This window comes from Gimesia sp. (genome assembly GCF_048262075.1).
Taxonomy (GTDB): Bacteria; Planctomycetota; Planctomycetia; order Planctomycetales; family Planctomycetaceae; genus Gimesia.
Genome location: NZ_JBLXFK010000005.1, coordinates 173,015 through 288,357 on the forward strand (window position 1 = coordinate 173,015; position 115,343 = coordinate 288,357).

The 115,343-nt window shown below is 51.2% G+C and carries 86 protein-coding genes and 1 pseudogene (2 of these 87 running past the window's edge); 28 read left to right on the plus strand and 59 right to left on the minus strand.

The window, feature by feature from the left end; genetic code table 11:
- On the minus strand, window positions 1-654 hold the 5' portion of the coding sequence (locus ACN0YH_RS12460) for an AI-2E family transporter (RefSeq protein WP_417379890.1). It extends 678 nt beyond the left edge of the window; the window shows 654 of its 1,332 coding nt (coding positions 1-654); the start codon lies at window positions 652-654; its stop codon lies beyond the left edge, outside the window.
- A gap of 365 nt (window positions 655-1,019) precedes the next feature.
- Between ACN0YH_RS12460 and ACN0YH_RS12465 the strand changes: the two genes are divergently transcribed.
- From ACN0YH_RS12465 to ACN0YH_RS12485, 5 genes are all read left to right on the plus strand, one after another.
- Entirely contained in the window at window positions 1,020-1,595 is a 576-nt protein-coding gene (locus ACN0YH_RS12465; protein WP_417379891.1) for a glycine cleavage system protein R, read from the plus strand.
- A gap of 43 nt (window positions 1,596-1,638) precedes the next feature.
- Window positions 1,639-2,673 (plus strand): helix-turn-helix domain-containing protein, encoded by a 1,035-nt coding sequence (locus ACN0YH_RS12470; RefSeq protein WP_417379892.1) that lies wholly within the window; start codon window positions 1,639-1,641, stop codon window positions 2,671-2,673.
- A 535-nt stretch (window positions 2,674-3,208) separates the two neighbouring features.
- A complete protein-coding gene (dnaN, locus tag ACN0YH_RS12475) occupies window positions 3,209-4,339 on the plus strand; it encodes a DNA polymerase III subunit beta (protein ID WP_417379893.1) in 1,131 nt (376 codons plus the stop codon).
- A gap of 3 nt (window positions 4,340-4,342) precedes the next feature.
- Window positions 4,343-4,687 (plus strand): DUF721 domain-containing protein, encoded by a 345-nt coding sequence (locus ACN0YH_RS12480; protein ID WP_417379894.1) that lies wholly within the window; start codon window positions 4,343-4,345, stop codon window positions 4,685-4,687.
- Between the two features lie 109 nt (window positions 4,688-4,796).
- On the plus strand, window positions 4,797-7,292 hold the full coding sequence (locus tag ACN0YH_RS12485) for a DNA gyrase subunit B (protein ID WP_417379895.1): 2,496 nt from the start codon (window positions 4,797-4,799) through the stop codon (window positions 7,290-7,292).
- Window positions 7,293-7,347: 55 nt separating this feature from the next.
- Here the strand turns inward: ACN0YH_RS12485 and hpt are convergent, their stop codons facing one another.
- The 9 genes from hpt to ACN0YH_RS12530 all read right to left on the minus strand — a co-directional run bounded on the left by hpt (window position 7,348) and on the right by ACN0YH_RS12530 (window position 16,607).
- The gene (hpt, locus tag ACN0YH_RS12490) at window positions 7,348-7,869 is read right to left on the minus strand and encodes a hypoxanthine phosphoribosyltransferase (protein WP_417379896.1); all 522 of its coding nucleotides are present in this window, start codon (window positions 7,867-7,869) and stop codon (window positions 7,348-7,350) included.
- Window positions 7,870-7,881: 12 nt separating this feature from the next.
- Window positions 7,882-8,955 carry a tRNA pseudouridine(13) synthase TruD gene (truD, locus tag ACN0YH_RS12495; RefSeq protein ID WP_417379897.1) on the minus strand — a complete coding sequence of 358 codons (1,074 nt, stop codon included), beginning with the start codon at window positions 8,953-8,955 and terminating at the stop codon, window positions 7,882-7,884.
- An 81-nt stretch (window positions 8,956-9,036) separates the two neighbouring features.
- Window positions 9,037-10,713 (minus strand): hypothetical protein, encoded by a 1,677-nt coding sequence (locus tag ACN0YH_RS12500; protein ID WP_417379898.1) that lies wholly within the window; start codon window positions 10,711-10,713, stop codon window positions 9,037-9,039.
- A gap of 142 nt (window positions 10,714-10,855) precedes the next feature.
- A complete protein-coding gene (locus ACN0YH_RS12505; protein ID WP_417379899.1) occupies window positions 10,856-11,473 on the minus strand; it encodes a LutC/YkgG family protein in 618 nt (205 codons plus the stop codon).
- Window positions 11,460-12,830, minus strand: coding sequence for a lactate utilization protein B (locus ACN0YH_RS12510; protein WP_417379900.1), 1,371 nt, complete (start codon window positions 12,828-12,830; stop codon window positions 11,460-11,462). The genes ACN0YH_RS12505 and ACN0YH_RS12510 overlap by 14 nt, the downstream gene beginning before the upstream one ends.
- A 1-nt stretch (window position 12,831) precedes the next feature.
- Window positions 12,832-13,578 carry a (Fe-S)-binding protein gene (locus ACN0YH_RS12515; RefSeq protein ID WP_417379901.1) on the minus strand — a complete coding sequence of 249 codons (747 nt, stop codon included), beginning with the start codon at window positions 13,576-13,578 and terminating at the stop codon, window positions 12,832-12,834.
- 221 nt (window positions 13,579-13,799) lie between these two features.
- Window positions 13,800-14,576, minus strand: a complete 777-nt coding sequence (locus ACN0YH_RS12520; RefSeq protein ID WP_417379902.1) for an aldo/keto reductase — start codon at window positions 14,574-14,576, stop codon at window positions 13,800-13,802.
- 24 nt (window positions 14,577-14,600) lie between these two features.
- A complete protein-coding gene (locus tag ACN0YH_RS12525; protein WP_417379903.1) occupies window positions 14,601-15,848 on the minus strand; it encodes an FAD-dependent oxidoreductase in 1,248 nt (415 codons plus the stop codon).
- 279 nt (window positions 15,849-16,127) lie between these two features.
- Window positions 16,128-16,607 (minus strand): RidA family protein, encoded by a 480-nt coding sequence (locus ACN0YH_RS12530; RefSeq protein WP_417379904.1) that lies wholly within the window; start codon window positions 16,605-16,607, stop codon window positions 16,128-16,130.
- Between the two features lie 298 nt (window positions 16,608-16,905).
- On the opposite strand from ACN0YH_RS12530, the gene floA reads away from it, so the two are divergent.
- The 3 genes from floA (at window position 16,906) to ACN0YH_RS12545 (ending at window position 21,538) form a co-directional block, all read left to right on the plus strand.
- Window positions 16,906-17,850 (plus strand): flotillin-like protein FloA, encoded by a 945-nt coding sequence (gene floA / locus ACN0YH_RS12535; RefSeq protein WP_417379905.1) that lies wholly within the window; start codon window positions 16,906-16,908, stop codon window positions 17,848-17,850.
- A 602-nt stretch (window positions 17,851-18,452) separates the two neighbouring features.
- Window positions 18,453-19,511, plus strand: coding sequence for a 3-oxoacyl-ACP synthase III (locus ACN0YH_RS12540; RefSeq protein ID WP_417379906.1), 1,059 nt, complete (start codon window positions 18,453-18,455; stop codon window positions 19,509-19,511).
- Between the two features lie 392 nt (window positions 19,512-19,903).
- Window positions 19,904-21,538: an alginate export family protein gene (locus ACN0YH_RS12545; protein ID WP_417379907.1), complete on the plus strand. Its 1,635-nt coding sequence runs from the start codon at window positions 19,904-19,906 to the stop codon at window positions 21,536-21,538.
- A 1,923-nt stretch (window positions 21,539-23,461) separates the two neighbouring features.
- Here ACN0YH_RS12545 and ACN0YH_RS12550 read toward each other — a convergent pair.
- Together ACN0YH_RS12550 and ACN0YH_RS12555 are read right to left on the minus strand one after the other, a co-directional pair.
- The gene (locus tag ACN0YH_RS12550) at window positions 23,462-23,980 is read right to left on the minus strand and encodes a hypothetical protein (protein WP_417379908.1); all 519 of its coding nucleotides are present in this window, start codon (window positions 23,978-23,980) and stop codon (window positions 23,462-23,464) included.
- Between the two features lie 55 nt (window positions 23,981-24,035).
- On the minus strand, window positions 24,036-24,938 hold the full coding sequence (locus tag ACN0YH_RS12555) for an alpha/beta hydrolase fold domain-containing protein (protein WP_417379909.1): 903 nt from the start codon (window positions 24,936-24,938) through the stop codon (window positions 24,036-24,038).
- A 323-nt stretch (window positions 24,939-25,261) separates the two neighbouring features.
- Here ACN0YH_RS12555 and ACN0YH_RS12560 point away from each other — a divergent pair, with 323 nt between their 5' ends.
- Window positions 25,262-26,626 carry a DUF1501 domain-containing protein gene (locus ACN0YH_RS12560; RefSeq protein WP_417379910.1) on the plus strand — a complete coding sequence of 455 codons (1,365 nt, stop codon included), beginning with the start codon at window positions 25,262-25,264 and terminating at the stop codon, window positions 26,624-26,626.
- Between the two features lie 877 nt (window positions 26,627-27,503).
- Here the strand turns inward: ACN0YH_RS12560 and ACN0YH_RS12565 are convergent.
- The 4 genes from ACN0YH_RS12565 to ACN0YH_RS12580 all read right to left on the minus strand — a co-directional run bounded on the left by ACN0YH_RS12565 (window position 27,504) and on the right by ACN0YH_RS12580 (window position 30,961).
- Complete coding sequence (locus ACN0YH_RS12565) at window positions 27,504-27,734, minus strand: hypothetical protein (RefSeq protein ID WP_002644904.1); 231 nt, start codon at window positions 27,732-27,734, stop codon at window positions 27,504-27,506.
- Window positions 27,731-29,341: a sodium:solute symporter family transporter gene (locus ACN0YH_RS12570; protein ID WP_417379911.1), complete on the minus strand. Its 1,611-nt coding sequence runs from the start codon at window positions 29,339-29,341 to the stop codon at window positions 27,731-27,733. Before ACN0YH_RS12570 ends, ACN0YH_RS12565 begins: the two co-directional genes overlap by 4 nt.
- Before the next feature lie 134 nt (window positions 29,342-29,475).
- A complete protein-coding gene (locus ACN0YH_RS12575; RefSeq protein WP_417379912.1) occupies window positions 29,476-30,243 on the minus strand; it encodes an SGNH/GDSL hydrolase family protein in 768 nt (255 codons plus the stop codon).
- A gap of 232 nt (window positions 30,244-30,475) precedes the next feature.
- Window positions 30,476-30,961 carry a DinB family protein gene (locus ACN0YH_RS12580; RefSeq protein WP_417379913.1) on the minus strand — a complete coding sequence of 162 codons (486 nt, stop codon included), beginning with the start codon at window positions 30,959-30,961 and terminating at the stop codon, window positions 30,476-30,478.
- Window positions 30,962-31,267: 306 nt separating this feature from the next.
- Here ACN0YH_RS12580 and ACN0YH_RS12585 point away from each other — a divergent pair, with 306 nt between their 5' ends.
- A complete protein-coding gene (locus ACN0YH_RS12585; RefSeq protein ID WP_417379914.1) occupies window positions 31,268-31,963 on the plus strand; it encodes a DUF3916 domain-containing protein in 696 nt (231 codons plus the stop codon).
- A 354-nt stretch (window positions 31,964-32,317) separates the two neighbouring features.
- On the opposite strand, the gene ACN0YH_RS12590 is transcribed toward ACN0YH_RS12585, so the two are convergent.
- Window positions 32,318-33,778 (minus strand): sulfatase, encoded by a 1,461-nt coding sequence (locus tag ACN0YH_RS12590; protein WP_417379915.1) that lies wholly within the window; start codon window positions 33,776-33,778, stop codon window positions 32,318-32,320.
- 208 nt (window positions 33,779-33,986) lie between these two features.
- Between ACN0YH_RS12590 and ACN0YH_RS12595 the strand changes: the two genes are divergently transcribed.
- Window positions 33,987-35,381, plus strand: coding sequence for a DUF1501 domain-containing protein (locus tag ACN0YH_RS12595; protein ID WP_417379916.1), 1,395 nt, complete (start codon window positions 33,987-33,989; stop codon window positions 35,379-35,381).
- A gap of 33 nt (window positions 35,382-35,414) precedes the next feature.
- Here the strand turns inward: ACN0YH_RS12595 and ACN0YH_RS12600 are convergent, their stop codons facing one another.
- The 3 genes from ACN0YH_RS12600 to ACN0YH_RS12610 form a co-directional block, all read right to left on the minus strand.
- On the minus strand, window positions 35,415-35,831 hold the full coding sequence (locus ACN0YH_RS12600; protein WP_417379917.1) for a hypothetical protein: 417 nt from the start codon (window positions 35,829-35,831) through the stop codon (window positions 35,415-35,417).
- Window positions 35,832-35,852: 21 nt separating this feature from the next.
- Window positions 35,853-36,977 carry a DUF1559 domain-containing protein gene (locus ACN0YH_RS12605; RefSeq protein ID WP_417379918.1) on the minus strand — a complete coding sequence of 375 codons (1,125 nt, stop codon included), beginning with the start codon at window positions 36,975-36,977 and terminating at the stop codon, window positions 35,853-35,855.
- 296 nt (window positions 36,978-37,273) lie between these two features.
- Entirely contained in the window at window positions 37,274-40,960 is a 3,687-nt protein-coding gene (locus ACN0YH_RS12610; RefSeq protein WP_417379919.1) for a PQQ-binding-like beta-propeller repeat protein, read from the minus strand.
- Between the two features lie 250 nt (window positions 40,961-41,210).
- On the opposite strand from ACN0YH_RS12610, the gene ACN0YH_RS12615 reads away from it, so the two are divergent.
- Window positions 41,211-41,573: a PadR family transcriptional regulator gene (locus tag ACN0YH_RS12615; protein WP_417379920.1), complete on the plus strand. Its 363-nt coding sequence runs from the start codon at window positions 41,211-41,213 to the stop codon at window positions 41,571-41,573.
- Window positions 41,570-43,783, plus strand: coding sequence for an HAAS signaling domain-containing protein (locus tag ACN0YH_RS12620; protein ID WP_417379921.1), 2,214 nt, complete (start codon window positions 41,570-41,572; stop codon window positions 43,781-43,783). Before ACN0YH_RS12615 ends, ACN0YH_RS12620 begins: the two co-directional genes overlap by 4 nt.
- A 31-nt stretch (window positions 43,784-43,814) precedes the next feature.
- Here ACN0YH_RS12620 and ACN0YH_RS12625 read toward each other — a convergent pair whose 3' ends face one another.
- Window positions 43,815-45,761, minus strand: a complete 1,947-nt coding sequence (locus ACN0YH_RS12625) for a PAS domain S-box protein (RefSeq protein ID WP_417379922.1) — start codon at window positions 45,759-45,761, stop codon at window positions 43,815-43,817.
- Between the two features lie 315 nt (window positions 45,762-46,076).
- Here ACN0YH_RS12625 and ACN0YH_RS12630 point away from each other — a divergent pair, with 315 nt between their 5' ends.
- Window positions 46,077-46,361, plus strand: a complete 285-nt coding sequence (locus ACN0YH_RS12630) for an antibiotic biosynthesis monooxygenase family protein (protein WP_417379923.1) — start codon at window positions 46,077-46,079, stop codon at window positions 46,359-46,361.
- Between the two features lie 17 nt (window positions 46,362-46,378).
- Here the strand turns inward: ACN0YH_RS12630 and ACN0YH_RS12635 are convergent, their stop codons facing one another.
- The 4 genes from ACN0YH_RS12635 to ACN0YH_RS12650 form a co-directional block, all read right to left on the minus strand.
- The gene (locus tag ACN0YH_RS12635) at window positions 46,379-49,597 is read right to left on the minus strand and encodes a M56 family metallopeptidase (RefSeq protein ID WP_417379924.1); all 3,219 of its coding nucleotides are present in this window, start codon (window positions 49,595-49,597) and stop codon (window positions 46,379-46,381) included.
- Window positions 49,594-50,013 (minus strand): BlaI/MecI/CopY family transcriptional regulator, encoded by a 420-nt coding sequence (locus tag ACN0YH_RS12640; RefSeq protein ID WP_417379925.1) that lies wholly within the window; start codon window positions 50,011-50,013, stop codon window positions 49,594-49,596. Before ACN0YH_RS12640 ends, ACN0YH_RS12635 begins: the two co-directional genes overlap by 4 nt.
- 195 nt (window positions 50,014-50,208) lie before the next feature.
- Complete coding sequence (locus ACN0YH_RS12645) at window positions 50,209-53,016, minus strand: carboxypeptidase regulatory-like domain-containing protein (RefSeq protein ID WP_417379926.1); 2,808 nt, start codon at window positions 53,014-53,016, stop codon at window positions 50,209-50,211.
- A gap of 1 nt (window position 53,017) precedes the next feature.
- Window positions 53,018-53,404: a BlaI/MecI/CopY family transcriptional regulator gene (locus ACN0YH_RS12650; protein ID WP_417379927.1), complete on the minus strand. Its 387-nt coding sequence runs from the start codon at window positions 53,402-53,404 to the stop codon at window positions 53,018-53,020.
- Between the two features lie 301 nt (window positions 53,405-53,705).
- On the opposite strand from ACN0YH_RS12650, the gene ACN0YH_RS12655 reads away from it, so the two are divergent.
- Complete coding sequence (locus ACN0YH_RS12655; RefSeq protein WP_417379928.1) at window positions 53,706-54,896, plus strand: hypothetical protein; 1,191 nt, start codon at window positions 53,706-53,708, stop codon at window positions 54,894-54,896.
- A 78-nt stretch (window positions 54,897-54,974) separates the two neighbouring features.
- Here ACN0YH_RS12655 and ACN0YH_RS12660 read toward each other — a convergent pair whose 3' ends face one another.
- The 4 genes from ACN0YH_RS12660 to ACN0YH_RS12675 form a co-directional block, all read right to left on the minus strand.
- Entirely contained in the window at window positions 54,975-56,618 is a 1,644-nt protein-coding gene (locus ACN0YH_RS12660; protein ID WP_417379929.1) for a TaqI-like C-terminal specificity domain-containing protein, read from the minus strand.
- 84 nt (window positions 56,619-56,702) lie between these two features.
- Window positions 56,703-57,131 carry a hypothetical protein gene (locus tag ACN0YH_RS12665; protein ID WP_417379930.1) on the minus strand — a complete coding sequence of 143 codons (429 nt, stop codon included), beginning with the start codon at window positions 57,129-57,131 and terminating at the stop codon, window positions 56,703-56,705.
- Window positions 57,132-57,154: 23 nt separating this feature from the next.
- Window positions 57,155-58,441: a right-handed parallel beta-helix repeat-containing protein gene (locus tag ACN0YH_RS12670; RefSeq protein WP_417379931.1), complete on the minus strand. Its 1,287-nt coding sequence runs from the start codon at window positions 58,439-58,441 to the stop codon at window positions 57,155-57,157.
- Complete coding sequence (locus ACN0YH_RS12675) at window positions 58,393-59,373, minus strand: hypothetical protein (RefSeq protein WP_417379932.1); 981 nt, start codon at window positions 59,371-59,373, stop codon at window positions 58,393-58,395. The genes ACN0YH_RS12670 and ACN0YH_RS12675 overlap by 49 nt, the downstream gene beginning before the upstream one ends.
- 354 nt (window positions 59,374-59,727) lie before the next feature.
- Between ACN0YH_RS12675 and ACN0YH_RS12680 the strand changes: the two genes are divergently transcribed.
- Complete coding sequence (locus ACN0YH_RS12680) at window positions 59,728-60,810, plus strand: formylglycine-generating enzyme family protein (protein ID WP_417379933.1); 1,083 nt, start codon at window positions 59,728-59,730, stop codon at window positions 60,808-60,810.
- Window positions 60,811-60,882: 72 nt separating this feature from the next.
- Here the strand turns inward: ACN0YH_RS12680 and ACN0YH_RS12685 are convergent, their stop codons facing one another.
- The gene (locus ACN0YH_RS12685) at window positions 60,883-61,371 is read right to left on the minus strand and encodes a metallophosphoesterase family protein (protein WP_417379934.1); all 489 of its coding nucleotides are present in this window, start codon (window positions 61,369-61,371) and stop codon (window positions 60,883-60,885) included.
- A gap of 260 nt (window positions 61,372-61,631) precedes the next feature.
- Here ACN0YH_RS12685 and ACN0YH_RS12690 point away from each other — a divergent pair, with 260 nt between their 5' ends.
- Window positions 61,632-62,027 (plus strand): hypothetical protein, encoded by a 396-nt coding sequence (locus tag ACN0YH_RS12690; protein ID WP_145223609.1) that lies wholly within the window; start codon window positions 61,632-61,634, stop codon window positions 62,025-62,027.
- A gap of 3 nt (window positions 62,028-62,030) precedes the next feature.
- The gene (locus tag ACN0YH_RS12695; RefSeq protein ID WP_417379935.1) at window positions 62,031-62,258 is read left to right on the plus strand and encodes a helix-turn-helix transcriptional regulator; all 228 of its coding nucleotides are present in this window, start codon (window positions 62,031-62,033) and stop codon (window positions 62,256-62,258) included.
- 11 nt (window positions 62,259-62,269) lie between these two features.
- Here ACN0YH_RS12695 and ACN0YH_RS12700 read toward each other — a convergent pair whose 3' ends face one another.
- The 5 genes from ACN0YH_RS12700 to ACN0YH_RS12720 all read right to left on the minus strand — a co-directional run bounded on the left by ACN0YH_RS12700 (window position 62,270) and on the right by ACN0YH_RS12720 (window position 68,866).
- Window positions 62,270-63,727 (minus strand): hypothetical protein, encoded by a 1,458-nt coding sequence (locus ACN0YH_RS12700; protein WP_417379936.1) that lies wholly within the window; start codon window positions 63,725-63,727, stop codon window positions 62,270-62,272.
- Between the two features lie 441 nt (window positions 63,728-64,168).
- Window positions 64,169-66,286 carry a tetratricopeptide repeat protein gene (locus tag ACN0YH_RS12705; protein WP_417379937.1) on the minus strand — a complete coding sequence of 706 codons (2,118 nt, stop codon included), beginning with the start codon at window positions 66,284-66,286 and terminating at the stop codon, window positions 64,169-64,171.
- Window positions 66,283-67,083 (minus strand): hypothetical protein, encoded by an 801-nt coding sequence (locus ACN0YH_RS12710; protein ID WP_417379938.1) that lies wholly within the window; start codon window positions 67,081-67,083, stop codon window positions 66,283-66,285. The genes ACN0YH_RS12705 and ACN0YH_RS12710 overlap by 4 nt, the downstream gene beginning before the upstream one ends.
- 426 nt (window positions 67,084-67,509) lie before the next feature.
- The gene (locus tag ACN0YH_RS12715) at window positions 67,510-68,649 is read right to left on the minus strand and encodes an FAD-dependent oxidoreductase (RefSeq protein WP_417379939.1); all 1,140 of its coding nucleotides are present in this window, start codon (window positions 68,647-68,649) and stop codon (window positions 67,510-67,512) included.
- A 70-nt stretch (window positions 68,650-68,719) separates the two neighbouring features.
- Window positions 68,720-68,866, minus strand: coding sequence for a hypothetical protein (locus tag ACN0YH_RS12720; protein WP_417379940.1), 147 nt, complete (start codon window positions 68,864-68,866; stop codon window positions 68,720-68,722).
- Between the two features lie 233 nt (window positions 68,867-69,099).
- Between ACN0YH_RS12720 and ACN0YH_RS12725 the strand changes: the two genes are divergently transcribed.
- Together ACN0YH_RS12725 and ACN0YH_RS12730 are read left to right on the plus strand one after the other, a co-directional pair.
- The gene (locus ACN0YH_RS12725) at window positions 69,100-72,144 is read left to right on the plus strand and encodes a PQQ-binding-like beta-propeller repeat protein (RefSeq protein WP_417379941.1); all 3,045 of its coding nucleotides are present in this window, start codon (window positions 69,100-69,102) and stop codon (window positions 72,142-72,144) included.
- A 211-nt stretch (window positions 72,145-72,355) separates the two neighbouring features.
- Entirely contained in the window at window positions 72,356-73,273 is a 918-nt protein-coding gene (locus ACN0YH_RS12730) for a hypothetical protein (protein WP_417379942.1), read from the plus strand.
- Between the two features lie 74 nt (window positions 73,274-73,347).
- Here ACN0YH_RS12730 and ACN0YH_RS12735 read toward each other — a convergent pair whose 3' ends face one another.
- The 18 genes and pseudogenes from ACN0YH_RS12735 to ACN0YH_RS12820 form a co-directional block, all read right to left on the minus strand.
- Complete coding sequence (locus ACN0YH_RS12735; protein ID WP_417379943.1) at window positions 73,348-75,771, minus strand: carboxypeptidase-like regulatory domain-containing protein; 2,424 nt, start codon at window positions 75,769-75,771, stop codon at window positions 73,348-73,350.
- A 118-nt stretch (window positions 75,772-75,889) separates the two neighbouring features.
- Window positions 75,890-80,548, minus strand: a complete 4,659-nt coding sequence (locus tag ACN0YH_RS12740) for a carboxypeptidase regulatory-like domain-containing protein (protein ID WP_417379944.1) — start codon at window positions 80,546-80,548, stop codon at window positions 75,890-75,892.
- Window positions 80,545-80,943 carry a BlaI/MecI/CopY family transcriptional regulator gene (locus tag ACN0YH_RS12745; protein WP_417379945.1) on the minus strand — a complete coding sequence of 133 codons (399 nt, stop codon included), beginning with the start codon at window positions 80,941-80,943 and terminating at the stop codon, window positions 80,545-80,547. Before ACN0YH_RS12745 ends, ACN0YH_RS12740 begins: the two co-directional genes overlap by 4 nt.
- A 171-nt stretch (window positions 80,944-81,114) precedes the next feature.
- A complete protein-coding gene (locus ACN0YH_RS12750; protein ID WP_417379946.1) occupies window positions 81,115-82,383 on the minus strand; it encodes an alpha/beta hydrolase in 1,269 nt (422 codons plus the stop codon).
- An 84-nt stretch (window positions 82,384-82,467) separates the two neighbouring features.
- Entirely contained in the window at window positions 82,468-83,445 is a 978-nt protein-coding gene (locus ACN0YH_RS12755) for a permease prefix domain 1-containing protein (RefSeq protein ID WP_417379947.1), read from the minus strand.
- Window position 83,446: 1 nt separating this feature from the next.
- A complete protein-coding gene (locus tag ACN0YH_RS12760) occupies window positions 83,447-83,794 on the minus strand; it encodes a PadR family transcriptional regulator (protein WP_417379948.1) in 348 nt (115 codons plus the stop codon).
- A gap of 84 nt (window positions 83,795-83,878) precedes the next feature.
- Window positions 83,879-85,546, minus strand: a complete 1,668-nt coding sequence (locus ACN0YH_RS12765) for a hypothetical protein (RefSeq protein ID WP_417379949.1) — start codon at window positions 85,544-85,546, stop codon at window positions 83,879-83,881.
- A gap of 36 nt (window positions 85,547-85,582) precedes the next feature.
- Window positions 85,583-86,260 (minus strand): hypothetical protein, encoded by a 678-nt coding sequence (locus ACN0YH_RS12770; protein WP_417379950.1) that lies wholly within the window; start codon window positions 86,258-86,260, stop codon window positions 85,583-85,585.
- 21 nt (window positions 86,261-86,281) lie between these two features.
- Window positions 86,282-87,970, minus strand: coding sequence for a hypothetical protein (locus ACN0YH_RS12775; RefSeq protein WP_417379951.1), 1,689 nt, complete (start codon window positions 87,968-87,970; stop codon window positions 86,282-86,284).
- A 27-nt stretch (window positions 87,971-87,997) separates the two neighbouring features.
- On the minus strand, window positions 87,998-88,669 hold the full coding sequence (locus ACN0YH_RS12780; protein WP_417379952.1) for a hypothetical protein: 672 nt from the start codon (window positions 88,667-88,669) through the stop codon (window positions 87,998-88,000).
- On the minus strand, window positions 88,666-90,411 hold the full coding sequence (locus ACN0YH_RS12785) for an Hsp70 family protein (protein ID WP_417379953.1): 1,746 nt from the start codon (window positions 90,409-90,411) through the stop codon (window positions 88,666-88,668). Before ACN0YH_RS12785 ends, ACN0YH_RS12780 begins: the two co-directional genes overlap by 4 nt.
- Before the next feature lie 369 nt (window positions 90,412-90,780).
- On the minus strand, window positions 90,781-93,759 hold the full coding sequence (locus tag ACN0YH_RS12790) for a thioredoxin-like domain-containing protein (protein ID WP_417379954.1): 2,979 nt from the start codon (window positions 93,757-93,759) through the stop codon (window positions 90,781-90,783).
- Window positions 93,760-93,881: 122 nt separating this feature from the next.
- On the minus strand, window positions 93,882-95,153 hold the full coding sequence (locus tag ACN0YH_RS12795) for an AI-2E family transporter (protein ID WP_417379955.1): 1,272 nt from the start codon (window positions 95,151-95,153) through the stop codon (window positions 93,882-93,884).
- A gap of 20 nt (window positions 95,154-95,173) precedes the next feature.
- Window positions 95,174-95,872 (minus strand): annotated as a pseudogene (locus tag ACN0YH_RS12800) (manganese catalase family protein); the annotation flags it as partial.
- Between the two features lie 255 nt (window positions 95,873-96,127).
- On the minus strand, window positions 96,128-97,222 hold the full coding sequence (locus tag ACN0YH_RS12805; protein ID WP_417379956.1) for an endonuclease/exonuclease/phosphatase family protein: 1,095 nt from the start codon (window positions 97,220-97,222) through the stop codon (window positions 96,128-96,130).
- 63 nt (window positions 97,223-97,285) lie between these two features.
- Window positions 97,286-97,876: a DUF421 domain-containing protein gene (locus ACN0YH_RS12810; RefSeq protein WP_417379957.1), complete on the minus strand. Its 591-nt coding sequence runs from the start codon at window positions 97,874-97,876 to the stop codon at window positions 97,286-97,288.
- A gap of 163 nt (window positions 97,877-98,039) precedes the next feature.
- Window positions 98,040-98,504: a DUF6314 family protein gene (locus ACN0YH_RS12815; protein WP_417379958.1), complete on the minus strand. Its 465-nt coding sequence runs from the start codon at window positions 98,502-98,504 to the stop codon at window positions 98,040-98,042.
- 2 nt (window positions 98,505-98,506) lie between these two features.
- Complete coding sequence (locus ACN0YH_RS12820; protein ID WP_417379959.1) at window positions 98,507-99,025, minus strand: hypothetical protein; 519 nt, start codon at window positions 99,023-99,025, stop codon at window positions 98,507-98,509.
- Between the two features lie 197 nt (window positions 99,026-99,222).
- On the opposite strand from ACN0YH_RS12820, the gene ACN0YH_RS12825 reads away from it, so the two are divergent.
- Window positions 99,223-100,830 (plus strand): serine hydrolase domain-containing protein, encoded by a 1,608-nt coding sequence (locus ACN0YH_RS12825; RefSeq protein ID WP_417379960.1) that lies wholly within the window; start codon window positions 99,223-99,225, stop codon window positions 100,828-100,830.
- Between the two features lie 372 nt (window positions 100,831-101,202).
- On the opposite strand, the gene ACN0YH_RS12830 is transcribed toward ACN0YH_RS12825, so the two are convergent.
- From ACN0YH_RS12830 to ACN0YH_RS12850, 5 genes are all read right to left on the minus strand, one after another.
- Entirely contained in the window at window positions 101,203-101,745 is a 543-nt protein-coding gene (locus tag ACN0YH_RS12830; RefSeq protein ID WP_278440938.1) for a hypothetical protein, read from the minus strand.
- A gap of 109 nt (window positions 101,746-101,854) precedes the next feature.
- A complete protein-coding gene (locus ACN0YH_RS12835; RefSeq protein WP_417379961.1) occupies window positions 101,855-102,688 on the minus strand; it encodes a GIY-YIG nuclease family protein in 834 nt (277 codons plus the stop codon).
- Window positions 102,689-102,911: 223 nt separating this feature from the next.
- Window positions 102,912-103,253, minus strand: coding sequence for a CPCC family cysteine-rich protein (locus ACN0YH_RS12840; RefSeq protein WP_417379962.1), 342 nt, complete (start codon window positions 103,251-103,253; stop codon window positions 102,912-102,914).
- Window positions 103,254-103,255: 2 nt separating this feature from the next.
- Entirely contained in the window at window positions 103,256-103,690 is a 435-nt protein-coding gene (locus ACN0YH_RS12845) for a secondary thiamine-phosphate synthase enzyme YjbQ (protein WP_417379963.1), read from the minus strand.
- Window positions 103,691-103,821: 131 nt separating this feature from the next.
- Window positions 103,822-104,793 (minus strand): hypothetical protein, encoded by a 972-nt coding sequence (locus ACN0YH_RS12850; RefSeq protein ID WP_417379964.1) that lies wholly within the window; start codon window positions 104,791-104,793, stop codon window positions 103,822-103,824.
- A 313-nt stretch (window positions 104,794-105,106) separates the two neighbouring features.
- Here ACN0YH_RS12850 and ACN0YH_RS12855 point away from each other — a divergent pair, with 313 nt between their 5' ends.
- The 4 genes from ACN0YH_RS12855 (at window position 105,107) to ACN0YH_RS12870 (ending at window position 109,780) form a co-directional block, all read left to right on the plus strand.
- Window positions 105,107-105,985, plus strand: coding sequence for a DUF1559 domain-containing protein (locus ACN0YH_RS12855; RefSeq protein WP_417379965.1), 879 nt, complete (start codon window positions 105,107-105,109; stop codon window positions 105,983-105,985).
- Window positions 105,986-106,188: 203 nt separating this feature from the next.
- Entirely contained in the window at window positions 106,189-106,641 is a 453-nt protein-coding gene (locus ACN0YH_RS12860; RefSeq protein WP_417379966.1) for a hypothetical protein, read from the plus strand.
- A 47-nt stretch (window positions 106,642-106,688) separates the two neighbouring features.
- Window positions 106,689-108,233, plus strand: coding sequence for an HTTM domain-containing protein (locus ACN0YH_RS12865; protein ID WP_417379967.1), 1,545 nt, complete (start codon window positions 106,689-106,691; stop codon window positions 108,231-108,233).
- A 56-nt stretch (window positions 108,234-108,289) separates the two neighbouring features.
- Entirely contained in the window at window positions 108,290-109,780 is a 1,491-nt protein-coding gene (locus ACN0YH_RS12870) for a metallophosphoesterase (protein ID WP_417379968.1), read from the plus strand.
- Between the two features lie 59 nt (window positions 109,781-109,839).
- Here ACN0YH_RS12870 and ACN0YH_RS12875 read toward each other — a convergent pair whose 3' ends face one another.
- Window positions 109,840-110,703, minus strand: coding sequence for a class I SAM-dependent methyltransferase (locus ACN0YH_RS12875; RefSeq protein ID WP_417379969.1), 864 nt, complete (start codon window positions 110,701-110,703; stop codon window positions 109,840-109,842).
- A 412-nt stretch (window positions 110,704-111,115) separates the two neighbouring features.
- Here ACN0YH_RS12875 and ACN0YH_RS12880 point away from each other — a divergent pair, with 412 nt between their 5' ends.
- From ACN0YH_RS12880 to ACN0YH_RS12890, 3 genes are all read left to right on the plus strand, one after another.
- A complete protein-coding gene (locus tag ACN0YH_RS12880) occupies window positions 111,116-112,870 on the plus strand; it encodes a tetratricopeptide repeat protein (RefSeq protein ID WP_417379970.1) in 1,755 nt (584 codons plus the stop codon).
- Between the two features lie 95 nt (window positions 112,871-112,965).
- Complete coding sequence (locus ACN0YH_RS12885; protein WP_417379971.1) at window positions 112,966-114,807, plus strand: hypothetical protein; 1,842 nt, start codon at window positions 112,966-112,968, stop codon at window positions 114,805-114,807.
- Window positions 114,808-114,881: 74 nt separating this feature from the next.
- Window positions 114,882-115,343, plus strand: partial view of a tetratricopeptide repeat protein gene (locus ACN0YH_RS12890; protein WP_417379972.1) — the 5' end (the start) only. It continues 1,110 nt past the right edge of the window; only the first 462 of its 1,572 coding nucleotides appear in the window; its start codon is at window positions 114,882-114,884; its stop codon lies beyond the right edge, outside the window.

Here is a 115,343-nt window from a genome sequence, read left to right on the forward strand (position 1 = left end):
ATCGACATGAACGGGAATCAGTGACTGCGTTGATTCAATCAGCAGATAACCATCAGCCAGAAAATAATAGAGGGCGATGATAAACATGATCCAAGCAATCAGCGCAGAGAAGAGACTTCCCAGCAATCCGACCGTTGAAGCGGCAATCCCCAGCGAACGCTTGGCAATGGGAACCAGTGTTGCCTGCAGGTTCTTACGGATAAAATCTTCCGAAATTTGAGGGTTCGCTGATTTTTCTGTTTTCGCCAGCGGATCCAGATCCTGATCCAGATACTCGTTCGACCATTCCACGAACTGATGAAATTTATCGTTGCTGATTTCCACTTTTTCGCGAATCGTTTTGACGGTCTTATTCCAGTTTGCCTCGTCCAGGGTATTGACGACTGTGGTAAACAGCTGCAGGGATCCCAGAAATATTCCCACACACAAGGGAACCAGAATGGCAGAGACAATCAATGTGGTTGTCAGACCGGCGGCGATTCGGACATGTCCCCGGGTCCGTCTGATAAAATAATTCAGTACGGGCTGACTGACCATGGCCACCACCGCTGCCAGGAACAAAGGCAGAATGAAAGGCATGATCACTTTGAAGAACATGATCCCCAGAAAGAGAATCAGGCAGAGGATTACCGTTAACGAAACGAGCCGGACCATGAACCATTCCTATTCACTGATTTATCTAGAGCGCATCACAATTAAGTATAGCGTCTCGCAATCTAATAGACTCGGGCCAAACAGCCCTGGAGACGCTACAGTAAAACGGGACACAGTCTAGGGAGAGATACGATCGACCAGATGATCGGACTCTATGGTATTTAACAACTTACATCAATTTTACCAGAAAAGATAGGCGATTTTTCTCCCTGCGGAAACGGGGCTTTTCTATGATCAGATCTAATATTTTCCCATCCTGATCGCAATTTTTCAGACCGAGTCGCTACAATACAGTTTTCTACTCCCATTCAGCAATGACTTGGATCGGGATCAGTCTATCTGTCTCGACAGAACCGGAGTCTGGTATGAAACGTTATATAATCTCTCTCCTGTCGGCTAATCGTGTCGGGATCATGGCTGCTGTAACTACAGCGATAGACGAACTGGGTGCCAATCTGCATGAAGCCAGTATCGCCGTGATCCAGAACTTTTTCTCGATAGTGATCGCCGCAGATTTTCCAGAACAAAGAGATCCTACTCTTATCCAGGAACATATTGAAGGTATGTGCAATGCTTTTAATGTCGATGTTTCCGTGAAAGACCCGGATGTCGAAGTACCCTCGATTCTCTCTCCGGGAGAAAGTGTGAAGTACCTGATCTCGATTTCGGGAGAAAACCATGCGGGAATCCTCAGGAAAATATCTTCACAACTCGGTCAGGATGGAGTCGATATTCTGGACCTCTCAGCAACCAGTTCTGAAGACGGTCAAACATTTGAAATGATGATCAAAATCGCTGTTCCTAAAAATCTGGATATTCTGGAAATGCAAAGCATGATGGAATTGCTTTGCAGTAACCTGGGTGTTTCGGTTGATTTCATCAGTGAATCCGACTCAGCCATTATCGGCTCACAAAGCCAGACGCGCATGTTCAAGCTGTAAAGTTCTGGAACAGGATATTTCTGACAAAGAAGTCTCCAGGATCATGTCAAAATCCGTAAAATCTCAACAAGCAGCGACCGTTCGTCCATTCAAGGTATTCACCGAATATCAGTATGCGTTTACGGCTGTCTCACATTTGTTGCAGAGCACAGATGTGCCTGACCCCCAGCTGGTCTACATTTACGGTCCTTCAGGTTGCGGAAAATCGGCTCTGATTAACTCGCTAATACCCGATTATGATAAGCTCCATCCGGACGCTGAATGGAACAGCATGACAGCCAGCGAATTTGCTGCGAAATACGCAGTGGCGTCGAAAAACAAGCGTATTTCGACGCTTCAGGATAAACTTCGCGAGCTGAAACTACTGGTTCTGGAAGATATTCACAGCTTGGAAAACCGGATGCATACTCAGATCGAACTGCTCTCGACTCTGGATGTGATTCTAAAGCAGGGTGGCGTCGCCATCATTACTTCGATAAAGCCCCCGGGCGAACTGGCTCATTTTCAGAAGAAGCTGATCAATCGATTCCATGGCGGCGTCTGCGTGGGAATTTCTCCCTTGAAATACCAGAGCAGACTGGAGCTCTTAAAATTCTGGGCCGATTTCGAACAGATTCCCATCAAAGAAAAAGAACTCACTTTGATTGCACGTCAGAAAGAGAGCTCGCCACGGGAGCTGTCTGCGATCCTGAATCAATTACATACCGTCAGTCGAATTCAGCAGAATCGAATTGATGGCCGCTTTGTGCAGGAATTCCTGTCGGGAAATCTGGATCCACCGCGAACCAGTCCCGCCAAAATTACCAGAGTCGTCTGCCGTGAGTTTAAAACCAGCCTGGCTCAAATCCGGTCCGCCAACCGCTCCCAGCAGATTGTTCTGCCTCGACAATGTGCCATGTTTCTTTCCCGGGAATTGACCGGTGAATCTTTAGCAAATATCGCAAATTATTTTAATCGCAAGAACCACAGCACGGTTATTCATGCCTGTCGTCAAATTCAGAACGATCTCGAAAAATCACCCGGATTACGCCAGCAGATTTCTCGCATCAAGCAACAACTTGGGGTATACCCTTTATAGCGGACAGGAAATTCAACCAGAGAAATCGGATCAGGAAACTTTATACAGCCTCGATCACATGGTTTCTCATTCCCTGTTTTGTCGATAATCTGTTCAAACTCTGTGGGCGAACGTCGACTTCTTTTTCGGTTCTGAACACCGCTGACAGTGACTTTTCAAAGTCCTCTTCTTTCTGATCAGCCAGTCTGCATTCCACCAAGGTCCCACCAACAGGTTCTCGACAGAAATTCCATAGGAATCGCTGTACCTAAGTCTCTATTTTTCAGCGTCTTACGTCTTCTATTCTGTCATAATCCACAATTTTCTGATGCCTCTGATACTACTACTGCTAATTAAAAATCTTTTAGATTAAAACTCCCTTGGAAATCAATGCAGTTGTGTAGATTCGGAACCTCTGAATGATTGTGAAAGTTGCCGAAATCACATAAAATATCAGCAGCATTTAAGATTAGATTTCAGGCAGCCAGAAAGAGTCCCCATCAATGTCCGCAGCTGCCGTCATATTCCACGCATTTTTACATAAGTTGATTCAAACATGAAGCTCAGTTGTTCTCGATCTACCCTGTTATCCGGCTTTCAAATCATTGGAAGCGTCATCAGTTCCCGCACACCTAAAGAAGTTCTGAAGTGTGCCAAACTGGAAGCAGCAGACGGAAAAGCAACACTGAGTGGAACAGACCTGGAAGTCAGTATTCGCTTTGATTTCGAAGAAGTCGAAGTCATGGTTCCCGGGCAGATTCTGCTCTCCGTACATGAGCTGGTTTCCATCTTGCGGGAAGCCCATACCGATTCCGTAGAAATTGAACTCAAAAAAGACGAAGAGTCCGACCAGGACTTTATCCTGATTCAGGCCGGCAAAAGTGAATTCCGCCTGTCGGTACACGATCCTTCAGAGTTTCCCGCCGTGGAAACTTTCAATGAATCCAATTTCTTCGAAATTCCGATGCAGTCATTTCGTGAAATGATTCGCCGCACCGTGTTTGCCACCGATCCGGAAAGCACGCGCTATGCCCTCGGTGGGGTGCTGTTTGATGTCGAAGGCGATAAATTAACCCTGGCAGCCACCGATGGCCGCAGACTGGCAATGGTAGAAGCAGCGTGCAGTTACCAGGGGGCCGAAGCATATGAAAATAATCGACCCGTGATTCCTGCCAAAGCGATGTCACTGATTGAAAAGAGCCTGACAGGCGATGAAGGTAACATCCAGATCGCGATTCGAGCCAATGATGTGATTGTGAAAAGTGGTCGTTCCACCATTTTTGGCAGACTCGTTGAAGGCCGCTTCCCGAAATACCGCGATGTGATTCCTCCCGAACCGACACATAATATCGATCTGGAAGTCGGCACTTTCTTCGGAGCGGTTCGCCAGGCACAGATTGTGACTGACGTGGAAACACGGGGAGTGGATTTCATCTTCTCCAGCGGCCTGTTGACTTTGAAAAGTGTGGCCGCATCGGTGGGAGAATCAAAGGTGGAGATCCCCATTCCCTTCGAAGGGGAAGACATTGTGATCACGTTTGATGTGCGTTACCTGGCTGACTTTCTGAAGACACTCGACTCAGCCGCTCACATCAGACTACAGCTGATCGATTCAGACAGCGCCGCAGTTCTGAAAACAGACGATGGTTACACGTACGTCATCATGCCTCTCTCGCAAGCACGGTAATACATGTCTCAAAAGTACGAATTCAAAAAGAGTCGTGCCGTGCCTTCACCTGCACCGGTCTCCCAGGTACTTTCTGAGCTGATTGCATTAAAAGGGCTTTCCAGGGTACAGGGAGATCAACGGCTGACAAATGCCTGGAAACAGGCTGCTGGTGAAAAAATCGCAGGTCAGACAAGCGTGATGGGCATCAAAAACAGAATTGTGCAGGTCGGGGTCGAAAACTCGGCTCTGCTGAATGAGCTGAATTCATTTCATAAGAAATCATTACTGACGAAATTACAGCAGGAGTACGGAAAACAGGATGTCCGCGATATTCGATTTCGCTTGAAATCCAAGGCAAACAAGTAGCTCAAACAGCTAAAAAATGGAATGTGAAATTACTGTTTGAGACTGGTCTAAGATCAGACAACGTTTCGCAACAACGAAACAGAAAACAAATTCACGGGAGTGATAAAGCGTGAGTGATCAAGAAGAGAGTCAGTCAGAGTTGAAAAAAACGGGATACGATGAATCCAATATTCGTGCCCTGGAAGGCGTCGAAGGGATTCGTACCCGGCCTGCCATGTATATCGGAGATACCACGCTCCGGGGTCTGCATCATCTGGTCTACGAAGTTGTAGATAACTCGATCGACGAATGTGTGAACAATTACGCTTCGATCATCAACGTCAAAATCAACGCGGATGGCAGTGTGACCTGTAGCGATGATGGTCGCGGGATTCCCGTGGGGGTCATGCCTGACATGAATAACAGGCCCGCTCTCGAAGTCGTTTTGACGGAAATCCACGCGGGAGGAAAATTCGACCGCGAAGGGGGCTACAAGACCGGAACGGGGGGGTTGCACGGCGTCGGGATTACCGCTGTGAACGCCTTGAGTGAATGGCTGGAAGCCGAAGTCCGACGTGAAGGACACGTCTGGACGATGGATTTCCACCAGGGTCTGTTGAAGACTCCGCTGAAGAAACTTGGCAAGACTGAGAAAAGCGGAACAAAAATCACCTTCAAACCCGATGGTACGATCTTTCCGGATACCAAATTAGTCTACGACACACTGACCAAGCGACTTCAGGAACTCGCCTTCCTGAATGCCGGTGTGCGGATTCGCATTACCGATGAGCGTACTGGTCAGACTGATGAATTTCACTATGAGGAAGGGCTCGTGGAATTCGTACGTCACCTGAACCGTACAGAGACCGTTCTCTACGAAGAAATCATTCACATCCAGGGGGAACTCGAAGGGGTGCAAGTCGATATTTCGGTACAGCACAACGATGGTTCTACCGAAAATGTACGCTGTTTTGCCAATAATATTTTCAACATCGAAGGCGGAACCCATTTCTCCGGTTTCCGCGGTGCATTAACCCGATCAATCAATGCCTACGGCAAAAAAGCCAATCTCTTCAAAGACTTCACACCGAGTGGCGACGATTTCCGCGAAGGCTTGACCGCGGTGATTACTGTCCGCGTTCCTGATCCTCAGTTCGAAGGTCAAACCAAGACCAAACTCGGAAACAGCGAAGTCGAAGGCATTGTGCAAACCGTTGTGAACGAAAAACTGACCAAGTTTTTCGAAGAGAACCCGGGCGTCGCGAAGAAGATTTCACTCAAAGGTCTGTTGGCAGCGGAAGCCCGTGAAGCAGCCAAAAAAGCCCGTGAAATGGTCCGCCGCAAAGGAGCGCTCACCACAGGCGGCCTGCCTGAAAAACTGCGCGACTGCCGCAGCCGCGAACTCGATATCACCGAACTCTACCTGGTCGAAGGTGATTCAGCCGGCGGTTCTGCAGATACCGGCCGTGACTCCAACATCCAGGCGATTCTACCCCTGCGTGGTAAGATTCTGAATGTGGAAAAAGCACAGCTGGTTAAAGTTCTGGATAACGCGGAAATCGCCAACATCTTCAAAGCAGTGGGCGTTCCTCCGGGAGCTGCCTTTGATGACGTGACCAAACGTCGTTACGGCAAGATCATCCTGATGACCGATGCCGACGTCGATGGTAGCCACATTCGGACATTGCTGCTGACCTTCTTCTTCCGTCATATGCGGGAGCTCGTCAACAATGGTTGTGTGTATGTCGCGCAGCCCCCTTTGTATCGTGTTACACAGGGTAAGAAAGTCCGTTATGTGCAGACACAGGATGAAATGATGACCGAGCTGGTAGAGCTGGCTCTCACGGATTCGAATCTGCAGCATGAAGATGGGACTATATTTGAAGGCGAGATGCTGGAAAAACTGGTGGGCCTGGTTTCCAATCTGGAAGAACCTTTGGGCACACTCGACCGTCGAGGCATTGACCTGAAATTCATTGCTTTGAACTTTGCGACCGAAGAAGGTTTGCTGCCTCAGTACCGTATCTTTCTGGGCAAACAGCAGTTCTGGTTTACTTCTCAGGAAGAAATGGCAAAATTCCTGAAAGAAGAAGAAGCCAAGCGCGGTGATGAACTGCAGATTGCCGATGACAATGGTGAAACAGAAAAAGTGGAAGGGGCTGAAGAAGACAACGATGAGTTTGCAGAAGCAGGAGCCCTGCAGGTGACCGACCTGCATGAAATCCGCACGATTAACGATTTGTTGCAAAAGTTAAAAGGCTATGGAATCCATTTGAAAGATTTCTATTCTCCTGGAAACCGCAACGGCGAACCCATCTATCCGTTTTGCATCAACAGTGGCAGCAATGCCTCGAAACTGAGCAACCTCAGACAACTCCTGCCTGCGTTAAGAGACATCGGTGAAAAAGGTCTCAAGCTGACCCGCTTCAAAGGACTGGGCGAAATGAATTCAGAAGAACTCTGGGATACCAGTATGGATCCGGAAAAACGGGTTCTACTGCAGGTGGGTATGCAGGATGCCGCTGCTGCCGACGAAATCTTCCGCGTTCTGATGGGTGATGTCGTGGAACCTCGCCGCGAATTCATTGAGAAACACGCACTCGATGTGAAAAATCTGGATGTGTAATCAATCATGAATTCTGTAGAACGCACTCGAATCATGTGCGTTCTACAGATTCGATTTATGCAAGATCCGAGCCTTCCAGGGATGCGATGAAAGGCAGGTGGCGGTATTCGTTGTTGAAGTCCAGCCCATAACCGACAACAAAATGCTCGGGAATTTTAAAGCAGTGATAGTCGGGTTTCAGATCGACTGTTGACGCTTCTTCTTTCCAGAGCAGGACGGCTGATTTCAGAGATCGGGGATTCTGATTCTGAATTTGAGCCAGCACGGTCTGCATGGTTTTACCCGTATCAAAAATATCATCCACCAGCAGAACATCACGATCTGTCAGATCGGGAAGGTAATCCAGATTGACCTGTAATTCTCCCGGCGTGGTTGATTTGCCGCGATAACTGGAAGCCTGTAACACACCGACCTGGTGAGGTACATCAATGGCCCGGATCAGATCGGCCAGCAGGACCAGGCTACCTGCCAGGATCCCGATAATGGTTAAGGGCTGATTCTGATATTCCTGGGCAAGTTCGCGACCCAGTTCAATTACTCGTGAGTTAATCTGTTCCTCATCAATCAGAACTTTCACAGTGTCTTCCTTTCATATCGAGTCGCCTGTCGACATGACAGCCGTCTCGTTTTTCATAAATTCCCTGAGTAGCATAGTCGCATACACTCCGGAAGGCAGCGTAAAATCGAATTGGATACCTTCCGTCGTCTGACTGATTTTAAGATCTTCAGGCCTGATCAGGAATGGTCGGCGGGCACCCGGTGTCAGTTTTTTAAATCGCGAAAAGTGAGCCGGCTCCAGGGAAAACTCCTGCAGAATCGCAGTCTCTGCTTCCAGAATATCGTCGGTGGGCTGTTTCATTTTGGGCCCGAAAATAGGACCGGTGATCACGGTTTCCCGCTGATTAAACCGCTGTTGCTCCGCAGCGACATCCTCGACCACGAACAGTCCCCCGGATTCACAAACCTGCATGATATCACCCAGTTGAACCGTATGCAGGGTCTGAGCAGAGACTCGATGAGACAGCGCCCGATTAAACAGGCTGGATTGCGCCGCCGACAAAGCCAGCCGCTTCAGGGATTTATTCCGAAAGTATTTTGCGGAAACCTTTTCATTTTTTAACAGCTTCATCCCCATCCGCTGTGTTTCATTATCACGGCCCATTCTCTGTGAACCATAATAGTTGGGAAAACCCGTCTCTTTGATTTTCTCCAGGATAGCATTTGCATGGGCGAATGCATTCTCAGTCGTCGCTTTCAGTAAAAGCGTAAAGCGGTTCCCTTTAAGATGACCTGTTTTGAGTTTCCGTTCGTGACGGGTTGCTTCCAGAATGCGAATCCCTTCAAAGCGAAACCCTTCCAGCAGGGGCTTACATTCCGCGGGAACAGAGACCATTTGCCGCGTAATGGCACAGCGGTCTTTCAGGCCCGCCACTCCTATTTCCCGCGAATCGACCTTCAATTGTTCTGACAGAACCTTCACCAGAAACTGCGCCGAGACATCCCGTTTTTCCACCCACAGAAACAGGTGGTCCCCTTCACCCGAAGGAGCATAGACCGGGATCTCTTCCACGATAAAGTCTTCAGGGGTCTGCTTTAATTCGCCGCCGGTGCCCGGTAAACCTTCTGTCAGATAAGGCAGTACTTCTGTTTCTGGTTCAGGCATAGCGCAGATAATATTCTAGTGCCTGTTCCAGTTCGCGGGGATTCTTAGATAAGAAGATGCGACACTTAATTTGAAGACAGGCTACTTACGGTTAGCAATGGCTAAAGAAATCAGCCTGATGAATCCTTCACCAAATTCCAGATTCAGGCTGGCTTGATCGTCCGTGATTTTAGGATAAATGGTCACCAGATCGCCACCGGAAGCGAAGGCGACTTTCGCAGATTCAATGAAATCGGGATCTTTTGCATTTTCTTCAGCCAGGGGAATCATCGCTGCCAGTTTGAGAGACAGCAGGAAAGCGGTGCCCGGTTTGCGGTCCTGAGCATGATTTTTGCTTGTCGAAATCGATTTTTTCAACAGTTCCAGGCTTTCTGCTTCACCCATGGCCATCCAGCATTCGTCCTGACTGCAGCCGATATAAATGACCGGGTCTTGACCAAATAACTTTTTCGTATCTTCTTTTAGTTGATTGGGGGTGATTTTATGAATGGCGATGCCATCAACTTCGGAAACATTTCCTTCCACGCCTTTTGTATCATCAGCCTGTTTCGTCAAATCGAAGAACTCCTGGAGACCCTGTTGAAACTGCTGGCCATCTGTCAGTTTCACGGCACCAATGAGTGCTACTTTTCCTGCTCCGACCTGTTGCAGTTGAATGTGACCATCCAGCTTGCCTGAGCCAACGGTTGCCTTCAGTGAATCCAACATCTTAGAGACAGATCCAGGATTTGCATCATCACCCAGCAGAATCGGCGGTACGTCTGTGGTTGATTTTTCGATCAGATCCAGAATCATTTTCTGCTCAAACTCTTTTCGGAGCGGGAGAATCGTATATCCCAGTAATTCTGCAGAATCGGCCTGTAGATAAGAATACTGGCTGGAAGTTTTCGCCAACTGCTCAAATTCTTTTCCCAGCGGCGTATCAGGTCGCGCTTTGACACCCAGATGGAGTTGGATGTTCTTTTTCTCTTTCGACAACGCATAGCCGATAGTCAGTTGCGCGCCATCCTGGGCAACACGTTCAAACTGTTTCAATGCGAGCATCGAAGTCTCTTTGCGAGTCTGAAACTTCAGATCATCTTCACCAGGTTTTTGTTGAAGTTTTTCATCCATACTTGCACTGGCCAGATCGACGGCCATCAACCGCATCGGCTCGGGGACATTACTCAAAAACAGTGCACCAGCGATGTCATATTCTTTGGCAAGTGCACTGGTGAACTCATCCGGATTGTAAAAATCTCTGTCCAACGCTTCGCTTTTGATCTGCAGAAATGCATAACCATGGGCCATTTTGATATGCAATGAGAAAGTGGGTAACGCCAGGGTGTAGCAGTCTGCTTTTCCCTCCACAGGATTTATCAGAAATCCGACTTCTCCCAGAGTCTGCGTCAGTTCTTCCAGACTTTTGACCGGGATAAATCCCACGACAACCGGTTGCGGAGAGATGCCTTTGTCCAGAAACACAAAAGCACCCAGCGGTTTTGTTTTATCCAGGCCTTCCAGATTGCGATACTGTGCCAGAAATCCTTTGATCATCGCGGGATATTCAGGTTTGTCCACGGTAGCAAAGATGTAATCGATGTCATCCAGAACGCGTTCAATACTGGCGATTGTCGCCACGGCAATCGGTTTATTCCAGTCCGTTTTCTCTTTACGCGGTTCGTTATCAGCTTGGGCTAAACCCAGCGAACTAAGTGAAAGAAAACAGACAGTCAGCGTAAATCGTTTTAGGAAAGATATGGAAATCGTGATCGACACGGAGAACCTCCGACAGAAAAAAACGGATCTAAGAATAGAATCAGATTGATCATGCGCAATCTGAATACAGCTTAGTGTACCTGTTTGAACCGAAGAAAGTTACAAAAAATCTGACAAATTCCTGAGCAACGGCTCAGTGAATTCAAAACGATTCTTCGACCAGAAAGACAATCAGGGAGCGGGCACCATGCGCACCGATCACCAGGGACTGTTCAATATCAGCCGTTTTGGAAGGTCCCGACATAAAAGTGCCAAACCCGTTTTCAGCAAATCCCAGTTTCTGATACGCCTGATGCATGTGATTTAGAATCTCACTGGCGGGAACCAGCAGCGCAACATGCTGTGACAGAAAATAGAGGGTTCGCGCGGGACCGCCATCATTGGAGATCCAGACCGCACCATTTTCTGCTACGCCGAATTCACCCGGTAAAATCGCAAAATCGATATTCTCAAAATCATGTGGGTCGGTGATATCGGGAATGCTCACGTTAGGTTGTCCACAACCGGCAACCTGAGAACAGACATTTTTCGATTCCAGATACGCGGGCAACTCCGACAGATGTAAGTTGACTTCGTCTACATTTTTAACGCGGACACACAGTCCGCCTACGGAAGCCAGTGTTTCTGCGAATTGCTCTGTCGGATCCTCATAACGAATCCACTGTGAGGAGAGTTCGATCGACTGCAGATCGGGTAACTCGGTTTGAGGAATCGACTGACTGCGCAGCTTGCTCAGGATTTCATCTTTACTTGTCGTCATGGTTCTGCTTCATCCACTCTCGGAAACTCTGTTTGGGTATGATGGGAAGTTCTCTCTGTTTACCCCAGTCGTTCAAGCGATTGTAAAGCATGAACCGCGGCAGATAAGGCACAATTGAACGCGCCATTTTCCCCACGAAACGATACATGCCAGGTGCCTGCATCATCCACGACATCATTTTCATCGAGAGCCGTTTCGAAAACGGTAATAATCCCTTCACGCGCAGTTCTTTTCGCCAGGTCAGCAGTTGATGATGCAGATCGATTTTTACCGGACAGACATCAGTGCAGGAACCACACAGACTGCAGGCAAAGGGCAGGGTGGAATTCGCTTTCGGATCTTTGGCGGGCCCCAGAATGGAACCGATGGGGCCCGGTACCGTGTTGCTGTAGCTGTAACCTCCACTCCGTCGATACACGGGGCAGGTATTCATACAGGCAGCACAGCGAATGCAGTTCAGTGACCGCCGAAATTCATCACTGCCGGAAATTTCGCTGCGTCCGTTATCCAGCAGTACGATATGCATTTCTGCACCCGGTGCCGGACCATGAAAGTGAGAGGAATACGTGGTGATCGGCTGTCCGGTCGCCGAACGGGCCAGCAGTCGCAGAAACACACTTAAATCACCCGCGCGGGGAATCAGTTTCTCGATCCCCATACAGGCGATGTGCAGTTTGTTGAGCGACGTTCCCAGGTCGGCGTTCCCTTCATTCGTGCAGACGACAAATCCACCCGTTTCCGCGATCGCGAAATTCACGCCTGTAATGCCGGCTTCCGCTTCGATAAATTTCTGCCGTAAATGCTGGCGGGCCGCTTCGGTCAGATACTGTGGGTCAGTCGCTCCTTTTTCTGTCCCCAGTTGTTCGTGGAACAGTTCGCCGATCTCTTCTTTTTTGATATGTATGGCGGGCATCACGATGTGGCTGGGAGGCTTGTTCTGCATCTGCACGATCCGCTCACCCAAATCGGTATCAATGATCTCAATCCCATGTCGTTCCAGGTAGGGATTGAGATGACACTCTTCCGTGAGCATGGATTTGCTCTTTACCACGCGCGATACATTATGCTTTTTTAACAGGCCGTGTACAATCTCGTTATGTTCGGTGGCATTGCGGGCCCAGTGAACCTGTACGCCACGTGCGGTGGCATTCCGCTCGAATTCTTCCAGCAGATCAGGCAGATGGGAAACCGTGTATGATTTGATTTTCGAAGCCTGTTCGCGGAGCAGCTCCCATTCCGGAATCTGTTTCGCCGCCTTGTCACGTTTGGAACGGACGAACCACAGTGCCTGATCGTGCCAGTGCGCACGGTCTTTATTCTTAACGAATTCCGCAGCTAATTTTGGATGTGAAGGCATCTTACAAACACTCGACTAAAATTTCAGAGATATGCATCACTCGAATTGGTTTCTTCTGCCGGCGGATAATTCCATCCAGGTGCATCAGGCAGGACATATCCAGAGCCGTCAACACTTCCGTGCCCGCCTGTTCGTGATCGTGCACACGATCTTCTCCCATCATGCAGGAGACCGCTTCTTCAGCGACCGCGAACGTTCCACCAAAGCCACAACATTCATCAGGCCGTTGCAGTTGAGAGAGTTCAACCCCCTCAATGCTTTCCAGCAGCACGCGCACATTCCCAAACGGGGGGCCCATGACTTCGCTGGAACTGGCCAGTCGAAGTTCACGCAGACCATGACAACTCTGATGCAGTCCGACTTTATGCGGGAACCGTCCCGACAGAGTTTTGATTTCCAGAACGTTGGTCAGGTAATCACAGAACTCATACGTTTTCGCTTTGAGTTCCTCGTACTCGGGGTTATCCGAGAAGTATTCATCGTAATGATGCGTGACCATTGAGACACAACTGCCCGAAGGGCAGACAACAGCGTCATATCCTTTGAAAATATCCAGAAACCGTTTTGCCAGCGGGGCGACTTCATTTGTACAGCCGGTATTCGCCATGGGCTGACCACAACAGGTCTGACTTTCCGGGTACTCGACATCCACCCCGAAATGTTCTAATACTTTCAGAGTCGAAATTCCTACCTGTGGGTACAGTTGATCAATATAACAGGGGATAAACAAGCCGACTTTGGGCGCCATAGTGCGGGACTCAAAAGGGGTTCAATATAGATCGTAATAAACTTTGATGATGCTTTACTCCTTTATAGTCCGAACCACCCCGAATGCCAAGCCGACAGGCACTGTAGAAAAGGGGATGTACACCGTAGAAACATGCTTTTCAGCCGGGAAATTCCGCGCAGGAAATACTTATGTTTCTTACATAAAACGCCGCTGGTCGAATAAAACGAGCATGGCCAGAATTAAGCAGCCGGCGCAATCGAGGTATTGCAGGCGGTCTGCCAGTTGCTCTGAAGATGCTTCAGATTCAAACCGCCGACCACCAGATTACTGACACCCGGGTTACGTAGCACAAAGGGAATCGCATCCGCGGGTGAGAGCTGACCTGAATCAAGCCCCTTTTTCACGAAGACTCCCACGCCCTTTTGTGCGGCTTGAACCAGGAGTGCTTCATGACTGCGATCCTGCAGATGATATTCCACCATCAGCACATCCGCCCACTCGAGTGCCGACTTCGCACCAGAGAGTGTTTTGGCAGACAGACCGATCCAGCGAATCTGCCCCGCCTGTTTCGCTGCCTGCAGTGTTTCAATTGCATCACTGTGATTTAAGATTTCGGCTTCGCAGTTGTTCGAGTGAATCAGCACCACATCCAGTACCTCAGTCTTCAGTCGGCTCAGACTGCGTTCCAGGCTCGACTTCAGACTCAAACGGGAGAAGTCATAGGTGGAGGCACCGTTCTCAAACGTCTCACCAATTTTCGTCGACAGCAGAAATTCATTGCGTCGATGTGCCAGGAACTGGCCAATGCGTTCTTCACTGATGCCATAAGCGGGCGCCGTGTCAATATGGTTGATCCCCATGTCCAGTACAGAATTCAGCAGGCGATCCGTAGATTGATCATCGGGAAGATCGTAAGGCTGGCTATATTTGATCTGCTGATTGCGACCAATCTTGAAGGCACCGAACCCCAGGGCGCTGACAGAGAAACCGGTATTTCCTAACGGACGATATTGCATATTCGAAGTTCGACCTGACAAAGATCAGGCAGCCTCTCGTTGACTAAACTGTTCATCAAGTCTCACCCAGTCGACGGCGGTTTCCCAGGGAGGCAAAGCTACCTGTGGCCGGGATAACGGCGCCAGTTCTGATTTCCAGGAATCATCCTGCGGGGTCGGCGCCATGCGAATATCGGACAGCCGCTCACAGATTTCTTCCGCCAGTTGAGGTGCCAGTGCCAGTTTGGTAGGCCACGCTGTGAACAGATTCCCTTCCTGCAGAATCTGTGGCGTTTCCGGTCGATGCCCCGATTTGGTGGCCCCTTCGGCTCGATCGACTGTGTAAGTATTCCATTCCAGACCATTCAGCTCTATTCCGGGAACCGAAGCTGCCAGCTCACGGGCAGCATGTTCAATCAACTCGCGTCGATTCATTCGCACGCCGGTCTCGGCAACCTGACCACCTATCTGCCACACCGTGCGTCCCTGGCAATCGATGTCTGAGGTGATCGTGACTCTGGTTTTCGCGCCATCCACACAATGTCCGTTAAAGGGGGGCAGCGTCCCTCTGACCAGAGCCATATGCAGTGGCCGTTTCTGCATGGGGCTTCTTTCCTGTGCCACAGAGGCTGGGTTGACCTGCTTCAATAATGTTTCGTTTCCGCTTCCCGCAGTCAGTAATACTGCCGCAGTTTGAATTGTGACGGGAGTGCCATCGGGAGTCTGTATCTGAACCGCGGTCAGCTTCCCATTGTCACCATGAATGAATTTCAGGCTGTCCGGATCGTATTGAAAGATCTGATCGGGAAATGCATCCGCCATATTTTGGATCAGGCTGTAAGGAGAAATCACCTGTTCCTCCATCCGTCCAATTGAGCCAGGGCAGCCAGAGAGGATGTCTGGTACATCATCGGGTGCGAGACTTTTGGGTACAACCTGCAGCCCCATTTTAGCACCGAACATCCCGAGTCGGGAAGACAGCGTTTCGGTTCGCCACAGGTAGCAGTTATTCGAGCGAATTTCGGTCTGGGATAAATCAGGCAGCTGTTCACCAGCCAGCGATTTTCTCCAGATTGATGGCATTTCGCGAATGCGGCGGGCGGAGCCGGTCATCATGCCCTGCAGAGTATATTTTAAACCACCGTGAATAATTCCCTGTGAGGCGACGGTCTGCCCGCTACCCAACGCGAATGCTTCCAGCAGCAGGCACCTGTATCCCCGTCGACTGGCTTCGTGCATCGTCCACAGGCCGGCAATCCCTCCCCCAAAAATAATCAAATCAACGTTTGGCACACCGAGAATCCTTTCTCAATATTGCAGGTACCATTTCCCTGGTCAGATAGCGCGAAACCATGCGGGAGCGCATCACATTTAACCAGAGCGTTTCTCCATCTTTTCTACTCGGTCCAAAGAAACCTGGAGTCGCCACAGTAAAACGGGATACAGTCTAAGTTGGTTTTTACTATGTCTGCTCTAATCCGAAAAGATGAATCAGCCTGATTGAACTGTTCACATTATCAGTTTTTTGGGAAAAAGCACCTGCTAGCCGCTGAGTTAATGTTTCAGCAGATTTTACAGGACCGACTGTTCCTGTTTCTTAAGCAGGACAATCGCTTCGACTTCGACGGCGATATTTCCCGGCAGAGAGCCCATTCCGACGGCACTGCGGGCGGCGCGACCATTCTCGCCAAACACCTGCACGAGCAGATCACTGAAACCGTTGATGACCTGGGGATGCCGTTTGAAATCAGGGGCCGCATTCACCATGCCCAGCACTTTGACGAATCGATCGATCCGATTCAAATCGCCCAGGTATTGCTTCAAAGTCGCCAGCATAGTCAAAGCCACGGCACGCGCTGCTTCCACTCCCTGTTCTTCAGTCAAATCGTCGCCCACACGTCCGGTATGCATGCTACCGTCCAATTTAATAGGCCCATGCCCGGAAACGTACAGCATATCATCAATCTGCACGACGGGGGTATAAATGCCGCCCGGCTTGGGGGCGGTGGGAAGTTCCAGGTTCAGTTCTTCGATCTTGGCTTCGATACTCATGAGTTTTCCTGCTTTGCTGAAGTCGGTTCTATTCGCTCATCCGCTGTCCCGGTAACTGCGGAATTTGAAAACATGGTTTATTTAAACCAGAATAAAGATCGGAAAACCGATTTCCAATCGACCGAACCAGACTGTTTTGAAAAACAGAATGATCCAATTCAAGCCCATTTTCGTTTTCTGGTGTGAACTAATGCGAAAAATGCAAAAAGCTGCTGAAAATTACTTTTTGTTTTGACCCTGGGGCAGTTATGATATTTGAGAGGCAGCTGTCTCAGAAATAAATACTAACAAGGGAGTTATGCAGACTATGGAAGATATCTGGCCAGTTGTAGTATTTGCCATTGTTGGAATCGGAATTTTACTGGGCATCGTCTTCGTGGCGTTGTTCGCCCGTTATTTCAAATTATGGATTCAGGCCTTCAGCTCGCGCGCCAAAATTGGTCCTCTGGCTCTGGTCTTTATGTCTCTCCGAAAAGTAAAGCCTTCAGTAATCGTCGACACCAAAATTATGGCTGTCCAGGCGGGACTGACGGATATCCCCACCCAGGCGTTTGAAGCCCATTACCTGGCAGGCGGGAATGTACACCGCGTTGTCCATGCCTTGATTGTTGCTCACCGTGCCCGCATCGATCTGGACTGGGATACTGCTTCCGCCATCGACCTGGCTGGACGTAACATCATCTCCGCGGTCGAAACCAGCGTGGACCCCAAAGTCATCGATTGTCCCGATCCCAAGAAAAGTGGTCGGCCCACACTGGACGGCGTTGCGAAGGATGGGATACAACTCAAGGCGCGTGCCCGGGTCACCGTGCGAACCAATTTAAGTCAGCTGGTCGGGGGAGCCACCGAAGAGACGATTATCGCCCGCGTCGGCGAAGGAATTGTTTCTGCCATCGGTTCCTGTGAAAGCCATAAGGAAGTCCTGGCGAATCCGTCTGTCATTGCCCGCAATGTGCTGGACCGTGGTCTGGATACTCAGACGGCGTTTTCTATTGTCTCCATCGATATTGCTGATATTGATGTCGGCGAGAACATCGGGGCTCGACTCCGCGTTGATCAGGCCGAAGCGGACATGCGGATCGCTCAGGCGCTGGCTGAAGAAAGACGGGCTGAAGCAGTGGCCTCCGAACAGGAAATGATCGCGACCACTCAGGAAAATCAGGCCAAAGTCGTACTCGCCGAAGCAGAAATTCCGCTCGCGATGGCAGAATCCTTCGAAGAAGGTAACCTGAGAGCCGTCTGATAATGTGTTTATGTATAGTTTAAGTCAAGCGTATCGATCGATTCAATCAGGCCGGCTGTAAGGGATTCAACAGCACCGGAAAAGCTTTCAAAGCAAACTTCGCTGATACGTCGATGATAAGAAAAAACCAGACAGGATGTGTTTTTGTAATTACTGGTTGAAATTTAGGGTGGTGATTGACTAATATTATGTCAGTAACAGCAGCAGGAGGTTGTTGTGGACTGAATTCTCCGGATCACCTCGAGAGAGTTTTCGTTTACCTATGACTGATATCACAACAATAAATATTACTGAAAAACAACTGGACCTCCTGTTGTCAGGTTTGCGCTACGTAAAGAGTGCAGAAAAATTGCGAGTCGAAGAGCCGACTACGGACTACGTTCGAACTCGCACAGAGAAATTGAACGAGATTAAACACCTCGTCGATACTCTGAATTCCTCGCCTCGCAAACAAAGTGCAGCTCAGGTCTAAGATTTTTCAGCGCTTTAGGTTGAGTTTCGTTCCCAGATCCAATTCAATAGGACGTTCTTTCTGCGCGCAGAAGTTCTGACTTTTGTGCCCGGTCATGTCGTCTCTTTAATCAGCCTGTTGGAATGGGAATTTGTTACCGCTTATGCGTTATGAGCATGTTTGCGTCGAAGCTGTCTGCTGTACCCTGCCACCCCACATCGTCACTTCAGACGAAATCGAAGCACAGCTCGCACCCGTTTACGATCGACTCGGGCTCCCCGCAGGCCGACTGGAACTGATGACAGGCATCCAGGAACGACGCTTTTTCGATCCAGGCACGCTCCCCGGTACCATCAGCGCCCAGACTGTCAACAAGCTACTCGACCAATGTCAGCTCGATCGCAAATACATCGGGGCCCTGTTTCATGGCTCCGTCTGTCGCGATCAACTTGAACCCGCGACCGCCAGCGGCGTCCATCATGCCGCCCGTCTGCCGAACTCCGCTCTGGTGCTCGACATCAGTAATGCCTGTCTCGGTCTGCTTAACGGCATGGTCTTCATCGCCAATATGATTGAAATGGGACAGATCCGCGCCGGAATCGTCGTCGGAACCGAAGTCGGACGCGACCTCGTCGAAGGCACCATTCACGACCTGCTCCACGATGATACTTTAACCCGTAAATCCATTAAAAACGACTTTGCTTCCCTCACCATCGGCAGCGGTTCCGCAGCGATTCTTCTTTGTGACAAAAAACTCAGTCAGACCGGTCATCGTCTGCTCGGCGGTAACTTTCAGACCGATACCTCCAGCCACGAACTCTGCGCCGGCGGTGTCGAAGCACAAAAGCACGGCGATCACCGACCCCGTATGCAAACCGATTCCGAATCCCTGCTCGTCGCCGGCGTTAACCTGGCCATTCCCACCTGGGAACAGACCAAAACTACGCTCGGCTGGCAGAACGAAGACGTCAACCGCGTCTTCACCCACCAGGTCGGTAAAGCACATCGCAAACTGCTCCTCGAAAAACTGGGCCTCGACCCTGGTCTCGACTATCCCACCGTCGAAACACTGGGTAATACCGGCGCCGCTGCTTTACCCATGGCCTGGGCCCTGGGCATCGAAAATCAGATCCTCCAGCAACAGGACCGTATCGCCTTACTCGGTATCGGCAGCGGTCTCAATTCGCTCATGCTGGGTGTCCAGTGGTAACCACCACTTCGTTGCCTCCGCTTCGCTGAGAGTTCCTCGAATCTGCGGTTAGTCTTTAGTCAGTTTGTCCAGACGGCGTAATCGTTTTGTTTTCGGTGCGACAGTCGCTGGAATAGTGATTTGTAGCGATTGTATTGGCTTTTCTGAATAAGCAGTTTTTAGCAAAATTAACCCTCAATCATTTCTAAGTACTGTTTATTACTGCAAATCTGGCTGAACGGGATAGTCCGATTACACCCGGCAGACCGATTCTAATCGGGGAGACCAATCCAACGCGATGATCCAGTAACAGGATGTGACGTATACCCGTCAGGAATTTTCCTTTTGTTGTAGCGAACAGACAAGAGGATCAGAATTCCTATCGCCAGATATGTAACAGCAAGGAATGCCGAATGCGTCTTCGCGTGATTTTATCTTTGAGTGTAGTCGCTTCCTCCTCCTTAATCGGGGCACGTCTCAGCGCAGAATCCGAACTCTCTGCCGTCCCGCCTGCACCTGCAGCACAGGTTGAATATGATGGCGTCGAACCGGAACTGACACCCGTTTCCACAGTCTTCCAGTCCGCAGAAGAACCTTCTGCCGATTCGGTCATTCCACCCGATACCGAAGAGTCCGAAGACGAAATCATTTTCGATGATCCCTCGCCAGTGAAACCTCCTGCTAATCCGTATAAGCCGCTGTTCTTTGATAACACGTTCGGCAGCTACCTCAGCAATCCCGATCACCCCTACCTGCTGGGGGAACGGTTCAAGGAGATGCCGCTCGGCGACGATTGTTCGCCTTATACACTCTCCGTCGGCGGCGAATTGCGACATCGCTATATGCACGAACAAAATCGCCTGCGACCAGGCGGACCCATCAATACCGATTACAATCTCTGGCGCTGGCGTCAGTACTTCGACCTCCAGCTCAGCGATTATGCCCGCGTTTACTTCGAAGGCATCGATGCCTCCATCTTCGATAACGATCTGCCACCCACGCCCATCGATATCAACCGCTGGAACGTCCAGAACGCATTCGTCGATGTCAAACTTCACGAATGGAATGGCGCACCCGGCTGGTTCCGTTATGGTCGACAGGAAATGCTCTACGGTTCTCAGCATCTGATCTCGCCACTCGACTGGTCGAACACCCGCCGTAACTTTGAAGGCTTCAAATATTTTCATCATACCGAAACCGTACACATCGACGCCTTCATCACCAACCCCGTCAATACAGCTGCTGGAAATCAACCCCTGACCCGGTACGATAACGGTAGAGATAAACCCGATACCTCCGTTACTTTCAGCGGGATCTATGCCACGATTCTGTCCGATGGTGGTCCTGAACTGCTCGACCTGTATTACCTCTGGCTGCGTGATGAAACCAACACCCCCAACCGTCCCGATGGTTCCCGGCACACCGCCGGCGGTCGCTTCAAAACCACCCGCGAAGTTCAGGACGACTGCTGCAAAGTCACCCGCATCTGGGACTTCGAAACCGAAGGTGCCTACCAGTTCGGAAACGATGATGGCAAACGCGTCTCCGCTGGCTTCTTCACCTCGGTCCTGGGGCACACCTGGACCACGCTGCCCTGGTCGCCACGCCTGAGCGGTCTGTTCTATTACGGTTCCGGAAACTCCGACCCGAACGGCAGCACAAACAATACCTTCAATACACTCTACCCGTTGGGACACGCCTACTGGGGGATCATCGACAACCTGTCCGGTCAGAACCTGTATGACTGGAGCCTGCAGCTCAACGCCAAGCCGACGAAAAAAGTGGGCCTGGTCGGAGCCTTCCACTGGTTCGAAAAAGCCACCACCAACGACTATCTCTACAACGTCGCCGGTGCCCCCGTTGGAACCCTCGGCGGCAGTCGCGACATCGGACAGGAATTCGACCTGATCGGAACCTACACCTTCAACCCCAACTTCAATATCCAGGCCGGTTACTCCTGGTTCTGGTACGGCGATTTTGTCGGCGACAACATTCCGCCCCGCAACACCGCCACCCAGTTCTACGTGCAGACCACACTCCGCTTCTGATCTGATCTCTGAACTACAGCAGTCAGACGTGCACTGCTCAATCGCCTTGTCTGCAAACATTGAACTTGACCGCGGCGCGCCAACGACGATAAGCGTAGGCCTGTGTCGCGCGCGTGCCCAGTTTACAGTGCACTGAAACACCGCGAAGTGGTTCGCGCTGTTCACGCGAAAACCGGACGTTTTTTCCAGATCTTCACTGCCTGAAACAACACCAGTTCCCAATGTATGCCTGCGGGTCGCCGCACTTCGCAGAACTTCGTCCCGGCACCACCCCAGTATCGCTTCACATCGGGACCCTGTCAGCAAGTATCGCCACCCCGTTTTCTTCTGAGCCCTGTTGACAGCGCCACGCCGATCACGAAGATCAGATGTACTCAGGCTGCAAACCATGATCCCCACCATCAGAATCCCATAAACAGAAAAAACATTTTGAAACCTGTGAAACATGACCGATTCTCCTCCCGATCCCCGTATCCCTATCACCCACACGCGCATGATCAAAGCACGCGCACAGGCACACAGAGAATATTACGGAAACACACCAGCACAACCAGCTGAAAATAAACAACCAGTGATCAGCGCGATGCAAGAAAAACAATCAACCAGAATTCCAACGTCCGTGTGCCATCTGTCGGCTTGCCCGACAGTGACGAAGAAATGCCCCACCTACCGAAAGCAAAGGGTAAGCCCGGATGCAATCCGGGCCGAGCGCAGCGAGCAGGAGGTTGCTGCTCACTCAATCAAATCAGATTCGATTTCCTATCATGTAGAGATCAATTCACGAGTATCGATCAGAAACTCAAGTTTAACACAGACGAAGCAGGTTTCTATCACAGTTTCCTGTTGTCCGTGACAACCTCGGATTACATCCAAGGCCACCCGATTTTCGTCGGGGTTCATATATTTTTGTTTACTACCACGAAATACACGGAACCGCACGAAAGAAAAAATAAAGGGTGGTACCGGATGCAATCCGGTACGAGCGCAGCGAGCAGGAAACTGTCAGAGTAAGCAAACTATTCAGAAACAGGAAACCAACTCCGTAAGGACACCCTCATGGGTCCGCACCCTACAGAAACCAGGTTCGGAAAATCGCCAAACGCTCGAACACATTCACTGACAATTTCCTGTTGTCTGTGACAACCTCGGATTGCATCCGAGGCCACCCAGGTTGTTATTTCCCAACGACGGGGGGTTACCACCTCAATTTAAAGTAAATGCCCTGCGGCTAATGGTGGTCACCTCGCGGTCGACAGGGAGGTGAAACAAGGGAGTAGAACAGAAAACGCCATCTGGTCAATTACAGCAAACAAAATTAGCCGCACGGCGTTAGCCGCGGTTTACGCCAATCTATATTTCAACCACGAAAAACACGAAACCGTACGAAAGAAAAAACAAAGGATGGTACCGGATGCAATCCGGTACGAGCGTAGCGAGCAGGAAACTGTCAGAGTAAGCAAACTATTCAGAAACAGGAAACCAACTTCGTAAGGACACCCTCATGGGTCCGCACCCTACAGAAACCAGGTTCGGAAAATCGCCAAACGTTCGAACACATTCACTCACAACCTCCTGTTGTCTGCGACAACCTCGGATTACATCCGAGGCCACCCGATTTTTGTCGGGGTTCATATATTTTGGTTTACTACCACGAAAAACACGAAACCGCACGAAAGAAAAAATAAAGGGTGGTACCGGATGCAATCCGGTACGAGCGCAGCGAGCAGGAAACTGTCAGAGCAAGCAATCAATTCAGTAACAGGAAACTAACTTTGTAAGGGCGATCATATGTGTTCACCTTACAGAAGCCAGGGTCGGAAGCTCATCGATCGTTCGAATACGTTCACTCACAACCTCACTGTTGTCTGTGACAACCTCGGATTACATCCGAGGCCACCCGCCAAAATGTATGTTATCTATAAGTTATTGATCGTTTGCCTCTACATCCAATCCATTCTTTAAATCCAGGATAAAAGAAACCCATAAATCTGGTGGGTCCATACAGGCGTTGCCATATATCAATCCCCCTTCGATCTGCGTGATTTCGATACCATCAATGGCAATGTCACGACGCCAGAGCTCTGTTCCATTCATCGCAATGGCAACGATTTCAGTATAAGTTGTAAGCAAAGCGATTTTTTCGTCGGGAGAGAGAATACAGTCGCTGCCAAGTTCATCAAAACAGATCCAACTCTCAGGCTGATCGGGACGGATAAAATATGCAGCACCGCCGGCGATAACGAACATTGCCTTCGCAGCATTCCATTCGATGATCCTGGTCGCATAACCATTGCCTGTCTGCAGATTGCCGATCCATTCATTCCCGGAATCTGATCGAAAACGGACTACACATCCTTCTGTCCAGGGAGTTGGATTACCGGTATGTGGGTGCACGGGAACAGGACCCGTTCCAGGCAAACCAGGTTCAATAGTTGCTTTCATATATTTGAATTAATTGTTTTTCGTGGTAGAAAAAAATACAATCAGCCCTCCCGAACTACTTCAACTGCCCGTCGATCCAGTCGGCCATTTGTTCGACTTCTTCGTGGATCGTGGGCCAGGGGTGACCGCCCCCTTCTTTGATGATGAACTTTACCGGGACCTCCGCTTTCTGCAGGGCGGCGACCATCACCCGCGACTGTTGAATCGGCACCATGAAATCTGCTGTGCCATGGATGATCAGAAACGGAGGCAGGCCCGGTTTCACCAGGCGGGCCGGGGAGAACGCGGTTCGCAGTTCGTCCAGGCGGCTGGCGTCAATCGTTTCTGAACCCTTGGGCGTGATCAGGCGGCGGATGGATTGCGCCAGTTGATCTTCGCCGCTGATGTCGATTTTGAAGCCGCCATAGTTCATCAGATCGGTAGGCGGAAAAAAGACAGCCACCGCTTTCACCCGTGTTTTGGCTTTCGCATCCGCCGCGGATACCGCCGCCATGCAGGCCAGGTGACCGCCGGCCGAAGCACCCAGCAGCGCCAGTCGATTCGGGTCGACCTGGTATTCTTTGGCATGTTCTTTGACCCACACGATCCCCCGATTGACATTATCCAGCATCTCGGGTCCGTTAAATTTCGCGATCGAACCGGGTCGGATCGCAAACACTGTGTAACCCCGACTGCAGAAAATATCGAACATCCGCGCCCGCTTGTGATCGCGGATTTTTCCCCGGTCCGAGTGATACGCGCCCGATGCCACATCCACGATGCCCAGCCCATTCGGCTGGGAGCGGGGCGTAAACACATCCAGCAGCAGGCCCACGCCATGTACTTCCGCATAGACCACATTTTTCTGCTGCTGATAAGGCAGATTGGCAGATTCATCTGCTCTAACCGAAGAGATACAAAGGAGTAACGCAAACAGAGCGACTGCCGATACGCAGCGAATTCGGGGAACACACAACATCAAATCAGGCCTGACATGCAAATAAAATATCGAAGAACGGACACCAATACGAAATCCGTTAAATAAAACCAGCGGCTGTCCCGTATCATATCAAAGGGAACACGGCGACTGAAACAAAAAATACTGATCCGGCGGGATCAGACAACGGTTCATGATTCTTACCGGAAAAGACTCGCATTTGTTTCAAAAAATCCCCTAAAATAAGAAAAGAGCGCTTTATACTGTGTCCAGTTTTATTACGACGTCTCCAGGGACCGTTAGACCGAGTAGATTAATGCCAGCGATGCGATACTAAAGTGTGATGCGCTCTGGAGGACACACAAATGACAGGTAGAACATACAAGCGAACCCCGCAGATTTCCCGCCGCGATTACCTGCGCCTCTCCGCCATGGGTGTACTCGGCACAGGCATGTCGGGCTGGCTCAGACGACTGGCTGCAGAAACTGCTGACAACCCGCAGCGCAAACGCAGTTGCATCCTGTTGTGGATGTCCGGTGGACCCAGTCAGACCGATACCTTCGATCTGAAACCACAACACGAAAACGGCGGCCCGTTCAAAGCGATCGATACCGACGTGCCCGGCGTACAGATCTCCGAACATCTGCCTCAACTGGCAAAAGTCATGAAACACCTGGTCCCCATTCGCTCGATGAGCACCAAAGAAGGAGACCACACCCGCGCCACCTATCTGTTGCGCACCGGCTACCTGCCTTCCGGCCCGCTCAGCTATCCGACGCTTGGCTCCCTGCTGAGTAAGGAACTGGGAAATACACACGCAGAACTCCCCAACTTCGTCAGCATCGCCCCGAATAAAACGTTGAGTCCCAACGCGTATGGCCCCGGTTTTCTGGGACCGCAGTTCGCACCACTGGTCGTCGGCGAAGGAACCGGATTCGTGCAGAACGATGATGCGAATGTGGATGCGGCGTTAAAGGTCAAGAATCTGACTTTGCCCACCGGCATTACGCGTCAGCAGGCAGACGAACGCTTATCCATTCTGAACGATCTGGAAACCGATTTTGCCGCCACGCATCCCGGCACACCGACGAACAGTCATCGCAGCGCCTACGCCGCCGCGGTCCGCATGATGCGCTCCAAAGCCATCGAAGCCTTTCAACTGGACCAGGAGCCGGATATGCTCCGCGATGCTTACGGCCGCAACCGCTTCGGGCAGGGTTGTCTGCTGGCCCGCCGCCTGATTGAACAGGGAGTCCCCTTTGTGGAAGTCTCGCTCAACGGCGTACAAGGGAGTAGCGCATTTGGCTGGGACACACATCAGCAAAACTTCGAAGCCGTCAAAAGTCTGAGCGAAGTCCTCGACCCTGCCTGGGGGACCTTGATGACCGACCTCGAACAGCGGGGGCTGTTGGATTCCACGTTGATCGTCTGGATGGGCGAATTCGGCCGCACACCCAAGATCAATCAGAACACGGGCCGCGACCACTTCCCTGCTGCCTGGACTACAGTGCTCGGGGGAGGCGGTATTCGCGGCGGTCAGGTCATCGGCAAGACCAGCGAGGACGGTATGAAAGTCACCGACCAGCCCATCGTCGTTCCCGATCTGATGGCCACGATCTGTACGGCCCTGGGCCTTGATCCCCAGCAGCAGAACATGTCCAACATCGGCCGCCCGATTCCCCTCGCCGACCACGGTGCCAAACCGATTCAACAGATCCTGAAAAGCTGAGTGAAGTTCACACAAAAGACAGGGTAAGCCCGGATGCACATCCGGGCCGAGCGCAGCGAGCAGGAAACTGTCAGAGTACGCAAACTATTCAGAAACAGGAAACCAACTCCTTAAGGACACCCTCATGGGTCCGCACCCAACAGAAACCAGGTTCGGAAAATCGCCAAACGTTCGAACACATTCACTGACAGTTTCCTGTTGTCTGTGACAACCTCGGATTACATCCGAGGCCACCCGATTTTCGTCGGAGTTCATACATTTTGGTTTACTACCACGAAAAACACGAAACCGCACGAAAGAAAAAATAAAGGGTGGTACCGGATGCAATCCGGTACGAGCGCAGCGAGCAGGAAACTGTCAGAGTAAGCAATCAATTCAGTAACAGGAAACCAACTTCGTAAGGACGGGCATTTATGCTCTCACCCTTGCACAAGCGGGTCGGAAGCACATCAAGTGTTCGAACCTTTTCACTGACAGTTTCCTGTTGTCTGTGACAACCTCGGATTACATCCGAGGCCACCCGATTTTAGTCGGGTTCATACATTTTGATTTACTACCACGAAAAACACGAAACCACACAAAAAAAAGAATAATGGGTGGGCCCGAATAAAATTCGGTACGAGCGTAGCGAGCAGGAGGTCGCAGCTCACTCAATCAATCCAGATTCGATTTCCTATCATGTAGAGATCCATTTTCGAGTATCAACCAGAAACTCCACTTCAATACAGCCGAAGCAGGTTTCTCTCACAACCTCCTGTTGTCTTTAACAATCCCGAATTACATTCGCGACCACCCGCTGTTGTTATCTCTCACCTACCAGATGCTTTCGTGTTATTTCGTGCTTTTCGTGGTAGAAAAAAACGAAACCAGCTCCCATTCAGAAAATACTGTAGATCACAATCTGAATCGCCAGCGCCAGGCAGGCCCAGATTTTCAGGTTCTGATACCAGTGCGTGGCGTTCTCTGCCGTCGTGGTTTCGCGGGGAAGACGTAACACCCAGATCAGGACAGCCACCAGGGTTCCGACAAACAGCAAACGCACGGCGGACATCGGAATCTGTACCACCAGATCGCGCACGAAATTTCCTATATGATGCAGCGGCGTCATGCGGTTTCCTTTCGCGGTTTGAGACTGAACACCAGCCCTTCAATCTTTTCGTCCGGCTCGCGCTTCGTCAGCAGGCTGATGATCACAATCAGCGAAAACGAAACCACAAACGCCCAGATGGAAAAGTAGAGGAACGGTTCAGAAATCTGAAACAGCGGCTCCATCCCTAATGCCACATAGACCGATTCCTGATTCAGCGCGAACAGCGTGATCGAAAAACAGACCCCGACAATAAACCCGGTGAAGGCGGCTACGCCTGTCGCCCGCTTCCACAGTAGGCCTGTTAACAGAATCGCGAACGCGGGGCCCTGAAAGAACGCCATCAGTGTCTGGAAAATCGTGTAAATGCCTTCGCTGCGGGTCATCAGAAAGAAGGAAAAGCCGATCGCCCAGAGGACCAGCAGAAACGTCACCATGCGGCCGATGTTCAACAGCGATTCATCACTGGCGTCTCTGCGATAAAAGCGTTTATAGAAATCGTTGGTCACAATCGTCGATGCCGAGTTGAGATACGAGTCGATACTCGACATCAGTGCCGCCAGGAAGGCTGCCAGGAACAGCCCCTTCAGACCCGTCGGCAGCAGATGCGAAATCAGTTCGGGAAACGCCTGGTCGCCGTCCGTCAGTTCGGGAAATTTCACGAACGCGATCAAGCCGGGCACCGCGACAACCACCGGTACCAGGTTTTTCAACAGTGCACCCCACACATAGGCGGCTTTCGCGTCGAATTCACTCTTTGCTCCCAGCGAACGTTGCACAATCGCCTGGTTGCCAATCCAGTAGGCGGGGCTCAGGATCAACGCCAGGCCAAAAAAGATACCCGTCCACGGAAACGGCGTGTCGGCATCTGCAGGCAGAATGAGCGACGTATGCGAAACATCAAGGACTCCTGCCGCCGGTGCTGCTTTCGCTTCCTGTTTTTCGACGACAGCCGCCTGCTTCTCACTTTGAATCTGTTCCTGTTTTTTGATCTCCGCCTGAAAATTGTCGATGCCTCCCAGGTCGATGATTCCCAGTACAAGCACCAGCAGGCAACCTCCGATCATGATCACACATTGAATCATGTCGGTATACACGACCGCCGCCAGTCCGCCGGAAATGGTGTAGATGCCGACCAGGAACGCGGTCAGATAGATGCAGGCATTGACGGTCATTCCCAGGTGCACGTGCATCATTTTCGCGGAAGCCAGCAGCATGATGCCCAGGTTGCACGCCATAAAAATGATCCAGCAGATCGCCAGCGCCGAGCGGACCGCGACATTGAACCGGCGTTCCATGTATTCGGGAATCGTGGTGACGCCGCTCCGCCAGAAAAAGGGAATGAACACGAAGGCAGCGATGATCATCGCGGGCACACAGCCGATCCATTCGAAATTCGCGACCGCCAGACCATGCTGATGCGCGGCTCCCCCCGTGCCCACAATGTCGACGGCACCAATGTCGGTTGCTACCAGCGACATGCCAATCGCCCACCACGGCAGCTTGCGTCCTGCCAGGAAGTAATCGGAGCCGGTCTTGATTTGGGAACCGATATACAGACCCAGGCCCAGTGTTCCGATCAGATATGCGGCGATGACGGCAAAATCGAGGAACGACAGTGACTGCATGAGGAAAGAACCCTGAATGACATTCGAAATCAGATGGAGTGAGCGACCGGCTGACGTGATTCCTACGATACAGCGAACCCGTGCAAAAATCGACCGTCACCGCAGGAAATCAGCAGAGACATGACAGCAGACGTTCAGCGGTCCTGTTTCGTTAATGCGGCTTTGATGTGGGGCAGCAGCAGATCCGCCACCATTCGCTGACCTTGGGTATTGGGATGCATGCCGTCCAGCAGCAGATCATCGGCGGCCTGGTTGGCCTGTTTGTCATAGTTTTCAAAAGCCGCGTAGACATCGACGAGCGGCACATTTTCCTCTTTCGCAATCTTCCGCACCGCAGCCGCATACGATTTTAGCAGTACATTGAAACCCTGAACATCTTCGGGATCGTAAGGCGGTTTGCCATACAGCTTTTTCAGGCGGGGAATCCACCGTAGCGAGTTCGGCGTCATCAAAATCACGGCGACCTGTTTCTCTTTGAGCTGTTTGATCATGTTGCGCAGGTTGGCGGCGTACTGTTTCACTGAAACACGCGACTGGGTTGCAGGCGGATCGCGCCAGACATCGACGGCGGAATCATTGATGCCATATTGAATCACCACCAGGTCAGGATCATGCTGCAGCACATCTTTCTTAAACCGGCCGACCGCCTGATGTGTCGTGTGTCCCCCGATGCCAGAGTTGACCACTTTAACGGGAACACCTGCCGCGGGAAGGTCCTTCTGCAGAAGCATCGAATACACGACCAGCGGCCCCCGCGTCGCCGTCGTCGAATCACCAAACGTGACGATGGTCGGTTTGTCCGCTTTCGCCGGTTCTTTGTCCGCCGCCATCAGGGGAGAACCCAACAGACAACTCGTCAGCAGTGAGAAACAAAACAGGAAACGCGCAGTACGTTGCATCATGATTTCAGCCTGTCTGTGAAAAAGCAAAAACTCAGGTTGGTATTTACCGTGGAGAGAGCCATGTGGCTGATTTTATCAAGGATGCCAGCCAGAGTGACTCATTAGCCCCGGTTCTGCCACATATGTAACAACAGATCAAATAAGGAAACACGACCCAGGTAGTTTTAGTCAATCTATTCAGACTAAACCAGACGGCCCGCGGTTTCAATTGTTTTCACTGCAAACAGCCAGCTTAAAAGAGATGTCCCAGCCCCCGATCACGGCGGCAGCTGGAGAGTTGCGCCAGGTGAAAGGCGAAGTGATTCGTCAGCAGCAGTGCAACCGCATGCCCTACAGTTTGCACGGGGGTCCCTTCAAAAAACTCGATTCCATGTGGCCCCGCAACATCGTCGGGCTTCGCTTTCGCTGCCATTGACTGCAGAGTTTCATAAGCCTGATTGAGCGACGTAATCAATGTATCTCGCGTCAGAGAGTCATCCGGCTGAACCTCATCGCTCGAACCGGGTCCAAACAGCGGCGCCCATGTTGGATGCGTCAGGCTGCCTCCCAGAAATGTCTGTCCCATTTCGCCGACAATTGCCAGGTGACCAAGAATCCAGACCGGCGGATGACCGTGCCCGGCACCCCGCGTATAAAGACAGTCCTCCGGCAGATCCGCCACGATGGCCGCGAACTGTTTCAACTGCAACTGATTTATGACAATTTCGTTTTCAAACATGGTTTGTCTCTACTATTTGATTAGGAAAGTTCAACTAACTTAAACTCTTTTCATATTTGATCAATAATACTTTCTAAAGTATCAGGTAGCCAGTAGAAAACAGGTCATATAAACTTAGATGGATCAGACCATTTTACTATTCATAATCGATGGCGATTACGCTGAATGGAAAATGCTGCTTCTGGGAAAAAGTTTGGGAAATATTATGGGTTGAACTTTCTCGCCAATGGTGTGTCTCAAATTAATTGAGAGTTTCACTCCTTTTTCCAACTACTGAAGTAAAACATATTTTATAGGAATTAATCGATGCGTCGCATAAGCATTAACAGTCCCAATAAGAAGCTAAGAGGCTTACGACGTCATTTTCGTGAACTTAAAAGGTGGGCTAATCTGATTAAAAATAGACGGGAGATTAAACACGGAGAAAAATATTTCAATATTAAAGTTCCCCTCCCTCTTTCTATTGTAGAAGGACCAAAGACGCGCCCTAAAATCCAGGCTGATGTTATCAAAGAACTACTTAACGCAGCCAGAAATCTGGCGTGTCAAGCACCGCCTGCCAATTGTTCATTTTATCGTATCGCTGTGCTATTGAACTTTCCATCAATGTTTGACAGTGAAGTCACACAGTTTTTTGATGAGGAATATTTTAATGGGTTCGTTTATGAGAACGGACTTCCAGACACACAACGTCCCAGTCAGCAGTTTTCCATCAAAATTCCTGCAGAGTTCGATATTGAGTGTGGTTGTCGCGTGTCTGTCCAAGATGAGGAATATAGCTACGTGGGTAATTGTTGGACAATCACTTCGTCAACGCCACACTCTCCACCCACAGACAACAACGCCAACGCACAACACACCTGGTCGGTCTGGCGGCAGGGGGATGATGGGAATCGCTTTCTGATTGAAGCAGGGCTCTCGGAAGACGTCGCGAAACAGAAGGTCGCGGAGTTCGAATCGCATGGGCACAAACAGCTCTACTGGGCTACGCAGTCGCGTTAAGAACATGCGCAATAAAAAAGGGCTGGAAGCCCAAGCTCCCAGCCCTTGTAGTACTAAGTACTCCTGTTCGTGTAACACTTACAATTGGGTTACAAGATCCGCAACTGACTACTCAGACGCGAGCGTCTGTCTTGGGTTCATCAGCAGTGACTTGCTCCCAGTTTTAATTGTTATACACGCTTAGTTCGGCAGCGCGAGTGACGAATCTTGAACGCTCATCACAAAATTTTCAGCAGAAATGGTGTGCCGAAAAAACTGCCGTCACGATTTTACTGAATGGTAAAACTGTTTTATTCCGCTTCCGTTCGCTTGCAGATTTTCCGATGCGTATCGGCTGTGAATTTCAAATGCATTTTACAGTTCGGGAATCGGTTCGTCGGCTTTGATGTCGACCTCTTCCCAGTTTGCCTGACCGTTTTCATAACGCAGAATCCGATGCTTGCTGCCCGGTGCAGGCTTCTCATTCACGGTAGGCAACCAGGCGCGATGCTCTTCGATCAGCGTGGCATAATTGGGATCACCGCTCAGGTTGTTCCATTCTGCCGGATCCTGTTTCATGTCATAAAACTCTTCCGATCCGTCCGCGTAATGAATGTACCGATAGTTCTCTGTCCGCACCGAAGTGTTATTGCGGTTGTGCGAAGTAATCGCGGGCCACTTGCGGGGCGTGTTCGCATCTTTCAATTGAGGCACCAGTGAGTGGCCTTCCAGATCCGTGCGGGGAGGCAGGTCGCATAGTTCGATCAGCGTGGGATAAATGTCCAGCAGTTCGGCCGGTTTCTCGCAGACCGCATTTTCCGTAATCCCCGGACCGGCGAAAATCAAAGGCACCCGCGTCGAACGTTCCCACAGCGTATTTTTTCCCGTGATCAGTTTTTCACCCAGATGCCAGCCATGATCGGACCAGATGACAATGATTGTGTTTTCGTCCAGGTTGTTTTTCTCGAGTGCATCGGTCACACGTCCCACCTGACTGTCGACAAAACTGGTGCATGCCAGGTAAGAACGGACCAGGTTCTTCCACTGATTCGCTTCCTGCAGAAACTTGAAGCGGGGCTCGGGCAGTTTCCAGTGCAGGTACCAGGAAAAGCGGGGCGTGTCGTCGCGGTCGGTTGCCAGAAACGGGGGAAGCTGCAGCGTCTCTTCCGGATACAGGTCGAACCACTGCTGTGTCGCATAGCAGGGAACGTGAGGCAGGAAAAATCCGACCGACAGGAAAAACGGTTCGGTCGGTTTTTTGTTCAATTGATCGACGGCCCAGCTCGCGACTTTCCAGTCCCCTTTGTCTTCGTCTTTATGAGGAAACGTGCCCCAGTCGACCAGCGGATGCGGGTTGGGTGTCTCGACCAGTTTTTTGGGAGGTTTTACTCCCACGCCTGGGGGAGGACCGATGACCGAGAATTCCTTGTCGGTTTTCCTGCGACCATAACCGCCATGATAAATTTTGCCGGTTGTGTAAGTTTTGTAGCCGTTCTGTGCCAGGTATTGAGGCAGCGAGACCCGGTCTTTAAACTTTTCAATCGTGCGGAACCAGGGAGCCAGCCCATATACGCCCGTCGTCGAAGGCCGCAGCCCCGTCATCAGACTCGTCCGCGAGGGATTGCAGAGCGGCGACTGGCAGTGGGCATTCGCGAACAGGGTTCCTCTGGCTGCCACCTTATCGATGTGCGGTGTTTTAATCTGCGGATGCCCTTTCAGACAGCCGATCCAGTCGTTCTGGTCATCAATGGCAATGAACAGAATATTCGGCTTTTGAGCCGCCTGCAGGGGAGTATAAAACGAGCAGAATAAAATGATCATCAGCAGCAAGCGCATCCGAAGTTCCTTTCGATGAATCCTGAAAGCATAAAGAAATGAAGCAATGATTTATCATAACGACTGGGGAGAGCGAAAGAAAATGCCTGTATTGATTTGCAGAGAGAGAATTGGCCTATTACAGAATTACAGCTGGAAAGCATAAACATAAGTTGATATATTAGTCGATACCTATAAGCAGACGGTTTTCTTTGGCTCAGGTAAAATCATGCTTTCTTTCTACAATCATCACGGCAAACAGGGGCGGCGGGAATTCCTGCGCGTCGGCGGCCTGGCTTTGGGCGGGTTGACGTTGCCCGGTCTGCTCTCGACAAAAGCACAAGCCGCGGGCTCAGGTACGCTGCTGAAGAACAAGTCGGTGATCTTCCTGTTCATGCATGGCGGGCCGAGCCAGATTGAAACCTTCGACCCCAAGATGAGCGCGCCGGCTGGTATTCGCAGTGTGACGGGCGAAGTGGCGACGAAGATTCCCGGCGTGACGTTCGGAAGTACCTTTCCGAAGCTGGCGCAACAGGCCGATCGCATGTCGGTCGTCCGTTCTTACCGCACAGGCGACAGCCGTCATGACATCAAACCGGTTGTGCATAAAGATACGCTCAACGCGAATCTGGGTTCGCTCTATTCACGGGTCGTGGGTGCCAATCATCCCGAAAATGGCATGCCCACGAATGCGGTTCTGTTTCCGCAAGCCATTGATGACAAAATGCTGCCCGCCGTCACCCAGTTCGGCAAATTTGATTCGCATGGCCTGATGGGCTCTGCATTTGCCCCGTTCGTACCCGGTGCCGGCGGCGATATGCAGTCGAATATGTCCCTGTCAATCTCCCAGAATCGACTCGACGATCGCCGACTGTTGCTCTCGAAACTGGATCGCGCCCGCTGGGCGGCTGAGAAAAGCGAAACGTTTGCCGCCAGTTCGCAACTGCAGCAACAGGCGTTCGACGTGATCATGGGCGGCGTCTCGCAAGCCTTTGATCTATCGAAAGAAGACCCTGCCGTCGTCGCTCGCTACGATACCGCTCCCCTGGTCAAGCCGGCATCTATCAGCACGCGCTGGAAGAACTACAAACGCTATATCGATAATGCGCAGTCGCTGGGTAAGCTGTTGCTCATGGCTCGTCGCCTCTGCGAAGCTGGCTGTGGCTTCGTGACGATCACCACCAACTTTGTGTGGGACATGCACGCGGATAAAAATAATGCCGGCGTCGGGGAAGGCATGGACTACATGGGTGTGCCCTTCGATCACGCCGTATCTGCGTTTATGGAAGACGTGCACGCACGCGGTCTCAGTGATGATATTCTGCTGGTCTGTTCGGGAGAAATGGGACGCACACCCAAACTCAACAGTCGCGGCGGACGCGATCACTGGGGCAATCTTTCACCACTCATGCTGTCAGGCGGCGGTTTAAACATGGGGCAGGTCATTGGCCAGTCCACGAAACACGCGGGCGAGCCTCAAACCGAACCCCTGGAACGCAAAGACCTGGTCAGCAGCATTATGCACACCCTGTTCGACGTCGGCGAGCTCCGCATTACGCGCGGCGTCCCCAACGAAATCGTGCAGGTTGCCACCGCAGGCAAACCGATTCCCGGCCTGTTCTGATCGAACCGATCGGCTCATCTCAGACCATGCTTCTCATTTCTGCAGCGCCTCAAGGACCCGCTTCCGCGTGGCATCATCCAGTTTTCCGTGTTCAATTTTCTGCGTGACCTGTTCCAGAACGTTCACGTCTTCACCGGATCTTTGCTGGACTTGATCAATCTTATGTTTGATGTCTTTGATGATCGAATCAAAAGAGAAGGGATTGCCGCGCGGATCACTTGAGCGGATTCCCCCCTGTTTCGAATCGTCGCTGGCACTGTGCTGGTGAGCCGACATTTTATCAAGATTTTTAATGCGTAATTCCAGTTCGGCGACAATTTTCTCAGGTGTATAACCTACTTCTTTCAGTCGCGCTTCAATGGGATCTTCCTCTCCCGCACAGCCTGCAGCAATCGCGCAAAGCAAAAGGAAGCTTACTGAAAAACAGACACGCGCTGATCGTACTGACATAAGTGAGGCCCAATATATAGCTTAAAATTCGCTGATCACTTCACGTTGATTTCTGGTTCCCAGCGCCCACCAGGTATTCAAGTCGATGGAGTTGGAAATGAATCGCACGGAGCCATCCATCATTGCGACCTGGACTCCCCCGGTATGATCACTGGAAGGACTGATTCCGGAATCGCCTTCATGGCAGCGGAATGTGTCACTGTAGTAAGAGGGAATCGAAATCGTATTGGGTGGAAAAACGTGTGTATAAACATGTTTCTGCCACGAGTCGGTATATAGCCATGAGTGGCCTTTATATTGACTCCAGCTTGACCAGTTGACATACCCCGTGAGTCCGTCTGAGACCACCTGGTCAATGTAGGCATCATACTGTTCAATCATGGCGGAGTTGGTGTAATACAGATTGCGGCGACGGTCTGGATGATCTCCGCTGCCATCATTGACCAGCGATTCTGAGATTGCCGCGGTATTGGAAAGCCCATCGGTAATATCGCTGAATCCAAATGCAGCGTTTGTAGTGGACCGCCAGTTGGAACTGTAAGGACCTGCTTCGTTCATGCGGGACATTGAAACAATCCCTTTTGAGGATGGCGGTGCTGCAGCTCCCGTGGAAGGTTGACCCGGAGAAAGTAAATTGCGCGGTCGGCCGGCATTGGCGACATAGCTGAAATTCGCGGTAGAGACCACGGTGTTGACGACCGATTCGCTGGGGCATCGAAACAGCGGAACTTCAATCCGTGCCAGACCTCCCAATACAGAACTGTTATTGGCAATCCCACTCCAGGAGTCACCCAGGCCGCACGTTTCAAAGGGGATCCGATCATAAATGTTACCCCGATCCACAAACGGCAGCAGGCCGACATACCAGGAAAGATTTCCCGACCCGCCATTGCTCGCGCCGTCATAATCGTCTGAACCCCGATGCATATGCAGCGGGGTGGTCAGATAGTTGTCATGATAATTGTGAATCGCCAGGCACAACTGCTTCAGGTTGTTTTTGCATTGGTTGCGACGGGCTGCCTCACGCGCCTGTTGAACTGCCGGTAACAGGAGGGCCACCAGGATTCCAATAATGGCGATCACCACAAGCAGTTCAATCAGCGTGAATCCAGCGCGATTTTCTCTCGAAGCAGGGGAGGTCTTCATCTGAGTATACTCCGTAATGAGTCAGAGATTGAAGGAAATATGTATGGCAGTATGTGGGGTGTGAGCCCTGTTTCCTGCACACATTACGGCGGATTCATGGTGTGACAAGAGCGATTAATACAGATACCACAATATTAAAAGGATCTTAATGCAGTCTAATGGTTTCTTAATCTGCGATACGCGGCATGTTTATAAAGCGGATCGATTTTCTGAAATCCGTCTGCGCACCGGATCTGTACGGCATCGAAGAGAGACCTGGGGAAGGCAGTAATCATCTGTGTGTCGTCAGCAGTCCGCTATTTTTCCACCACGATTTCCACGCCCGACAACAGCGTGCGCCCTTTGATCGCAGTCAGATCCACTTGCAGACTGGTTGAGCAGCGAACGCCCTTGAATTCCCGGACGATCGCCCGGTTCGCGCCGCCGGCTGCTTTGACTACATCCAGTTCCGGCAGCACCGGTTTCCCCTGAAGACTCACGTCGAACACACGTTCGCCCGGCTTCAGATCCTGGGGCTCCAGAAAGTAAAGCCGGACCGTATAACTGCGTTCCGGCGTGGGAACCGGTGAAAGCGTCACTGACAATGCGGATGCTCCTTCCACTCCCGAGGCGGCCACCCATTTCAAATCGCCTTCTTCAACAAAAGACGAATGCTTGTGATAGTACTCCAGATCAGCGCCGCTGAGTTTGAGCGAGACCACAGGCGAGGAGCCTCCCACGCTGGGGTAGTCCAGCCAGAGTGTGCCGTTCTCCGCCTGGCGATCGCCGGGCGCACCCAGGTTGACGCCCAGCTGCTGCACCTGATCCTCTTTGGCGTTCATCGCCAGCGCACTGTAACTCCAGACTTCCGAATCCGGTACATGGGTCAGCGCCAGTGAAGTAAACAGCGAGTAACCACAACTGCAGCCATGCGCCATGTTCGGTGAATTGAGCACGCCGTTCGCCGGTACCAGGCTGTTGCGACAACCGGTGCGGAAGCCTTCCAGGCGCGAAGTATTCGCACTGTCGATATCGCAGAACCCGGCGGAGCTCGCGCGGAAGGTCATCAGGTGCGGACTGGCAATCGCGTAATTGCAGTGATGTCCCGCCTTGGTGAACTCCCACGGAATCGGTTTGCCGGTGATCGGGTTCGTACGCAGAATCGGCTCGCCGGTCTCCAGATCATAAGACAGGCCGGGACCACGCTGGTCCAGAATGCGGTCATTCCAGATGATGACCTTATCCCAGAGCGTTTCGGGATGCCCGCGAAATCCCTGGCCGGTCGAATATTTTTTCCAGAGTTCCGAACCATCTTTGCCGCGAAAGGCTGAGATTCCATCGCGGTTGGTAACCAGCATCACATCTTTCTGATCGCTATAGGAGAGCCAGGTCCCCACGACGTCCGTCTGATGTTCCCAGATCAATTTACCGGTTTTCAAATCGATCGCTTTTATAAATCGTTCCGCCAGCGCATTGGGAATTTTACCGCGGCGTTTCCAGTCCCCATAAAAGTTTTCCAACGCGCCATCATAAACATAAATCCGGTCTCCACTCAAAGAGACGACGGGAAAACTCATCTGTGCCTTGTGTGTCCAGATGACTTCCCCGGTGTGGCGGTTGAGCGCCACCAGTTCCAGCGGGAGTAAGCCGTACTTTTCACCAATCTTTTTTGAAGTCCGGAAAACCGACGTTAACAGCAGGTCTTCATGTATACGGATGCGTCCCCAGCGGTCATCAGCATGGGGCAGGGTCATCTCGGCCAGCGTTTTCCCTGTTGCCGGATCAAGCCTCACGCAGGTGTTCTGACTGGTGACCAGATAGATACTGTCTTCGAGGGCGATGAAATGATGGCCGACCAGTTTTCCATCATAGCTCTGACCGCGACGTCCCGGGCTGTCTTCCGGCGTTTCTTCCAGAGGGATCATCCATAGAATCCGCCCGGTATAGACATCAACGGCCGTTAATTTCCCGGGTCCCTGCAGAAACATTCGACCTTCGATCACCGCCATACTGGGGCCCCAGTCATGACGGTTGTAAAACAGGTCGCCGTGGCCCGCAGGTCCGCCAAACCAGAGCACGCCCAGCGGTGCTTTCACCAGTTCATCGCGGGACATCAGTGTGTTCGAGGCATCCCCGTACTCGTGGGTCCAGTTTGCAGAACCGGGCAGGGCACCGACGCGGGTCAACAGGGTGAACCCTTCCGCTTGTTTGAGTTCCGCGCGAGGCAGATGCTTCTCCTCCACCGTGGTCGCCAACTCTGCGTATTCTGTTTCACCCAGGTTCAGACAGGCGGTCCCGCCGTAGGGACGCAGCGATTTGTAAACCGCCTTCCAGGTATCTGCATTCAGCGACCCACCCAGCGCACTTAAATCTTCGGAGACGATGAGTTCCGCCATGTAAGCGGGAAGTTCAAATGTGAGCGGATTGCCCTGGTGTACGACGACCCGTGTTCCCAGCAGACCTGCCGCATCGTATTTCGCCCGCAGCGCTGCCACTTTTTGTGCATCCGGTTCGACTGCAATCAGAGTCAGCTTTGATTGATCGATCAGTTCTTCCAGCAGACGTCCGCTACCGGTTCCCAGCACAAGACCATATCCAGCGCCGGGCTGTGTCAGTGAGAGCAACTGGCTGGTTTTTTCGGTCCAGGCATCCTGTTGCGCAGTCAATGCGCGTTTCTGTGCAGAAAACGTATGTGGTTTAATCGGTTTGTCTCCGAAACAAAGCAGGTCGCCTGCTTCGGTCACGACGACCAGTGCACCATTCGCGGCAATCATGGTGGCTGGTGTGCCGGTGATGGATTGTGTCCAGCTAATGTCAGCGGCTTTGCCATCTTTTGCCAGATCCAGCGCGAAAATCATCTCACCCTGATGGCCATACAAACGAGTGCCGGCTTTCAAATCAAGCTGCACCGGATGTGCTTTGACCCAGGCTTCCCATTCCGCTTGAGGCAGCTTCTGCTGTGGAGGGATAGGCAGACTCCAGAGCTGATTGAGCACTTTTTTCTTCACGACTTTACCACGGCGGTCTTTTGATTCCACTGTCTTCAGATTTTTCAGATCGTAGGCAACTACATTGCCGGCGCGGCCAAAATAGACAATTTCTTCCGTCAACACGGGAAAACGGGCATCCACTCCCAGATCCTGGCTGGTGTCCATTCGAAAAGAAGAACCGCCATGAAAAATGTAGGGGCCGACAGAAGCAACATGATAATTGGTTACCCGGTTTCCATATTTATGTGTGATGAACTGATCCGTTTTCAAATCAAGACAGGCAGCGACCGAACGGCCACAGGGAATCAGCAGCTTATTTTCATTCTTGACCAGGTAACCCTGGGGTGTCACATCCGTCAATGTTTTGATTTCATGTTCCGGCTCAGAAACCGCTGCCCCTGTTTCTGCATCCAGTGTGTAGAGGAAGGTTCCCTCGAACGGCCATACGCCACAGGTGAAATAAATCTTACCCTCAGAAAGCACAGCGCCTCCGCGAATCGGCCAGACCGAAGCGAGCCGTTCATTCGCGAGCGCTTTCCGCGCGTTCGGGGCCGCCTGGAATTTCCAGTTCAGTTTTCCGTCTGCTGTATTCAGACAATAAAAACCACCATCGTCGGCTGAGAAGTAAACATTTTTGCCCGAAACCAGTGGCGCGAATCGGACCGGGCCATTCGCGAAATACTGCCACTGTTGTTGACCGGTCTTGAGATCAAAGGCGCTCACACTGTCATTACGCGACGAGCTGACAAATAGAGTCTGTCCGGCGATCACCGGTTCGTAGTGAGCATCAAACTGGATGCGGGGATCTTCAGGCCAGGCAGGCTTGAGCGGCCCCAGTTGCCGTGTCCACTGTAGATGCAGGTCTTTTGCGAGTTGCTCGTCCGTGGTTGCCGTCCGCCGTGCATCTTTCCGCCAGGTCGGCCAGTCTTCTGCTGCAGCGGAGGACAGAAACAGCAACCCGCTGAACAGGCTGTAGCAGATAAAAGCAGTAAGACGCGTCACAGGGAAAGGCATTCATCAACTCCTGAACGAACTTTTTTATGTCGGACAACCAACCATCAATCATCTCTGATCTATTAAAAGTAACGGAGTGAGTTTGGTTTTAACAGGCAGGTCTGCCAACTTCATCAGTTTTTCATCCACGGTACGCACAAACCACTTGTCGCGGCCGCTGGAAAAATAATCCTTGACAGACATACTATGTCACACATAGTATGTAAGTAGCTGAGTTTTCTCTGATTCCCATTCGTGGAAGGAAGCAATCATGCGCATCGAACGCGAACTGATGCGGGGTGCCGGCCCGGTAGCGGTTTTAAAGCTGCTGGAAGAGGGCGCGAAATATGGCTATGAGCTCGTGGAGGCACTCTCCGAACAGACGGGTGGCGTGCTCGACATGGGGCAGTCCACGCTCTATCCACTACTCTATAATCTGCAGTCACAGGGGCTGATCCGTCCCAGCTGGCAGGAATCGGAGAGCGGCCGCAAACGCAAATATTATTCGCTCACCGCCAAAGGTAAAAAACGACTGGCCAGCGACACCGCGCAGTGGGTCGCCGTCACCAGCGCCATGCAGAACCTGGGCATCCTCTCCGGCACACAGCCCAAGTTACGGGGAGGGGAAGCATGAACGTCGCCTCCGCCTCTCGACCCAAATGGAAACAGATTCTGCACACACCGCTTTCTCATCTGCTCCGCGGTCAAATCACCGGTCCTCAAGAGCCCCTGGAACAGCTCGATACGAGTGACTTACCTGGGAGTCTGGTCGAAGCCATCCAGGCCATCACAGATCGCCTGGACGGTCGGCTGCGCTGGAAAGTTGCGATTCGTCTGGCCAAATCCTGTAGTAACCTGCTGCGCGAAGGTTGTGCGGTAACCCAGTTGGTCGAACAGTTGAGTGAACCGGAAAGTATCGCCGCTTTGATCCGCGCGACGCACAGGACCGACTGGATTTTGAATGCCCCTCTACCGGCCCGCTTATGGCCCACCGTCGAACGAATTGTCGCCAATCAGGATGTGAAAACACGCGCTGCCCGCCAGATGCTGAACCGCGTCTGTCAAACGCTGCAGTGGCAACTGGACGGCGGTCGCACACCAGAGGCAATCGCAATCCAATGTGGTGATGCGGCAGCATTGAGCGGCCTGGTTTACGAAACGCATTCGCTGGGAGAACTGCTGGAATATCAGCTGTCCGAGCCATTGCTGGCAGTTGTCCTGAATGTCGTCCGGCAGACCCGGCTCTGGCCTGCGGAAAAACGGGATGTGGCCAGGGAACTTTGTGCGCACTTCGCCGATGGTCTTGAGAGGGGAGAAAGCGAAGCAGCGCTGATCGAGTTGTTCGGCTCTCCAAAAACCGCCGCGAAGCTCATCCGCCGCGCGCGGCTGCGTAATCGTCCGTTCCGCTGGCGCGCCCGCCGCCGGGCCTGGCAGTCGCTGGGAATACTGTTGATCCTCATTCTGGTTCCCTGGTCCATAGTGACCGTTCGATTAATGGTCGCACGCCCCACAATCAAGTTCGACATAGTTCAACAACTGGATGAGCAGAGTCGCACGATTCCCCGGGAAGAGCGGGCGTGGCCCCTCTATCTGCAGGGGCTCTCAATGTTGACAAAAGTAGATCGAATCAAGTCGGCAAAACTCAATCTTGCCGGGATGTCTGATGGACCTGCCGGCAAAAACTGGCCTGATGTGAAAGAGTATCTGAAATCACATTCCCAACAGATCGATATGTACCTTCAAGCATCCAGCCGCCCCGCACTCGGGTTTATCAATCGACCTCAGGCCAATGATCTCAATGAATATCGGGACTTAAACAGACCATACGAAGCGAATCCGGCTGGTAATACAGACTTTAACATTTATCTGCCGCAAGCTGATGCACTGAGAAGTAACGTCTTCTCCCTGTTGACCGGCGGGATTCATCTGGCAGCGGAAGAGGGGAATGCAGAACGCTGTCTGCAACTGTTGCTGGCGCGTATCAATGTGGTTAAACATTACCGACAGTCGGGCCCCTGGGCGATCATCCAGAGTAGTGCAAATGGAGAGGCAGGTCGTAGCGCACGACTGGCTGCAGAGATCGTAGAGACATATCCAAATTTGTTTAATGATCGACAGTTAAAGGTTCTCTTTCAAAAAGTGCAGCAGATGCCGATGCCGCCACTCAATATCAGTGAGACCCGAGAACAGGATGTTCAGAATCTTCTACAGCATGCCTACACAGACGATGGTAACGATGAAGGCCGATTTACAATACATGGTTTCCAGAGCTTGCAGACACTGGCAGAGAGTTCCATTCATGATCGTAATCTGTTGCTCTCCACGATTCCGTCTCTGGTCAGGCAGGATCTAAAAGAACCAGAGCGAAACAGCTGGATCCCGTTTCAGGTCAAATCAGGTTTCCTGGCGATGCAGATCGCAGATCGCAAAGAGCTGCGTCGTGAACTGCTGTATTTAAACCAGCTCCTGAGTGAGGCGATTACTAAAGCAACGCCAGAGGCAGAGAACGCTTACAATAAAGAGTATCATCGCCTGATGGATTCCCCCGAGTTGCGGCTCAAATATCTCCCTGCCTTATTGTTGATGTCTCCATTCGAGTCCTACACTTTCATGAATTTCCACAAGAATTCGGTAACCCACCGTGCGGCAGCATTGACGATTCTGGCAGCCGACCTGTATCGCCGGGAGCACGACCGGTATCCGAAATCACTGCAGGAACTCGTCCCCGCGTATTTCTCCGAAATTCCCGTCGACCCGCAAACGGGTAAACCATTACTTTATCAGCTCAAAGACGGACGCCCGGTCGTCAAAGCGTCAAGCCTGCCAGATACGACTGGAAACTGAGTGTCGTCAGTCGCAGGCGCAATCAGCACCATTAAGTCGTCTTGCTGGAATCATCCAGCTCAATCACCTGTCGCACTTTGACCGCAAGTTCACTGCGGCTGAATGGTTTTTGCAGGAAGATGATTCCGTCCTTCAGGACTCCATGATAGGCGATGATATTCACCGTGTAGCCTGAGATGTATAAGACCTTCAGTTCGGGGCGAATGATTTTCAGCGTGTGAAACAATTCTTTCCCATTCATTTCCGGCATAACCACATCAGTGATTAAGAGATCAATCCGATCCTGAAAATCCTGCGCTAATTGAATCGCTTCGTGGGGAGTCGTCGCCGTCAATACTCGGTAGCCCAGCGATTCCAGAATGTCGCGGCTGGTGTGGGCCAGCATCGCTTCATCATCAATCAACAGGATCACTTCACCGTGCCCCAGCGGTGTTTGTGTCGTTTTTTTAATGATTTTTGCTTTCTCTCCACCAGCCTGTCGACGAAGAGATATTTCAAACCGCGTACCGGTTCCTGGTTCACTGCTGACATGAATCAGGCCTTTGTTCTGTTTGATAATCCCATACACGGTAGCCAGTCCCAGGCCGGTTCCCTTGCCCGATTTTTTGGTTGTGAAAAAAGGTTCGAAAATATTCTTCAATGTTTCCTCGTCCATACCGGCACCACTATCGCTTACTGCCAGTTGTACATATTTGCCGGGAACATAGCCCGGATGCTCCCTGCAGAATTCTTCATCATATTCAACGTTCCGTGTTTCCATAATGATTTTACCAATATCAGGGATCGCATCGCTGGCATTCACACACAGGTTCGCCAGGATCTGATCGATTTGCGAGGGATCCATTTTTACCAGCCCCAGTGATTTTCCAGGCAGCCAGATAAATTCGATCCCCTCACCAATCAGACGTCGCAGCATCTTGATCATATCTTCAATGATTTCATTCAGATCAAGCAGTTTAGGCTCTATCACCTGCCGACTGGCAAATGCCAGTAATTGTTCCGTCAGTTCTGCAGAACGTTCGGCGGCACTGCGAATTTCCACAAGGTGTTCGTACAGGGGATGTTTCGTATCAATGTCCAGCAGTCCCAGGCCGACATGCCCTAAGATGACATTCAGCATATTATTGAAATCATGCGCCACACCACCGGCCAGTCGGCCAATCGATTCCATTTTCTGAGACGCGGCGAACTGCTCCAGCAACTTTCGGTTTTCTACTTCCAGTAATTTACGCCCGGTGATATCTTCGGTCAACATCACAATACCACCAATGGTATCCGGAGATTCATGCCAGGGTTGAATCACCCAGCGGAGCCACTGTGCAGAACCGTCCGCGCGAGTGAAACATTCTTCGTTACGCAGGACGGCCCCAGCCAGCGCCTGCTGGTGCGCAGCTTTCCAGTGTTCCGGGATCTCAGAGAAGATTTCATAATGCGTTTTACCGAGCAGGTTACGATCGGTCAGACTGTAATCCTCCAGCCAGCGCTGGCTTGTTGCCAGATAGCGCATCTGGCGATCAAACAAAGCGATCGCGATCGGTGCGTTTTCAATAAATGTATGTAGATCATGCTCACTGAGACCGAGTTTCGGTGGAGGGATCTGTTCAACAGATTTTGCATGCAGCTGATAGAGGGCACCCGTGACTGTTTCGTTCTGCTCGATCACGGGTGAGATCTTGCCGGCAATCAGGTGTTGTGCGTCATGCTTTACCTGCAGAAAGGTCTGGTCGGAAATGCCTACAGTCTGCCGGGATTGCAGAACGGGTTCCAACAGTTGGGTGTGATCGATCTGTCGGGACTCTTGTGACAGTAGCAGGATCTCAGAAACGGGTTTGCCTTGCGCGTCACTCTGCTGCCAGCCTGTCAGCCGTTCTGCAGCGAAGTTCAGCAGGATGACCTGTTTGTGAAGATCAACCACGATGACCGCATCCGCCAGTTGCTGTAGCGCGGCTTCGTACCAGTCAGTGTCTGGTTGAGTCATTTGAGAGAACCCCAGTCGGAAGAATATCCGTAGAAAATATATCGTAGAGGAATTCCGGACTGGGTACTGTAAATAGAATCACGGTGAAGTTGTAGAACCAGGCCCGGGTTGATTTCAACTATAACGAATTGATTTGAGGAAGGATAGAAAAAAAATGAGAGCCCGATGTGAGTTGGGAATGTCCGACGCGAAAACCGTCTTTACCGGGTGACTCCCATAATTGCCTGCTCGACATGATTGTGAACCTGGCGGGCGTGTACTAAGATGAGCACTGCAATTTCAACAGTCAGATTCTTTTCAGGAGCAGATCAAGCCATGATCACCGTCGGCATGAACTATCACGTCATCGAAGGCAAACAGGAATCATTTGAAGAAAAGTTCGCCAGCGTGCTCACCGCCTTGAATGGAGCGGAAGGCCACGACAATTCCAGCCTCTGGAAAGATGTCGCCGACGATGCCTCGTACATGATCACCAGCGAATGGTCCGACGAGCAGGCGTTCAAAGACTTCATCCAGAGCGACGCCTTCCGCGCCGTCACTAACTGGGGCAAAGAAGAAATTCTCTCCGATCGTCCCCGCCACAAAATTTACAAACATTAAATATCAGTGACCGTCAATCACTCATCAAGCTGAACCTCAATATCACCCAAGTCAAACCGTTCTCCAGGTTGGACGGTGAATTCCTGGGTGATTTCAGGCTGCCCGTCGACTATCTCCACGTGTCGGTAAGGGGCGCCGGGAATCAGTGCGGGGAAAAACAGTTTCCCCTGCGCATTGGTGGTGGTTGTGGTCGGTGATTGATAATTCAAGCGGTCAATATTAGCGACGTATGCTTCGTCCGCTAATTTCTCTCCCCGTCGAATCGCCTGCAGATCATATTGAGGTTTGCCCGGCGTGACGACCAGTCGCAAGCTCCCCAGCATTTCATCGGCAATCGGCTTTCCCTGTTGATCCACGTATCTTGCGGTGGCAGAGCCACACGGCTGGAGCACGATCCGGGGAGCAGGGTTTTTCGTACTGATCAGCGCTGCTGCTCCCAGACGATGCTCGGGATCCAGAAAATAGACCGGGTATTCTTCCCCTTCGCGTAGCCCCTTCAGTTCGAATGTCCCGTCCTTCGCTTTGTCCGAATCACCACGCCACCAGTCGGGCGAAGTGGCTGAGACCTTCAAACGCGAAATCACCAGCGCATGCGGCACGGGTTTACCGGACGGATCGACCAGTGTGCCAGCGACCGTTGACCCGGGTTGCAAATCAATCTGCAAGGGCTCTAAGGCTTTTCCCATCACGGGATGGATCTGCTGAAACGCGTGCGCGTAAATCCGCGCGCCTCCGGGCTTTCTCTCGTGTAACTCTCGGGACCCCTGTTCCTGCAGAATGTATTTTCGATCGGCGGCATGTACGAGCAGGGTTCCCGGACCCGGTAAAACGGGAATCTGGAACTTGCCTGCTTTGTCTGTTTTCTGAATGCTCTGCCAGCCGGTAATGATGTCTTCCCGATCCCGCTTGTTATTGCCGCTCTCCGGGTAGTATTGGACCGCGGCCCCCTCTAACGGCTGGCCGGTCGTCGCGTCGCGGACCGTACCTTCTGCCAGCACAACCTTGTCGAGTTTGATCTCAATATTGTTTGCGGTTTCAGGAGTCCAGCGCAGGTCTTTCACTTCCCGGGTGAGATAGGGAGTCCCTTGCGGCGGATACGCGACAATCCCGAACCGGATTCCAGGACGGGGATTCAATCGAAAACGTCCCGCTTCGTCGGTCTTGCCTTCAATCGAAACCATCGAACCAAATGGTTCCTCCTGGCTGGCCCAAATTTTGATTCGCGTGTTAGCTGCCGGCTTCCCTGTATCACCCAGCAGAACACGACCTGAAAACCATTGTGCCGGTGCGAGAGGAATCGTCAACGTCTCTCCCGGCTTGATATTTCGGATAATGTCACGATACGTTCCGTCGTGTTTGCTGCGTTCTTCAGGTTGACCCGAATTGATGGTCACCCACTGCGGTGCGAATTGTTCCGAGCCGGGAATTTTCAGGGTGACTCCTCTTCGCAGATCAAACATGTTCAGCAGCAGCTTGCCCTGATCATCGGTTTTGCGGGGGCTGAAGGTCAGAATGGAATCAGGGCCCATCTTCATTAACTTCTGAGGGCGTTTGACTGGCTTATCTGCAGTCTGTAACGGTTGAATGGCGGCGCTGGGAGTCGCCGAGATTTTAATGTTGAGCAGTTCCATCTCCAGCGGTAAATTTTTCGCAGGCTGCCCTTCCGAATCGACAAAGTGAATGAGGGAATTGATAGGTACTGGAAGTTTCAGGTCGACCGTCAAAGAGTCACCCTGCCACTTTCTGGCCTGTGAGAAGATCCCAGAGAATTCTGTCCGAGCGAGGAGGCTCATCTGGCTGTACGCTTTCGTCACATCAGCAGGCAGCGAAAGTTCGTAATGACCTGCCTTGTCTGCCACCCCTTCTACCAGCTCTTTTCGATCAGGTTTTGTCTGATCCACTGGTTTCAACCCGATGACTTTTACGTGTGCCCCTGCGGCCGGTTTGCCTTTGTGGGTTGTAATAGTGCCACGAATGGTGATGCCTTTCACCACGGGTTCGGTCGGCTTTGATTCATTGGTTTGAGCGACCGCCGGTGCGAAAGTTCCCGCCGCGAGACCGGCTGCCATGCTGAGTGAGAGCACGACGAGAAACAGCAGTTTCTTTCTTGAGAGCCGGGTTGAGCGACTTCGCTTCCGATCGAGCAGGCCAGCTACCCGATGTTCGAGCTTCCAGCGCGAAGTGAACAGGCCGATTGCGCCGGGCTGAGGACGCTCGCTCTGAATCAGTTGGGCAAGGCTCAGTAAAGTCTGACTGTACGATGTCGCATCTGTTTCCGTCAGTACAAAGTTGTCACAGACTTCTTCACGCGCTTGCGCAAGCTGTCGGTTCAAGACCTTCACAATTAGATGAAACCAGAACAACGCCGACACCAGGTTTTGAATCAACAGGATCACCTGGTCGCGGCGGATGCTGTGCGCGATTTCGTGAATCAAAATATCCCGCAATGCCTCGGGAGTGATCTGATTTGCAAGCTGTATCGGAAAGACCACCCGCGGTCGCCACAGACCGGCGGAAACAGGCCCTGATACATGCGTTGATAAAACCAGTTCCGGTAACCGGTTTTGTGGAAACCTTTGTCCTGCCTGTGCGAATGCGTCAGCCAGACAGGCATTGGTATTGGGTTCCGCTGCACGCAATATCAACCCGAGTCGGCACCAGCCAATAACAGATCGGATCAACAGGAAACCGGTGACAGCCAGCCAGGTGAATAGCAGTCCCCGCATTGTGACGCGCAATGCATGGAGAGCCTCTGCTTCTTTTGTCGGGACAACACGTGAAACAAGCGTCAATTTTTTCGGTGCTCTGGCTAACTCCAGTAATGATCCGGAATGCAGGTCACGCTTCAACGTGCCCGGTTCAGTCGGATCAGGCAAAGCTGCCTGGGCAACCGGTAGTTGTTGTTTCCGGTTCCCGGCTGAGGAAATCAATGGTAATGACTCGACTGCGACGGGATAATACCTGACTTCTGAATCCAAACCGGAAGCCGGGGTTTCTGTATTCAACGAGAAGGTCAGCAGACTTTTTCCTGAAACCTGCATGACCAGGGTAATCACAGGAGTCAGTAATATCAGTATTAACGCCGCACACAGCAGACCATACCGAACCGCAGGGTTACGACGCAGGAACAGAGCCAGCAACAGTGTGGTCGCTGTCACAAACGTCACCTGCAGCAACACATTCACGCCGCCCATCAGGAGCAGGTCACCGGGTTTCCAGAAATCAAATGTGATCATGGGGATTGCCTCCGTTTTTTGGCCTTTTGACTCTGATCGGTTTCCGCTGCTTCAATCATGGCACGAATGCGTTCTGCTTCGTCGGCAGACAGGCCCCGGTACTCTAATAGCGCAGTCACCATTTCCTCCGGGGAACCGGCAAACAGACGATCCACCATCTGCGAGACTTTGGCACCCAGTGAGAGCGTACGGGGTCGGTTTGCGGAATAGACGAACGTCCGCCCCTGTTCGCGGTGTTTGAGCCAACCCTTTTCTTCCAGTCGCACGAGCATGGTCTGCACGGTATTGCGGGCCAGTGGACGATGGGCTGACAACGCTTCCCGCATTTCACTCACCGTCACTTCTTCGCGCTGCCACACGACTTCCATGATCTCGCGCTGGATTTCCGTCAGCGGACTGGTATCTGCTTTTGCCATTTCAAACTCCTGGTCAAACATGCCTACGCTGTGTAGGTAAATGTTACCTACGCACTGTAGGCGTGTCAACAGGAAATTTTCAGATCAGCAGATCAGCCAGCGTTCTTTTTGCTGAACGGCCACCTTACAGACCGCTGCCTGATCAGATCAAAGACGGCTGCCCTGAACGCTTCTGAAGAAAAACAGCCTGGGTTCTTATTCTGTTTTCTTGAGGACGAAGACTAACTCTCGCACCTCAGCTTCTTTCAATGTGACAGTCTGTGGCTGTGTTGAGAAGCCTTGTTTCTCGATGGAAATGGTGATTTCCTGATCTGGCAGTAATTGGAGGGACCTCCGCCGCCCGTCTGTTTGATTGAGAAAATTAACATCTCCCGTCTCGTCGGAGAAGTGAAATGGATCTTTCTCAGGCGGCTTCACATGGTACTTGCTCTTTACGATGAACTGAGACAGTTGGTGACTGTTTTCATTCACGACTTTCAAAAACAAATCGGGAGCCGCATAACGCACGACTTCCAGTGTGGAAAAGTCTTTTTCAAGAGTACCGAGAACGATCTTACCACATTTCAGCGGGGCACCAGGTTTCAATCGCCAACGACAAGCACTACCTTGACCGAAATGCAAATTAAACTCTGTTTTCACAATACCGCGAGGTACTTTGAATTCAAACCAGCCGTCATTCCCAGGAGCTGTACTTTTTGTCCAGACTAACAGGTCGTTCGCAGTGTTATCGTGTGGATACCACCCCGTCAGATACTGTGGGTAGCTGGCTTGTGGATTGCCCTGACTGTCAAATAGACGGCCACGAATTTTTATTTCCGGGACTGCCCGAATCTCGATGGGCTCGTTGGTTTCATCCTCTTGAATCGTGATTTCGAAAGGGACAAAGACATCATCCACTTTGAACTGTTCGCGACCGGGCCCCTTATATCTATAATAAACACGATCGTCCACACTCACATTATACCTGCCAGACGGAAGCGGCGTCAGTTGGAATCGCCCGTCTGCATCGGTCACCGTACCGGTTCCAGTGTGGTCCGAAACTGATAAAGATTCAAGGTAGCCATCATAATTATTTAGATGTGCTTTGCGGTATAGATTGACTGCTACATTAGGCACCGCTTTCCCTTCTCTATCCAGCACTTGTCCCGTCATACGCGTGCCTTTCTGCAGTTGCAGTGGTCCGATATCTCCATGCAGCCCGTTATTCAAATAAGCCGTTAGAGGGCTGAAGTGTTCGGGTAAAACCCATACGACACCTTCTCCGGGTCTTGCCACCACGACTTCGAAACGACCATTTTCATCCGTCTTGGAATCGAGAAAAGAATGATAACCCGAGTCTTTTTGGGTCGGCTTGGAAAACACGAGAACCCGAATATTGGCAGCGGGTGTGCCATCTGGCTGCAGGACCACGGCTGAAACTGTTTTTCCAGGGAATAGTTTAATGCTCGAAAAGAATGGCAGATTTCCGTTTTTCAGGTTCTTGAGAATCCAGGCATGCGAATTACTTTTACGCCGGAATTCATATTGAGGATGTTGAATCTCAAAGTTCAGATAGAGCTGGCTCTCCGCGACTTCTTCCGCTGACAGTGTAAAGCGATAATTCCCCTGTTCGTCGGTTTTGTGCGTTGTGGTTCGGAGTGTGGTCCGTTGATCTGCCTGGGGATCACTGTTGAGTTGACGCTTGATTTTGACGGTCGCACCAGAAATTGGTTGGCCGGTTTTCTGATCAACGACTTTGCCGTTGTAAGTAATGGGCCGGGGAAGTTGCTTTGGAATTTCGTCCTTTGGCTTCTCATCGAGACCAGTGGCCGCGGGCGGTTTTTCTGTCTGCGATGTCGTTTTCTGTTCCGAAGCTGTCACCTGATCATCAAGCGGCGCAGCACTCAACCGCAGGGCACTCAATCCACCCACGACAAGTAAAGCGCTGACAATGATGGCAAACGCCGAGATGCGATTCTCACGCTGGAGAAGGGGCCGTGCCGATTTCACCAGCATGTTAACCCGCTGCCGGAGCTGGGAACGGCGGTCGCGGATACCCAGGGTTCCCGCCAGGTTCAGTTGGCTTCGATCACGTGCCAGCGATACGAGAAACGACGCATAGTCTTCCGTCGATTCCCCCTGTTGAGCCGCAAATGCGTCAGCGAGAAAATCCTGGCTGAGTGTCAACTGCCGCCGCAGCCACCAATAAGCGGGTTGGTAGAAACAAAGGAACTTCACCAGATTCGCCAGCAGCAGCGTGCTAAAATCACGTCGTAACACGTGAGACCATTCATGTGCCAGGCACCAGCGCAATTGCGCTGAGTTCGCCTCACTCACGAGCAGCTCGGCAGGGATCACAATGGTCGGTCGCCATAACCCCCACATGCAGGGACTCCGCACCTGTTGACTGACCAGCAGGCGTGTGTTTTGAGTACGAGAACCAGCGATCGACGTCAACAATTCGCAAAGGTCAGCAGGAGCCGGTTGCGCAGATTGAGCGATGCGAATTCGTCGGACGAGTCCCACGACGGTTCGAACAAACAGAAAACCTACGATTGCCAGATAGGCAATCTGTAATGCGCGAAAAATGATCGTAGTTAAAACACCGCTATTAGTGGACCGCGGTGCTACCTGTGCAGCAGGCATAGAAGTTTCTCGCGGAACTGTGGCTGCGTTCTGGTTCGTCATCGAATCGATGGGAAACGGTGGTTCCTGCCTCGCAACTTCATTATTATGTGAAGGTCTCAGGACGGCCTGCTCAGATCCGGGAGATCGACGTTGATCAACCAATGCCTTTACATTGCCGCCGGCCTCTTGCCATAAGTTCAACGAATATTTGGGAACGACATTCATTTGTTGCAGCAGCGGCACCAGCAGGCAGGCCATGAAAGTCCAGTGAATGATGCGAATACGATAGACGGGTTCGCGACAGAGCCAGACGGCCAGACCGCCCAGGAAAAGTATGATCGCGCCGAAAACAGTCACATTCAGGAGCCACGAGCCAATTTCGTTGAGCCACCACATATCACTTTTTCCCCTTGCGCGTACGTGACTTTTTTTGACGTGCTTCCGCAATCAGCGACTCAAGCTCACTTAAGTCTTTGTCGCTGAGTTTCTCTGAGTTCAGCATATTTAAGACGAGTTCATTCACTGCGCCATCATAAACTTTATGCAGAAATCGTGATGAGACATCTTCGCGCGTGCGCAACGGTCGATATAGAAAAGACCGACCTTCACGACGATGCGTGACAAGACCTTTGTCATCCATGATACGCAACTGCGTTTGAATCGTATTGAAATGCAATCCCGATGACGGCTCAAGACGTGCATGCACATCACGCACCGAACCTTCTTCAATGGACCAGAGCACTTTCAGAATTTCCATTTCACGTTCTGTGGGGGCAGTGTCCATTGAGAATCTCTTCTACCAGTCAACTGTCTGGTAATCTCGGTCGGGTTAATATGGTAACGGGAAAGAAATACCTAATAAATTAGTTATATAAAACCTGTGGCGGACTGTCAATAATATACCTAAATAATTCGGTGAACGGGTTTCGTCGGGCTTAATTCTGAAAAGAATGAAATCAGTCCGTTTTATGACGAACGTTTTGGCAGAGGGGGAAGTAAATAGAGAGCCTGTCCCGGTCGGCACGCAGCATTGGTGCAACTGTATAATGCAAACTATCGAAAGACCAACGTAAAGGAGAACAGAGATGGTGGCTCCTACTTTACTGGCTAACTCTTTGCGAAAAAAGTGCTTAACGGTCGTCGCGGGCATGCTGAGTTTCGCCGGTTCAATCACAATGCTGTCGTGCCGAGACACATTCGCAGAACCTCCCGATGTGAAAACGATGATTCGAGAATGGGAGACGGCAGCGAATTCGGTGCGATCACTCCACATCCAACTGCAAGGCGTGAATGCCCAGCGTGCCTTCGAACTGGCGGGTAAGGTTCCAGGGCCGGGCGACCAGCAAATGATCGAGATGCCGCGCGAGATGGAGTATTGGTTGCACGCCGATGACAATCAGGAACGATATCATAAAAACTATATCGGCCCCTCTTCCAACGGTTTGATCCCCTTGGAGTTCACGGTCGTGAATACCAAACGGGAACAGCGGGAACTCGATCCTGGTGGGGTCGGGTTGAATCCGTACGACGAACTCAAAATCAATGCGCCAGCGGGGGTAAGAGATTATGAGATCAATGCACTGCGAATACTTCTCAACCGAACCGCTTCCGGTCAACCATACTTTTCACAAAACAAGTTTGCACTTCTGAAAGAGACAATAGAAGAAATCAACGGCATCAGACATCGGGCGCTCGAATGTCCTGGGGAACGCGGGATACGAATCTGGTTCCAGGCAGCCGCGCCGTTTCGCATTTCACGTATCGAACTCGGGCTCCGCGACCGCAATCGCTTTGGACATACTGAGTACCGCTATGAATATCAAGATCCCCATCCACAGGAAGACGTTCCTGATTTCCCCATACTGAAGGCAGTTGAGATCAGCGGCTATGATCCCTCTGGTGAACTTCGGCAACATCTGCGATCGACGGTTACGGAGTGGAATGTAAATCCGCAACTCAGCGATGAGCTGTTCCAAATCGAACCCGACACGGGCGCAATCATTACTGATTACACCACAACTCCTGAAACAAGCTATATCCGACTGGCCGACGGCACGCACCGACGGCTGGAGCGACACGAGTTACGCCGTTCGGAATTTCTACAACTGTCAGCGGAAGTGAAACGAAGCCCGATGAATGCAGAAGAGCCCGCCGTCAAAGAAAAAATCCTGACAGCAGTGAAACCATCTTACTGGATACACATCGTCGGGATCATTTTAATGGTGAGCCTGTTGCTGTGTGTGTTTCTCTTCTGGCGTCATCGCGCTAATCGATAAGACGGAAAATCGGCCGATAGTAAGGAGACGCGTGTAACCAGCCAAAATTCGCATGCAGCAGTTCTGTGTTCATGATGCTCACGCGCCACTCTCTTTAATGCGATAGTCGCCGGCGTCTGTTTCTTCAATGCCCAGAAAGCTGGCATACGTGGCTTCGTCGAATTCGTCATGCGCTTCAAAATAACCGGTGTGAACTGGTAACGCGGCAATGTCGGCGCGCAGAACTTTGTGTGTTTCGAAGATCGCTTGGAACAGCCAGTTCATCACCCGGCTGTTTAAGAGCTGTCCAAGCTGTCGGACGGAAATGGGAAAATTCGGATCGGGCACCAGCATATTCACACTGTTCAGAAAATAAGACTGCGCCCTGTCATGATGAAACACCAGACGGGACGAAATAAAGCGGTAGATCAGTTTTTCCGGAGCATTAAACAGTTCCTGTGGAGCCACCTGGTGATAAAGCGAAAAATCAGCGGGGAGGAACAGCGAAGGCTCCTGCAGTGCCCCCGGTTGCAGATCGGCCCCTTTATAAACGGGCAGATAACCGGGTTGAGGCGAGGAGACGCAATATTTTTTATTATTACCAGTGACGATCCCCAGGCCGAAACGCGCGTGGTCGACCAGTTTCAAATGTTCCTGTGCATATAAATGCGCGATCACTGCTGCCGCCTCAGGCGAACAGGAGAAATTTAGAATCGATTTCGGATTCTGTTGAAATGAGGCAGACGTTCGCACCGCCGTTTCCGTCAACCCTTCACAAATGATGGGGACATGCGGATTCGTCTGGTTCTGCAGTACGATCCCTTTGGCCTTTGTGATCAGACTGGGAAACGGTTTGCCAAAGTCCATGAGCGCTTTGATATCTCGAGAGAGCGCCCGACAACGTGCCGCGGCAAACGTGGCAACGTTAAAGAACGCGTCCGGCAACAAAAAACCCAGGTAACCGGTTGGCTGTAATCGTGACAGTGCTGCAAAGAAAAACAGCGAACTGGTATCACTGCTGCTGCCCGCAGAAAACTGGACCGCATAAGCCTGTTTTTGTAATTTACTGAGCTTCTTCCCCCAGGGAGGGTTCGTAAAAATCACATCAAACCGACACGACTTGGGCTGCAGACTTGCCTCCAGAAAGTCAGCACATTGAATATGTGGCGAATCATAGCCTGTCCGTTCCAGTAGACGGCGTCTGGTAATCGCGACTGCCACCGGATCAATGTCAAAACCGAAAATATTCTCGGGCGAAAAACCCTGGTCGACCGCCGCCAGAATAAAATTCCCCGAGCCACAACAGGGATCACAGAAACTCAACCCCGCGCGTTCCGCAGGCAGGTGCGCAAAGAATCGCTCCGTAATCCACTCAGGTGTGTAATAGATGCCTTCCTGATTACGATACGTGTTCGACAGGGAATCCTGATACTGATCGCCAATCAGGGCACTGTCAAATTCCGCTTTCGTTAGCAGTCGTCGAATTCGGCTGGAAACGGCACCGTGATCGTGACTGTCTTTTTGTGACTTATTGGCGCGCGTCACCAGCTTCTCCTGACCGGCAACGTGTTCCTCGAACTCATCGAACGATTCGCGGGTGATACTGCCTCGCTCAGTCGAGATCAGATAACCGGCCTTGATCCAGTTTCGCACCGAGGCCGTCGATACCCCCAGAGAATCCGCAGCTTCTGCAATTGTCAGGGAAAGTACAGCAAGATCATCCAGCGGCACATTGAGCCTCATTCTTCAAGAGAGCCATCATGGCTCGTTCAATAAATCAGCATTGATTTTAGCGAAAGCTGGAAGATATGAAAATATGGATTGGGATTATGATTGATTGCCTTTTAGAAGAAACTGACCATGAGTAGCCAATAATTGTTTCTTATAGTCCAGCGTAGTGGTACTTTCGATTCGCCGCATCGCAGTCATAAATCGTTTCGGAGGCAGGTAGTGATGCTGATTAATGTAATGCAGAATCAATTCCGGTGCGACCAGAATAGCACCCTGATCCAGAATGAATAGATTCTTATAACCCGAGACGCCATCAAACTGACACAAGTTACATTGATGAGATCCCATGATAAGTAACGGTTGAAAGGCGGTTTCAATCAGTGTTTCCAGATGTCGATAATCTTCTTCTGTCACGGACCCTGAAGAATATTCCTGTGTGCCATCCAGCCAGCCCACCGCTAACAGATGACCCTGATGGTCGAATCCGAAGTAATCACAGGGAGTTAAATCAGGGTAACAGGACATAGGTCTTTTCTTTGATTAATAACTCAGTCGAAAGGAACCGGTCTGGGTAACTCTTTTCGATATTCATCCCGATACAGGCCGATCTCATCGAAGGGAATTGCCTGGAAAGAGGCTTTCGCTTTCAGCAGACTCGGGTCCTGTTGCAATGTCAGCCGTCCGTTGGTTCCCACAGTTAAACCCAGCGGGATTGGTTTGCCTTGGGTACCACTCAAATTGGTGAAGCCTTTCAGATCCTTTGTCATCGCAATTCCTTTTTCTGCACCCGTCGTATTCACGGCGAGATTGTGTTCGATCTCAAACTTGTCGAGCAGCTTCTTCACATTGCCATCCATGTGACAGACCTCTTTGCTGCAGTCTACAAACACGTTCCCTCGGATCGGGTTATACAGGGGCTCCCGCGGCGAGTCGGCCATGATCTTCGCCAGATGCGGATACTGTGTGCTCCACGGGGGATGCTTGTAGTTCATTGCTTCGGCCTTCTCTTCCAGGTTCCAGCCTGACGATTTGGGATCATTCCACTGTTTCCAGGTCATGCCCCGCGAATCGACGTGCAGTCCGATCGGACAGTCAATCACCAGGTTATTCAGAATCGGGTTATCGCGGCCGCCCCCGATCATGATCGCTCGCCCCGTGCGATAGAAGACGTTCCCTTCGATCGTGTCACCGCTGTCGCAGTCATCCAGGTAGACACCCATCGTATTCACATGCTCTGCATCGCCGCCTCCGAGGTTGTGGATGAAATTGTGCCGCAGGATGTTTCCCTGGCTGGTCCAGTCGCGACCGGTGTAGAACGCGCCCGAATCACCGGTCTCCATCACCACGCGGTAGATTTCATTACGCTCAAACAGATTCTCATTCCCGCCATACAGAATCGCATTATGCGGGGCGTCATGAATGCAATTGTTCTGCACAATCTGTCCGCAGCCATGCGCGTAAATACCCGGTGCATACGTCCGCTGAAACAGACCATAGTCGTGAATATGATTATTGATGGCCCGGTTTTCCGCCCGCTGCAGTTGTTTCCGATCGCCTCCATTCAGCGTGATGCCCCGCGTTCCCAGGTGGTACAGATCACAACTGCGAATCGTATTCTGCGTGCCCGAAACCGAGATGCCGCCGCTCGCCAGGTTCGCGACCACGCAGCCTGCCAGTTCAACACTCTCGGCATTTTTGAGCGAGACCCCTTCGGAATGACCATATTCGAAATTCAGATTTTCGAAGCGCATGTGTTTAGAGCCCCGCACCTGCATCAAAGGCTGTGTTAACGTCGCCAACACAATCTCAGCGTAGTCCAGCTTTCCCTGGGGCACAGATACAACTGCTTCTGCGCACGATCCAGGTACCATTCCCCCGGTGCATCGAGTTCTTCCAGCACGTTCAGCGCAAAGAAGCGGCGTGCTTTCGCCCCCCAGGTGCCCCCCATGATGCCGTAACTATGCGGAGCCGCCAGCCTGATAACTTTCTGCTGCGGATCGTAGTCGGCGATGCGAATGACTTCGTCACTCCAGTCGTGCGTCCAGTAACCCAGCAGCCACACACCCTGATCCAGCTTCCAGCGGGCAGGTCGCGGATCATCAAACACAAACGCACCGGGATGCGACTTCTGCTTCGCCGGATCTTTCGCTTTCGGGTCGGCCAATCCTTTGTCAATGACTTTAGTAAACGAGGCCCAGCCCTCATCTGCAGCGTCTGCGTTCGGCCAGCGCGCCAGTGTCATTGGTCGATGATTCACATACAGCCACGGCCCGACAGGCACGCCCCGATAAGAGGCTTTGAACTCCGCAAACGGTTCCTTGCTCACCGTCGACAGATCACAGACCAGGACTTTCCCGCGGACTTCTTCAGGCAGCCGTTTCAGGATTGCCGTATCCGTGACCGGCTGAAACGCGCCGGCATCCAGAGTTTGACCTCCCTGGATTCGCACACTCCCCGGCTGCGTCGCCCGGTAAACCACCGGGTTCCCTTTGCTGCCCCCATCGTTTTTATCAAATATCAGCGAACTGCGAACCGGATACACGCCCGGTTCAATGTCCACCGTCACCCGCTCTTCCGGTTTCAACTGCCCGTTTTGACGCGCTTTGCGAATCTGATCCCGCGCGTCCAGAATCGACGAAAAGGGTTTCGCTTTGCTGCCGTTCCCATCAGTCGCATTGGCTTTGACATACAGATTCAAATCTGCGTTCACGGAACTTGTAAGACTGACAGCGAGGATACAGGTTAAGACAGTGAGGAAAAACTTCATATTAGCTACTCTATCGGAGGGTGATTATGTTGGCAGGAATGCAGCAAAAGATCGTTGTGCATCTACTACTCGACTATATGAGGCAGACCGGGAGACGTCAAACGACAGCACTTGAACCAGGCAGACTGAATACTTAGTTGCAGTCGATACCAATCAGGGCAATCATCACGGCCGACTTCTTTCACACATTTCAACTCGCCTGTTGACACGCTGGTTCTGTCTGGTAGGATTTTCTTAACTTCCTTTAGTTGTGGATTCAGGAATGCCTCTGTCTTTGAGCGTGAACTGCTTCAGAGATGACTCCTGCCTGAGACGTCCTGCCAGCAAAAGATACTTTAACAAGGAACCCACCTGATGAGAATCTCCCGCGTCTGTCATTTGTTGCTCTGTTGTCTGTCTCTTGTTCTTACATTGGAAATCAGCAACCCATCCCACGCTGCCGATGCACCGAAGCAGGGGACCGCGAAACAGATTGATCTGGGCGGCGATGTTTCTCTGGAAGTCCTGTATATTCCGCCGGGCAAATTCATGATGGGTAGTACACCTGAAGAGAAAGCCTGGGCGACCGGCATTGAAGGGGGTGCGACGCCGGGCACCGTCCGCGAATCGTATGAAGGCGAACAGCCGCGACCGATGCAGGTCAAAGACGGTTTCTGGATGGGCCGTACCGAAGTCAGCGTGGGACAGTTCAAACGCTTCATCGAAGAGAGTGGCTACGTCACCGACGCCGAGAAACCGGGCGGCGAGACACAGGTCTTCGATCCCGAATGGAAGATCACCGCCAAAGCACCCCCGCATCCCTGGATCTCGATGAAAGGCAAGAGCTGGCGCGATCCGAATTTCGGTTTCCCGCTGCGGAACTCGTATCCCGTGGTCTGTGTCAGCTGGAATGATGGCCGCGCCTTCTGTAAATGGCTGACAGAACGCGAACGCAAAGCCGGTCGGCTGCCTGAAGGACTGGAATACCGTCTGCCCACCGAAGCCGAATGGGCCTACGCCTGTCGGGGCGGCAGCAAAGAGAGCCACTACTTCTGGTGGGGCAACGATCTGCGCGACGGCGAAGGCCGCCTGAATATTTCCGCCGTCGACTTTCTGCCCGGCCGCAACAAAATCTGGCCACTGGCGAATGCGCCCTGGAGTGATGGCTTTGCCTTCGTCTCCCCCGTCGATCAGTACGGCGAAAAGGGCCGCAACGGTTTCGGACTGGCCGACATGTGTGGCGGCGTCTGGGAAATTGTCCTCGACGATTTCGATCCCAAAGGGGGCCACGAAGAACTGTATGTCGTCGAACAGAACCCGCGCCCCGTCTGTCGCGGCGGCAATTACTTCGACGTCCCCGGCAACGCCCGCTGTGCCGTTCGCTTAGGCCTGCAGGGACCCGGCTACTCTGATTCCCGCGACGGCTTTCGCATCTGCCTGGGCGTGCCCCGCAGGTGAGAACTGAAATGGCTTCACTTTATCATTTTACACATTGATATCAGGGAGAGATGATAAAGTGAGGCATGGGATTCATCTCGCCACCTCCCGCAATTCCAGTTCATCGGCTGCCAGATCCAGCACCGCGACCGTGAACACCTTCGCCCGGAACAGTGCCCCCGGATTGATGCGGCGGGTACTGCCCACATGAAAATCGTGACTCTGATGCGAATGACCGGTCAGCAGGTAGTCCGGCTCTGCCTCCAGCAGCGGCTTCAGATCGCGGGTAATGTGGCCATGCACAACCGCAATCCGTTTCCCCGCCAGCGTCACTTCACCGCCCCAGCCCAGGCAGTGCGCACCATGCTGTTTCGCCGCCTGTTCTAAAATTTGCACCATGTCGGCATCGTGATTCCCCCACGTAAAATAAAAGGGCAACACCGCGCAGGTCGCAACGATTTCTTCACTCGCCAGATCACCACAGTGAAACAGTGCCTCCACGCCCGCCTCACGCAACAGCGCCACGGCCCGCTCGGTCCGTTCCAGGTGATTGTGTGAGTCTGACAGAATCCCGATTCGCACAGTTTCTCCCAATTCTAGAGGAATGCCCTGATTTTCATTCTATGTGCGTGGCTTCAGAAAACAATCTGCTCTGCTCATCTTCCGCTGTTCCCATGCAGACCACCGTCTGTGACACCAACTGCCGGAATCGAGATGGTTTTGAAATATTACCTTAAAATGCTGATTGTAAGTAAAATAAACTTTACATGTAGTAATGCAAGCATTACATTGTATGTGTGGTCAGTGAATGTAAAAGATCTTTTTTCAAAGGAGGCTTTACGATGTCCGCGACGCAAAAACATGCCTGGTTCAATATCGCAGTCATTGGGGGAACTTTGTTATTGGTTGCCTGCCTGTATCCATTTCTGGGCTGGTCAGCAAATGGGGCACTGGGACTGGCGGGGTTGCTTGGTTTGGGTCCTGTATTCTATCGCAAGAGCGCCAGCGAAGTGGTCATGGATGAGCGGGATATCCTGATCCAGCGACGTGCCACGCTACTTGGTTATACCGCGTTCTGGCTCGTATTTGTTCTGGTCGCCGCTCTACTCTCCCCTCTCGTCTATGGGCAGGAGGGAAACATTCCCGTCATCGTCGTACAGTTGAGCGTCTTCTATGCGATGGTGCTATTTGTGGGAGTGTCCTCCCTGGCAACTTTGATTCAGAACGCGCGAGGATAACAGATGGCCGCCCGAGAACGAGCCGAGCTTACCAATCAGATCCGTCGCTTTCGCTTCGAACACGACGAGATGACACAACAGATGCTGGCAAGTCATGTCGGCGTCACCCGGCAGACGATCATCGCACTCGAATCGGGAAAGTACTCGCCTTCGCTGGCATTGGCATTGCGCATCGCCAGAACATTTGATGTCCCCGTCGAAGAAATTTTTCAACTGACTGACGATTCGTAACAGCCAGCCCCTCATTCATTGCGAAACCGCAGCGAATACAGGTCGGCGTCTTTCAGTACAAAACGGACCCGCACCGGTTTCCCCGCCAGTTGGCTCAGGTCGCTGTTGCCTTTCCAGGTCGCCGTGTGTGCCAGCTCGTCGCCGTAGAATTCTTCGCTCTCTTTCAATGTGAAGCCGGGAATCGGCGTTCCACTTTCATCCAGCAGTTCGTACTGCACGCTGCCTGCTGCAGAAGTCGCGAGGTTGAGTTCCAGTTCGACCGGCGTATCCCCTTGGGACTTGTCGAAGGTAATCAGTCGCGTTGTCACCTCGCCGCCGGTATAGGGGGCGTTGATCGAAACAAAACCGTCCTGTCTGAGCGTGAATCGTCTTAAGCGACAGGGGCCGACATAGTAGTTTTCAATCGCATACAGCGACAGTTCGGGTACCTGGCCGGGCAGCGGGCTTGGTGTCGTGGTGATGCCCCAGGCGATGTGATTGTTTCGCTGCCACCAGCGTTCGCGGTTCTGTCCCGGTCGCAGGAAGGCTTCGTCCCAGCGTTTCCAGGTGTTCCCGTCGCGGCTCGTCATCAATACGCCATCACTGACGCCGGGATGATTATTTTTCGGGTTCGGATGCCAGGCCGCTTTTCGACTGGGAACGAAGCGTTTGGGAAACGCCAGAAACAGATGCGGGGCCCGCGGGTAGGCAATCGTCGCATTCGTATAAAGATGTTGTGCGGGCGAGTCTTTAATGTCGATAAACTTCGGTGCGGTCCACTTGAGAAAATCATCCGAAGTACACGTCATAATGGCCCGTACTTTGTTCGTGAAACCCCGATGAAAATCGACATAGCGGCCGCGATGTTCGTCCCAGAATGCCAGGTTCTGCGAATCGAAGGCCCCCTTGGTGATCACCGGTTTGTCCTGCATCAACTGCCAGTGGATGCCGTCAGGTGAGGCAAACGCGAACAGGCCACCTTTGCCGCTCCCCAGCGCCTTGAACTTTTCGTCCGGTTTGCAGGCTGGATTGCTGTCCAGGAACGGCGAAAAATTATGCGCTCCGGTTCCCATCCAGACAATGTTATTCTGTTTCGAGCCCTTGAATTCAAACAGCCCGAGATCGGGTTTGGTCCAGTGGATCGCATCATCACTCTCGGCGTAGCAGACCACCTGATGCGTGGTCTTGCTCTTCTCCCAGTCATAATGGGCACCGCGATAGTACATGCGATACGTGTCGCCATCTTTCAGGATCCGCACGTAATAGCTGATATTGCCTTCCGCGGGCCCGTCATAAGTGATCGCGATTTCCTGGGGTGTGGGGTGATGCAGTTCCTGCCGGGCGTTGTTCAGACTGTGAATCATCCAGTCATCCACAAACAGCTCCCGCCGCGCCCCGATATGCTCTGGTTCTTCCGCAGCCACCGGCACAGCAGACCACAGCAACAGACAGCACAAGACCAGGGACCACAACCTCAAGCAACTTCGCATCACAGACTCCCCAGAAAAAACAGACGGCCGGAAACAACGCTTCCGTGATGAAACGGTTGCTACCAGTCTGACAGAGCCGGGGTTGGTTTTCAAATGGAATATTCAGGGGCTGTTGATTCTGACTGTTCACATAGAGCTGAATCCGCAATTAACAGCAGTTCTACTGATTTGGGTCCGAGTCAGAGATAGTCGATTAACTGTTCTAGTTGATGGAAACCGCCTCCAGCACGGTACGTCAACCTTTGACACCTGATTTCTACAAAGACCAGCAACGCGCAGCGATTAGCGGAGAAGAATAATGGAGTGAACCGTAGGGAGTGTTAAAACTTCGAGGATGATAATTGATGTCTTTGAAGTTGCACAGAGGTTCCGATTAGAAGATTAGATTAATTCTTAGGCTGAATAGGATCTTTTTATTCTAGTAAAAAATGAAATATCATTTTAAGCAGCTCGAATTAAAAACATTTTTTCACTTTCAATTGCTTGATCAAAGTCATTTTTTGAAATAGATATTAGAGCTTTTCGAAGATCAAAATCTCCCCCACTACCTTTTTTCAATATTCGGCATAGTCTTTGATTATACTTATAATCCTTGATTACTTTTCGCTTATGGTCAGCGTGGAATTGAAGTACTTGAGTAAAATCGCTGATAAGTCGATCAACAGGCTTTGCATCACTTAGAAGATTGCTTGCCTCTAAAAAATTGTTATGAGTTATCTGATCGTAAGCTTTATAACAAAGTATTAATCCTGATTCTTCAGGCTTAAATGTGTCAGGTAAGGCTACAGATCTGTCAGTATTGGATGAATTACCTTCGAAAATCCGAGTGAGAATCGATTGACGAATTTTATCTACAGCGTTTTGATCAGATAATTCTCTATAATCGGCGAAATACTTGTTTGCCAATACTGGTTCACCCTTTGCATAAAATAGCCGAGCAAACTGAAACTTCACATTAGCATCGTAAGGTGAAGTGTTCTCTAGTTCTTGTAGTATTGATTCTGCCTGATTGTATTGACCAACAACACGAAAAAGATGACTTAGTGCAGACTTATAAATTTTATAAGGTCCTGGTTCTAATTCAGAAAACCGTCTAAAGATTTTATTGTATTCTTCAATTGCATTATGCAATTTGCCGCTTTGCTTCCAGACTTCTGCTAATCCTGCATATACAGAATGCTTACTATGCTCATTCGAAATTTTGTCGAGACACTCCTTGTATATTGAACGTGCATCAAATGGTCTTCCCATTTTTCTATATAGGTCTCCAAGTTTTTTAAGAAGATCTGGATCATTCTCTCTCTTTGGTATTTGGTAGTATTCTTCTAGCGCTTCATCATATAAACCTTGAGAACTCAGCAATCTTATTTCAGCTAAGTGGATTTTTTTATCATAATATGGAATTATCTCTTGAGCCTTTCGAAAGCATTTTAATGCTTGGTCGAAATCTCTGACTTTCCGAAGCTCCTCTCCGATCTGGAAGTATAAAGTAGAGTCGATTCCTTTTGGATATTTTAAAGCTTCTGATAAGCAATTCCAGGAAATCTGATCTCTTCCAGAAATCCGTGCATTCTTTGCTACATTGCACAAAGATTTGACAGCGTGTATTTGACCATCTGGATGCTTTAGATTTTCTGAAATGAGTTGACGGAGAATTTTATCGGCTTGATCATCTTTACCTTTGGCAAACAACTCTCCGATTTTTTCGACTTGTGATACTGCTGCTTTTAGCGCAGAGCGACGTGTTGTGTGTAAAGGATCCTCATGATGTTGTGAGTGTGCGGATGTGTTTGTTTGGGGGCTGTTAGTAAGATTTCTTCTTGTTTGGACTTTTTGCTTATTTGAGATTGGAATTCTCTCTTGGAGTATTTTCTTAAAATCCACCATGAGGAAACTTCCATCAGGGCCAAACTGTTTTTTGAGAGTCGAGGCAAGATCTATGGTCAGAGCGTTTAATGATTTTTTGCCGTTAAGTTCAAAAGCAAACCGGCGAAAAATACCGTTGTTTGAAAATGCTGCATATACTTCATTCAAACCAATTTGCGATACACGATCTGTTTGGCTTAGGGAAAGCCAAGCATTAAACACTATTTTTAAATTATCTTGTGATTCATTTATCTTTTGAATAATTTTCGAAATGCTAATTAGACCACTAGCTGTCTGAGTGGCACCTTGTTTATCAGCACTATTTGAGAGTGGTTTGCTCAATATTGCATCCAACACATAATCGGAATATCGTTCACTCTCAAAAAGCTTGTTTAATTCTTGTGCAACTTCGGTTCGGGTTTCGAGACTTATTTCTGAGTCAAATAACATCAGTGTCATATCTAGACACATAGATTGAGTAGTTTGAGCTTTCAGTTGAGTGATTGCATCATCTTTATTAGATATTTCAATTAGGCTTGTGTCCGGAAAACGAGACATATATGCCTTTGGTGTTAAAGAGCCGAGATTCTTTCCACTACAATCAAAAATTTGAGTCGATAGACGATCATCTGATAGTATGGCAGTCATATGCTCCCTAGGTGAAATTAGAGCTAATTTTGATGGATGAATCATTTCTCAATTACCTTAACACCTTGGTTTTGCAATTTCTCTTTCACTGCTTTCCAGTATATTTTTGCTGTTTGGTCCTGATTTGTTGAATCCCAAGTAATATATTCAAAGGTTCGAGCTGTCATAGGGCCAAGAATATGCACCTCTACGTAATTATCATCACTACTGGTTTTACCATTAGTCAATAACATTCTCACAAAATCGGGTGGTGTTACCGAAGCGTCTATTTTGAGAGAAAGTTTTGCAACACAAAGTTTATGACGTAAGTCCCATGCGCTTAACCAACCAGTGTCAATACTATGCGTCTTACTAAAAAGTTGGGCAGAATTCCCTTCAAAACAAGTAGCACGATGCGAAATCATACTTTCTCTGAGTAAGATTGTGCAGTTGCCGTAATTTTTTAAGCCTTCACCATCAAGTGATAAGGCTGCATAATGCAAGTCGTCCGAACTAGGATCAATTCCATATAATTCTATTTCCACTTGTTTTCTTAATTTTTCCCATTCAGGAATACTCTTTTCATAGCGTAACCTTAATTTCTCTAATTGAGAAAAAGATCCATAAAGTTCTGATCCATCAGTAAATGTTTTAAAAAGTCTTTCAAGATGACAACAGAAGACAGCGACTGAATTCTCGCATGCAGTCTCAAAATCCTGAACTTGTTGTTCACATCCCCTTGATACAGCTTGACTCTTGGCTGCTTGATAACGTTGTTCAAGTTCGGCTTGGACCGTTCTTGATTGATTAACATTTTGGAAAAGCCGTGGTCGTCCACAGTGTGGACAATTGCTTCTATTCATCGGAATTGAATTACCACAGCTTTCGCATATTAAACTGTTTGGAGACGCTAAATTTGACCCCAACTATTATACCCCCCAGATTCATGTGTTTATGTCGTTATTTATCTGCCATTTTGTGTTGGGAGTGAAATAATAGACGCCGAAGTCGAATAGTCAGTTCAGACCATAAATATGTATCACATGTGTATGACCATTTTCTACAAACTTTCAAAATACCAACATTTCCAAGTGTCATTACACATAGTGTAAAAATGTTTCTTCTATGTCAACTTTAGACAGCATTTTTTTTATTTTCTGAATCCTATTTCATCCCCGTTTCGTCCGGTTTTCCCAGCTGAAAACCATCCCCTTCCGGCAGCGATTCCACATCCGAGAGTCGGAACAACTAAAGCAGCTGGCCGCGGTGGTGCATGCTGTGGCTCTCTGTCAAATCGGTTCGTCAAAGGCTTTGGCAATCGAGCTGGCCAGTTGTTCGAGGGAATAAAATTTCGTGGCGACATCGCGGATGTGGGCGACGGTGGCGGATTTGATGAACATCATTTTGGCCAGATGCCGTGAGTCGTTCTGCGTGCTCTCCACGCGCTGTTTGCGGCGTTTGACATACAGCGACAGTGCGTGTTCGACGAACTGGTTGTTCGTGCGGGAGAGTTCATCGGCGAGTACAGCGGCGGACTCCATCGCCATCGAGGCGCCGATGCCCGCGGTCGGCAGGAAACCGGCGGCCGCATCTCCCAGCAGCACCACGCGTCCGCGCGCCCAGTCTTTGGAGCGGACGTCCGAGAGTTTCCAGAAGAACAGGTCTTCGCTGTCGTCGGGCAGGGCCTCCAGGCAGGTATCAACCAGTTCTCCCATGCCGGCAAATTGCGCGCGGATGCGGTCGCCGCGCCCCGGTCCCTGTTCGCCGAACTCCCCGGCCACCGGTGCGCCGGCATACACGCCGGCTCCGTCTCTGGTCGGGTAGATGCCGAAGAACCGCCCCGCGCCCCAGTGTTCGATGAACGTTTCCTGCGGCAATTGCGCGGGATCGACCCACCAGACCCAGCCTCCCCAGTGCGTGTGATAATAAGGCTGTTCGCCGAACACCTGCTGGCGAACTTTGGAATGAAGGCCGTCCGCGCCCACCACCAGGTCGAAGGTTTCAATCTTACCATCACTGAACTGGACGGCGACTTCCTCTCCTGCCTGACTTACAGATTGAAAGGACGTGTTGAACCGCAGGTCGACGCCGTCGAGCGCAGAATGCAGCAGCTTCACCAGTTGCGGACGCGTGCAGCTCAGGTTCGGACCGAATCGATCCGCGATGGGAGCCATCGACCAGTGCTTGACGAGTTCGCCGTGATTGTCGCGGACTTCGTAATCTTTGCACTCCACACAGTCGGCGGCGAATTTATCGTACAGACCTAATCCATGCAGCACCCGATAACCGAGCGGCCAGAGCCCCAGCATGTAACCCGCGTGATCGAAGTTGGCAGCCCGTTCTATCAGCGTCGGCTGCAGACCCCGCTGTTTGAGCAACGCCGCCAGCGTCATGCCACCGATGCCGGCGCCGACAATTAAAATCCGCATATCACCTTTTCTCCCCAAAGGGGGCCCATGATTAAGTTTGTGCGTTTGTGTACTGTAGCAGACCGGTGTGTTACCGTGCGAGAAAAAACACGAAAATGATTTCGCTCAGTCGTTTATTCCAGACGCGTTCTTTGTGGGGGCGATCAATGGGAACGGCGCGAACGCTCATCCCTCGATGAGTGCCGTTATAAAAATCCAATTCATCTGCTTTCTTCATGAGTTATACTGAGAATTTTCATAGCTTATTCATCACAAATTCAACATAGCGTGAATCCTGAACAGAGTGCGATAAACAACAGTCGTCTGCAGTTTCACGAGGGTTTGAAGAGTGGTACACTCGCCAGGAGAGCTTTGTAGAAATGACGGAGCTGAAACGCAGGCTGCAAAGCCATACGATTCCGAACAGGTCGACTTTGACACTGACTGATTCCGCAGCAGGAACGATTACGCATGAAAAACCTGAGAGCCATTCTATTATTTATTACGTGTTGTCTGGCAGTCTGTCAGGTGGAACAACGGGTGCAGGCAGCCGACTGGCCCGCTTACCGGGCCGATTCCCAACGAAGCGGGTTCACAACAGACGACCTGCCTGGAGAACTGGCGCTGCAGTGGCGTATTCAGAATTCGCATGCCATTCAGTCCGCCTGGCCTCGGAGTACGCGGTTGACTTATGACCGTGTAAATCATTGTGTCATCGCCGATGATCGGGTTTTCTTTGGCGACAGTGTGACCGGAAAAATTCAGGCGGTCGACCTGCAGACCGGAAAACCGGTGTGGGAATATTTCACCGAAGGTCCTGTGCGCTTTGCCCCCACGGTCTGGCGGGACCAACTGCTGGTGACCAGTGATGATGGCCATCTTTATGCATTGAGTGTCGCAGAGGGAAGTCTATTGTGGAAACATCGGGGCGGGCCGCGTGCGGATATGGTGGTGGGGAACGAACGTGTGATTTCCAAATGGCCTGCCCGTGGCGCGGCAGTCGTCGTCGATGATACCGTGTACTATGCCGCTGGAATCTGGCCCAGCGATGGAATCTTTCTGCATGCTTTGAATGCGAAAACAGGAAAGCCGGTCTGGTCCAATACGGACTCAGGCCAGATTTATATGCCGCAGCCACACGGGGGCGCCGATGCCAACAGCGGCATCTCTGCTCAGGGATATCTGGCCGTCGCCGGAGATCATCTGCTCGTGCCCGCCGGTCGCGCCGTACCTGCGTCGATGAATCGCCTGACCGGTCAATTCGAATATTTTCACCTGCAGAAAAACCGGGCACAGGGGGGCGGCGATACGATTGTCGCCGGCGATCTGTTTCTGAACAGCGGCGTGGTATTTAAAGCAGCCGACGGGGAAGCCATCGCCAAGTCCGCACCTGGTCCCACAGTGGCAACACCGGACGGCCTGGTGCAGGCGAGCCGGGGAAGCATTTCCCGCTATCAATGGATCGATACGGAAAACCCGGACCGCAAAGGCAAGCTGGTGCGAGGAAAAGCGTTGAAACAGATCTGGACCGTCAAGCAGATTCAGCCCAGTGCCGCGCTGATTATCGCGGGCGATAAAATTGTATCTGGCGCGAACAATCTGATTGAGACCATTGATCTGGAAACCGGTAAACCTCTCTGGTCTTCGCCGGTGGAAGGCACCGCTTACGGACTGGCGGCCAGCAACGCACGTCTGCTGGTCAGCACCGATCGCGGGACGCTTTATGCATTCGGTGATAAAACGGCAGTACCCGCTTCCGATAACGACGCGCAAGTGAAGAAGTCACCTTACCCTGCTGATTCAACGGCTGCCCGGGCGGCGGCGGAAATCATCAAACGAACCGGCATTGAGAAAGGTTATTGTTTTGATGTAGGCTGTGGTGATGGCGCCTTGGCGTTTGAACTGGCGACCCGCACGCAGTTGCGGATTCTCGCCATCGAAGCTGACCCGGAGCTGGTCGCGCTGGCACGTCAGAAACTGACGGCGGCAGGCGTGTATGGATCGCGCGTCACAGTGCTGCAGCGGTCGCTGGATCAAACCAATACGCCGAATAAAGTAGCCAACCTGGTCGTCTCCGGGAGATCCCTTTCAGAGGACCCCGCCGCGATTTCCAGGCAGGAGCTCAAACGCTTGCAGCGCCCTTATGGCGGCGTCATCTGTCTGGGGAAACCTGGAAATATGAAAATCGAGAAGCGGGGCGCGATTGAGGGTGCCGGCGAATGGACGCATCAATATGCGGATGCGGCCAACACGCTATGCAGTAACGATAAACTGGTTAACGGCCAGTTAAGCATGTTGTGGTATCGGGATTTCGATTTCGTCATTCCCTCCAGACATGGGCGCGGGCCAGCTCCCTTGTATTCAAAAGGGCGCCTGTTTCATGAAGGCAATCATGGTCTGCTGGCAGTGGATGCGTATAACGGTCATGAACTGTGGCGGTTTAAAATCGAGGGCGTGCTGGCCGCCTACGATGGGGATGAATTGATGGGCGCTTCGGGAACCGGCAGCAATTATTGCCTGGGAGGCGATTCCGTATTTATCCGTCATGAGGAACACTGTTATCAACTGGACGCTGCCACGGGAGAGCTGCTGCATACATACGATGTCCCTCCTTCAGATGATCCCAAAGCAGAGAAAACGAAACAACCATGGGGATATATTGCCTGGCACGACGGTATGTTAATCGGCACCGCCGCAGATCCGAGTCATGTGGTCGCGTATCGCTATCATGCGACGACCGGAGATATGACGAAACAGTTGACAGAATCAACCCGGCTGTTTGCCTTTGATACAAAAACCAGGAAACTGAAATGGCAGTACGAGCCGGAAGATTCGATTCGACATAACGCGATTGCGATTGCCAACGAGAAGCTGTATCTGATCGATCGTCCGCTGGCCGATTTTGATCGCACGAAAGAGACGCGCAGTAAGCCGATTCCCAAAACCGCCAAACATGCCACCGGTCAACTGTTGTGCCTGAGCATTCACGATGGCTACGTCTTGTGGAAAAACAAAGAAGACATCTATGGTACGATGATCGCCGTCAGTGCCGAGAACGATGCGCTGCTGATGAGCTATCAGCCGACGAGCTTCCGACTCTCCTCCGAAAAGGGAGGCCGGTTGAGTGTCTTTAACAGTACGACGGGAGAAAAAACCTGGGAGGCGAAAGCGAACTACAGATCACGGCCCTTGATTAACGGAAACACCGTGTATGCACAGGGCGGCGCCTGGAATCTGAAATCGGGTAAGCCCCAGCCTTTTAACTTCAAACGTTCTTACGGCTGTGGCATTCTTGCCAGTTGCGAAAACATGATGTTCTTCCGGTCGGCGACGCTGGGGTATTTCGACTTCAATAAAAACGACAGCATCGAAAACTACGGAGGCGTCCGTCCCGGCTGCTGGATCAACGCCATTCCCGCCGGCGGTCTGGTGCTCGTCCCCGATGCCTCCGCCGCCTGCAGTTGCAGCTATCTGAATAAATCCTGGTTCGCGCTGGAAACTCAGACGGTGAAATAGTTTTTCGAAACAGAGCAGGAATTCTCCACCGCCGGAGACTTCTCGCGAGAACAGGTTCGCTTCTACATTAAAATATTCAGGGTAGAAACGGTCTTGTTGCGGTAAGATCGATTCTGGTACACTGAGCCCCCCTGCATACGATCGAAAGTGTTGAACTGGTCCATCGTACTATTACAGGTCTGGCATCTTACCAGACGGGGGGGATTCTCTGATGTATTATCGCTTAACGACATGTGTTTGCCTGCTCTCACTCTGTTGTTCGACGGCTGTTGCTGAAGAACCAGTCTCCACCGAGGATCAGGACGCTCTTGATAAGCTCGTCAAAATCAGTACTGAAGTAACAACGCAGCTGCGCAGTTATGCAGCCCAAGGGCGCTTCCGGGAATATGACATTGCAGGTGATGACTTTCCTCTGTTGAGGGAAGCGAAAATTACAGCGAAGTGCAACGGGGCGCGATATTATCTCAACCTGGAATTTACGACTCTTCAGGAACCATATCAGCGTCGTGCGATTCCGCAGGAAGCGTATCAACGCCGCGTGATTCTGTTTGATGGCAGTACGCTTGCGAGCAGTTATTTCTCACCGCGAATTTCTGTGACCGGGGCCGCTGGCGAGCTGTTTCCTGCCCGTGCTTCGCGATCAGGCATTGTGTCTCCGCAGATCTTTCATTTTCCCTGGGATATTGCCCACCTCGATCGGGAAGCCTGCTACCCTCTCATGGTAATCGAAAACCTGGGTCGTGACAGGCTTTTCTGTTCCTATACACCACAAGGAGACATCGCAGCAGGATATCTGGTTGGCAGACAGGGGAAGGCAGGAAAAGTCGATTTGCTGTTTCGAAAAAAAGACGGTTTTCATTTAGGCAGCTATCGCTATGAAAACCCGCAGGGAAAACTGATGACGTCGCATGATTTAGACTGGACGCAAATCGATGGTATCTGGTGCGTCAAGAAGATGATTGAGGTCTCTTACATCGCCCACAAAAAGTGGGAGCTGGAATTCAATACGATCAAGCCGAATGCCACCATTGAGGAGAGTACGTTTGCATTGGAGGCACTCGATCTACCTGCCCGGTCACGGATCATCGAGCGGGGGCCGGTAACACGCCTCACCCGCGTCGCAGAGTAAATATCGCAGGTCGCCACCCAGCGGTATTGCAAATTAAAGAAGCTGACATTCATCTGCTCAATGCCGCGCGGTTATTATTTCTCCAGCGTCAGGGTGCCCAGATCGACGGGTTCAGCGCTATATCCATTTTTCACAGGCGGAACGGTAAAGTGGACATCGCTTAAGCTGCCCGCGGCATGCTTTCGCTCTCTGAAGGTGACTTTCAGGAGATAGTCTCCCGGCGGCGCATCGTCGATACGGAACGATCCATCGCGGGCAATGCTCGCGGTGAGACTGGGAGAATCGGTCAGTAATTTACTGCGTGCGTCTTTGTATCTCTGATAGACCACTTTCTCCGCTTCATATGTGGGCGATTTTCTCCAGGCCCGTACCCAGTTGCGAAAGTGCAGGGGGTCTTTCCTAACCGCCTCTATCGATAACATACCCGCTGGTGGCTCTAAATACCGATGTGCGTCAACCATCGCAAATGCCCAAAGTACTTCACCCGTGTGATTGACAGGCGCTGCGAGTTTGCCCACAACCGGTCGCCCGGTGCCTCCCAGGTCCAGCGAGATCGTTTCTCCGGCGACAAAATCGACGGGTACTCGGACCGACGAAGTGGGTTCGGTGGCGCCTGCGTTGACGGTCAACATGATGCGGCGGTTAATGCGTCCGTGTCCCGGAAAGACACGCTCAAACACATAACGACCGTCTTTCCCCGTGGTCGTGTCGTGGTGGGTGAAGATATTCGGAACGCCTTCGCCGTAAGACGGGGTCACATTACTGAAGATGGTGAGCGGGACTCGCGCAACCGGCTTCGTGCCGACACGAAACGTTCCTTCAATGCGTGCCCAGGGGGTGAGTGTGACGGTTTCCGGTATCGCCCCTTGTTCCGATTTGAGGTGCGCGTAACCCGCCGGATGCGTGATCATCAGCTGGAATGGTTCTGTCCGTGCCGGAATGCTGAAATGCCCTTTTGCATCCGACTTGAGCTGTGTGGCATATGTCGAACCGTCATAAATTTCACCATTCTCAACGCTGATCTGCGAGCCGGCGACACCAAGGGCGATTTTCGCGCCCGCCGCCGGTTTCCCCGCTGCTGTCATCAGGGTCGCAGCGATGTCTGTTGCCGGTTCCAGGGCAAAATCAATCTCGATTTCTCCCTCGTCGGTTTTGATATCACGCGAGATCGCCAGCTGATAACCGGCGGCTTCAATTTTCACCAGATTCGCAGAATATCCGTGTTTCAGGCGAATGCGGTACGTTCCATCGGTCGCATCAATATCGTCGCGGGGGCTCCAATCCATTCCGAGGCGAGGATAGCTGTTGCGCAGGCCGGGAGTGACATGAAACTGTTTGATCGGTTGTTTTGTCTTGGCATCAATCACGTGACCCGAAACCACCAGTGCCGGGGGCGGAGTGAAGACATATTCCTTCTCGCGGGCGACGAGTGGTTCTTTGGAGAGCTGCATTCCGCCGGGACGATAAATGTCGGCCTGGAATTCATCCAGGGGGGCTTCATCCCATTCCCAGACGCCATTTTTGTCGGCATATTGACTGACATGGTTGAACTCAAAATAATCGATTCTGCCACGCCAGCGCTGGAAAAAAATGCGTGCCTTGGGAATCCCTTTCCCGTCTTCATCGACGACGCGCACTCGGATCTTACCGCCGGGCTTGAGAACAAAGTCGACCGGTTCCATCTCCGGGGCAACGCGGACTTCTTTCATTTCTAATGCACGACCTTTTGCGGATACTACAACACGCGTCACGCGAGGTTCGCAACCACTGAGCAGGTAGACGCCAAACTCGTCCGTTTCTGCTTCGCGAATTTCATTCAGGAACTTGGTACGAATCAGTGCGCCGCCGACAGGTTTGCCGTTTTCATCCGTTACACTGCCAGTGATATTCAAACCCTGCTCCAGTGTGATTTTGGCGGAAGGACTTGTATCGGCTTTCACTTCGAAGACACTGCGGTTGATCCGTTTTCGCCAGGGACCATACTCGGGGTGATTGATGGCGATGAAAACTTCCGCTTCGGAAGCAGGGACATCATCGAACTGCCATTCCCCCTTTGCGTTCGTCACGATTTTCGTGTTGACAGCCGGTCGTCTGACATCTTTATTCCGTCTATAGCTGCGCACATCCACCGAGATCTTCGCACCGGCGACAGGCTGTCCCGCTTTGTCAACAACGATACCCCCCACGGTCCAGTCTTTGTCCGCAGCGGGTTTTGGGCTCTTCTTGTCTTGCGCGCTCGCCAGATGGAGGGGTTGAATTCCCGCGATCAGACTCAAGAGGATGATCAGCCCCGTTAGAATTCGAAAGTCTTTGAGTGGAATCCCGTGTCGAGGCACATCGGAAACGGCTTTCGATAACGGTCGGTACGGCGGGGTATCAAAAATAATCATGAATTCACCTGGTTGGAAGCGATCAACGTGGAGCACGGCTGATTTTGAATTGATTCCGTCGCATTCAGCCGGAGTAATATCATCAGGCGATCGAGTAAGTGCTGCCATGATTTCACTATGCGCGATCTGTAACAGATGTCTATGCACAATATTCAATCGTGTAGACGAGGTCAAGAAAATGTTGTATTTCTACAGACGAAAATGGAAGCGAAAACCGGTAGCATGGTTATTTTTTCTCCAGCGTCAGTATACCCAGATCGATGGGCTTTGTTGTATTCTCCCCATCGGACGGTGGTACGTAAACATGAACGTCTTTCAATCTGCCGGCGGGATTGTCATGCAACCACATCTTTAAGTCATAGTTTCCTGGTGGTACATCGTCGATGTGAAATGCACCATCGTCGCCGATACTGGCCGAGAAGTAGGTATTGTCTGTCTGCAGCTGCAGGTACTTTTCATACTCAAGACGCCAGGCTTCGTACCGCTCAGGATCTTTTAAATCCTCTGCTTTTGTCAGCGGTTCTGGTGGGGGTGGGAGGGTACCTTGGAGTTGGAGCAAATTCAAATTCCAGATAACCCTGCCGGTATAACCGGTAGCGGGCGCCAGTTGACCGACGATCCGCCGCCCTGTGCCCCCCAGATTGAGGGTCGTGGTTTTTCCTGCGAATAATTCTACCTTTTCCCGATGTGACGATGTCACCTCGCTCGTTCCCTCATTCACCATCATAGTGATTTCACGCCCCACGCGGCATTTGCCGGGAAAGACCCGGTTAAAAACGAAACGGCCGTTTTCATCGGTTTTGGTTTCAGTCTCTGTGTGAATATGCGGCTCTTTGTCGCCGTAGAGATTGAAGCCGTTACCAAACAGTGTCAGGTCGACATGCGGGGCGATGTCCTTCCCCACGCGGAATGTTCCTTCCAGTCGCGCCCAGGGAGTGAGCTTGACGGGATCGGGAATCGGACCTGCTTCCGACTTGAGGTGTGCGAAGCCATCAGGATGCAGAATGATCAGTTGAAAGGGTTCCGTTCGGGGCGGAATACTGAAGAAGCCTTTGGTGTCAGATTTTAACTGCGTGGCATACGTTGAAATGTTACGAATCCTGCCGTTCTTGATCATGATCTGAGAACCCACTATCCCGACGGCAATTTCTGCCTCCGCGGCAGGTTTACCGTCTGCTGTCAGAATGGTGGCGGCAATATCTTTTGCAGGTTTCAAAGCGAAATCGAACGGCACACTTTTCTCGTCGGGTTTGAAAGCACGTGAAGTAGCGACCTCATAACCGTCTGCTTCAATTCGTACAAAGTGGGCCGGCTCGTCACGCGTAATGCGAATCAGGTATTTGCCATCAGAGGCTTCAAAACTGTAAGACGTTTTCCAGAACAGGCTGGACGTTGAATCGTCTCTTTGAACTCCGGGTGTGACGCGGAACCTTTTGACAGGCTGCTTTGTGTTTGCGTCGACGACACTTCCTGAAATCACTAACGCTTTGGGTGGTTGGAACACGTATTCTTTTTTACGTGCCAGCAATTTCTGATTGGTGAGTTGCATCCCGCCAGGGCGGCAGATATCCACCTTGAATGAATCGAGGGGCGCTTCGTCCCATTCCCAGACACCATTTTCATCGGCGTACTGGTTCACATCATCGAACTCAAAATTATTAACCCACTTCCCCCGCCAGCTTTGAAAAAAGATGCGTGCTTTGGGGATGCCGTTCCCATTTTCATCGACCACACGCACGCGAACTTTTCCGCCCGGCTTCAATGAGAAGTCAACTGGGGTCATATCAGGTTCCACGCGCACATCCTGAACTTCCGGAGCACGACCATTCGCGGAAACGGCGACGCGCGTCACCCGGGGTTCGCAGCCGGTGATCAGGTAGACGCCAAACTCATCTGTGGTCGCTTTGCGAATGTCATTCATGAACTTCGTGCGGACCAGCGCGCCGGCGATCGGTTTTCCGTTCTCATCCGTCACGCTGCCGGTGATGTTCAGCCCCTCTTTCAGGATGATTTTGGCTGAGGAGCTGGCATTGGCTTTCACTTCAAATTCACTGCGGGCCACACGTTTTCGCCAGGGACGATAGTCGGGGTGATCTACGGAAAGATACACTTCTGCTTTGGAAGCGGGGACATAGTCGAAATGCCAGCGACCGTTGGCATCGGTTTTGATTTTCGTACCGACTCCGAGCTGACTGGTATCTCCAGGCCGTTTTTTGAAATTCACGCTGGGTGAAACTTTGGCGCCTTCAATGGGTTTTCCCGATTCATCTACAATCACGCCGCCAACCGTCCAGCCTTTGTCCAGCATCGCAGTAAATTTTTCGGGGATGTCTTCGGGGTGTTCAATGGAACTCCAGCCGGCCCAGTATGGAGCATAACCCGGTTTTTTGATACTGAGGTTGAACCGCTTCATGTGGTGGTGAATGCGAAAGCGGAGTTCGCCTTTGTCGTTCGTTTTCACAAACGGTCCATAGGTCGCGTCTCGCAGGAACTCACCTTTGATGATCTGATCGGCCGCGGGAGCGGGATCACTGCGAATTTCTACGGTGGTATTGGGAATCGGTTTACCAGCGGGGTCAACGACGTTGAGCCTGAAGTCCCGCGTCATTTCCAGATCCCGGGCTAAGACCAGTTCGAAATGGACCGGTTTGTCGGGGTGAATATAACGGATACCGTCTTCCAGTTCCGGTTGGTTCGGATCATCGGTAATCCGCAGTGGTTCGGAGGGCGTGCGGCTGATGAGCTTGTAACCGAAGCGTCGATTTTCGCCGAACAGTTCGACGTCGTGTGTCCCCACACCATAGGGAGCAGTCTCGGATGCCACGTCGCGGTCGATGGGACCAAAGCGAATGCCGAAGCCGTTTGTTCCGTCGATGCCACCCCCGCGGGTGCGGAGGTGCTTGTCGTTGTTCGAAAGACGAATGCCGACGCCACCATAGACCATCGATTTGCCGTCCTCACCTTTTGCGGTGCCTGTGATTTGAAACGGGTCCTGATATATCTTTTCTGCATTCGTGGTCAGCTGAAGTGTTGTCGTTTTCCCGGCTTCCACCTGAGCACTGCCGATTTTCGGGTAGCGATATTCGCTTGAAAAATTAGAGTCATTAATTTCGATCAGGTGTTTCCCCGGGAACAGGGGCGCTGTCGTAAACTGACCAGCTTCGTCGGTGGTCGTGTAGACCATAAACCAATTGCGTTTGTCATTCAGGAAGAACAGATTGCCAATTCTCAGATCCAGGTCAGGCATCGGTTTGCCGGTTTTGGGATCGACGACAGTTCCCTTAATGAAACCGCCGCGCGTCATTTTCAGATTAAACTCTTTCTTTTCAGGTTCTTTAAGCGACACATTTTTGAGTAATACATTAAGGTCACGCCACGATTGACCATCGGCGGGTACATATTCAGGATGATCGAACTGCATTCCGACGTGACGATAAGCACTCCTCTCTTGAGGCTGATCACCGGTGATGATCGCTGTCCCTGTTTTGAGAGGGTCAAACCGGTATCTGCCATCTGCAGCGGTGGTTGTTTTCTGACCTCGAAATCGCGTGGGCATGCCACTGTAGAGCTGGACTTCGACATCCGGGATCGGCTTTCCTTCAACGTCGGTGATGCGGCCGTATAGAATTGGTTTTTTCTGAGGAACAACTTTCTCGACCGGTTTCGACCCTGCTGGTTGTTTCAGTTCGTCATCTGGTGTTTTCGTCTGCGCCGTTGAAGGAGAGACCAGACCGACAATCGCCAGCGCCGCTCCCAGAATCAACAGACCGAAAAAGCCGCCGCGCGAGACCGGTAGTGGCTCCTGCAGGGATTCACCAAACAGTCGGGCCACGCGACGGCGGATTTCTGAAGGGGACTTTCCACTGGCTGCCAGAGTCGTCAGATCGCTGCTGGACATGTTGCGTTTTGCCAGTTCCGCGACATGCAGTAACGCCGTCGCATAATTCACGCGCGATTCGAACGTGGAAGTGGAATCGATTTTCAGGTGGCAGGTCATTTCATCACAACAGTATTCCCGCAGCATGTTGATGCGGTGACTCAGGTACCAGTGTGCGGGATTGAAAAACAGAATCGCTTCGGTGAACCGCTGCAGCAGATTGATCCATAAATCGAAACGGCGGATATGTGCCAGTTCGTGCGCGAGGATCAGTTCCAGTTCGTCGGTAGTGAGTCCATTGATGGCAGAGGCAGGCAGAAGGATGATCGGTCGCAGGATACCGGTCACGCGGGGCACGATGATCTGCTCGCTGCGGGCCAGGACGGGAGTCACTTTCATCGACCATTTCTGAGCAAGGTAGCGCAAGGAGTTGACGAGCGGACCGGTGGTAATTCGCTCCGCTGTTGCGCCGAGTCGCTGCACGCGAATACTGGAGACGATCAGACGCGCCAGCATCAAGGCGACTCCCGCGACGTAGCAGGCAATGATCCAGGGTGCCAGCCAAAGCCAGTCCTGTGATCGAGATGCGGGAGACGCCTTGGTTTTCGCTGGCGGAATATCGGCTACGGGGAACGCCGTTTTCACTTCTGATTTTTGTAACGTTCTCTCTGGCAGGTGCTCTGCCATGTCAGGGATGACGGGAGACGCAGCGGTGCTGCGCGTCTCTGCCAGTGGCAGGTAACTCTTTTTCTCAACGGGAGTCTGAGTGACAGTCACTGTTTCCGCTGCGGAGGGACCCACGAGCATGAATGTGACCGGAATCGCGAGAATGGCGAACAGCAACGCCGCGACGTGCAACACATATAGTCGCTCTACGGTGCTTTTCTGCCAGCAGCGATTGACGAGCCAGAGCAGGCCCACGAGCAGGGATACCTGCCAGATCGAATGTAGAAGCGTCAGACAGAGGCGACTGCTCAAGGCGGGGTCAAGGAGAGTGTTCCAGATCATTGCTGTTGCTCCTTTGCCTTTTGTGCGATGAGCTTGCGAAGTGCCGTGAGTTCGTCGGAATCCAGGTCGGCGGTCTCAATCAGGTTCATGACCAGCGCCGAGGAAGAGCCATCAAACACGCGCGACAACAGGTCGCCGATGATACCGCCGGTGACAGTTTTTTTCTGCAGCCGCGGCGAAAACAGAAACGATTTGCCGTCCTTTTTCCGTTTCACGAACCCCTTATGAAACATGATGTTAAGTGTCGTGATCACCGAACTGTGAGCCAGCGGTCGTGCGGCCTGCGCTTCGAGCCGCGCCCGCACGTCACGCACGGGCAACGGCGCCTCGTCCCAGAGGATCTTCAGAATTTCCAGTTCCAGTTCGGTCGGGTGTTCTGAGCCGGGTCGCGCCATTAAAAAGTTCCTCAAACGAAGTTCGGAAAAATCTCGTCTCTCTAATAATCATCTAATTCTTTAGATGATATTACTGGAGGTGATTCCATTCGTCAAGAAATCTTTTAATTAATTAGATGATCGAGTTGCTGCGCTCGTGTCATTCGCAATCTTCCGGGACGCAACTGCCACTCAGTCTGCTTTCTCAAGCCAGTCGATTCCCTGGCGAATATTGCCGTAGACGTTTCCTTTCCAGCCATGTCCACCGGAATAGTCGACCAGAGTGGCACGCACGTCTTTCTTCTGAAATGTATCTCGGGCTGCTTCAGCCATACGGTAAGGGCAGACTCTGTCGTCGGGGGAATGCAGCAGATAGACGCTGCGCTGTTTTGCATTGGCAGGATCGGGGAGCTGGTCCGGCTTGAAGACGGACATGGCAATCAACGCGCCATCAATGTCTGTTTCTTTTTGGAGCAGAGCTGCGTACGCAGCGGGACCTCCCGAAGACCAGGCCAGTAGATAAATTCGTTTGGCATCGATTTTCTGTTTTTTGCTGACATCTTTAATCACAGCGGCAATCAGTTCTTCTGTCGTATATTTGATGTTCGCAGTCTGACTGGTTTTCGTAGGCCAGACGATTTTTGGATTGGCGGTCCATTTTTTTGCAATCGGTTGTACGAGTACGAAGTCATCACTCAACGCATTTTCGAAGATCCGATTTACAAAAGGATGAAAATCGGCCGAGCCGTCACCGCCGGGCAGTACGATCAGCAATGCGTGCGGTTTTTCATTGTCAGGTTTGTCTTGCGGTGTGATCAGCAGATACTCTCCAGATTCGCCGTTGAGTGGGACCTCAATCGCATTCGCTGGTTTTTCTGATTTCGCAGGAGTGGCTCCAGCGGTCAACGTGACGTCCAGATCATCAAACCAGACTTTCCCCGGTCCATAGATCTGCAGGCCGATCACAATCTGTTTTGTCTTCTCCGGAATGGCAGCATTGCCCGTATAGGTTTTCCAGTTATGGCTGGCGGGAGGATCGCCGGATTGTTTGGCACCGATATAGCAGAGCCATTGATGTCCGAGACTTTTTTTATTCTCATCCAGAAATTGCGCATCAATGATGGCTTTGGTGGCTTGTTCGGCCCGCACCTCACACTGGACCTGGAGATTCTGTTTCTGACCGGTATAAGGGAGCAGTTGGTACCATTGCGCGATCGGGAAATAGCGGCGGGCGGATTTCTGCAGTGAGAGGCTGCGGTCTCCCGTTTTTGCGCGTCCTTTATCATAGACATATCTGACCCCGGGCACATTGAAGCCGCTCTGCCAGCCTTCGGGGGCCCTGGTACCGGTTTCGAAGCTGTCCTTAAGCAGTACCTCCGGTTCCGCGGAATAGGAAACATTGATGCTGAATGGGATCAGCAGAATCCAGGTCAAAGTCAAATAGTATCTGGGATTCATCATCGTCTCTTTCTTTCTGATCAAGGGGCGGCGCGTACGTTCTGCGCAACAGATTGATTAAGTGTTCAAAATCAGAATCGGTCTCCCTCAGCCGTCATTTAAGCGACTGGAAGGTTCTGGTGTGAGAATCACTGCCTGATTGTCAGTGGGAACGGTTAACTCTCGTGTCTGCCATTCGTCGCCGGGAAACTGTATGTAAACGGTCACCTGTTCGCCCGGCAGAAAGTGGGGCATGGATAGATTCCCTTCCTGGTTCGATTGTCGAACCACAGGCTGGGCGCTACAGAAATAGATGCAATGCTCCTGACCGCTTTGATCAGTGCGTTCAAAGGGAAACGCGCTGACACCCGCCAGGGGAGTTCCAGCGTTCGATTCAAAGTGCAGCACCATGGCAGCGGATTTCGTCAGTTGAAAGTGAAGGGGTTCCAGGGTGCCTGTCCGCATTGAGATATATGCGGATTTCAGCAGATGCGCGTCGGCGATGGCGGCGATCTGGACTTCATATTCCTGACCGGGCGGGTAGACATTTTCGATCAGAAATGTCCCGTCGGGACGCGTGACTGCGGTAAAAGAATTCTGTCTAAAACCGTGGGGAGGCCAGGTTTTGACGACGGCCAGTATATGAGTGTCGCTGAGAGGTCGACCATCTTCGGCTACCACGGTCCCTTTAATATCACCGGTGGTTTCTGATTCCAGATATCCTGAAGCTGCCAGTTGAGTGCTGGTGGGCGGCGGTTGGTTTTCAGACGGGAAATAAATCCAGATCAGCCAGGCCATTGCAACCACCAGTCCCAGTGTGAGCAACTGATGCAGACGATGCCAGAACAAATGCCGGGAGAGAGAAACATCGCAACAATCCTCGACAACCGCTTTGACATCACCAAACTGTTCCAGCGCAGTCTGCTGAGACTGCCGGGGATCCATACCTTCGCTGTGATGGTCTGTTGCACTGGATGAAAGATGAAATTCAATTTCTTCGCGGAGATCGTGCAGTTCACGGTCCGCATGGGCGATGAGAGGCAGACGAAGATACGAGATCAGTGTACGAAACCAGTGACGAAACATTTCAGCCCTCCGCCAGATTGGATTTCAGAACCAGGCCGATCGCATCAACCAGATGAGACCAGGACAGGACTTCGGTTTTGAGTTGGGCGCGGCCGGCAGCGGTCAGCTCATAAAATTTCGCCCGTCGGTTACTTTCTGAAAGTCCCCACTCCGACTGGATCCAGCCTCGTTTCTGCATCCGATGCAATGCCGGATAGAGTGAACCTTCTTCAATCTCCAGGGCGCCTTTTGTGGTGACCTGAATCCACTTCGCCACGCCATACCCGTGCCGTGACTGGGCCAGCAGACTTTTCAGGATCAGCATGTCCAGCGTCCCCTGCAGCAGATCGGCTTTCTGTTTTTTTGCCATGCGTCTCTCCCCAAGAATGTTTAGGGAAGAGTATCACTTTGTTCCCCTAGAATGTCAAGGGAAAAGTTTCAGATTCAAAAAAAGCTACTCACAGGCCGTCAGCAGGCGCTGGGCGGTCACGTAAAAGTGCAGACTGACATCGTGCATCATGAAGATGGCGACCTGATCGAGATTAAAAGCCTTGTTGTGCTGATAAGTTTTCTGCTTGAGTTTTTTCAACTGTAACGCGACTGCCACTAAGGGAACCCAGTCTGACTGATAGAACTGCATCAGGTTCTGTCGCCACCAGCTGGCATAAAAAGCACGGATGACGTGTTCAGAAATCAGACTGGAGATGACGAATACAATGCCATTTAGAATGAGCAGGCAGCCGATGATTAAAAAAGGGCCATTGATGGCATCCCCTTTGAAAGCCAGACCGAACAGTGAAATCATGACAGAAACTGCGAGAAATAACAGGAAGCCGAGCCGAGGAATTCTCACGGACCGTCGATAATCGGCACCACTGTTCTCTTCGGACAACTGCGCGACCAACTGCTGTATGCGTTGTTCCAGTGTCTGTGGAAACGTTTCATGGAATCCGGTATTAATCCGTTCGAAGACTTCTTCGGCGATATTTTCCCAGACAATCAGAACGGTTTCGCAGCCTGGACTGAGAATATCGAACTCTTCCAGCAGTTCATTTCGCTGTGAAACCAGCAATTGCTGGCATTCCAGAAAACTCTGATCCGCCTGCTGCTCGCTTTGGGTACAGTAATCCTGAATTGCCTGATCGATGATGATGCGCAGTGGCCCTCCCGTCAGGAACACTTCCCGCTCTCGCTGATAAACTCTGATCAGGTCCAGGAAATGGAATTCATACTCCAGCCAGGGAGGCAGTCGTCTCAGGTTCGTTTCAATCAGTGAAAACGTCGACGCCAGCCAGACATCGTCTGCTTTCCAGAGAGCCGCTTTGAGAATGTGGATATAAAATACCAGCAGGTGATCGACCTGGTGATCAAGCAGATTCGTTTCGCAGGCAGTCAGCGTGTGTTGGAATGTATGAAACGGAGTTTCCCGCAGCAGGCGGTCCCAGGCATTTTCTGTCAGATAATAAAACCGGTCCGAACGTACGACGCGGGAGGTGTTGACCAGCAGTTCCTCAAGTCCTTCCAGCGCATCACTGGTGACAAAATACTGATGCAGCAGTTCAAACAGCGCGGGATCTCCCGGGTGTGCTTTCAACCCTTTCAGCAGCCACATCGCGAACGACTGGGAATGGCCTTCCAGAAAATCGGATAAAAATGCCAGTGCATAATATTCATAGGGTGTTTTTATCGGCAGTGTTTTCAGTTCCTGGTACAGCTTCCCGAGCTGTTCTGCCCTCACCCGCTCATGCAAGGGTTGCTCATCGGAGAGGAATACGGGTTCCGCCTCCTCGGCATGAGTGTTCGCATCCATAGTCGGTTCAGGTCGGATCGCAGGGGACTCTGCTTCCAGTTGTTCCTGCAGCAACTCTGCCCAGTTAAACTGCACTTCTGCTGCGTCCGGGCGCGACTGTGAACGTTCTCCATATCGCAGCGCATCGTTAAGACGTTCATAAGCCGCGCGGATCTTCTGAAATTCTTCCGGATATTTTTCCGGTTTAAACTTGCGAATAAATGCGTTGTAGGTGCGCTTGAGATCACGCACGTCGTACTCACCAGACAGACCGAAAAACGGTTCAGGTTGATCCGGTAACAGATCCCATTGTGGATTACCGGGATCACTCATGAAAGGCTCCCTTTGAAAACGACTGCATCAGCAAAATCACGAATCCAGACCTAAATAAAATAACAGCAATATTGAAATCCCGACGGTGATCGCGATCAACGTGTATAAGGTCCTGACCATGTATCTGATCGCATTTGATTTCTTTGAAGTCGCCGCGAGTTGATTGAGCCAGTCTTTTTCCAGCGCATACAGTTCCGGAAACTCCTGTTGCACGATGCGGGCAATTTTTCGATCATCTCCTGGTCGGACCAGTTCAAAGTCGTCTTCAGTCGCTTTCGGCCGGGTAAACGAGGCTGAGCGAAGTCGTTCGGCCTCGGCTGGAGAGGAAATCACCAGCGTGCAGAACTGCTCATAGAATTCTTCATGGCCTTCACAGCGATGTTTCAGCCGTGCAAAGGATTCGCGTAAGGTAGCGATTTTTCGCAGACGCCCACTGGCAAACGTCAGTTCGGGAAAATCGGAAAGGTCGATTTCATTCAACTGTTGCACAATCATCCCAGACTTGAAAGACCAGAAGTGTTTGCGGAGAGAGTTGATTTGTTCGAGGGTCTGGGCTTTGCGTTCTTCATTGCTGGTATTCATTGTGTCGAACTGACGACTATCCGACTGTGGCTGCAGGAACTGTTTGCGGCGGATCAGGATTTCTGCCGGCTGATCCAGTGGATTCATCTGCAGTACCTGGCTGAGGTATTCCTGTTTTGGCGAAACAGTCATGGGGGATCTTTCCGATCGAACTTACTGGCAGGCCGTTAACAGGCGTTGCGCGTTGACGTACAGGAACAGGCCGGCATCTTTTCGCATGGCTTCCGCGATTTTATCGAGCCCATCTCGCTCTTCGTCTCCTACTTTGATGGATTTCAGCTGTTCCAGCTCGTCAGCCAGCTCGTGCAGGGGGAACCATTTTGTCTGGTAAAAACGCATGATTTCAAAACGCCACCAGCTGCGATAATATTTCCGGAGCACCCGATCCTGGAACGCGCCAATCAACAGAAGTAGCACAAAATCGCCCACAATAATCCCAAAAATTTTCAGGAGGTTGGTCCAGAAAGAATCCAGAATATAGATCAGGTAGTAGATCATCAGGCCGATCGTTCCGAAGAGCCCGATGCCCAGTATCCCAAACAGGTAGTGGAAAATTCGAAAACGGGTTCCCACCCCTTCGGTCAACAGTCGATGTCCCAGCTTACGTGACTGTACTTCCAGTGATTCGGTCTGTTCCGGGTACAGGTCCTCTGCGATTCGTTCCAGCACATCAGATGAGATCCGTTCCCAGAGATAGAGCGCGATTCCAAAGTCTTGTTCGGGGACGTCAAATTCGCGGAGTACCTCATCTTCCAGTGAGACCAGTTGATTCTGACATTCCAGGAAGCTCCGGTCGGCATCCGACTCCCTCTGTGTACAATAGTCGAAAATCGCCTGGTCGATGATTGCCCGTACCGGGCCTCCCTCTAAAAACTCGCTGCGCTGACTGCGGTATAGATTGATCTGTTCCAGGAAATCAATTTCTTCTTCGGCCCAGTAAGGCAGACGCTCATAATGGGATTCGATCTCTGCAAATTTTTCCTGCAACCAGTGGTCGCTGGCTTTCCAGACTGCGGTTTTTAAAATATGCAGATAAAACACCAGCATATGATCAATGCGATGATCCAGCAGATTTGCTTCACAGGTTTCCAGATGCTCGCGAAAATCACCAAACGAATCATGACGCAGCAGTTCATCCCAGGCCCGCTCGGTCAGGTAGTAGAACCGATCCGTGCGAATCGCGCGCGAGGTCGCTTCCAGCAGTTCCGGGAGTCCGTCAGACGCAGGTTGGTTGGCGAAGTACTGACGCAGCAGTTCAAACAGCGCCGGCTCGTCGGGATGTGCCTGCAGCCCCTCCAGTAACCAGTAAGCGAACGCGTGCGTCTCCTCCTGCCGGACATCTGAAAGGACCGCCAGCGTGTAATAGTCGTAAGGGGTTTTCTCTTCTTTTTGTTTGAGATCCTCGAAAATGCCCGGCAGCGATTCGTCGCTGATGCGCTCATGCAATCGTTGAGGGTCTGATTGGGATGACAGTCCATCGCTGCGTTCAAGGGGACGGGAGTGATCCGGCCAGGGAAGTTCGCGCGGCTCTTGCAGTTCGGGGGGGAGGTCGCCTGGCTGAGATTCCGGCTTTGTCAGATTGTGGGAATTCCAGTCAAACTGCAGATCGGGCTGGATGCTGGAAGAACGGGGGCGCTCGTGATAACGCAGCGCATCATTCAGTCGTTCAAACGCCGCACGAATTCTTTGAAACTCTTCGGGGAACCGTTCCGGCTTGAACTGGCGGATGTAGGAGTTGTATTTTCGTTTCAGGTCGCGCAGATCATACTCGCCTGTCAGCCCGAAAAATGCTTCCGGGTCGTCAGGTAACAGATTCCATTGCGGCTCAATCGGGCCACTCATGAACTACTCCCACAGTCGCATACGAATTTATTGAAAGATCATCTTCGAACCATAATAGGCACAGAGCACCACCAGTAACACAACAATTGCCAGCACCGCTTCACTGAAACCAAACACATTATTCGCATCCCGTTTCGAGAGAATATGGCTCAACCAGGGCTTTTCCAACTGGTACAGTTCCGGCAGCTCCTGCTGAATGGACTGGGCGATGCGATAGTAATCTTTCGGGCTGCGATTACGGGTATCGAACGATCCCTTTCTGGAAGCCTCCATGCATTCTGCCCGACGCTCCGTTATTTTTTGAGGAGACGCCGAAACCAAGCCGCAAAACTGATTAAAAAATTCCGGGAAACAGTGGCGATGTTGTCTGAGCTGTTGAAACAAATCCCGATGGTCGGCGACCGCTTTAAGCCGGGAATATGAAATCGCCAGATCCGGAAAATCCGAAATGTCGATGGCTTCCACCTGCTCACGCAGACTTTCGTCATCCAGATTCCAGAGACATTTCCGCAGCGCTTCCATGTTTTTCAAAGTCTGCTCTTTGCGTTCGTAAATGGAAAGCGCCGCATCAACAACAGGCCGGCCACCCGACCGCGGTTTCAGGAAGTCGCGGCGCAGCATGAGAATTTCGATCGGCTGTTCCAGCGGATTCATCTGCAGCAACCGTTTGACATATTCGGTCTCGCGTGAATCTGTCATACCTGGAATTCCTGGTCATCTTCATCGTAACAGAACCCGAGCGCCGCCAACGCCGTCAGCAGGTTCTGCTTTGCCTGCTCGAAATATTCGCGATCACCCGAGGCCATTGCCTGCTCGAAGTAGTCGATCGATGATTCCAGTTCATCGCGCTGAAACGGACTGACTTCTCCAATCACCCGCTCAGCATAACGCACGAGATGCTGGTTCTTGACGTCATCACGCGGATAAAACTTCAATTTCTGCAGCTTCTTGACGGCGGCGTCAATATCCGCTTTTGACGTCAGCTTGGCGTGCTGCGTTAGAACCGTTTTAAACTTCTTGCCGGTCTCGGGGACGAAGGCTTCGACTTCCAGAATACCGTTCATGTCGTAGGTGAAGCGGAGGTGCACCGGTTTCCCCGAAGGCCCGGGTGGGATGCCTGTGACTTTCATTGTTCCCAGGAACAGATTGTCTTCGACCTTACGTCCTTCACCCTGGTAGACGTTGATGGTCATCTCGCGCTGATTGGGTTCGACCGTCCCGACCACTTCTTCGCGGGAGACCGGGATCGTGGTATTACGGTGGATGATGGGCAGGTAGTAGCCGTTGATTTGGCGTCGCCCGAATTCTTTTATGACTTCCGTACCAAGTGTAAACGGGCAGACATCCGTCATCACCATATCTTCAACGGCCCGGTCATCCTGAATTAGCGCGGCCTGTACTGCAGCTCCCAATGCGACCACTTCATCCGGGTTGTGAGTACACAGCGGTTCGACGCCGAAAAACTCGCGAATAAATCCACGCACGGCTTCCATGCGAGTCGCGCCGCCCACCAGAATCACACTGTCAAAGTCCTGCGGTGCAATCCGGGAGTCGCGTACTGCTTTGGCAATCGGTCGCGCCAGGCGTTTGACCAGCGGGTCGGCCAGTTCCAGAAATTCATCTCGCGTTATCGTATGAGTGGTCGCGTCCTCTGCCATCTCTCCCTGCAGATTCGGAATGCGAATTTTGGCTTCCGTTTCCCGCGCAAGGGTGCACTTGGCTGCCTCGCATTCCTGCTTGAGCCGGGAGACGAGCAGGGGATGCTTGACTTCCGCGATTTCCACTTGCAGGTTTTGTGCTGTGAGTACTTTTGAAAGAATGCGGTCGGTGAAATCTTCGCCACCCAGCATGCTTTCGCCGGCGGTCGAGATGATTTCCAGCGTTCCTTCGAATACTTCCATTGCCGTTACATCGAAGGTACCACCCCCGAGGTCGATCACAATCAGTTTCTTCTCGGCCTGGCGGTCATGAAATCCATAGGTCAGCGCCGCCGCCGTCGGTTCGTTAATGATGCGACGTACATTCAGACCCGCCAGTTCGCCTGCCTGCTTGGTGGCGTTCCGTTGATGGTCATTAAAATAGGCGGGCACGGTGATGATGGCATCGTGCACTTCCATGCCCAGGTAGGCTTCCGCATCCTGTTTCAGAGACTGCAGCACCAGGCTGGACATCTCAGTCGCGGTGAAGACATGCCCGCCGATCTCGACTTTGCGATCCGTGCCCATCAGCCGCTTGAATACCCAGGCACATCGCTCGGGTTGGGTGACGCGGGTCTCTTTGGCAGCAGAGCCGACCAGCACGCGATCATCGGCGGAAATACTGATGATCGAAGGTGTAATTACAGAGCCATGTGCGTTGGGGATGAGCTTAGGCTGCCCCTCTTCAAACACGGCACACAACGAATTTGAGGTACCCAGATCGATGCCAATGATTGGTGTCATTAGAATAAAGTCTTATAAAAGCGCGGTCTTTCCCGCCAGGAGCTCTGAGCGAAAGCACGAAAACAGATCACCCGATTGTAATCTTACGTCCAGTCATTATCTAGAGTGCATCACATATAACCATATCGTCTCTCAATCTATTATCACCGGTCCAAAGAGCCCTGGAGACGCTATGGTAAAACTGGACACAGTCTACAAGGAAATGAATTATGTTATGAATCAAATCAGGAGTGTTTTCATAGTACCTGCCTGGTTAATGGAGAGACGGTGTTTGCTGTCAGACACGCTGATATTAGAAATGGTTCCATTGCATTCGTCAGCTCTATACCAAATTAATTCTGAGCGCGGGGAAGCACATGCCAGGAAAATCTACTGATTCTGATTGAAAGTTTCTTTGAGTGCGGCTTTCATTTCAGGCCACTCGGTGGTGGAAGCTTTGAGCTTGCCGTCCGGACCAATCAGGTAGTAGACGGGCACCGAGCTGATTGCCAGCTGGCGTGCCATTTGGGATTGATCGCCGAGATAATTCTGTGCCCAGTTCCATTTGTTTTTCTCGACGAGGATTTCGCCATCTTCCGGATATTGATCAATATTCAAACCCACCAGTGTGATCGGTTTGTCAGCAAGTTTAACTGCTGTCGCCTGGATGTCGGGCATGCTTTTCAGACAGGGCGCACACCAACTGGCCCAGACATGCAGCAGGACATAACGTCCTTTCAGATCATAAATCGAATGTTCCCGTCCCGTCGTGTCAGTAAATTTATAGGCATACATGTTCTCGCCTGCGCGCGGACCCACGCGACAGGCAACTTCGATGGAACCCAGGTCTTTGGTTTTCGCCTTGATGTCGGCTGCCGTCACCGTTACCGGGATCACTTTCACGCCCACCGCTTCGACCAGACAGCCCGCAGGTTGTTCATATAATCGCAAAACCAGATCATAATCTCCGGGAGGGACACCGCCTATCTGAAGCTGACCCTCGGGGGAGAGTTTGACGAAGTAGTGCTGGCGCGATCGGAGCCAACTGTAAAAATGGGGATCGAGAATCCATGAGGCTTGCACCGGACCTGCAGAATCAAAGCCTGGTTTCGGGAAATCTTCGGGTAATGGAATACCATCATCGCGGCGGATCAGATAGTTGAGCGACCAGTTTTTATTCAGGGTAGCTTCGCCTCTGCCGGTGGCAACGACGGTGCCTGTTAATGTGGCTCCCGTATTACCGAGAGAGAGTGTTTTATGATCGCCCGGCTGGAGATCCAGGGACACGGATTGACTGGAAGTGAGTGGTGATTCTTCCCAGGGCCCCAGGTAAGCATGTACTGCGCCCGGGATGGGAGGCAGTTGCTTAAACTCAAAGTGACCAGCGGCATCAGTCTTCGTATAAAAGGAATCCTGAAAACGCGGTTCTCCCAGCTTTCGGTCATGGACGGTCTTGAATGAAATCAATGCGTCGGCAACAGGCTTACCTGTCTGAAACAGTCTGCCAGAGACAGTAGCCCAGGGTTGTAAGGTCAATGTGCCAATCGCTTCGTTCGGCTGTCGCACAACTTCTGCAAAACCAGATTCATGCACGGCGCGAATGCGTGTTGGTTCGAAAGTAGCAGCGATCTGAAACACACCTTCCGCTGATGTATTGTCTGGCATGCCCTGCCTGTCTGATTCGCCATTTTGTATGATCGGGACAATCGACGGAGTTCCCACCCTGATTGTCACATCAGGGACTGGTTTGCCAGAATGATCGATGACCAGTCCCTTCCGGGCGGATACTCGTTCCAGTGAAAAATCCTGCGTGACAGGTCCATCGCCGAGTCCGAACGAAGCGTCGCTGAGCGCGGATCGGTAACCATCGGCTTCGATACGGATCAGGTGGCGACGGTCATACAGTCCACTATTTAAAGTGATCTTGTATTTTCCCGCTTTACCGATCACAGCATTGTCAAAAGAAGTCGACAGAAAGTCGGGACCAAATTCGATGACAGGGATGACGCGAAACGTGGTTACCGGTTTCCCTGTCGCTGTATCAGTCACGTTCCCGGATGCGATCAACGGACGATCCAATTTGATGACATGCTCTTTTTCCGTAGCGACCAGTGTCACTTCTTTTGCGGCGCAGGACCCGCCATAGATTTGATAAGTTACGGGATCGTCGGGCGCCCAGTTCCAGACATACACACCGTTTTCGTCAGCATGAGTGGGGATGCCGGAATTGAGGACATTGGGATGACGCCAGTTATAGAGGGATTTGACCCCATTCCACTTTCTCAAACCCACGTGTGCTTTGGGGACAGGTTTACCGCTGGTGTCGACAATTTTCAGTGTGAGAGTTTTTCCCGGTTTCATTGTAACTGTGAGTTCGTCCATGGGTTTGCTTACGTCAACGATTTGCCGGGTCGGTTTGAAGCCGGGGGCCACGACCGTAATAGGATGTTTTCCCGGGGGGAGCGGGATGGTTTCAAATGTTCCTGATTTCCCGATTTCCACTTCATGAACTGTGGAGCCATAATACGGTTCGTCGTGCCAGACAATGATCCCTTTCGTGATGGGGTCTCCGGCGGTGTTGTAGACGGTCCCTTTCACGGCAATACCTTGACGCAGTACAATTTGAGCGCTGCCGTCTCTGAGCATGGCCGTTGTCAAATTTTGCTGATTCTGCAACTCTCCCCATTTTGAGTCGCTCAAATAATCCGGGTGCGTAAATTTCAGGCGGAATTCAATATCGTCGCCAGCTCGCTTCGCCGGGGCTATGTTGATCGACCATTTTCCCGCTTTGTCTGTCACCGCTTCCGCATTAATACTGACGATGGGTTGTGGATCCGAACTTAAATCTGGCTCGCCTCCATTTACGTTCACACTGACTTTCACATCGGGTACTGGTTTTCCATTCGCATCAACGACGATGCCACTGATTTTTGTTCCGCGAGCGAGTTGAAACGCAAAATGAGTGGGGATCTTTCTGTCCTCGTCCTCAACTCCTTCACCAAAACTCACAAATTCAGACACATAACCATTCTTGCTGACCCACAACCGCATACTCCGGGTTCCGGGAGGCAGACTCAGTTTGGCGAGACCCGCTGCATTTGTAACGAGATTCGAATTGACGATCTTGCTCTTGGAAGACTCATTCAAATAAGCGACATTCGCATACAGCTTTGCAGCCTTGAGGGGTTGGCTGTTTTCGTCGGAAACCAGAAATTCCAGGCTGCGTTTTTCCTGGGCCACGCGCGCTTTCTCAGTGGTTTTATCCTGGGCAGGTAACTGAGATACCGACATCTCGACGATTAATAAGGGAAGCACTGTCCAGAATAAAGTGACTGACGACCGGGCTGTATTCGACAGACGGAATGACATGAGCGCGCTCCACGAAAGAGAGGAGTAGGACTGAGTGTGCACCGGAATGGTGTTGAAGTGCCTATAGCTAATGTATAGCTGGTCGTAGAGGTTGTCAAACAGAATCTATGGGAACAGTTCTGTTATCCTGCTTGATCAGTTGCAGTGGCGGGCTGTTTTTCCAGGTAGTCCTTAACATACAGTTCCTGCACAATAACTTTGCTTGCCGCCAGGAGAGGCGAGGCAACCATCGCGCCCAGAAAGCCGAACATTACTCCCATGATCGCCTGAAATGCGATCAGCAGCGCGGGGGGCAGTGAGACCTGCTGTTCCTGGATGAGAGGTGTGATCAGGTAACTTTCCACGAGCTGTAATCCGATAAACGCAGGCACAACCAGCGCCGCGGTCGTCGGACCTTTGGGAAGCGCAATTAAAATCGCCAGACAGAAGGCAATCAGCGATCCGATATTGGGGATGAATGTCAGCAGACCGGAGATCAGCCCCAGGGTTCCCGCCATGGGCACTCCGATCAATGCCAGAACCAGCCACGCGCCCAGGCCGGTAATCACCATCGAGCCAAAGCGTCCCAACAGCCAATGCCAGAGCGTGTCGCTCAGTTGATTCATCAGACCTTGAATGCGGTCCCTGCGTTCCGGTGGAAACAGGATGACCACACCATCACGATATGTTTGTGGCGAGACTGCCAGGAACAGTCCCACAAATAAAATCAGAACCACATTGACAACGACACCAAAGGTCGATTTAAACATGCTGCCCACAAAAGACATGGCCTGTTGAGCGGGTTGCGTCAATGACTGAAAACTGGTCTGCGAATTCTTCTCCGCTGTTTTGGATGCTTGGTTCGAACTGCTTTGCTCTTTCTCAGTCGAAGCTGCCTCTTGTTTTGCTTCCTTGTTTTGATTCTCATTCTGCTTCTGTGCAGACAGCATCTGCGCCAGGATTGGGGTGGATCGGATGACGGAACTGATCGACGTATATTCTTCAGCCCAGTTCTGAACGCGTTCAATCCCTTCGTCAATCTGTTGGCGGGCTTCTTCGATTTCCTGGTTGATCTGTACAAAGAAAAACGTCGTGGTGCCCAGGAATGCACAAACGAGAAACAGCATGAGCGACGCCAGACTGGCTTTGTAAGGCAGGGGAGTCCATTCACTCAGCTGGCGGCTGGTGTGATTCAGAAACACCCCGAACAGTACCGCCAGGAACAGCGCCAGAATGATTTCCCAGGCAATGACCAACGCTGAGGCGAGAACCACAACCACAATCAAAGTTGTAATCGTGTGAGCCAGGGTTTGCGAAGAATCGGTTTGCAAATTCTTCACCATGTCGGCATCAGCTCGCGCTCTCGTCTCAGGTTGGTTATGAACGGACAGGTTTTTCTCTCTTGTCTGGTGCATACGGGTGCCTGTTATTTTTCCTGAAAGGCAGGGTTTTCGACGACTTTCCATTCATCGCCGGTATTCCACGGGCCTTCATAGTCATCACCCAGATCGCCTGATCCAGTTGAGTCATTGAAGTATTGATCGACCCACTTGTCATCCGGTTTCAAATTCCCGATTTCCAGCGGCTTTTTATCCATGCTTTCCAGCGCCTGGCCGAAGGCTTTCAAGTGCGTGATTTCCCGGGTCATGAGAAATTTCAACGCATCTTTTGTACCGGGGTCATCGGTATAATCAATCAGACGTTCATACACGATCTTGGCCCGGGCTTCTGCAGCCATGTTGGTGCGCAGATCCACTTCCAGCTGACCGGTGATCGCAATGTAGGCAGACGTCCAGGGAACTCCCTGGGAGTTATTCAAGGAGACGCCCCCTCCGCCCACGACAGCAATGAGCGGATCTTCTAAAGCCGCATCCCCATTCTTACGGAGAGGCTTCAGATGCATGCGGGCCAGCGAACCGATGACTTCCAGGTGACTCAGCTCTTCCGTGCCGATATCCATCAGCAGGTCTTTCCGAGCAGGATCTTCACAGTTCAGGCCCTGAATGGAATATTGCATCGCGGCAGCCAGTTCGCCATTCGCACCTCCGAACTGCTCCAACAGCATTTTTCCGAAACGGGGATCAGGATCACTGACATCAACTGTATACATGAGCTTCTTAACGTGATGGTACATATTAAATCCTTCTTTGATTTCCAATTTGTTTGATAACCAACAATGCTCGTGGCATGCTGCTTAGCTGCGCCACTGATCTGCGGCTAATGAATGTATCTTCTGAAAACTAATCGCAAACGATGTGCCAATGCGCATAAATGCCTGATCTCTTGACTTAGCTTCGTTTTTCTTCAACTGCGCGCAGGGACGAAGTCCGTTTCATACTCTCTGTGTAGTTTGAGCGGTGCCTGAGCGTTCAGCGTGCGCGGTGGGCTGTCAATGATTTTCGGGAGCGGGATGTTTTTCCCGGGCAGATTGAACCGCTTCTGCAGCGTCTTCCTGATCCCCTGCATCCAGGTCCGGGCCTTCCTGGGTGGCAGCCGCCTCAGGCTCGTAACTCAGCTCTACAAACAGCGGAAAATGGTCCGAACCGATGTAAGGCAGCGTGCGGATTTCTGCCACGCGAAAGTCATCGGAGACAAACAGGTAATCCAGCGGATAGCGCCAGATCCAGGAAGTGGCATCGTAAGTCGCAAACAGGCCCCGCCCTTTACGCGGGTCAAGTAAACCACTGACTTCCTGAAACAGGTTGGTCGTGCGTGACCAGCCAACATCATTCAGGTCACCCAGTACGATGGCACTCCTGCTCTTTTTGACTTCACGGCCGACGAGCACCAGTTCCGCATCCCGTTTGGTTGTATCTTCTCCCGGTCGGGGAGGATTGGGGTGGACGGCAAACAGTTGCACCTCTTTCCCCGAGTCTAAAAAAACGGTCGCGTCGATGGACGGTATCTCCTGTTTAATCATGCCTCGGACTTCCGCGGACTTCACCCGCAGATTCGTATAGAAGGCAATCCCGTAAGTGTTTTCCAGGGGATGCGTGAGATGATAAGAGTACATTGTTTCCAGAGGCGCCAGGTCGGAAATCCAGCGTTGATTCACTTCACACAGGACAACGATGTCAGGCTGTTCTCGATCAATCAGCTCCAGCACCGCCGCCGCATTGGTGTTCTTCTGCAGTACATTCGCGGTCAGAATACGCAGCCGCGTCTCCGGGTTCTGCGAGTGTGCCGTCTCCACTTCGTTGGAAGAAATCGTCAGGTAAGGCAGAATCCAGAACAGCTGAATTCCAATGCCTGCACACAGGGCGACAGCGGCGATTTTTGCCGTAAACCGCTTAAGAAAGGGGATAATTGCCAGCAGGACGACGACATAACTCACCAGTAGTTGTAACCTTGGAAAATCACCGATTCGCACCCACCACCAGTCGACAGAAAGCAGCGGCAAAAAGGCAGTGGCGGCCAGAACGACGCAAATCGTCAAGAGCGCGCGCCAGATCCAAAGCGACCAGTCGGTCTTATTGGAATCCAATTCTGTTTTTTCCTGTGTGGCGATACTGTGATTCAATGTTATGGTCCGGTCTTGAAGTAATTCTCAGGAAACGCCGGCACTGGTAAACGACTCAGAAGGACGTTCCCTGTTTTCAAACAGCTGCTCGGCACCAATCACATTCCGAAAAAAGTCGGGCTCCAGTTTCGCATCCGGATCCGCTGAATGCAAAACCGAAATATCGCCAGTGGTCTCAAACACGACTGCCAGCACCTGGTCGGCAGTCAATGCATTCGCTTCGCGCAGTTTACCATATACGTCGTCCCGGGTGATATTCGCTTTTTTCAGATTCTCATCGAGCATCTCAGATCCTCGCATCAGCAGTAACGGCTCATTGTCGACCAGCTTACTGAACCATTCAAGTTTCTGCCTGAGCACCGCCAGGATCCACTGTCCTAAAAACAGACTGGCGAGCGCTGTCAACCCGATGATGAGTGTCGGCGTGGAACCTGAAATTGTCGAAGCAAACACAGAACCGACGGCAACCGTCATCGCGAAGTCGGCAGCAGACATCTTGGAAAAACTTCGTAGTCCCGTGAGCCTTGTATAGAACAGAATCACCGCATAAGTCAGCAGGCACGACAGCAGCACCATCGGCATTTCAGTCCATTGGTCCGTGATCCATTTCTCAAACATCGAACAGCCTTTCGGGTTGGGGTATGCAGGGCATTACGTTTATTGTACGTCAGCAGGTATTTGCACATCCCATGCCAATCCCGAAAAATCGCTGTTGCGCTGAATGAACTTACAGGCTGCTTGATAATGGATCAGTAGCATTTTATTAACATAAAGGAGACTGCTACGAATACACATAGCGTATTCGCTCGTTTTTCGTCGCGCCTTTGACGGTCCAGTCGAGGTGCAGTTGCTCCTGTTGGAATTCCAGCATCGCAGAATAGAGATCATCACTGCAGACATGGGGTTCGACCGAGTCCCATCGCGATTCATTCGTCTGTTGCAGATCGAACAGATAGACCGGGTTCGTTCGACCAAACCGCAGATGCTCGAGGCGAATGAGACTTTGAGCGGGCAGGGCTGTCCAACGAAAGACGTTAGTGAAATTCAGAGTGCTTCCTTCCGGAGGTGACCATTGACCTGTTTCATGAAAGAGCAGTACCCCAGGATCAATGAATTCAACTCCAACTGTACCCGCGCCCCTGCCATTCCAGCCACTCCCGGAACCGAAGGATTCCGCTGTAAATTCGAGCGAACTGACTTCAGCCATCCGCTGCCAGAGTACTGGCAGTTCAAAGTTTGTGTTCACACTTATGCTCCAGGTTCATCCAGATTCATGCTTTTCTCACCATAAGTCACACGATAAGCCAAGTCGATCTGATCTTCCCGGCCCTGCAGTCGATACAGTTGTTTGTCGAATGAACTACCCGGTCGACGTAGCATGCCCAGCGGCCCCCGTTCGCCGATGCGACATTCCAGCCAGTTGACGCGCTCGATGGCAGAATCAATCTGCAGTTGAAGATACGTAGGCACAACAGTCTGATCCCGGATCAGCCAGCTCATACCAAAGAAAACCGCTTCCCATTCACCGGTCCGTTCTGCAACCAGCGGAATCACATCATCCAGTGCGTCCGATTTCCATTCAGGATAAAGCTCGGCGAGAACTTCGGGAATAAAATAGTTGAATGCACTCAAGAGTCGCCTGAAATCTTCGGTCTCCTCAAACCGCGCATTCACAGTGGTCTGCCTCAAGAGTCCGCGCAGCGATTGAGCCACGATGATTTCTGCTTTTGAAAGTTCACGGTTGTCTTGTTTATTATTGAATGTCATTCTCCCATTTTTATCGCCGGTCAACGTCATTTAGAACGAGGATCTGTTTTGATGCCAGGTACAGCTTACCATCTGACTGCGTGTATCGACAACAGGTTCACGAATTCGACTATCGACCCACCTGGTGGCAGGATAGAATGCAGGTTCTGCAACCAGCTTTTAATCGCCGCCATAGAGGCGGACATGGGGAATATTCAATGCGTCACAACCAGCGTTTCTCTGGATGCCTCTTCACGGCGCTGTCCTTATTTATCGTATCAATCGCACAGGCCGACGTTGAGCAAGCGGAGCTTAAGGAACGCTTTGGGGAACAGCAGTTCGCACCGCAAGGCGGGTTCGTTCTCAAACAAGGCCAGAAACTCCCGGAGCTTGTCTGGGAACATCCTCAGCAGGTGGCCCGGGTCATCGATCAGCCTGCGATCCCCACGCGCTGGTTTAACGAACGATTGGAAGAAGTCCAGACCGCACAGGAAACAGGTCGCTACTACGTGTATGGCGCAGCACCCGTGCCCGCGGGACCTGTGCTGCGTCGTGCGATGACCTGCTGCTGTGTGGGCAGCGATCTTGCTTTGGAAGAACTGGCTCAGAAATGGTTACAGTCCCAAACTCCCGCTTCGGATACCGCTTTGCAACCAGACGCGGTCGCTGCCCTGGTACGTCATTGGCAACACTCAGAAGTGGGGGCCGTCCAACTGGCAGCACTGCTGGAAGCGGATTTTAAACCAAGCCCTGTTCGACGGGGGCAATGGCAGATGGAGAACGCCACCCGGCATGTGCAGTTAAAACGCAAGCTGATGGGGCTCGACCACAAGCCTCTTTTGAAACCCACTCCCAGGCTGCTGGAAGGAGAGCCGGCTCCGGTATTGCGAAACGCACCGCTGGAGCAGGCAGGAATCACAGCCGCGCAACAGAAAAAAATCGAAAGTAAACTCGACGCCTGGTACGCTGCCTCTTCCGAACCAATGGCGATTGTCATTGCCCGGAACGGAGTCATCATCACCGCGAAAGGTTATGGGAGTGTCGACGGGCAACCTGTCACGGTCGACACGCCGATGAAGCTTGACTCAGCCATGAAGCCTTTGATCGGACTGCAACTGGCAACCTACCTTGACCGCGGGTTCCTGCGTCTGGACCAGCCGATCGGCGAGATTCTTCCCGACTTTGATACGCCCCGCGATCGCAGTCTCACCTTCCGGGCCGCACACGTCCACGCGACCGGCATTCACTTCCCCTGGTCCCTCGCATTCGAGCGGCTGTTCTACTTTCATACCTGGCATGAAGCATTGATCGCCCATTGCAAACGCGAATGGGAACCCGGAAGTAAATACCGTTACGGTGTGGTTGGCGTGATTCTCTCTGTCCGCGCATTGGAACTGCTGCGCGGCAGGAATTACTGGGACGCCATGGAACGGGATCTGTTTCAGCCACTGGGAATTCAAAACGTCCTGCCGGGCGGTACCGGTTTCTCCGCCGAAAGTCTCGCACGGATTGGTGTGTTACTCGACAATCGTGGCCGCTACGGCAAGTGGGAAGTGATATCCCCAGAGACACACGCCGCGATTCTGCCAACGCCACTCAAACCCTACCTGCCCGAATTAAACATGAAATACGGCATCGGCCTGCAGGATGAGTCGCATTACCTGGGGCCAGGCAGCTACGGACACGGCGGCGGCTGCGGCACATTACTCGTCATCAATCCGAAACAGCATCTCGTGTTTGCGATGGTCCGCAACGGACAGGGAAAGGAATACAAGAAATACCGAAGCGAAGTAATGGCGTTATTGAAAAACTGGATCAACGATTGAATGCAGCCCCGACTCGTTATCGTTGATAAAGACTGAAGCGTTAATGTGCATTGCATTGCCCAGGCACATTATGTCACACACTGGCATTTATCGTATCTGGGAAAACGACCTCACCGACATCCCAAGGCCAACACTCAAAGAACATCATACCCTCAGAACTTCAAGATGTGTACGCCGAAGTCGTTACCAGGGCCGCTGAACTCCGGGATCAGGGGAAGACTCACATGGATGTCTGCGAAGCTCTGAACGATCTTGGGTTCAGGACTCGCACCGGCAAGCTCTGGCGGCATCCCCGTCATATTCCCAGCCGTCCAGAATGGAGGTAATTCGCTTCGAGAATCGAAAAAGCTCTGCTTCGGCATAACCAATTTGTTAATGGTTTTTTCTGCGACCAAGAGAAGCCATCTCGCTGGTAACAATATCTACGTTTACTATTGTTGAAAAGACGAGCGGAAACTTGAGCAACAGTTGGTCTGATTTCTTAGTGATGTCATCTTTTATGACTCCGGTCCACAGGTCTTTGGGGAGATTGTCAGCCAAATATGCGTCCTCGGCTTTGCGCAGTGCTTCATCGTAATTTCCCTCGCTGTTGCCTGCTTGATATCGGAGATCACTATGTTCTTCGGGAGGAATGTATCGTGAATCGTAGTCTAGAATGTGGCACCAAACGAGACTATCAATTACTGCAACGATGTCGCGAGGGTCGGCGTCAATGTCGTGAATGTACTTTCCTGTTTCGGTATGAAGAGCTGGCTCGTCTTGGCCGCACCAAATAACCTGGTCTTCATTGACGAGGCCATACAACTGTTGTTGTTTGAAGGAAATGTTGAGGTCATCTCTGTATGTGCCACAAGATAGTTCGATCGGACCACAAAATGTCCGCATGTCGTATCCTTGAAGAGTCAATAATCGCACTCGTATCCTCCATGAGACGCCGTGTCTACTTCCCATTGGGAAAAGCCGAATTCTGAACAACGTTCCAAGCCCATTAAACTGATCAAGCAAGCAGGTCACTGGGGTTATCTCAGTTCCGATTCAATCCCATTTCTCGACTTTGCAATTTAGCTTTCCACAAGCTTTCCATGTGGATTATCTCATCAGATGTTAAAGCTGTACCTGCAGTTTCCAGAATACAAACCTGGTAGTCACTCGGGTCACGGCTCTTGAGTGCTATGTTTCCACCATGTCCATCAATTATATACCTCTGCCAGCGACCCCAGAAACCATCTTTACCATAAGCCGAGCCAACGTATTGTTCTTTGGTCTTGGGGCAGGTTAGCAAGTAAACGCCAGAGGTCGCTTTCAAACTACTGATCCAGCCTGGTGGCAGTGTATCAAGTTTCGAGAGAGGGGACACAAATTGTAAGAAGCCGGGAAAATCCGGTTCCTTAAATTCAGTACGTATTTCAGTGATTGGTTTATTTTTGTTGTCAGCTCGTTGAATCCAGGAACGAGTACCAAGTCCCCAGTCTATGTAAAGCTTGCCATCTAAGTCAGCGAATTCGGGGAGTAAACTTAGTTCGTAGGCATCACAACTACCAGCTTCTAATATATTGTGAGTATGAGGTGCCGGAATATCATTTGCGAGAACCCCTTTGTAGCAAACGGAATAAATCCCTACGAAAAGGGTTTCGTTACTCGGGGTTCCAACAAAGGAAGCCCAATAAGGATGATCGATTTTTATGCGATTTCCGAAGCTTTGATGAGACTGATAGAGTTCAAACCGTTGTCTGTCATCTCGCCATAACTCGTACGGACTAAATCCTTTTACGGCTCGTTGGTCTTGATGTCTAAGCAATCGGACTTTTTCAAGTGGGATACCTGCCTCGCTTAGAATGGAATTGAACATTAACGGCATCGAGTTCTCCGGACTTTTCAACGAATATCTTATTCTGGTTTTGATAACCGGCCCTTTAGAATGACACCAGTCACACAACTTAGTGTTCTGTTATTTTCAGACCTGTTCTACTCCCCAATAATCTTCACCAGAATCCGTTTCCGCCTGCGGCCATCGAATTCGAAAAAAAGTGTGTCCCTACGGTTCCAGATGAAGTTTATTCCATGAGGGTAAGACTGTTGAACTACGATCTCCTCCAATAGTAGGGCGGATTTTTCGAGGCAGCCGATTCAAAGTATTCCACACCACTCTTGGGAGAGTTATTAATGTCTTGGCAGTCCTTTTCCTCTAAAGGTCTCCAATCCGGGCAGCGTTGAAGATCGGGGCCGGATCCAACCTCCGTGGACAACGTGGGTAAAACCATCTGCTGCCATTCCCATAGGCTTTGTTTGTTTGCCCCACCTCTCATACATGGATATCGAAGTTGCACGTGATCGTCTTCCCATCCACACACGCCGCAAATATCATAACTCCCCGGAGGTTCCTCGAAGACCTCGTAACCACATGCCGGACAAGGATAATTCATACTTACTCCCCAATAATCTTCACCAGAATCCGCTTCCGCCTACGACCATCAAACTCGTAATAAAAAATATGCTCCCACGGTCCCAGGTGGAGTCTTCCGTCGGTGATGGCAACGACAACTTCACGGCCCATGATCTGGCGTTTGTGATGGGCGTCGGCGTTGTCTTCGCCCGTCCGGTTGTGCAGATACCCACCGGTAGCAGGATCGCTGCCCGCATCAAAGGGAGCCAACTGCTCCAGCCAGCGATCATAGTCAGCATGCAGCCCGGACTCGTTGTCATTGATAAAGACCGAGGCGGTGATATGCATTGCGTTAACGAGGACTAATCCATCCTGCACGCCGCTTTCTTCGACCAATTGTTCTACGTCGTTGTGTAGAGAAACGATCTGCCGGCGTTGAGGGATATCCATCCAGAGTTCTTTTGTGAGTGTTTTCATAAGGCTACTTTTCCAGCTAGAGTCCGGGATTGTCAAGACTCTATGATAGCGGAAGCGTAGTATTTCATGAAACTCAAAAGCAGGAATCTGAATGGGCGGTCGGGAAGCGGAATGCGATACTGTGATGCTTACTAATCGTCTCGTTCCGAATAGTTCACGCTGAAATTCACTTCTCTCACCGCTGATGCCAGTTCTTTGAAGGCGGGTTTGGTGATTTTGGTATCCTGCAGTTGAACAATCGCCAGGTTCTTTAACTGCTGCAACGATTTGAGTGATGGAATCGCAGAATCACTAAGTTGTGTTTCCTTGAGCGATAAACCTTTCAAGTTCGGTGTCGCCTCTGTTAAGACGGTCATCAGACTCGCAATCAACTGGTCATCTATCGTGCTGTTGCCCAGGTAAAGCAATTCCAGATTAGGAAACTGTCGCAGTGATTCGATGAGAACTTCATCTACCTGGATGCCACTCAAATCAAGGTGTGTCAGCTGAGGAAGTTCCCCCAGAGACTGGAAACCCGCGCCGGTGAGATTTGTTTCACTGACATAGAGCGATTCCATTTTTTTGAGTGGTTCGAGATGTTTCAGTCCCGCATCAGTAACATCAGTTCTATTGAGGTTGAGCAGTTTTAAATTCACCAGCTGACTGATGGCAATCAGACCTGCATCGCCGACTCTGCATTGAGCCAGTGACAGATTTCTGAGTTGGTCCGATTGTTCGAGTTGCTGCATACCTGTGTCCGTCACTTCGGTTTCATCGAGAAAAAGTGCTTCCAGACTTTTCAGGTCAGCCACATGTTGCAGTGATGCATCGGAGATCCCGCTGCGTTCCAGGTGGAGTCGCTGCAGTTCAGGCAGTTCTGTTAGATAGGCGGCCGCTGTGTCATTCATCGTTGAATCATTGGCTGACAGATCGATCACGCGCCCTGCTGCATTTACTTTGAATCGAATCGGTGTTTTACTTTCCAGCGATGTGAGAGCAGACTGTTCCGAAGCGGGCGTCAGATGAAGCAGCTTGCCATTCCATAAAAAGACGATCAATAACAGTGCAATCGAGGTCACGGCCAACCATGATGCCAGTTTGATTCGGGAGGAAGTTTGCGTCATCACCATACCTGCTTCATTATCTGCTAAGGAGAAGAATCGAAAAAGTTGACGGTCGAGAATTGTTTTATCCGCAAATGATAGGGTGTGTGCCTGAATAATCAATGGGCAACCAGGATCCAGATTTCATGCCAGTATTGCCAGTGAGGTGATCTGAACGAATACCGGAGTTTCATGATCGCTTTGCCATATATTCATAATTATTCTTTAACATGATCCGCAGTCTTTGGTTCACTTAGACGTGAATGAAATGATCGGCGCCCCTCTTATTTCTGGACTGATTATCACTTAACTCTTCCCCGAAGAAAGATTGAAAATGCAAAAGATTTTGAAGAAGCAAAAAGGATTCACGTTGATTGAATTACTGGTGGTCATCTCAATCATCGCCATTCTTATTGCGCTGTTGTTGCCTGCGGTTCAACAGGCGCGTGAAGCGGCTCGACGGTCGACTTGTAAGAATAATCTGAAACAGATCGGCATTGCATTGCACAACTATCATGATGTCGCTCGTGCTTTTCCTCCCGGGTCGCTGTATGGTGACGACGAATACGGCTGGGCATGTATGATCCTGCCTTATATTGAACAGGCTAATATCTACAATCAGTTGAATTTTTCGGGTCAGGGACCAGATCTTACCATTCCCCTGCAGCCTGGTGTCACGGATCAGGTGATTCCCGTTTATCTCTGCCCTTCCAACTCAATGTCGCTGACAAAGAGCCCGATTCGCGCAGGTGCCGGCCATAATGGTGTCGACCTGGGGGGACATGCAAGAAATGACTATAGCGGAAGCGCCGGCACCTCAGCAGGTTCCGTCACAGGCATCTTCGGAAAAATCAAAGATACGCTGTCCCCCACGAAAATCCGGGACATCGTGGATGGGTCGAGTAATACCATCGCCGTTGGTGAAGCCTATACTCAATATATGCGAGAAATTGACGGGCCGACCCATGCCAATGTCGGCGATTTCAAAGTCTGGGTGGGTACGAACAATCAACATCAGAATATCATCGCAGAAGCGGATACCGCGCATGTCCTGAATGGCACGCGAGACGATTCTTTTGCCAGCCAGCATGTGGGCGGGGCTCAGTTCCTGTTTGCTGATGGTTCCGTCAGCTTTGTCTCCGAAAATATTGATATGGTCACCTTCGGCAAACTGGCCGACAAAGCAGATGGAGCGGTCGTCGAAAGACCCTAGGCATTCGACGGAGATCGGTCAGTTGCTGTGATCTACGAAGTCGCCCTGGTCCGAGCAGGGTGGCACTTCATGGTTAGGATAATGGCTCTTTCTTTACCCACGGGTTTATACCAGGCAAGTCTGAACCCGTGGGGCAATTTCAGTCGCTTTGATCACCGTTTCGTACGGGATAAGACAATCAGATTCATGTCAGTGAGATACAAATGCGTTTAAAAAATCAAATGTTCCTGTGGATGATTTCCTGTTACACGCTATTTTTCAACGGAGGTTGTGGAGAAGACTATCAGAAAACAGTTGTGCCTGTTTCCGGATTTATTCGAGTGGATGATGATCTGGTGACAGAGGGATATATCGTGTTGACTCCTGTGCCAGGTAGTGATGCAGATCCGCTGAGTTCCGGTAAATCTGCCAGCGGTACCATTACCAGTGATGGTACTTTTGAGCTGACCACTTATGAAAAAGGTGATGGTGCATTGATCGGGAAACACATTGCTCACTTCTTTAGGCCCGATCCTGAAGATGATGAACAGGTCGTAACAGAAAAATATTATCCGGGAGGACAGGAAGTGGAACTGGAAGTCATTGATGGTGACAATCAGTTCGACATTCATTTACACGCGGACGGAGCACCGGAAGTCGTTCAGACAGGTTCCTGAGAATTAAAATCGAAGACTCACTGCCAGTACAGGCGAGAACAGGAAGCATGACCGACATCAGACCAGATACCAGGGGACTCAGCCTGCAAGAAACTCAGATGGCTGAATCAGGTTCCATTCAGAATCAACCAGGTTTTTTTTCCAAGAGAATGGAAGCAGTGTGCCGCTGGTCGTTTCGACCGGTCGATATCGCACCTCTGGTCTTTTTCCGGATCTTTTTCGGTCTGATGATGCTGTACCACATCTGGGTCATGACAAGAGATCGCTGGGTGCAGTACTTTTACATTGATCCCGATTTTCATTTCTCCTATCCCGGCTGGAGCTGGTTAGAACCCTGGCCTGGAATCGGCATGCATATTCACTTTATCGTATTGATGATTGCAGCCGTCGGGATTTCACTGGGGCTGTTTTACCGATTCAGCGCACTCACTTACTTTGTGGGATATTCTTATGTCTTTCTGCTTGAGAAGTCACTCTATCAGAATCATTGCTATCTAATTTGCCTGTTAAGCGGGATCATGGTAGTGATTCCCGCGCATCGTGCCTGTTCGCTGGATTGTCTCCTGGGGAGAATCAAAGGGTCATTGGTCGCACCACAGTGGACGCTGGGGTTACTGCGATTACAAATTGCGATTCCCTATTTTTACGGCGGCTTAGCCAAGCTGAATTATGACTGGCTGCTCACTCAGCCCATTGGAATGTGGATTCAGAGACGTACGGATGTACCATTTCTGGGTGGCTATCTGGGTGAAGAGTGGGTGGCCTGGGCTTTCGCTTATGGGGGGCTGTTGTTCGACCTGCTGATCGTGCCTGCCCTGATGTGGCGGCGTACACGAATTTTCGCCTACCTGATTGCGGTCGGGTTCCATCTGACCAATGCCGTCTTATGGGAGATTGGAATATTTCCCTGGTTCATGATCGGAGCATCGCTGCTCTTTTTTCCACCGCACACGTTTCGCAGAGCAGCTCATCTTAAAGAGTGGGCAATCATTTCACTGCCTGCACCCACCCGGTTTAGCTGGGGAGAGCGTTTGACGGTTGCTGTGTTAGCGCTATATGTTTCCTGGCAGTTGATTTTTCCCTTTCGGCACTTTCTGTATCCGGGAAATGTGAGCTGGAACGAGGAAGGGCATCACTTTGCCTGGCATATGATGTTACGCGAAAAAAATGTAGGAATCCGGTTTTATGCCTATGATCCTGCTACAAACCAGCGCGGCTTGATCAAGGTGGAAGAATTTCTGAATTCACGTCAACTCAGTCGTATGGGGAAAGACCCCGATATGGTGTTGGAGTTCGTACATTACGTGCGCGATCATTACCGGGAACATCGAAATACAGAGCTGGAAATCTATGTGCTGAATATTGCATCACTCAATGGTCGCAAACCTCAACTCCTGATGGATCCCAGATTGAACTATGCTGCCGTTGACCGCGTCTGGACACCTCAGCCCTGGGTCGTGCCTCTCACAGAACCGCTCCCCAATGAGAGCTGGAACAGGCCCCTCGATCAATGGGAAAAAATCCTTGATCTGGACATACCGGAGAACATGCAACTGGCTCGCATACAGCAATCACCACCTCACTCTCACTAAAACCTGAGTTTGATTGAAACTCATTCAATATCACAGTAATACGCAAGGACTCAACAATGTCGAAATATGCAATGATTTGTATTCTGACTCTGACAGCATTCTGTGGTTCGTCGATTGCTCAGGGGGAAGAAGAAACTCAGTTTGGACATAAACGTGCCTATGAAGGGATGGTCGTTGAGCCGACACTGCCTGTAGCAACGGATGTCCCTGATCGTATTCTGGCATCATGGAAGAGTGATACCGCCACTTCTTTTTCCGTGACGTGGCGCAGTCGAGCCGGTGCAGATGCAGTAGCGGAGGTCGCAGTGGCAGAGGGGGGGCCCAAATTTGTATTAGGGGCCGAGCTCTGCAAAGGCGAAACCTCGGAGTTGAAAACAAATCTGGGCACAGTTCATATGCATGCCGTTACATTTACAGACCTGGAGCCGGATACATTGTATGTTTATCGGGTGGGCAGTCGCAGAACGGTTGCTCTCTCTGAAAAAGATCAATCAAGCGTGGAGCCCGCGACCGCTGATTATGCCTGGAGTGAATGGATTCATTTTCGCACGGCCCGCAAATCAAAAGGCAACGTGTCCGAACCAGTTCGGTTTGTGTATGTGGGAGATGCGCAAAATGATGTGAAAAGCCACTGGTCCCGCCTGATCCGAGAATCATTCCGCGACGCTCCTCGAATGACATTCATGCTGCATGCAGGGGATCTGGTCAATCGAGGCAATAATGATCAGGAATGGGGTGAATGGTTCCATGGCGGCGGCTGGATTTTTGCCTCTGTCCCGCAGCTGGCAATTCCCGGTAATCACGAATATGACCGGGATCGAATTGCAGCCGGAGCGGGAGTGGTTGATGCGGACATCCCGAAAACGCTCAGTAGAAGATGGGGGCAACGGTTTGAGTTTCCTGAAAATGGCCCCGAGGGATCAGAGGAAAATATTTTTTATGTTGACGTTCAGGGAGTGCGCATCATCGGACTCGATTCCAGCAGAGAGCCGGACACTCAAGCCGAATGGCTGGAAGGTGTCCTGAAGAACAATCCCAACCGCTGGACCATTCTCACTCACCATCATCCGATTTACTCCTCAAGTGTCAGACGTGACAATCCTGAATTACGAAAGACCTGGCAGAAACTGTACCAGAAGTATCACGTCGACCTCGTGCTCCAGGGACACGATCATAGTTACGGTCGGACAGGGCCGATTGATCTCCAGTTGAGTCATAAAATTAAGACAGAAGAAAATATCGCGACAGGCTTGCGAGTTGCTGATCAGTCAGGCGGTCCCGTTTATGTTGTCTCTGTCAGTGGTCCCAAGATGTATGATCTCAAGCAGTATCCCGAAGAGACGGTTAAGTCGAATCCCTTCCGAAAACGCGCTAAGGATACGCAATTATATCAGGTGATTACGATTGAGCAGGATCGCCTGGTCTATCAGGCAAAAACTGCCACTGGGGAACTCTACGATCAGTTTACCATTAACAAAGACAAAGCGGGAAAAAACCTGTTTGAAGATCAGGCTCCTTCTGCAAAGGTCACTCAAAAAGATCAGTAAGTATTGCGCCTGATTTCGAACGAATTACCACGAATATACTGCGCTCATCAGAGGCGGCATCAACGATCTGATGAGAAATACTTTTTCAGTCTGCTTTTTGATTTTTTGACGATAAAGTAACTTCTTACTTTGGCATCTAACCATTTGATGCCGGGAATATACTTCAGGAAGTTCAATTTCCGGACTAACGCATCCATCGATTTCAAAGCTGCGTTATCGGAATAGCGATAACCTTCTGCCGAGTCGTACTCGCCGCCGTTGTCGGTTCGCTCTGAAATGATGTTCGATGCTTTTCGGTTAATGTGAAAGGCTACGAATGATTCGTACGTCTGAATCGACCAGACTCGATGGTCGGCGGCTGTTTTGTCAAACTGGCTATAACGTTGATTGATTTTGTCGATGAAGCGTTTGACATATTCGAGAAAAGAAAATCGCCTGTAGCCAAAGCCATCCATATAGGAAGTATGAGTGTCTTCAACGACGAGCATGCCATTATCATTGATGATGTCGAGCAGCATTTCGGTCGTGACAATCTGTTGTTCAAAGGTGTGACCGCCGTCATCCAGGATCACGTCTGCGCGGCCGACCTGGTTTTTGAAATCCTGCCAGAATTGCTCGTCAGACTGGTTGCCGATAAAAATTTCAAAGCCTTCGCTTTCCCATTTTTTCGCGTTCGGATTCATGTCGACGCCAATAATTCTCGCCTGTGGTCCCAGAAATTCCCGCCACATAAAGAGCGAGCCGCCGCCCAGGACGCCAATTTCGACGAACGTGATTTCCTTTCCCCGGTAACGGGAAAACAGATCATCATAAACTTCGAAGTACGTGCTGTGCTTGATACTTTTATAAGGACTCTTCAAATAAGCCTGGTAGCTTAACGTCTCTTTCATTTCTATTTCTTCCTGCAGCGACAGCGCTGACATGCCCTTGTGATTCCCTCGTAGAACCTGTGTTTCGTATCGACAAAGCGCCCGGTCTGATGAAAACGCGGATCCAGCGTCTATCATACAGTACACAAGCCCGATCGTCATTTGAAGCAGTGATGTGTTTTGACTCCTCCGGGCTGTGGTTCACGTTTTTCGGTTTACGCCATGTCGCTGCGCGAGTATTGAAACAGTAAGATGCCTTCCAGCCGAACCATAGTTGCTCATTCTGATAGAAATCAGGTTTTTCGACTGCTAGTACCAGACAAATGCCTTCTTTGAGCTTGCAGAGGACTGATACAATCGATCAGTATAATAATGACGTACCATGATGCAGGGTTTTCGCTCCGCACTTGATGCAAGCTGCTCTCGCTGAGACATCGATTTTAACCGCAGCCAAAAGGTTTTGAGTATGAAACAGCCTTCGGATCTGAGCCGAACGGAACAAAAATTTGTAACTCTGTTACTTGCGACAATGCTGCTGTTCTCCCCTGTCTGGTTTACCGGGTGCAGACAGAGAGCGGAATCAGAGAATTCTGCTGGTAAAGTCTCGACAAAGAACTCTCAGGAACCGGTTGAGTCAAGCAAGTGGCAGACACCTGCTGAATGGGCTTTACTCACGACACAACAATCAAGGGATTCCTTTCTCCGTTGCGTTTTGCTCAACAAAATCGCCAGAGCCCAGCTGGCGGCGGGCGAAAAAGAGCAGGCACTGCAGACGATAAAGCCGGCATTGGAACTGGTTTATCAAACAGAGCAGGTGGTCATAGAATCCATTAAGATTGAAGAGGCGGTTATTAAAACACTGCTGCAGATGAGAGAACTTGATTTAGCAATTCAAACGGCAAAGAAATTTATGAACCAGATGATCAAGGTAGCAGCTTACAGAGACATTGCTCTGGAGTTGATCAAGGCTGGAAAAATGAAACAGGCGGTTGAAGAAATTCAAAGCCTGGAGAATGTACATGTTGTAAAACATATTTGCGGTAAAGTTGCCGAGTCGCTGGTTCAACAGGGGCAGAAACAACGTGCTCTGGAATTCGTAGAACAGATTTCTCATTGGGATCATAAAGGGACGGCGCTGTGTACCATGGCCTGGGTTTATTATGAGGCAGGCGATCTTGAGCAGGGATTAGAGGTAATCAGGCCAGTAGAAGGTCTATACCAGAAAGTAGAAGACAAAACGGCACGAGATCAGTTGCTGAGTTATTATGCCGGCTCCCTGGCACGAGGAGGTCTGTATAAACGTCCGTTGGAACTCATTGCATTAATCAAGGATCCTGATACTGCTGAGTCAGCATACGAATTTGCTGCAGTCACACTAACGGCTGCCGGTGATGCAACTCAGGGGATGAAGATCGCCGATCAAATTAACGAGCCGTCTGTCAAAAGATCTGCACTCCAGGGGATTGCGGGGACGATTGCCAATAAATCAGACGATTTTGACGAAGCTCTGAAAGTCGCTGCGATGATAAAAGACACTGGCGCCCGAGATTATGCACTGGAAAACATCGCGCGTCTGGCCGCCAAGGCAGGAAAAGGCAAGCAGACCGAAGAAGTAATGCAGAAGCTTTCGAACCTCGATCAGAACACGTTTTTTTCGAGGGATGTTGCTTACCATCTCGTAGAAACAGGAAATCTGAAATCGGCCATGCAGATTGCTGAATTGATGCAAACAGAGGAAAGTAAATCAATCTTTCTGGATAGTATTGCCCGGGCAGTGGCCCGTTCGGGAGAGACCAAGGCAGCGCTGGACATCATTCAAAAAATCCAGGTTCCGATGAGAAAGGATCAAGCCCGGTCACGGGTGGCTGCCGGTTTTGTTGAGGCAGGAAAGACTGATGAGGCGATTCAGCTCGTTTCCCGGATAGAAAATGGTGTAGAGCAAACACGGGTGCTTACCGAAATTGCTGCCGCCCTGTTCAAAACGGGAGACGATACACAGGGAGTCAAAGTTCTGAATCAAGCGATCGATTTCGCATCAAAGCACCGGGCGAGAAACTATCTGGTGGATGTCATCATGCCCCTGGCCAGTGAGCCACTCACCGCTGCGCAACAGAAAGCGGAAGAGACGAATGTCATCACTCCGCTGAAAAAATCATTTACGTCAGATGAGAAACGGGTGGCCAAACGGCTTTTGAATATCTTCTACACGATGTCAAACTAGCTTTTCTCCAGGTTCACTTTAGCGTCTCTGGAGTAAGTTGGATGGAATAAAATAGAATAAGTCGGCTATTTTTGAGCCCGTCTTTCAGGTGTTATATGAATCTTTCACATCAGTTTCAAAGTCATTTCAACATGGAGTGGAAAATTGCTCTCCGCTTCAGGCAGCATCGTTTCCAGCGCACCCCTGGCTGGGGAGTTTTTATACTGATGTTGATTACAGTGGGAATGTTCCCAGGCTGTAAGGGGAGTCAGGAGTCGGAGGTTGCTCCTGCCACCAGCAATGCGAGTTCGAGAAATGCTGTTGCCGAAGAGGCAGGGGATAACAGGTCGACGGAAAACGCTGCGGAACCTGTTGACTCTCCCAATCCGGGCGCTGCAACTGCTCAGCAGTCCCCCACAGAATGGGCGCTGAAGATGGTACAATACATCGACAATCCGTTCGTGCGCGTCCACATGCTGAACCAGATCGCAGCCGCCCAGCTGGAAGCCGGGATGAATGATCAGGCGCTGGCCACTGTCAATCAGGCTCTCCCGATTGCAGAAGGTCTGAAGGTGGAATCACAAAAGCAGACCTCGCTGGGTCGACTTGCAGAGACACTGATCAAGGCGGGAAAAATTCAGCAGGGCATGGAACTGATTGAGCGGTCGGAGAACGAAATCAGGATCCAATACACATTATTGGGGATCGTTTCTACGTTAGGTAGATTACGGCGGTTTGACCGGGTCCGGTCTATGATTGATCAGATTGAAGATGAATCACTCAAAGAATTCGCCATCAACCGGTTGACGCGGAGACTGGTCGGAGCAGATCAGACAGCAGAAGCCGTTGAGTACATTGAGGCACTTCCACAACAGGAATCCAGGGCATTTTACCTGATCGGGATTGCCAGTGCGCTCATTGAGGTCGGGAAGAAACAAGAGGCACTCGAGACGATGCAGCGTTCTCTGGATGCATTGCCACTCGTCACTGATCCGGAACGTAAGCAGCAGGTCGAAGCGGGAGCACTGCTGATTCAGGCAAACGTAGGGGATCTTGAGGAAGTGTTGAAACAGCTCCAAGACATGGAAGATGAAACCGTCCGCAAACTAATGCTCGGCGATATAATTTCCATGTTGACGGAGAACGCCCAACCCGACAAAGCACTGATACTGTTACCGCAACTTACTGAAGAACAGGGCAAAGAAATATTCGCTCGCAAAATCGCCCTCGCATTCGCTGAAGCGGGGCAGGGGACAAAGGCGCTCACACTGATGCAGAATCATCGATTGATACAAGCAAACGATCTTTCCAGCAGAGATGTGATGATTGCACTTGCCAGGGAAGGGCATCTGGAACAGGCTTTGGAAATGATAGAAGAAATAAAAACCGCGCGGGATAAATCCGATGCCTGCAGCGACATTGCCAGAACGCTCGCTGAACAGGGAGACTTTCAGGAGGCCGAGAAAGTGGCTGGAAAAATAACCGAACCTTACACCTATTATTATTGCCTGTGTAAAATTGCTGGAGAAGTGAGAAAAACAGGCGATGTCGCTTATTCAGAAAAATTGTTTCAACTGATTAAAGACAAGAGTCTCTACGATTATTATCAGGGAATTCTTGCCGTCGATCTGGCTAAGGCAGGAAAATTTGAAGAGAGCAGGGTCCTTGTCAATCGAATCATCAATCTGAAAACGAAAAGTGAGGCTTTGATCAAAATCGCATCCACGTTGGCGGTAGCGGGAAATGCAGAGCAGGCGGTAGAGGCACTCAGCCAGGCAATCTCTATGGCTGAGCAGAATCAGGAAAAACCGGATATCAATCTCTTGCTGCTTGTGTTGGCGATGGAACTTGATCAGGATCAAACCAGAAAGGCCATTGATGGCGTATTCAGAATGAAAAAAACGTTCACGCCGAAAGAAAACCAGCTTGCCCAACAGGTTCTTAAGGCGCTGCAGTAAGTCGGTACTCAGAGGGTGGTGAGTTTGAGAGGATGTACTTTCATTGAATTGACAGTCGAGGATCAGGATCTCTGATGAAAAGTACAACGCGACTGCTGACAGCTTTAACAAAATCGCAGTATTCTCGCACATTGCGCTACGGAATGATTGCGCTGGCAGGTTTCATCCTGGCGAGTTGCAGTCAGCAGGTGAAGCCGCCGGTAACCGATGCCGAAAGTGTGTCCATGGAGAAACCCAAAGCTGATCCCGTGGCGTCAGACGCCCCAAAAACAGGGGAGACCTCAACGGTTCCTGCCCCGCAATGGGAGACCCCCGAGGAATGGGCGGCGTTGATGTACCGGACGTTGACGATTTCTCAACTAAAAGAGCAGGATTCCAGCGGATCAGTTAAGCAGACAAAAATCAGGAGGCCATTAACTGTCGGAAGTGTACTTGGCATGGACGCGCAGAAAACGGATAGCAAACCTGAAAAAGCCCTCTACCCTCAGTATTACCAGCTGGTCGCAAATGGAACGATTGACGATTTAAACGCAGCA

Excerpts from the sequence above, each read along its gene's own strand:
- ACN0YH_RS12580 (WP_417379913.1), bottom strand. The coding sequence starts at position 30,961 with ATGTTTGAAAACGAAATTGTCATAAATCAGTTGCAGTTGAAACAGTTC.
- ACN0YH_RS12860 (WP_417379966.1), top strand. The coding sequence starts at position 106,189 with ATGCGTTTAAAAAATCAAATGTTCCTGTGGATGATTTCCTGTTACACG.
- ACN0YH_RS12885 (WP_417379971.1), top strand. The coding sequence starts at position 112,966 with ATGAATCTTTCACATCAGTTTCAAAGTCATTTCAACATGGAGTGGAAA.
- ACN0YH_RS12760 (WP_417379948.1), bottom strand. The coding sequence starts at position 83,794 with ATGGCAAAAAAACAGAAAGCCGATCTGCTGCAGGGGACGCTGGACATG.
- ACN0YH_RS12480 (WP_417379894.1), top strand. The coding sequence starts at position 4,343 with ATGTCTCAAAAGTACGAATTCAAAAAGAGTCGTGCCGTGCCTTCACCT.
- ACN0YH_RS12775 (WP_417379951.1), bottom strand. The coding sequence starts at position 87,970 with ATGAGTGGCCCGATTGAGCCGCAATGGAATCTGTTACCTGACGACCCG.
- ACN0YH_RS12565 (WP_002644904.1), bottom strand. The coding sequence starts at position 27,734 with ATGACGCCGCTGCATCATATAGGAAATTTCGTGCGCGATCTGGTGGTA.
- ACN0YH_RS12530 (WP_417379904.1), bottom strand. The coding sequence starts at position 16,607 with ATGAGTATCGAAGCCAAGATCGAAGAACTGAACCTGGAACTTCCCACC.
- ACN0YH_RS12705 (WP_417379937.1), bottom strand. The coding sequence starts at position 66,286 with ATGATTCATCCATCAAAATTAGCTCTAATTTCACCTAGGGAGCATATG.
- ACN0YH_RS12870 (WP_417379968.1), top strand. The coding sequence starts at position 108,290 with ATGTCGAAATATGCAATGATTTGTATTCTGACTCTGACAGCATTCTGT.
- ACN0YH_RS12645 (WP_417379926.1), bottom strand. The coding sequence starts at position 53,016 with ATGTGGTGGCTCAACGAAATTGGCTCGTGGCTCCTGAATGTGACTGTT.
- ACN0YH_RS12600 (WP_417379917.1), bottom strand. The coding sequence starts at position 35,831 with ATGTCAGTACGATCAGCGCGTGTCTGTTTTTCAGTAAGCTTCCTTTTG.
- ACN0YH_RS12520 (WP_417379902.1), bottom strand. The coding sequence starts at position 14,576 with ATGCAATATCGTCCGTTAGGAAATACCGGTTTCTCTGTCAGCGCCCTG.
- ACN0YH_RS12515 (WP_417379901.1), bottom strand. The coding sequence starts at position 13,578 with ATGGCGCCCAAAGTCGGCTTGTTTATCCCCTGTTATATTGATCAACTG.
- ACN0YH_RS12785 (WP_417379953.1), bottom strand. The coding sequence starts at position 90,411 with ATGACACCAATCATTGGCATCGATCTGGGTACCTCAAATTCGTTGTGT.
- ACN0YH_RS12510 (WP_417379900.1), bottom strand. The coding sequence starts at position 12,830 with ATGCCTTCACATCCAAAATTAGCTGCGGAATTCGTTAAGAATAAAGAC.
- ACN0YH_RS12740 (WP_417379944.1), bottom strand. The coding sequence starts at position 80,548 with ATGATCTGGAACACTCTCCTTGACCCCGCCTTGAGCAGTCGCCTCTGT.
- ACN0YH_RS12845 (WP_417379963.1), bottom strand. The coding sequence starts at position 103,690 with ATGAAAACACTCACAAAAGAACTCTGGATGGATATCCCTCAACGCCGG.
- ACN0YH_RS12770 (WP_417379950.1), bottom strand. The coding sequence starts at position 86,260 with ATGACTGTTTCGCCAAAACAGGAATACCTCAGCCAGGTACTGCAGATG.
- ACN0YH_RS12765 (WP_417379949.1), bottom strand. The coding sequence starts at position 85,546 with ATGAGTGATCCCGGTAATCCACAATGGGATCTGTTACCGGATCAACCT.
- ACN0YH_RS12470 (WP_417379892.1), top strand. The coding sequence starts at position 1,639 with ATGTCAAAATCCGTAAAATCTCAACAAGCAGCGACCGTTCGTCCATTC.
- ACN0YH_RS12720 (WP_417379940.1), bottom strand. The coding sequence starts at position 68,866 with ATGAAGAAAGCAGATGAATTGGATTTTTATAACGGCACTCATCGAGGG.
- ACN0YH_RS12745 (WP_417379945.1), bottom strand. The coding sequence starts at position 80,943 with ATGGCGCGACCCGGCTCAGAACACCCGACCGAACTGGAACTGGAAATT.
- ACN0YH_RS12795 (WP_417379955.1), bottom strand. The coding sequence starts at position 95,153 with ATGCACCAGACAAGAGAGAAAAACCTGTCCGTTCATAACCAACCTGAG.
- ACN0YH_RS12680 (WP_417379933.1), top strand. The coding sequence starts at position 59,728 with ATGAGAATCTCCCGCGTCTGTCATTTGTTGCTCTGTTGTCTGTCTCTT.
- ACN0YH_RS12655 (WP_417379928.1), top strand. The coding sequence starts at position 53,706 with ATGGTGGCTCCTACTTTACTGGCTAACTCTTTGCGAAAAAAGTGCTTA.
- truD (WP_417379897.1), bottom strand. The coding sequence starts at position 8,955 with ATGCCTGAACCAGAAACAGAAGTACTGCCTTATCTGACAGAAGGTTTA.
- ACN0YH_RS12755 (WP_417379947.1), bottom strand. The coding sequence starts at position 83,445 with ATGTTTCGTCACTGGTTTCGTACACTGATCTCGTATCTTCGTCTGCCT.
- dnaN (WP_417379893.1), top strand. The coding sequence starts at position 3,209 with ATGAAGCTCAGTTGTTCTCGATCTACCCTGTTATCCGGCTTTCAAATC.
- ACN0YH_RS12610 (WP_417379919.1), bottom strand. The coding sequence starts at position 40,960 with ATGCCTTTCCCTGTGACGCGTCTTACTGCTTTTATCTGCTACAGCCTG.
- ACN0YH_RS12650 (WP_417379927.1), bottom strand. The coding sequence starts at position 53,404 with ATGGACACTGCCCCCACAGAACGTGAAATGGAAATTCTGAAAGTGCTC.
- ACN0YH_RS12620 (WP_417379921.1), top strand. The coding sequence starts at position 41,570 with ATGAACGTCGCCTCCGCCTCTCGACCCAAATGGAAACAGATTCTGCAC.
- ACN0YH_RS12625 (WP_417379922.1), bottom strand. The coding sequence starts at position 45,761 with ATGACTCAACCAGACACTGACTGGTACGAAGCCGCGCTACAGCAACTG.
- ACN0YH_RS12640 (WP_417379925.1), bottom strand. The coding sequence starts at position 50,013 with ATGGCAAAAGCAGATACCAGTCCGCTGACGGAAATCCAGCGCGAGATC.
- ACN0YH_RS12545 (WP_417379907.1), top strand. The coding sequence starts at position 19,904 with ATGCGTCTTCGCGTGATTTTATCTTTGAGTGTAGTCGCTTCCTCCTCC.
- ACN0YH_RS12615 (WP_417379920.1), top strand. The coding sequence starts at position 41,211 with ATGCGCATCGAACGCGAACTGATGCGGGGTGCCGGCCCGGTAGCGGTT.
- ACN0YH_RS12715 (WP_417379939.1), bottom strand. The coding sequence starts at position 68,649 with ATGCGGATTTTAATTGTCGGCGCCGGCATCGGTGGCATGACGCTGGCG.
- ACN0YH_RS12750 (WP_417379946.1), bottom strand. The coding sequence starts at position 82,383 with ATGATGAATCCCAGATACTATTTGACTTTGACCTGGATTCTGCTGATC.
- ACN0YH_RS12505 (WP_417379899.1), bottom strand. The coding sequence starts at position 11,473 with ATGACGACAAGTAAAGATGAAATCCTGAGCAAGCTGCGCAGTCAGTCG.
- ACN0YH_RS12855 (WP_417379965.1), top strand. The coding sequence starts at position 105,107 with ATGCAAAAGATTTTGAAGAAGCAAAAAGGATTCACGTTGATTGAATTA.
- ACN0YH_RS12835 (WP_417379961.1), bottom strand. The coding sequence starts at position 102,688 with ATGCCGTTAATGTTCAATTCCATTCTAAGCGAGGCAGGTATCCCACTT.
- ACN0YH_RS12700 (WP_417379936.1), bottom strand. The coding sequence starts at position 63,727 with ATGCGAAGTTGCTTGAGGTTGTGGTCCCTGGTCTTGTGCTGTCTGTTG.
- ACN0YH_RS12695 (WP_417379935.1), top strand. The coding sequence starts at position 62,031 with ATGGCCGCCCGAGAACGAGCCGAGCTTACCAATCAGATCCGTCGCTTT.
- ACN0YH_RS12840 (WP_417379962.1), bottom strand. The coding sequence starts at position 103,253 with ATGAATTATCCTTGTCCGGCATGTGGTTACGAGGTCTTCGAGGAACCT.
- ACN0YH_RS12810 (WP_417379957.1), bottom strand. The coding sequence starts at position 97,876 with ATGTTTGAGAAATGGATCACGGACCAATGGACTGAAATGCCGATGGTG.
- ACN0YH_RS12725 (WP_417379941.1), top strand. The coding sequence starts at position 69,100 with ATGAAAAACCTGAGAGCCATTCTATTATTTATTACGTGTTGTCTGGCA.
- ACN0YH_RS12630 (WP_417379923.1), top strand. The coding sequence starts at position 46,077 with ATGATCACCGTCGGCATGAACTATCACGTCATCGAAGGCAAACAGGAA.
- ACN0YH_RS12735 (WP_417379943.1), bottom strand. The coding sequence starts at position 75,771 with ATGGCAGCACTTACTCGATCGCCTGATGATATTACTCCGGCTGAATGC.
- ACN0YH_RS12560 (WP_417379910.1), top strand. The coding sequence starts at position 25,262 with ATGACAGGTAGAACATACAAGCGAACCCCGCAGATTTCCCGCCGCGAT.
- ACN0YH_RS12465 (WP_417379891.1), top strand. The coding sequence starts at position 1,020 with ATGAAACGTTATATAATCTCTCTCCTGTCGGCTAATCGTGTCGGGATC.
- ACN0YH_RS12825 (WP_417379960.1), top strand. The coding sequence starts at position 99,223 with ATGCGTCACAACCAGCGTTTCTCTGGATGCCTCTTCACGGCGCTGTCC.
- ACN0YH_RS12665 (WP_417379930.1), bottom strand. The coding sequence starts at position 57,131 with ATGTCCTGTTACCCTGATTTAACTCCCTGTGATTACTTCGGATTCGAC.
- ACN0YH_RS12555 (WP_417379909.1), bottom strand. The coding sequence starts at position 24,938 with ATGTTGTGTGTTCCCCGAATTCGCTGCGTATCGGCAGTCGCTCTGTTT.
- ACN0YH_RS12570 (WP_417379911.1), bottom strand. The coding sequence starts at position 29,341 with ATGCAGTCACTGTCGTTCCTCGATTTTGCCGTCATCGCCGCATATCTG.
- ACN0YH_RS12550 (WP_417379908.1), bottom strand. The coding sequence starts at position 23,980 with ATGAAAGCAACTATTGAACCTGGTTTGCCTGGAACGGGTCCTGTTCCC.
- ACN0YH_RS12595 (WP_417379916.1), top strand. The coding sequence starts at position 33,987 with ATGCTTTCTTTCTACAATCATCACGGCAAACAGGGGCGGCGGGAATTC.
- ACN0YH_RS12660 (WP_417379929.1), bottom strand. The coding sequence starts at position 56,618 with ATGAGGCTCAATGTGCCGCTGGATGATCTTGCTGTACTTTCCCTGACA.
- ACN0YH_RS12730 (WP_417379942.1), top strand. The coding sequence starts at position 72,356 with ATGTATTATCGCTTAACGACATGTGTTTGCCTGCTCTCACTCTGTTGT.
- ACN0YH_RS12875 (WP_417379969.1), bottom strand. The coding sequence starts at position 110,703 with ATGTCAGCGCTGTCGCTGCAGGAAGAAATAGAAATGAAAGAGACGTTA.
- floA (WP_417379905.1), top strand. The coding sequence starts at position 16,906 with ATGCAGACTATGGAAGATATCTGGCCAGTTGTAGTATTTGCCATTGTT.
- ACN0YH_RS12780 (WP_417379952.1), bottom strand. The coding sequence starts at position 88,669 with ATGACAGATTCACGCGAGACCGAATATGTCAAACGGTTGCTGCAGATG.
- ACN0YH_RS12865 (WP_417379967.1), top strand. The coding sequence starts at position 106,689 with ATGACCGACATCAGACCAGATACCAGGGGACTCAGCCTGCAAGAAACT.
- ACN0YH_RS12590 (WP_417379915.1), bottom strand. The coding sequence starts at position 33,778 with ATGCGCTTGCTGCTGATGATCATTTTATTCTGCTCGTTTTATACTCCC.
- ACN0YH_RS12850 (WP_417379964.1), bottom strand. The coding sequence starts at position 104,793 with ATGACGCAAACTTCCTCCCGAATCAAACTGGCATCATGGTTGGCCGTG.
- ACN0YH_RS12585 (WP_417379914.1), top strand. The coding sequence starts at position 31,268 with ATGCGTCGCATAAGCATTAACAGTCCCAATAAGAAGCTAAGAGGCTTA.
- ACN0YH_RS12635 (WP_417379924.1), bottom strand. The coding sequence starts at position 49,597 with ATGATCACATTTGATTTCTGGAAACCCGGTGACCTGCTCCTGATGGGC.
- ACN0YH_RS12675 (WP_417379932.1), bottom strand. The coding sequence starts at position 59,373 with ATGAAGTTTTTCCTCACTGTCTTAACCTGTATCCTCGCTGTCAGTCTT.
- ACN0YH_RS12605 (WP_417379918.1), bottom strand. The coding sequence starts at position 36,977 with ATGAAGACCTCCCCTGCTTCGAGAGAAAATCGCGCTGGATTCACGCTG.
- ACN0YH_RS12880 (WP_417379970.1), top strand. The coding sequence starts at position 111,116 with ATGAAACAGCCTTCGGATCTGAGCCGAACGGAACAAAAATTTGTAACT.
- ACN0YH_RS12690 (WP_145223609.1), top strand. The coding sequence starts at position 61,632 with ATGTCCGCGACGCAAAAACATGCCTGGTTCAATATCGCAGTCATTGGG.
- ACN0YH_RS12790 (WP_417379954.1), bottom strand. The coding sequence starts at position 93,759 with ATGTCATTCCGTCTGTCGAATACAGCCCGGTCGTCAGTCACTTTATTC.
- ACN0YH_RS12575 (WP_417379912.1), bottom strand. The coding sequence starts at position 30,243 with ATGATGCAACGTACTGCGCGTTTCCTGTTTTGTTTCTCACTGCTGACG.
- ACN0YH_RS12820 (WP_417379959.1), bottom strand. The coding sequence starts at position 99,025 with ATGACATTCAATAATAAACAAGACAACCGTGAACTTTCAAAAGCAGAA.
- ACN0YH_RS12710 (WP_417379938.1), bottom strand. The coding sequence starts at position 67,083 with ATGAATAGAAGCAATTGTCCACACTGTGGACGACCACGGCTTTTCCAA.